Source organism: Neorhizobium sp. 05N33 (assembly GCF_056397445.1).
The window spans coordinates 165,221-250,683 of sequence record NZ_JBFTNK010000007.1; the positions used below are offsets into that span (position 1 = coordinate 165,221).

79 protein-coding genes, 6 tRNA genes and 1 pseudogene (1 of these 86 cut by a window edge) are annotated in these 85,463 nt (G+C 61.8%); 54 read left to right on the forward strand and 32 right to left on the reverse strand.

From position 1 onward, the window contains the following. Both AC1DLT_RS19260 and AC1DLT_RS19265 read right to left on the reverse strand, forming a co-directional pair. Positions 1-490 carry the beginning of a hypothetical protein gene (locus AC1DLT_RS19260; protein ID WP_477487803.1) on the reverse strand. The gene continues 1,232 nt to the left of window position 1, outside the view, so only the first 490 of its 1,722 coding nucleotides appear in the window; the start codon lies at positions 488-490; its stop codon lies beyond the left edge, outside the window. Between the two features lie 4 nt (positions 491-494). After that, positions 495-680, reverse strand: coding sequence for a hypothetical protein (locus AC1DLT_RS19265; protein WP_477487804.1), 186 nt, complete (start codon positions 678-680; stop codon positions 495-497). 475 nt (positions 681-1,155) lie between these two features. On the opposite strand from AC1DLT_RS19265, the gene AC1DLT_RS19270 reads away from it, so the two are divergent. Then, the gene (locus AC1DLT_RS19270; protein ID WP_477487805.1) at positions 1,156-1,887 is read left to right on the forward strand and encodes a GIY-YIG nuclease family protein; all 732 of its coding nucleotides are present in this window, start codon (positions 1,156-1,158) and stop codon (positions 1,885-1,887) included. Positions 1,888-2,147: 260 nt separating this feature from the next. On the opposite strand, the gene AC1DLT_RS19275 is transcribed toward AC1DLT_RS19270, so the two are convergent. After that, a tRNA-Val gene (locus AC1DLT_RS19275) sits at positions 2,148-2,223 on the reverse strand. Positions 2,224-2,499: 276 nt separating this feature from the next. On the opposite strand from AC1DLT_RS19275, the gene AC1DLT_RS19280 reads away from it, so the two are divergent. The 26 genes from AC1DLT_RS19280 (at position 2,500) to dnaE (ending at position 30,950) form a co-directional block, all read left to right on the forward strand. Then, positions 2,500-2,576 (forward strand) — tRNA-Asp (locus tag AC1DLT_RS19280). A 71-nt stretch (positions 2,577-2,647) separates the two neighbouring features. Further along, positions 2,648-2,724, forward strand: a tRNA-Asp gene (locus tag AC1DLT_RS19285). A 263-nt stretch (positions 2,725-2,987) separates the two neighbouring features. Continuing rightward, positions 2,988-3,353: an NADH-quinone oxidoreductase subunit A gene (locus AC1DLT_RS19290; RefSeq protein ID WP_007754643.1), complete on the forward strand. Its 366-nt coding sequence runs from the start codon at positions 2,988-2,990 to the stop codon at positions 3,351-3,353. After that, complete coding sequence (locus AC1DLT_RS19295; RefSeq protein WP_007754646.1) at positions 3,344-3,925, forward strand: NuoB/complex I 20 kDa subunit family protein; 582 nt, start codon at positions 3,344-3,346, stop codon at positions 3,923-3,925. Before AC1DLT_RS19290 ends, AC1DLT_RS19295 begins: the two co-directional genes overlap by 10 nt. 32 nt (positions 3,926-3,957) lie before the next feature. After that, complete coding sequence (locus AC1DLT_RS19300) at positions 3,958-4,560, forward strand: NADH-quinone oxidoreductase subunit C (protein ID WP_038549024.1); 603 nt, start codon at positions 3,958-3,960, stop codon at positions 4,558-4,560. 78 nt (positions 4,561-4,638) lie between these two features. Beyond that, on the forward strand, positions 4,639-5,829 hold the full coding sequence (locus tag AC1DLT_RS19305; RefSeq protein WP_046667760.1) for an NADH-quinone oxidoreductase subunit D: 1,191 nt from the start codon (positions 4,639-4,641) through the stop codon (positions 5,827-5,829). Further along, on the forward strand, positions 5,829-6,086 hold the full coding sequence (locus AC1DLT_RS19310; protein ID WP_038541984.1) for a hypothetical protein: 258 nt from the start codon (positions 5,829-5,831) through the stop codon (positions 6,084-6,086). The genes AC1DLT_RS19305 and AC1DLT_RS19310 overlap by 1 nt, the downstream gene beginning before the upstream one ends. A 16-nt stretch (positions 6,087-6,102) precedes the next feature. After that, the gene (gene nuoE, locus AC1DLT_RS19315; RefSeq protein WP_477487806.1) at positions 6,103-7,044 is read left to right on the forward strand and encodes an NADH-quinone oxidoreductase subunit NuoE; all 942 of its coding nucleotides are present in this window, start codon (positions 6,103-6,105) and stop codon (positions 7,042-7,044) included. A gap of 89 nt (positions 7,045-7,133) precedes the next feature. Further along, positions 7,134-8,438, forward strand: coding sequence for an NADH-quinone oxidoreductase subunit NuoF (gene nuoF / locus AC1DLT_RS19320; RefSeq protein ID WP_038541986.1), 1,305 nt, complete (start codon positions 7,134-7,136; stop codon positions 8,436-8,438). A 4-nt stretch (positions 8,439-8,442) separates the two neighbouring features. After that, positions 8,443-9,156 (forward strand): 5' DNA nuclease, encoded by a 714-nt coding sequence (locus AC1DLT_RS19325; RefSeq protein WP_477487807.1) that lies wholly within the window; start codon positions 8,443-8,445, stop codon positions 9,154-9,156. A 70-nt stretch (positions 9,157-9,226) separates the two neighbouring features. Then, positions 9,227-11,308 carry an NADH-quinone oxidoreductase subunit NuoG gene (nuoG, locus tag AC1DLT_RS19330; protein WP_477487808.1) on the forward strand — a complete coding sequence of 694 codons (2,082 nt, stop codon included), beginning with the start codon at positions 9,227-9,229 and terminating at the stop codon, positions 11,306-11,308. 8 nt (positions 11,309-11,316) lie between these two features. Then, positions 11,317-12,360 carry an NADH-quinone oxidoreductase subunit NuoH gene (nuoH, locus tag AC1DLT_RS19335; RefSeq protein WP_038593139.1) on the forward strand — a complete coding sequence of 348 codons (1,044 nt, stop codon included), beginning with the start codon at positions 11,317-11,319 and terminating at the stop codon, positions 12,358-12,360. A 52-nt stretch (positions 12,361-12,412) separates the two neighbouring features. Further along, the gene (gene nuoI / locus AC1DLT_RS19340; RefSeq protein WP_037080524.1) at positions 12,413-12,904 is read left to right on the forward strand and encodes an NADH-quinone oxidoreductase subunit NuoI; all 492 of its coding nucleotides are present in this window, start codon (positions 12,413-12,415) and stop codon (positions 12,902-12,904) included. A gap of 143 nt (positions 12,905-13,047) precedes the next feature. Further along, positions 13,048-13,662 (forward strand): NADH-quinone oxidoreductase subunit J, encoded by a 615-nt coding sequence (locus tag AC1DLT_RS19345; protein WP_038541992.1) that lies wholly within the window; start codon positions 13,048-13,050, stop codon positions 13,660-13,662. 23 nt (positions 13,663-13,685) lie between these two features. Further along, positions 13,686-13,994, forward strand: a complete 309-nt coding sequence (gene nuoK / locus AC1DLT_RS19350) for an NADH-quinone oxidoreductase subunit NuoK (RefSeq protein WP_007772674.1) — start codon at positions 13,686-13,688, stop codon at positions 13,992-13,994. A 7-nt stretch (positions 13,995-14,001) separates the two neighbouring features. After that, entirely contained in the window at positions 14,002-16,002 is a 2,001-nt protein-coding gene (gene nuoL / locus AC1DLT_RS19355; protein WP_477487809.1) for an NADH-quinone oxidoreductase subunit L, read from the forward strand. Next, positions 16,002-17,513: an NADH-quinone oxidoreductase subunit M gene (locus tag AC1DLT_RS19360; RefSeq protein WP_477487810.1), complete on the forward strand. Its 1,512-nt coding sequence runs from the start codon at positions 16,002-16,004 to the stop codon at positions 17,511-17,513. Before nuoL ends, AC1DLT_RS19360 begins: the two co-directional genes overlap by 1 nt. Positions 17,514-17,531: 18 nt before the next feature. After that, on the forward strand, positions 17,532-18,974 hold the full coding sequence (gene nuoN / locus AC1DLT_RS19365) for an NADH-quinone oxidoreductase subunit NuoN (protein WP_477487811.1): 1,443 nt from the start codon (positions 17,532-17,534) through the stop codon (positions 18,972-18,974). A 2-nt stretch (positions 18,975-18,976) separates the two neighbouring features. After that, a complete protein-coding gene (locus tag AC1DLT_RS19370) occupies positions 18,977-19,747 on the forward strand; it encodes a biotin--[acetyl-CoA-carboxylase] ligase (RefSeq protein ID WP_477487812.1) in 771 nt (256 codons plus the stop codon). Positions 19,748-19,756: 9 nt separating this feature from the next. Beyond that, complete coding sequence (locus tag AC1DLT_RS19375; protein WP_038542004.1) at positions 19,757-21,424, forward strand: ribonuclease J; 1,668 nt, start codon at positions 19,757-19,759, stop codon at positions 21,422-21,424. Between the two features lie 135 nt (positions 21,425-21,559). Then, on the forward strand, positions 21,560-21,964 hold the full coding sequence (gene mce / locus AC1DLT_RS19380; protein ID WP_477487813.1) for a methylmalonyl-CoA epimerase: 405 nt from the start codon (positions 21,560-21,562) through the stop codon (positions 21,962-21,964). A 102-nt stretch (positions 21,965-22,066) separates the two neighbouring features. Further along, complete coding sequence (locus tag AC1DLT_RS19385) at positions 22,067-22,336, forward strand: DUF1467 family protein (protein ID WP_477487814.1); 270 nt, start codon at positions 22,067-22,069, stop codon at positions 22,334-22,336. A 557-nt stretch (positions 22,337-22,893) separates the two neighbouring features. After that, complete coding sequence (gene proS, locus AC1DLT_RS19390) at positions 22,894-24,219, forward strand: proline--tRNA ligase (protein WP_477487815.1); 1,326 nt, start codon at positions 22,894-22,896, stop codon at positions 24,217-24,219. Between the two features lie 84 nt (positions 24,220-24,303). After that, positions 24,304-25,611 (forward strand): lipoprotein-releasing ABC transporter permease subunit, encoded by a 1,308-nt coding sequence (locus tag AC1DLT_RS19395; protein WP_477487816.1) that lies wholly within the window; start codon positions 24,304-24,306, stop codon positions 25,609-25,611. Between the two features lie 14 nt (positions 25,612-25,625). After that, positions 25,626-26,309 (forward strand): ABC transporter ATP-binding protein, encoded by a 684-nt coding sequence (locus AC1DLT_RS19400; protein WP_477487817.1) that lies wholly within the window; start codon positions 25,626-25,628, stop codon positions 26,307-26,309. A 1,143-nt stretch (positions 26,310-27,452) separates the two neighbouring features. After that, the gene (gene dnaE / locus AC1DLT_RS19405) at positions 27,453-30,950 is read left to right on the forward strand and encodes a DNA polymerase III subunit alpha (RefSeq protein ID WP_477487818.1); all 3,498 of its coding nucleotides are present in this window, start codon (positions 27,453-27,455) and stop codon (positions 30,948-30,950) included. A 6-nt stretch (positions 30,951-30,956) separates the two neighbouring features. Here dnaE and AC1DLT_RS19410 read toward each other — a convergent pair whose 3' ends face one another. Both AC1DLT_RS19410 and AC1DLT_RS19415 read right to left on the reverse strand, forming a co-directional pair. Further along, positions 30,957-32,333, reverse strand: a complete 1,377-nt coding sequence (locus AC1DLT_RS19410) for a L,D-transpeptidase (protein ID WP_477487819.1) — start codon at positions 32,331-32,333, stop codon at positions 30,957-30,959. Positions 32,334-32,441: 108 nt separating this feature from the next. Continuing rightward, complete coding sequence (locus AC1DLT_RS19415; protein WP_477487820.1) at positions 32,442-33,734, reverse strand: DNA polymerase IV; 1,293 nt, start codon at positions 33,732-33,734, stop codon at positions 32,442-32,444. Between the two features lie 77 nt (positions 33,735-33,811). On the opposite strand from AC1DLT_RS19415, the gene AC1DLT_RS19420 reads away from it, so the two are divergent. Then, positions 33,812-34,393, forward strand: coding sequence for a GNAT family N-acetyltransferase (locus AC1DLT_RS19420; RefSeq protein WP_477487821.1), 582 nt, complete (start codon positions 33,812-33,814; stop codon positions 34,391-34,393). Here the strand turns inward: AC1DLT_RS19420 and AC1DLT_RS19425 are convergent. Together AC1DLT_RS19425 and AC1DLT_RS19430 are read right to left on the reverse strand one after the other, a co-directional pair. Beyond that, positions 34,377-35,047, reverse strand: a pseudogene (locus AC1DLT_RS19425) (HAD family hydrolase); the annotation flags it as partial. The gene AC1DLT_RS19420 and the pseudogene AC1DLT_RS19425 overlap by 17 nt on opposite strands. Before the next feature lies 1 nt (position 35,048). Next, complete coding sequence (locus tag AC1DLT_RS19430; RefSeq protein WP_038542022.1) at positions 35,049-35,357, reverse strand: DUF3572 domain-containing protein; 309 nt, start codon at positions 35,355-35,357, stop codon at positions 35,049-35,051. 132 nt (positions 35,358-35,489) lie between these two features. Between AC1DLT_RS19430 and AC1DLT_RS19435 the strand changes: the two genes are divergently transcribed. Then, positions 35,490-35,861 (forward strand): response regulator, encoded by a 372-nt coding sequence (locus tag AC1DLT_RS19435; protein WP_038542024.1) that lies wholly within the window; start codon positions 35,490-35,492, stop codon positions 35,859-35,861. Between the two features lie 16 nt (positions 35,862-35,877). After that, positions 35,878-37,248: a PleD family two-component system response regulator gene (locus AC1DLT_RS19440; RefSeq protein ID WP_477485158.1), complete on the forward strand. Its 1,371-nt coding sequence runs from the start codon at positions 35,878-35,880 to the stop codon at positions 37,246-37,248. Positions 37,249-38,123: 875 nt separating this feature from the next. Here the strand turns inward: AC1DLT_RS19440 and rpmG are convergent. The 6 genes from rpmG to topA form a co-directional block, all read right to left on the reverse strand. Then, entirely contained in the window at positions 38,124-38,291 is a 168-nt protein-coding gene (gene rpmG / locus AC1DLT_RS19445) for a 50S ribosomal protein L33 (protein ID WP_003547442.1), read from the reverse strand. Between the two features lie 91 nt (positions 38,292-38,382). Then, positions 38,383-39,567 (reverse strand): MFS transporter, encoded by a 1,185-nt coding sequence (locus AC1DLT_RS19450; RefSeq protein WP_477487822.1) that lies wholly within the window; start codon positions 39,565-39,567, stop codon positions 38,383-38,385. Positions 39,568-39,577: 10 nt separating this feature from the next. Further along, on the reverse strand, positions 39,578-40,264 hold the full coding sequence (locus AC1DLT_RS19455; RefSeq protein WP_477487823.1) for an NUDIX hydrolase: 687 nt from the start codon (positions 40,262-40,264) through the stop codon (positions 39,578-39,580). Then, on the reverse strand, positions 40,261-40,713 hold the full coding sequence (locus AC1DLT_RS19460) for a DUF983 domain-containing protein (RefSeq protein WP_477487824.1): 453 nt from the start codon (positions 40,711-40,713) through the stop codon (positions 40,261-40,263). The genes AC1DLT_RS19455 and AC1DLT_RS19460 overlap by 4 nt, the downstream gene beginning before the upstream one ends. Before the next feature lie 2 nt (positions 40,714-40,715). After that, positions 40,716-42,980, reverse strand: coding sequence for a ribonuclease R (rnr, locus tag AC1DLT_RS19465; RefSeq protein ID WP_477487825.1), 2,265 nt, complete (start codon positions 42,978-42,980; stop codon positions 40,716-40,718). Positions 42,981-43,066: 86 nt separating this feature from the next. After that, a complete protein-coding gene (topA, locus tag AC1DLT_RS19470; RefSeq protein WP_477487826.1) occupies positions 43,067-45,748 on the reverse strand; it encodes a type I DNA topoisomerase in 2,682 nt (893 codons plus the stop codon). A 247-nt stretch (positions 45,749-45,995) separates the two neighbouring features. Here topA and AC1DLT_RS19475 point away from each other — a divergent pair, with 247 nt between their 5' ends. Further along, the gene (locus AC1DLT_RS19475; RefSeq protein ID WP_038593145.1) at positions 45,996-46,202 is read left to right on the forward strand and encodes a hypothetical protein; all 207 of its coding nucleotides are present in this window, start codon (positions 45,996-45,998) and stop codon (positions 46,200-46,202) included. Here AC1DLT_RS19475 and dprA read toward each other — a convergent pair. The 4 genes from dprA to AC1DLT_RS19495 are packed head-to-tail and all read right to left on the reverse strand — an operon-like array spanning position 46,182 to position 50,193. Further along, a complete protein-coding gene (gene dprA, locus AC1DLT_RS19480) occupies positions 46,182-47,324 on the reverse strand; it encodes a DNA-processing protein DprA (protein ID WP_477487827.1) in 1,143 nt (380 codons plus the stop codon). The two genes, AC1DLT_RS19475 and dprA, sit on opposite strands and share 21 nt — an antisense overlap. Positions 47,325-47,337: 13 nt before the next feature. Continuing rightward, positions 47,338-47,955: a glycerol-3-phosphate 1-O-acyltransferase PlsY gene (gene plsY / locus AC1DLT_RS19485; RefSeq protein ID WP_477487828.1), complete on the reverse strand. Its 618-nt coding sequence runs from the start codon at positions 47,953-47,955 to the stop codon at positions 47,338-47,340. A gap of 13 nt (positions 47,956-47,968) precedes the next feature. After that, positions 47,969-49,255, reverse strand: a complete 1,287-nt coding sequence (locus tag AC1DLT_RS19490) for a dihydroorotase (protein ID WP_477487829.1) — start codon at positions 49,253-49,255, stop codon at positions 47,969-47,971. Next, entirely contained in the window at positions 49,252-50,193 is a 942-nt protein-coding gene (locus AC1DLT_RS19495) for an aspartate carbamoyltransferase catalytic subunit (RefSeq protein ID WP_105437415.1), read from the reverse strand. Before AC1DLT_RS19495 ends, AC1DLT_RS19490 begins: the two co-directional genes overlap by 4 nt. A 202-nt stretch (positions 50,194-50,395) precedes the next feature. Here AC1DLT_RS19495 and AC1DLT_RS19500 point away from each other — a divergent pair, with 202 nt between their 5' ends. Beyond that, a complete protein-coding gene (locus AC1DLT_RS19500; protein WP_477487830.1) occupies positions 50,396-52,048 on the forward strand; it encodes an acyl-CoA dehydrogenase family protein in 1,653 nt (550 codons plus the stop codon). Here the strand turns inward: AC1DLT_RS19500 and AC1DLT_RS19505 are convergent. Continuing rightward, a complete protein-coding gene (locus AC1DLT_RS19505) occupies positions 52,030-52,965 on the reverse strand; it encodes an AEC family transporter (protein ID WP_477487831.1) in 936 nt (311 codons plus the stop codon). The genes AC1DLT_RS19500 and AC1DLT_RS19505 overlap by 19 nt on opposite strands. A gap of 185 nt (positions 52,966-53,150) precedes the next feature. Between AC1DLT_RS19505 and AC1DLT_RS19510 the strand changes: the two genes are divergently transcribed. From AC1DLT_RS19510 to AC1DLT_RS19520, 3 genes are all read left to right on the forward strand, one after another. Then, positions 53,151-53,795, forward strand: a complete 645-nt coding sequence (locus AC1DLT_RS19510) for a TetR/AcrR family transcriptional regulator (RefSeq protein WP_038542049.1) — start codon at positions 53,151-53,153, stop codon at positions 53,793-53,795. Between the two features lie 65 nt (positions 53,796-53,860). After that, on the forward strand, positions 53,861-54,346 hold the full coding sequence (locus AC1DLT_RS19515) for a group II truncated hemoglobin (protein ID WP_477487832.1): 486 nt from the start codon (positions 53,861-53,863) through the stop codon (positions 54,344-54,346). A 294-nt stretch (positions 54,347-54,640) separates the two neighbouring features. Beyond that, a complete protein-coding gene (locus AC1DLT_RS19520) occupies positions 54,641-54,967 on the forward strand; it encodes a DUF6105 family protein (RefSeq protein WP_477487833.1) in 327 nt (108 codons plus the stop codon). Here AC1DLT_RS19520 and ruvX read toward each other — a convergent pair. Further along, on the reverse strand, positions 54,910-55,398 hold the full coding sequence (ruvX, locus tag AC1DLT_RS19525; RefSeq protein ID WP_038549038.1) for a Holliday junction resolvase RuvX: 489 nt from the start codon (positions 55,396-55,398) through the stop codon (positions 54,910-54,912). The two genes, AC1DLT_RS19520 and ruvX, sit on opposite strands and share 58 nt — an antisense overlap. A 131-nt stretch (positions 55,399-55,529) precedes the next feature. On the opposite strand from ruvX, the gene AC1DLT_RS19530 reads away from it, so the two are divergent. The 4 genes from AC1DLT_RS19530 (at position 55,530) to AC1DLT_RS19545 (ending at position 58,504) form a co-directional block, all read left to right on the forward strand. Next, on the forward strand, positions 55,530-56,231 hold the full coding sequence (locus AC1DLT_RS19530; RefSeq protein WP_247035225.1) for a metal-dependent hydrolase: 702 nt from the start codon (positions 55,530-55,532) through the stop codon (positions 56,229-56,231). A gap of 110 nt (positions 56,232-56,341) precedes the next feature. Continuing rightward, positions 56,342-56,629, forward strand: coding sequence for an Asp-tRNA(Asn)/Glu-tRNA(Gln) amidotransferase subunit GatC (gene gatC / locus AC1DLT_RS19535; protein ID WP_477487834.1), 288 nt, complete (start codon positions 56,342-56,344; stop codon positions 56,627-56,629). A gap of 57 nt (positions 56,630-56,686) precedes the next feature. Beyond that, positions 56,687-58,168 carry an Asp-tRNA(Asn)/Glu-tRNA(Gln) amidotransferase subunit GatA gene (gene gatA / locus AC1DLT_RS19540; RefSeq protein ID WP_477487835.1) on the forward strand — a complete coding sequence of 494 codons (1,482 nt, stop codon included), beginning with the start codon at positions 56,687-56,689 and terminating at the stop codon, positions 58,166-58,168. 63 nt (positions 58,169-58,231) lie between these two features. Then, positions 58,232-58,504, forward strand: a complete 273-nt coding sequence (locus AC1DLT_RS19545; protein ID WP_477487836.1) for a hypothetical protein — start codon at positions 58,232-58,234, stop codon at positions 58,502-58,504. Positions 58,505-58,555: 51 nt separating this feature from the next. On the opposite strand, the gene AC1DLT_RS19550 is transcribed toward AC1DLT_RS19545, so the two are convergent. After that, positions 58,556-58,813, reverse strand: a complete 258-nt coding sequence (locus AC1DLT_RS19550; RefSeq protein WP_113130390.1) for a YjhX family toxin — start codon at positions 58,811-58,813, stop codon at positions 58,556-58,558. 281 nt (positions 58,814-59,094) lie between these two features. Between AC1DLT_RS19550 and AC1DLT_RS19555 the strand changes: the two genes are divergently transcribed. The 6 genes from AC1DLT_RS19555 to AC1DLT_RS19580 all read left to right on the forward strand — a co-directional run bounded on the left by AC1DLT_RS19555 (position 59,095) and on the right by AC1DLT_RS19580 (position 63,203). Continuing rightward, on the forward strand, positions 59,095-59,604 hold the full coding sequence (locus tag AC1DLT_RS19555) for a GNAT family N-acetyltransferase (RefSeq protein WP_038542067.1): 510 nt from the start codon (positions 59,095-59,097) through the stop codon (positions 59,602-59,604). Between the two features lie 98 nt (positions 59,605-59,702). Beyond that, entirely contained in the window at positions 59,703-61,208 is a 1,506-nt protein-coding gene (gene gatB, locus AC1DLT_RS19560; protein ID WP_477487837.1) for an Asp-tRNA(Asn)/Glu-tRNA(Gln) amidotransferase subunit GatB, read from the forward strand. A gap of 5 nt (positions 61,209-61,213) precedes the next feature. Continuing rightward, positions 61,214-61,720 carry a GNAT family N-acetyltransferase gene (locus AC1DLT_RS19565; protein ID WP_038542070.1) on the forward strand — a complete coding sequence of 169 codons (507 nt, stop codon included), beginning with the start codon at positions 61,214-61,216 and terminating at the stop codon, positions 61,718-61,720. A gap of 23 nt (positions 61,721-61,743) precedes the next feature. Further along, the gene (locus AC1DLT_RS19570; RefSeq protein WP_247137785.1) at positions 61,744-62,205 is read left to right on the forward strand and encodes a GNAT family N-acetyltransferase; all 462 of its coding nucleotides are present in this window, start codon (positions 61,744-61,746) and stop codon (positions 62,203-62,205) included. A 103-nt stretch (positions 62,206-62,308) separates the two neighbouring features. After that, entirely contained in the window at positions 62,309-62,707 is a 399-nt protein-coding gene (locus AC1DLT_RS19575) for an NADH:ubiquinone oxidoreductase subunit NDUFA12 (protein WP_038542075.1), read from the forward strand. A 76-nt stretch (positions 62,708-62,783) separates the two neighbouring features. Further along, positions 62,784-63,203 (forward strand): DUF2155 domain-containing protein, encoded by a 420-nt coding sequence (locus AC1DLT_RS19580; RefSeq protein ID WP_037081092.1) that lies wholly within the window; start codon positions 62,784-62,786, stop codon positions 63,201-63,203. 7 nt (positions 63,204-63,210) lie between these two features. Here AC1DLT_RS19580 and aat read toward each other — a convergent pair whose 3' ends face one another. The 6 genes from aat to AC1DLT_RS19610 all read right to left on the reverse strand — a co-directional run bounded on the left by aat (position 63,211) and on the right by AC1DLT_RS19610 (position 70,303). Then, complete coding sequence (aat, locus tag AC1DLT_RS19585) at positions 63,211-63,828, reverse strand: leucyl/phenylalanyl-tRNA--protein transferase (RefSeq protein ID WP_477487838.1); 618 nt, start codon at positions 63,826-63,828, stop codon at positions 63,211-63,213. Between the two features lie 8 nt (positions 63,829-63,836). Next, positions 63,837-65,183 (reverse strand): acetyl-CoA carboxylase biotin carboxylase subunit, encoded by a 1,347-nt coding sequence (accC, locus tag AC1DLT_RS19590; RefSeq protein ID WP_038542079.1) that lies wholly within the window; start codon positions 65,181-65,183, stop codon positions 63,837-63,839. 8 nt (positions 65,184-65,191) lie between these two features. Then, positions 65,192-65,650 carry an acetyl-CoA carboxylase biotin carboxyl carrier protein gene (gene accB, locus AC1DLT_RS19595; RefSeq protein ID WP_038542081.1) on the reverse strand — a complete coding sequence of 153 codons (459 nt, stop codon included), beginning with the start codon at positions 65,648-65,650 and terminating at the stop codon, positions 65,192-65,194. 28 nt (positions 65,651-65,678) lie between these two features. Beyond that, positions 65,679-66,116 carry a type II 3-dehydroquinate dehydratase gene (aroQ, locus tag AC1DLT_RS19600; protein ID WP_247137784.1) on the reverse strand — a complete coding sequence of 146 codons (438 nt, stop codon included), beginning with the start codon at positions 66,114-66,116 and terminating at the stop codon, positions 65,679-65,681. 134 nt (positions 66,117-66,250) lie between these two features. Then, positions 66,251-67,027 (reverse strand): DsbA family protein, encoded by a 777-nt coding sequence (locus AC1DLT_RS19605; protein ID WP_408962406.1) that lies wholly within the window; start codon positions 67,025-67,027, stop codon positions 66,251-66,253. Between the two features lie 294 nt (positions 67,028-67,321). Further along, positions 67,322-70,303: an Rne/Rng family ribonuclease gene (locus AC1DLT_RS19610; protein WP_477487839.1), complete on the reverse strand. Its 2,982-nt coding sequence runs from the start codon at positions 70,301-70,303 to the stop codon at positions 67,322-67,324. 628 nt (positions 70,304-70,931) lie between these two features. Between AC1DLT_RS19610 and AC1DLT_RS19615 the strand changes: the two genes are divergently transcribed. The 3 genes from AC1DLT_RS19615 to prfB all read left to right on the forward strand — a co-directional run bounded on the left by AC1DLT_RS19615 (position 70,932) and on the right by prfB (position 76,145). After that, the gene (locus tag AC1DLT_RS19615) at positions 70,932-72,176 is read left to right on the forward strand and encodes an N-acetylmuramoyl-L-alanine amidase (protein WP_477487840.1); all 1,245 of its coding nucleotides are present in this window, start codon (positions 70,932-70,934) and stop codon (positions 72,174-72,176) included. A 256-nt stretch (positions 72,177-72,432) separates the two neighbouring features. Further along, positions 72,433-74,901 (forward strand): penicillin-binding protein 1A, encoded by a 2,469-nt coding sequence (locus AC1DLT_RS19620; protein WP_477487841.1) that lies wholly within the window; start codon positions 72,433-72,435, stop codon positions 74,899-74,901. Between the two features lie 112 nt (positions 74,902-75,013). Then, positions 75,014-76,145, forward strand: a protein-coding gene (prfB, locus tag AC1DLT_RS19625; RefSeq protein ID WP_157885108.1) for a peptide chain release factor 2 whose coding sequence is annotated in 2 segments (ribosomal slippage) — positions 75,014-75,082 and positions 75,084-76,145 — 1,131 coding nt in all. Because the reading frame shifts where the segments join, the coding sequence is not laid out codon by codon here. A gap of 80 nt (positions 76,146-76,225) precedes the next feature. Here the strand turns inward: prfB and AC1DLT_RS19630 are convergent. Continuing rightward, positions 76,226-77,431, reverse strand: coding sequence for a multidrug effflux MFS transporter (locus AC1DLT_RS19630; RefSeq protein ID WP_247034015.1), 1,206 nt, complete (start codon positions 77,429-77,431; stop codon positions 76,226-76,228). A gap of 169 nt (positions 77,432-77,600) precedes the next feature. Here AC1DLT_RS19630 and AC1DLT_RS19635 point away from each other — a divergent pair, with 169 nt between their 5' ends. Further along, positions 77,601-78,257: a TetR/AcrR family transcriptional regulator gene (locus AC1DLT_RS19635; RefSeq protein WP_038542099.1), complete on the forward strand. Its 657-nt coding sequence runs from the start codon at positions 77,601-77,603 to the stop codon at positions 78,255-78,257. Between the two features lie 47 nt (positions 78,258-78,304). Here the strand turns inward: AC1DLT_RS19635 and AC1DLT_RS19640 are convergent, their stop codons facing one another. Next, the gene (locus AC1DLT_RS19640; RefSeq protein WP_038549040.1) at positions 78,305-79,078 is read right to left on the reverse strand and encodes an NAD kinase; all 774 of its coding nucleotides are present in this window, start codon (positions 79,076-79,078) and stop codon (positions 78,305-78,307) included. 251 nt (positions 79,079-79,329) lie between these two features. On the opposite strand from AC1DLT_RS19640, the gene AC1DLT_RS19645 reads away from it, so the two are divergent. Both AC1DLT_RS19645 and AC1DLT_RS19650 read left to right on the forward strand, forming a co-directional pair. After that, positions 79,330-79,405 (forward strand) — tRNA-Thr (locus AC1DLT_RS19645). Positions 79,406-79,640: 235 nt separating this feature from the next. Then, positions 79,641-80,033 (forward strand): hypothetical protein, encoded by a 393-nt coding sequence (locus AC1DLT_RS19650; RefSeq protein WP_477487842.1) that lies wholly within the window; start codon positions 79,641-79,643, stop codon positions 80,031-80,033. Positions 80,034-80,080: 47 nt separating this feature from the next. Here AC1DLT_RS19650 and AC1DLT_RS19655 read toward each other — a convergent pair whose 3' ends face one another. The 4 genes from AC1DLT_RS19655 to rlmB all read right to left on the reverse strand — a co-directional run bounded on the left by AC1DLT_RS19655 (position 80,081) and on the right by rlmB (position 84,408). Next, positions 80,081-80,986, reverse strand: a complete 906-nt coding sequence (locus AC1DLT_RS19655; RefSeq protein ID WP_477487843.1) for a transglycosylase SLT domain-containing protein — start codon at positions 80,984-80,986, stop codon at positions 80,081-80,083. Between the two features lie 200 nt (positions 80,987-81,186). Continuing rightward, positions 81,187-82,491 carry a UDP-glucose dehydrogenase family protein gene (locus AC1DLT_RS19660; RefSeq protein ID WP_247137862.1) on the reverse strand — a complete coding sequence of 435 codons (1,305 nt, stop codon included), beginning with the start codon at positions 82,489-82,491 and terminating at the stop codon, positions 81,187-81,189. 164 nt (positions 82,492-82,655) lie between these two features. Further along, the gene (gene cysQ, locus AC1DLT_RS19665; protein ID WP_477487844.1) at positions 82,656-83,444 is read right to left on the reverse strand and encodes a 3'(2'),5'-bisphosphate nucleotidase CysQ; all 789 of its coding nucleotides are present in this window, start codon (positions 83,442-83,444) and stop codon (positions 82,656-82,658) included. Between the two features lie 85 nt (positions 83,445-83,529). After that, positions 83,530-84,408 (reverse strand): 23S rRNA (guanosine(2251)-2'-O)-methyltransferase RlmB, encoded by an 879-nt coding sequence (rlmB, locus tag AC1DLT_RS19670; RefSeq protein ID WP_038542105.1) that lies wholly within the window; start codon positions 84,406-84,408, stop codon positions 83,530-83,532. A 202-nt stretch (positions 84,409-84,610) separates the two neighbouring features. Between rlmB and AC1DLT_RS19675 the strand changes: the two genes are divergently transcribed. From AC1DLT_RS19675 to AC1DLT_RS19685, 3 genes are all read left to right on the forward strand, one after another. Next, a tRNA-Tyr gene (locus AC1DLT_RS19675) sits at positions 84,611-84,695 on the forward strand. A gap of 25 nt (positions 84,696-84,720) precedes the next feature. Beyond that, positions 84,721-84,794 (forward strand) — tRNA-Gly (locus AC1DLT_RS19680). A 524-nt stretch (positions 84,795-85,318) separates the two neighbouring features. Further along, positions 85,319-85,463 (forward strand): GTP-binding protein (locus AC1DLT_RS19685; RefSeq protein WP_421362637.1); only part of this gene is annotated, 145 nt, incomplete at its 3' end.

The window sequence follows — 85,463 nt, forward strand, 5'->3', positions numbered from 1 at the left end:
GCATGAAATTGGCAAGGAATATGCCCCAGTCGCTGCAGTCGCGGATAAAGAGATCGTGGATGGTGGAAAACTGCAGGCCAATATTGTTCACCGCGCCGATGCTGATGGCGCGGGTGAAGCCGGTAAAGCCGATATGCTCGCATCGCCAGCCGGTAATGCAGTCGGCGGTGATCGTCGCGGACGGTGAGCCAAGGTCTGCGTCATTGGCGGCAAAAGCGGGAAACGACCCGTCGCCGGCAAGCACGGTGCCACCCGCGAAATCCCATCCGCTGTCCGGGAGTGTGTCGTTCAGATAGTTCAGCACCGGCTGTACCCCCTGGTAACCGACGCCGGAAGCGACCGGGAGCGGCGCCGTGAGCGTAATCACCGCATCCGGCAGCAGAATAGTGCCTCCGCCGCCCGCCGCGACTGCTGTCGCATGTACGGCTCGGATTGCCGCTTCGGTGGCATCGGAGGGAATGTAGAGTTTCGGAATTTGGCGAGATGGCATCGTGTCAGTCCTCCAGGCCGATGAATCGGCTGATCGTGAGTTGGCTGATGGTGAGCTGATTGTTTTCTGCGTCGGCAAGCGCATTGCCTTCGGCATCCATCAGGGTGAACCCGTCGCCTTCGGGCGGCTCACCGCCGCCGATGGAAAAAGTGCCGGGACCGGTCAGGGAAAGTCCAAGATCCAGCATCATCTCCTCCCGCCGCGAACGCTCGCCGTCCGGCCCCCGCCGATTCGAACGCATCCGGCACCTGTGGCGTTAGTTCCGTGTCTGAGGTGGCGCTTTCCCATTCCTGTCTCCTCGGTTTCAAGCCCGGCCGATCGGTTAACTGCCGGCCGGCATTTCAGGACCTGATTTTAGGAACGGGTTGAGGAGCGGGGACGAAGTGTTGGAAAAGATTCCCAAAATGATCGATGGCACGCCGATGCGCTCGCCGGCCAAACGCCTGATATGTCTCACGGGTCGGAGGCTGTAGGGCGTTCGGAATGGAGCGAATTGTCGCGCTCGGAGCTGATATTCTTCCCCGGTGACCAAGAGAAGTCGATTACGATGGGGTGCGTTCCGCGAGAAGCTGTGAACGCGATGTCCACCCTGATGCGAGCCGCCGGTAAAGGTCGCAGCTTTTCTTTTCGTCTCAAATGCGCATCATACCTCAGCATGAGGGGCGATGATGAATCTCGACGCAATAAAGCAGGACGTTCTTTCCAAAATAAAGAACATTGCAGAGCGGGACGGAAAAGCCCCGGGCAGCGAACGATTTCAGGCGGAGACGGGAATAAAGCCACATGAATGGCGCGGGAGATTTTGGCGACAGTGGAGTGACGCATTAACGGAAGCCGGTTTTGCCCCCAATTCCCTACAGACCGCATTCTCCGATGATGACCTGCTGCAACCCGTTTTAAGCATCGCCAAGGCCCTTGGACGCTTTCCGTCCACCGGTGATATCCAATTTGAAATGCGCAATCGCACGGAAGCGCCGGGACCGAAGACCATACTTGCGCGATGGCGAATGGCTGAACTGGCGTCGGCACTTGCGGACTACGCTGAACGGCACGGAGAGCAGAAAGTTGCGGGCTTTGCGCGCTCGTATGTTCCGCCACGCCAGAGTAGGAATGAAGATGTCGACATGCCCAAAAGTGCCGTCGGCCACGTCTATATGCAGCGCCATGGCTCGGATTACAAAATTGGCTACACTAAATCATTGAACAAGCGGGGGCGGCAAATCCAGATCGAGCTTCCGCGGGAGATAGAGCTTGTCCATTCGATCCTCACTGACGACCCGGTAGGCGTCGAAGCATATTGGCACAGGCGATTCGCAGCAAAGCGGATACGGGGGGAATGGTTCAAGCTGACTAGGGCCGACGTTGCCGCGTTTAAACGATGGTCGAAGATTTGGTGAGGGGGACTTGATGGACTGGATATTGCCGCTAATCGGTGGTCTTGGTCTTGGTCTTGGTCTTGGTCTTGGTCTTGGATCGCTGTTGAAGTCCGTCATTGACCATTTCAACGCCCGCCGGGCGTTGACGCAGGATAGGCTCTATCAGGAGAAGCGCGAAGCCTACCTTGGACTTCTCCGCACTAACGTGAGGTAGCGTTTAGCGGACCAGTGGAATCAATGCGCACCGATCTAAGGCGCTAGCGTCATCATTTGAAGAAAAATGGTGGGCGATGACGGACTCGAACCGCCGACATCCTCGGTGTAAACGAGGCGCTCTACCAACTGAGCTAATCGCCCGTTCGCGATTGCGGAGCAACAAGGCCCGCCGCGTCGGTGGCCGTGATCTATGCGGATCGCGGAAAAACCGCAAGGGCTTTCATGATGTTTTTTTTAAAATTTTGGGGAAGAGCCGACTGGACAGGCGCGCATGTGGGGCAGGAGAGGGCAAAGCGACGAGACGTCATCCTTTTGTCTTGAAACGCGCTTGACACCCGATCGCGAACCTCTTAGTTAGCCGCTCAACCGAGCGATTGAGGTCGCCCGGCTCCGAGGTTTCGGCCTCAAGAGAAATGCGCGGGTGTAGCTCAGTTGGTTAGAGTGCCGGCCTGTCACGCCGGAGGTCGCGGGTTCGAGCCCCGTCACTCGCGCCATTCTCTTATTCGAACTCTCCGCCGATTGCGCGTCTTGCGCATAAGGCGGCTGCCGTCAGTCGGCATTATGCGCGGGTGTAGCTCAGTCGGTTAGAGTGCCGGCCTGTCACGCCGGAGGTCGCGGGTTCGAGCCCCGTCACTCGCGCCATTCGCCACCCAGAGGAACATGCTCCCGATACGATCCGGCCGCCACCGGTCCCTCATGGTCACGGTCTGAGGTTGTCGCTATGATACAGCCGCTGATAATCGTTTGAACTGCTCCATTTTGGCGCAGGATGCGACATTCAAAAAGCTTGCGCCGGGGCTTCGGCTGCGCTAACCACGGCTTGTTGCAATGCACGTTCGCTTTGCCTGTGCATTGATATTCAGGCGTCGTCTCCCGACGCTTCAGGCAAGCTGGGATCGAATACAATGAGTGAACTCCTCACTTCCTATATCCCGATCGCGATTTTCATCGGCATTTCCCTGGTGATCGGCATCGCGCTTCTGGTTGCGCCGTTCGCCGTCGCCTACAAGGCGCCCGATTCGGAAAAGCTTTCGGCTTACGAATGCGGCTTCAATGCCTTCGACGACGCGCGCATGAAGTTCGACATTCGCTTCTACCTGGTCTCGATCCTCTTCATCATCTTCGACCTCGAAGTGGCCTTCCTGTTTCCCTGGGCCGTGTCTTTCGGCGCGGTCGGCTGGTTCGGCTTCTGGTCGATGATGGTATTCCTCGCCGTTCTGACGATCGGCTTCATATATGAATGGAAGAAAGGAGCGCTGGAATGGGAGTAGTCGACAACGGCAGCACTCTCGTCGCGCCGCAACCCAAGGGCATTATCGATCCGAATACCGGCAAGCCCATCGGCAGTGACGACGCGTTCTTCGGCGAGATCAACAATGAACTCGCCGACAAGGGTTTTCTCGTCACCTCCACGGACGAGCTGATCACCTGGGCCCGCACGGGCTCGCTGATGTGGATGACCTTCGGCCTCGCCTGCTGCGCGGTCGAGATGATGCAGCTTTCGATGCCGCGTTATGACGTCGAGCGCTTCGGTTTTGCGCCGCGCGCCTCGCCGCGCCAGTCGGACGTGATGATCGTCGCCGGCACGCTGACCAACAAGATGGCGCCCGCGCTCCGCAAGGTCTACGACCAGATGCCGGAGCCGCGTTACGTCATTTCGATGGGCTCCTGCGCCAATGGCGGCGGTTATTACCACTATTCCTACTCGGTGGTGCGTGGCTGCGATCGCGTCGTGCCGATCGACATCTATGTTCCGGGCTGTCCGCCCACGGCGGAGGCGCTGCTCTATGGCGTGCTTCTGCTGCAGAAGAAGATCCGGCGGACCGGCACGATCGAGCGCTGAGGGCCAGAGGCTAAGGGTAATTGGACAAGATCATGAGTGAAGCCCTGAACGAGCTTTCGACCTATATTCGCGAAGCGCGTGCGTCCCTCGTGGCGGACGCGCAGATCGCCTATGGCGAACTGACGCTGACGGCGACCGCGGAAAACCTGCTGCCGCTGCTGACCTTCCTGCGCGACGACGTGCAATGCGGGTTCATCAGCTTCATCGACATCTGCGGAGTGGACTATCCGGCACGCGAAAAGCGTTTCGACGTCGTCTACCACCTTCTGTCGCCGCGCCAGAACCAGCGTATCCGCGTCAAGGTCGCGACCGCCGAGGACGAGCCGGTTCCGTCTGCCTGCCCGGTCTACCCGGGCGCCGACTGGTTCGAGCGCGAAGCCTGGGACATGTATGGCATCCTGTTCACCGGCCATCCGGACCTGCGCCGCATCCTGACCGACTACGGTTTCGAAGGCCATCCGCTGCGCAAGGATTTCCCAACCACCGGTTTCGTCGAGGTCCGTTACGACGACAACGCCAAGCGCGTCGTCTACGAACCCGTCGAACTGCGCCAGGAGTTCCGCAATTTCGATTTCCTCTCTCCTTGGGAAGGCACGGACTACGTGCTCCCCGGGGATGAAAAGGCGAAAGCTTAGGGATCGGCGCAGCCGCGCCGCCCGTCCGCACTTCTTTCCCGCTCGGTGCGATTGTCCGCCCGGCATGGAGCAAGCAGAATGACCGAACACAACGTCCGCAATTTCAATATCAATTTCGGACCGCAGCATCCGGCGGCGCATGGCGTGTTGCGGCTCGTGCTGGAGTTGGACGGCGAAATCGTCGAGCGCGTCGATCCGCATATCGGCCTGCTTCACCGCGGCACCGAAAAGCTGATCGAGACCAAGACCTATCTGCAGGCGATCCCTTATTTCGATCGCCTCGACTACGTCGCGCCGATGAACCAGGAGCATGCCTTCGCGCTCGCCGTCGAAAAGCTCCTGGATATCCAGATCCCGATCCGCGGCCAGCTGATCCGCGTTCTCTATTCGGAAATCGGCCGCATCCTCTCGCATCTTCTCAACGTCACCACGCAGGCGATGGACGTCGGCGCGCTGACGCCGCCGCTCTGGGGTTTCGAAGAGCGCGAGAAGCTGATGGTGTTCTACGAGCGCGCCTCGGGCTCGCGCATGCATGCGGCCTATTTCCGTCCGGGCGGCGTCCATCAGGACCTGCCGCCGGAACTGGTCGAGGATATCGGCAAGTGGTGCGATGAATTCCCGGCAAAGCTCGACGACATCGACGAATTGCTCACCGGCAACCGCATCTTCAAGCAGCGCAATGTCGATATCGGCGTCGTCAAGCTCGAAGACGCCTGGGCCTGGGGCTTTTCCGGCGTCATGGTGCGCGGTTCGGGAGCTGCCTGGGACTTGCGCCGCTCGCAGCCTTACGAGTGCTATTCCGACCTCGAATTCGACATCCCGATCGGCAAGAACGGCGACTGCTACGACCGTTACCTGATCCGCATGATCGAGATGCGCGAGTCGGTGAAGATCATGAAGCAGTGCGTCAACCGTCTGCTCGGCGACGCCAGGACCGGCCCGTTCTCGTCTACGGACGGCAAGGTTGTGCCGCCGAAGCGCGGCGAGATGAAGCGGTCGATGGAAGCGCTGATCCACCACTTCAAGCTCTATACAGAAGGGTATCACGTGCCGGCCGGCGAGGTTTACGCGGCCGTCGAGGCCCCGAAGGGCGAGTTCGGCGTCTTCCTGGTCGCCGACGGCACCAACAAGCCCTATCGCTGCAAGATCCGCGCGCCGGGTTATGCCCATCTCCAGGCGATGGATTTCATCTGTCGGGGTCACCAGCTGGCCGACGTCTCGGCGGTGCTCGGCTCGATCGACATCGTCTTCGGCGAGGTGGACCGCTGATGCTGCGCGCCGTCGTTTTCGCTGCCGTTATCTCTGCCGCCCCGGTTGCGTTCGCGCAGCAGGCGCAGACGGATGGCGCGATTTCGACGCAAGCCGGCGGATCGAAATCGATGCGCGATCTCCTGTCCGAAGGATATGAGATCAAGACCTCCGTTCCCAGTGGAACAAAGTTCATAGTGTTCATGCAGAAAGACAAGTCTGCCTATGCCTGCGAGTTCGTGTCGCTCACGAAATCGCGGTGTGGATCCATAAACTGATAAGGCGTGGAAAAGAATGTCCGTTCGTCGATTAGCCGAAGACCAGGTGCAGCCGGCAATATTCGCCTTCAATGACGAAAATGCCGTCTGGGCCGAGGCAACGATCAGGAAATATCCGGCAGGCCGGCAGCAATCGGCTGTCATCCCGCTCCTGATGCGTGCGCAGGAACAGGATGGCTGGGTGACCCGCGCGGCGATCGAGTTCGTCGCCAACAAGCTCGATATGCCCTATATCCGGGTCCTCGAAGTCGCGACTTTCTACACCCAGTTCCAGCTGAAGCCGGTCGGCACCCGCGCCCATATCCAGGTCTGCGGCACCACGCCCTGCATGCTGCGCGGCGCGGAAGACCTGATGAAAGTCTGTCAGCACAAGATCCATCACGATCCGTTCGCGCTGAATGCAGAGGGCACGTTGTCGTGGGAAGAGGTCGAGTGCCAAGGCGCCTGCGTCAACGCGCCGATGGTCATCATCTTCAAGGATGCCTATGAGGACCTGACGCCGCAGCGTCTCGAGGAGATCATCGACGCTTTCGAAGCCGGCAAGGGCCATGAGATCAAGCCCGGCCCGCAGATCGACCGCATCTTCTCGGCCCCCGAGGGCGGCCCGCAGACGTTGAACGACGAGATCAAGCCGGTCCGCACCAATCTCGACCCGCATCCGAGCGCCGAAGAGGCCGCGGCAGCTGCAAGCGTTCCTCCGGCCGACGCCGGTCGTCCCAAGGACACGGCGCCGGAGACGGACCCGAAGTTGAAGACCCCTGCCACCGCCCCGGCGGCTGCCGCAGCGAATGCCAAGGCCGCGGAGAAGCAGCCGCCCTCGGCGACTGCGAAGAGCAAACCGGCTCCGAAGACGCCCGGCAGTGCCGCGGAAGGCGCGCCGCCGGAACCGGGTGCAGTCTCCGGCGACTTGAAGCCGAAGCGCACACGGCGCAAGACCACGACTGAAGGTGAGTCGTGACATTTGAGAATTTGTGTGCGGCCTTTGCAAAAGGCTGCAATATATCGACTGACAACCGGCTTAATCGCGACGGACTTGTGGAATAGATCATGTTGAAAGATCAGGATCGCATCTTTACCAATATCTACGGCCTCAAGGACAAGTCCCTGAAGGGCGCGATGAGCCGCGGCCATTGGGATGGCACCAAGGAGATCATCGAGAAGGGCCGGGACTGGATCATCAACGAGATGAAGGCTTCGGGTCTTCGCGGCCGCGGCGGCGCCGGCTTCCCGACCGGTCTCAAATGGTCGTTCATGCCGAAGGAATCGGATGGCCGTCCGCATTACCTCGTGGTCAATGCCGACGAATCCGAGCCCGGTACCTGCAAGGACCGCGAAATCATGCGCCACGATCCGCATACGCTGATCGAAGGCTGCGTCATCGCTGGTTTCGCCATGGGCGCCAACACGGCCTATATCTATGTGCGCGGCGAATACATGCGCGAGCGCGAAGCGCTGCAGGCGGCGATCGACGAGTGTTATGATTTCGGCCTGCTCGGCGGAAACAACAAGCTCGGCTGGGATTTCGACATCTACGTCCACCACGGCGCCGGCGCCTATATCTGCGGCGAAGAGACCGCGCTGCTCGAAAGCCTCGAAGGCAAGAAGGGCCAGCCGCGCCTTAAACCTCCGTTCCCGGCCAACATGGGCCTCTACGGCTGCCCGACCACCGTCAACAACGTCGAATCGATCGCGGTTGCCCCGACCATCCTACGCCGCGGCGCCGGCTGGTTCTCGTCCATGGGCCGTCCGAACAATGTCGGCACCAAGCTGTTCATGCTCTCCGGCCACGTCAACAAGCCGTGCACCGTCGAAGAAGTAATGGGCATCACCTTCCGCGAGTTGGTCGACAAGCATGCCGGCGGCATCCGCGGCGGCTGGGACAATCTTCTGGCGGTCATTCCGGGCGGCGCGTCCTGCCCGATCGTGCCGGCCAAGGACATCATGGATTGCCAGATGGATTTCGACGGCCTGCGTGCCGTCGGCTCCTCCTTCGGCACCGCTGGCGCCATCGTCATGGACAAGTCCACCGACGTCATCAAGGCGATCGCCCGCATCTCGGCCTTCTTCAAGCACGAGAGCTGCGGCCAGTGCACGCCGTGCCGCGAAGGCACCGGCTGGATGTGGCGGGTGCTGGAGCGCATGGTCAAGGGCAATGCCCAGAAGCGCGAAATCGACATGCTGTTCCAGGTGACCAAGCAGATCGAGGGCCACACCATCTGCGCGCTCGGCGATGCGGCGGCCTGGCCTGTCCAGGGCCTGATCCGGCATTTCCGTCCGGAGATCGAAGCACGTATCGACCAGTATACCCGAAACGCGACGGCGCATGGCGCCGTCCTGGAAGCTGCGGAGTAGCCACGTGACGAAGTCGGGCAAAGAGCATGAACGGGAGGCGACGGATCGTCCGGCGTTCGATCCAGCGCGCATGCCCGATTTTTCCGAGGCGATGAAGCTCAATCCGCTGATGGCGAACATGGCTGCCGCAACCGCGATCGGTTTCGGCATTGCCACCCAGATGGCTGGCGTCTTCTTCGGCGCGCTGCAGGGCGCGATGGAAGCGGGCAACCGCCAAAAGGCCGCCGATCCAAATCCGGCCGAGGCCTCTCCGATTGCGGAAACGACAGCCCCTGCGGAAACGCCGGCGGCTGCGGAACCGGTCGTCGCAGCAGCGCCGGCGAAACCGGTCGCCGAAAAGCCGAAGGCGCCCCGCAAGGCAGCTGCTCCGGTTCTCAAGGCGGCACCTGTTGCCGAACCGGTCAGGAAGCCGGCCGCCAAGGCTGTGCCGGCGAAAGCTGCGCCCAAGGCCGCTCCGAAGGTTTCGGTCAAGCAGCCGGTCTCGGTAAAGCCGGCGAAGGCGAAGACGGCCAAGGCACCTGCGGGCGGCGACTTGAAGCAGATTTCGGGCATCGGCCCGAAGCTGGTGGAAGTGCTGAACGGCTTGGGTGTAACGAACCTCGCTGAGGTCGCGGCCTGGAACGAGGCCGATATCGCCCGCTTCGACAAGCAATTGGGTTTCGAGGGACGCATCAGCCGCGACGATTGGGTCGGCCAGGCGAAAGCTCTGTTGAAATAAAAGAACATGTCCCCGAGTCGCCTGACCCCCAGGAGACCCAAAGGATGGAACTAAGGACGTAAGTGAGACGATGGTTAAGCTGAAGGTTGACGGCAAAGAGGTCGAAGTTCCGGATCATTTCACGCTGCTTCAGGCATGCGAGGAAGCCGGCGCCGAGGTCCCGCGCTTTTGTTTCCACGAACGTCTTTCGGTCGCCGGCAACTGCCGCATGTGTTTGATCGAAGTGAAGGGCGGACCGCCGAAGCCGGCGGCCTCATGCGCCATGGGCGTGCGCGATGTCCGCGGCGGCCCGAACGGCGAGCTGCCGGAAATCTTCACCAACACGCCGATGGTCAAGAAGGCCCGCGAAGGCGTGATGGAATTCCTGCTGATCAACCATCCGCTGGATTGCCCGATCTGCGACCAGGGCGGCGAGTGCGACCTGCAGGACCAGGCGATGGCCTTCGGCATCGACAGTTCCCGCTACACGGAAAACAAGCGCGCCGTCGAAGACAAGTATATCGGCCCGCTGGTCAAGACCGTGATGAACCGCTGCATCCACTGCACGCGCTGCGTCCGCTTCACCACCGAAGTCGGCGGCATTTCCGAGCTCGGCCTGATCGGCCGCGGCGAGGATGCCGAGATCACCACCTATCTCGAAAGCGCCATGACGTCGGAGCTGCAGGGCAATGTCATCGACCTTTGCCCGGTCGGCGCGCTGACCTCGCGTCCCTTCGCCTTCACCGCCCGCCCGTGGGAACTCAACAAGACCGAATCGATCGACGTCATGGATGCCGTCGGCTCGGCGATCCGCGTCGATACCCGTGGCCGCGAAGTGATGCGCATCATGCCGCGCGTCAATGAGCAGGTGAACGAGGAGTGGATCTCCGACAAGACCCGTTTCATCTGGGACGGCCTGAAGACCCAGCGCCTTGACCGGCCTTACGTCCGCAGGGACGGCCGCCTTCAGGCTGCCTCCTGGGGCGAAGCCTTCGGCGCCATCAAGGCTGCCGTTTCCGCAACGTCTGCTGCAAAGATCGGCGCGATCGCCGGCGATCTGGCGTCGGTCGAAGAAATGTACGCCCTGAAGGAGCTGATCCGGTCGCTCGGATCGGAAAACCTCGACTGTCGCCAGGACGGGACGGCGCTTGATCCGTCGCTCGGCCGCGCAAGCTACATCTTCAACCCGACCATTGAAGGCATCGAACAGGCCGGCGCTCTGCTCCTGGTCGGCGCCAATCCGCGCCTCGAGGCAGCGGTCCTCAACGCCCGCATCCGCAAGCGCTTCCGCCGCGGCAACTTCCCGATCGGCGTGATCGGCGAAGTCAGCGAACTGCGTTACGTCTACGACTATCTCGGTGCAGGCGCAGAAACGCTCACCGACCTCGCGTCCGGCGCAAACAGCTTCGCCGACAAGCTGCGGGCTGCAAAGAACCCGATGATCATCGTAGGGCAGGGGGCTCTTTCCCGTGCCGACGGCGCGGCGATCCTTAGCTCGGCCGCCCAGCTTGCCGGCTCGGTCGGCGCGCTGACCGACGAGTGGAACGGCTTTGCCGTCCTGCACACGGCCGCTGCCCGCGTCGGTGGCCTCGACCTCGGCTTCGTGCCGGGTGCGAACGGCGCCAATGCCGGCGCCCAGCTGGCCGGCATGGACGTTCTCTTCCTGCTCGGTGCCGACGAACTCGACTTCTCGAAGAAGGGCGCCAAGTTCACCGTCTATATCGGCAGCCACGGCGATGCCGGCGCGCACAATGCCGACGTCATCCTGCCGGGGGCGGCCTATACGGAAAAGTCCGGCACCTGGGTCAATACCGAAGGCCGCGTCCAGATGGGCAACCGCGCCGGCTTCGCGCCGGGCGAGGCTCGCGAAGACTGGGCGATCATCCGCGCGCTCTCCGATGTGCTCGGAAACAAACTGCCATTTGATTCGCTGAGCGCCCTACGGGCAAAACTCTATGCCGACTACCCGCATTTCGCCGCCGTCGACGAGATTGCAGCGGGCTCGGTGAACGAAATTGCCGCACTTGGCCAAAAAGCTGCTGCTATGACCAAGTCCGGGTTTGCGTCGCCGATCAAAGACTTCTATTTGACGAACCCGATCGCCCGCGCTTCGGCCGTCATGGCTGAGTGCTCGGCATTGGCCCGCAACAATTTCCAGGCTGCGGCGGAGTAATTTTGAACATGGACTCGTTCTTTTCCATCTACGTCTGGCCGGGCATCGTCATGGTCGCGCAGTCGCTGCTGCTGCTGGTCTGCCTGCTCGTCTTCATCGCCTATGTTCTGCTTGCCGACCGCAAGATCTGGGCGGCCGTCCAGCTGCGCCGCGGCCCGAACGTCGTCGGCCCCTTCGGCCTGTTCCAGTCCTTCGCCGACCTTTTGAAGTTCGTCTTCAAGGAGCCGGTCATTCCGGCTGGCGCCAACAAGGCCGTCTTCCTGCTCGCACCGCTGGTCGCCGTGCTTCTGGCCCTGTCGACCTGGGCGGTGGTGCCGCTCGCGGACGGATGGGTGATTGCCAACATCAATGTCGGCATCCTCTATATCTTTGCGATCTCCTCGCTCGAAGTCTACGGCATCATCATGGGTGGCTGGGCTTCGAACTCGAAATATCCGTTCCTCGGCGCGCTCCGCTCGGCGGCGCAGATGGTCTCCTACGAAGTCTCGATCGGCTTCGTCATCGTCACCGTTCTGCTCTGCGTCGGCTCGCTGAACCTCACCGATATCGTCAATGCCCAGCATGACGGCCTCGGCACGAGGATGGGCCTGCCTGCCTCCTTCCTGGATTGGCACTGGCTGGCGCTGTTCCCGATGTTCGTGGTGTTCTTCATCTCGGCGCTCGCCGAAACGAACCGCCCGCCCTTCGATCTTCCCGAAGCGGAATCGGAGCTGGTCGCCGGCTTTATGGTCGAGTATGGCTCGTCGCCATACATGATGTTCATGCTCGGCGAATACGCAGCCGTCTGCCTGATGTGCGCGCTGACGACCATCCTGTTCCTCGGGGGCTGGCTGCCGCCGGTCGATATCTGGCTCCTCAACTGGGTGCCGGGCATCGTCTGGTTCATGCTGAAGTCGATGCTCGTCTTCTTCATGTTCGCCATGGTGAAGGCCTTCGTTCCGCGCTACCGCTACGACCAGCTCATGCGCCTCGGCTGGAAGATCTTCCTGCCGCTGTCGCTCGCCATGGTCGTCATTACCGCATTCGTGCTGAAGCTGGCGGGATGGGCATGATCATGACCGTGAACATGTCCGCCCAAGCTTTTAGCATCATTGGAGAATAAAGATGGCAAGTCTCGGCCAAGCCGTGAATTCGCTGTTCCTGAAGGAGTTCGTCGGCGCGTTCTTCCTGTCGATGCGCTACTTCTTCAAGCAGAAGGCGACGATCAACTACCCCTTCGAAAAGGGCCCAGTCTCCCCGCGCTTCCGCGGCGAACATGCGCTGCGCCGTTATCCGAACGGCGAGGAACGCTGCATCGCCTGTAAGCTCTGCGAGGCGATCTGTCCTGCCCAGGCGATCACCATCGAGGCCGGCCCGCGCCGCAACGACGGCACCCGCCGCACGGTGCGTTACGATATCGACATGGTGAAGTGCATCTATTGCGGCTTTTGCCAGGAAGCCTGCCCGGTTGATGCGATCGTCGAGGGTCCAAACTTCGAATTCTCGACCGAGACGCGCGAAGAACTCTATTTCGACAAGGCGCGTCTCCTGGAAAACGGCGACCGCTGGGAGCGCGAAATCGCTCGCAACATGGCAATCGATGCGCCCTACCGTTAAGGCGGGGTGATTTGTCCGGCGCCCCCAATTAGCGGGCGGTGCCGGTGACATCTGGATGAAATACCCGGCGCATATCACAAGGCCGGGTTTCGACGGGTAGGGGCATTCGTCCCGATCCCGGTGAGGGACGAAAAGGCACCACGATGGGTCTGCAGGCAATCTTCTTCTATCTCTTCGCGTTCATCGCGGTGGCGTCGGCGTTCATGGTCATTTCGGCCAAGAACCCGGTGCACTCGGTGCTGTTCCTCATCCTGGTCTTCTTCAACGCCGCCGGTCTCTTCCTGCTGACGGGCGCCGAATTCCTGGCGATGATCCTGCTGGTCGTCTATATCGGCGCGGTCGCGGTTCTCTTCCTCTTCGTCGTCATGATGCTCGACATCGACTTCGCGGAGCTACGCTCGGGCGTGCTGCAATATGCGCCGATCGGCATATTGATCGGCCTTATCGTGGCTGCGGAACTGGTGGTCGTTGTCGGTGGCAGCGTGCTCACTCCGGAAGCGGCGAAATCGATCACCATGCCGATCCCGAACCCGGCGACCCGCACCAACACGGCGGCGCTCGGCGACGTGCTCTATACGAATTACGTCTACTTCTTCCAGATCGCCGGCCTGGTGCTTCTGGTGGCGATGATCGGCGCAATCGTGCTGACGCTGCGACACCGCACCAACATCAAGCGTCAGGACATATCACAGCAGGTGGCCCGCACGCCCGCGACTGCTGTCGAAGTGGTCAAGGTCAAGCCGGGCCAGGGCGTCTGAGGCGGGAACAAGGAACAAGAAAAATGGAAATCGGACTTTCCCATTACCTCACGGTCAGCGCCATCCTCTTCACGCTCGGCGTCTTCGGCATCTTCCTGAACCGCAAGAACGTCATCATCATCCTGATGTCGGTGGAGCTCATCCTGCTCTCGGTCAACCTGAACATGGTGGCCTTCTCCTCCTTCCTGAACGACATCGTCGGCCAGGTCTTCGCATTGTTCATTCTGACCGTGGCGGCCGCCGAAGCGGCCATCGGTCTTGCAATTCTCGTCGTCTTCTACCGCAATCGCGGTTCGATCGCCGTCGAAGACGTCAATATGATGAAGGGCTGATCGGGTCATGATCTACAAGGCAATCGTCTTTCTTCCCCTGATCGGCTTCCTGATCGCCGGCCTGTTTGGCCGCTCGATCGGCGCAAAGGCGTCCGAATACGTCACCAGCGGCCTGATGATCATAGCTGGCGTGCTCTCCTGGATCGTCTTCTTCAACGTCGCGCTCGCCCATGGCGAAGCAGGCGAAGTGATCAAGGTTCCGGTCATGCGCTGGATCCAGTCCGGCGGCATCGACGTCGAATGGGCCTTCCGCGTGGATACGCTGACGGCGGTGATGTTCGTCGTCGTCAACACCGTCTCGACGCTCGTGCATGTCTATTCGATCGGCTACATGCACCACGATCCGCATCGCCCGCGCTTCTTCGCCTATCTGTCGCTGTTCACCTTCGCGATGCTGATGCTGGTTACGGCCGACAACCTCGCCCAGATGTTCTTCGGCTGGGAAGGCGTCGGTCTGGCGTCCTACCTGCTCATCGGTTTCTGGTTCAAGAAGCCGTCGGCATCCGCCGCCGCGATGAAGGCCTTCATCGTCAACCGCGTCGGCGACTTCGGTTTCGTGCTCGGCATTGCCGGCGTCTTCGTGCTGTTCGGCTCGATCAGCTTCGAGACGATCTTTGCCGCTGCCGCCACCTATCTGCCGGCCGCAGGCGCTCCGGAGGCGTCTCAGGTCATCGCCAACATCTTCGGCATGGAAGTGACCAAGAGCGGTGCGATCACCATCGTCTGCCTGCTGTTGTTCATGGGCGCGATGGGCAAGTCGGCGCAGTTCCTGCTGCACACCTGGCTGCCGGACGCCATGGAAGGCCCGACCCCGGTGTCTGCGCTCATCCATGCCGCGACCATGGTGACGGCCGGCGTCTTCCTCGTCGCCCGCATGTCGCCGATCTTCGAATTGTCGCCCAATGCTCTGCTGGTCGTCACCGTCATCGGCGCGATCACCGCTTTCTTCGCGGCGACCGTCGGCCTCGTCCAGAACGACATCAAGCGCGTCATCGCCTATTCGACCTGCTCGCAGCTCGGCTACATGTTCGTGGCGCTCGGCCTCGGCGCTTATGGCGCGGCGATCTTCCACCTGTTCACGCATGCCTTCTTCAAGGCGCTGCTGTTCCTTGGCGCCGGCTCGGTCATTCATGCCGTCGATGGCGAACAGGACATGCGCTACATGGGCGGCCTTCGTAAGCACATTCCGGTCACCTTCTGGATGATGACGATCGGCACGCTGGCGCTGACCGGCGTCGGTATCCCCGGAACGATGTTCGGTTTCGCCGGCTTCTTCTCCAAGGACGTGATCATCGAAAGCGCCTATTCGTCGCATTCGCCGGTGGCAGGCTTCGCCTTCACGCTTCTGGTCATCGCCGCGCTGTTCACCAGCTTCTATTCCTGGCGCCTCGCGTTCATGACCTTCTTCGGCAAGCCGCGCGCATCCGCCGACGTCATGCATCATGTGCATGAATCGCCGATGGTCATGCTGGCGCCGCTCTATATCCTCGCTGCCGGTGCGGTTGTCGCCGGCGTGCTGTTCGAAGGTTATTTCTTCGGCCACGAATATCTGGAATTCTGGAAGGGCGCGCTGTTCACGCTTCCGGAAAACAAGATCCTCGAAGAGTTCCATCACGTGCCGGTCCTGGTCGCCTGGAGCCCGTTCATCGCCATGGCGGTCGGCTTCGTCACCGCCTGGTATTTCTACATCAAGTCGCCGTCGACCCCCCGTCGTCTCGCCGCTTCACAGAAGGTCCTCTACGAGTTCCTGCTCAACAAGTGGTATTTCGACGAACTCTACGACTTCCTCTTCGTCCGCTCCGCCAAGGCGCTCGGCCGGTTCCTGTGGAAGAAGGGTGACATCGGCGTCATCGATACCTACGGCCCGAACGGCGTTGCCGCCCGCGTGGTCGACGTCACCAACCGGGTGGTCAAGCTGCAGTCCGGTTACCTCTATCACTACGCGTTCGCGATGCTGATCGGCATCGCCGCCCTCGTCACCTGGATGATGCTCGGGAGCTCGATCTAATGACCGACTGGCCAATTCTCTCGACGGTCACCTTCCTGCCGCTGGTCGGCGTACTGTTGCTGCTTCTGACACGGGAAGACGGCCCCTTCGGGCGCCGTAATATCCTCAACGTCTCGCTGTTCACGACGGTCTTCACCTTCATCGTCTCGCTGTTCGTCTGGATCGGTTTCGACAATTCGAATTCCGGCTTCCAGATGGTCGAGAAGCACAACTGGCTCGGCACCGGCATCTCCTATCATCTCGGCGTCGACGGCATCTCCATGCTGTTCGTCATCCTGACGACCTTCCTGATGCCGTTCTGCGTGCTCGCCAGCTGGAATACGATCGAAAAGCGCCTCAAGGAGTACATGATCGCCTTCTTGCTTCTGGAAGTGGTCATGACCGGCGTCTTCGTTTCGCTCGACGTCGTGCTCTTCTACGTCTTCTTCGAAGCGACCCTCATTCCGATGTTCGTCATCATCGGCGTCTGGGGCGGCAAGGACCGCGTCTACGCGTCCTACAAATTCTTCCTCTATACGCTGCTCGGCTCGGTGCTGATGATGCTCGCCATCATGGCGATGTACTGGCAGGCCGGTACCACCGACATTACCGAACTCTTGAAATACGGCTTCCCGGCCGGCATGCAGACCTGGCTCTGGCTCGCCTGTTTTGCGGCCTTCTCGGTCAAGATGCCGATGTGGCCGGTGCATACCTGGCTTCCGGATGCGCACGTCCAGGCCCCGACCGCGGGCTCGGTGATCCTTGCCGGCGTCATGCTGAAGCTCGGCGGCTACGGAATGATCCGTTTTTCGCTCGCCATGTTGCCGATCGCGTCGGAACATTTCGCGCCGCTGGTCTTCTCGCTGTCGGTGATCGCCATCATCTACACCTCGCTGGTGGCGATGATGCAGGACGACATCAAGAAGCTGATCGCCTATTCCTCGGTCGCCCACATGGGTTACGTAACCATGGGCATCTTTGCGGCGAACGTTCAGGGCGTGCAAGGCGCGCTCTTCCAGATGCTGTCGCACGGCGTCGTCTCGGGCGCGCTCTTCCTCTGCGTCGGCGTTGTCTATGACCGGCTCCACACCCGCGAGATCTCCGCCTATGGCGGCCTCGTCAACAACATGCCGAAATATGCCGTCGCCTTCATGATCTTCACGATGGCAAACGTCGGCCTGCCGGGCACGTCCGGCTTCATCGGCGAATTCCTGACGATCATTGGCGTCTTCCGGGTCAACACCTGGGTGGCGCTGTTCGCGGCGACCGGCGTCATTCTCTCGGCCTCCTACGCGCTCTGGCTCTATCGCCGGGTCATCTTCGGGGTGCTCGAGAAGGAAAGCCTCAAGGCATTGCTCGACCTTTCCGGCCGCGAGAAGCTGATCCTCTATCCGCTGATCGCTGTCACCATCTTCTACGGCTTCTATCCGGCGCCGATCTTCGATGCGACGGCGGCATCGGTGGACATGCTGGTGAACAATTATTCCGCAGCCCTGGCAGCGGCGAAAGACCTTGCACTCAACGTGCACTGAGACGGGACAAGACTGGATATGACCGCTGAAATTCTCTCCCTAAGCTTGCAGCTCTCGATGCCGGAGATCATCCTGGCCGTGGGCGCGCTCGCTCTTCTGATGATCGGCGTCTTCTCCGGCGACAAGTCCGCGCCGACGGTGACGGGGCTGGCGGTGGCGCTGCTGGCGGTCGCTGGCCTGTGGCTGATCTTCATGCCGGGCGAGGGCGTTGCCTATGGCGGCGCCTTCAAGCTGGATGCCTTCGGCCGTTTCATGAAGGTCCTGGCGCTCGTCGGTTCGATCACCGCCATGGTCATGTCCGTCGGCCATGCGAAGTCGGATCAGCTCAACCGCTTCGAGTTCCCGGTGCTTCTGGTTCTGTCGACGCTCGGCATGCTGCTGCTGATCTCGGCGAACGACCTGATCGCCTTCTATCTCGCCCTCGAACTGATGTCGCTGGCGCTCTATGTCATCGCCGCCTTCAACCGGGACAGCCTGCGCTCGACCGAAGCTGGCCTGAAATACTTCGTCCTCGGCGCGCTCTCCTCCGGCATGATGCTTTACGGCATGTCGCTGGTCTACGGCTTCACCGGCAATACCGGCTTCGAAGGCATCGCCAAGGTTCTCTCCGCCGAGACCCGCGGCCTGGGCTTGATCTTCGGCATGGTCTTCGTGCTCGCCGGCGCCTGCTTCAAGATCTCCGCCGTGCCGTTCCACATGTGGACGCCGGACGTCTATGAAGGCGCACCGACCCCGGTCACCGCCTTCTTCGCTGCTGGTCCGAAGGTCGCCGCCATGGCAATCCTCGTCCGCATCGCTTCGGATGCCTTCCTGCCGATCATCGCCGACTGGCGCCAGATCATCGTTTTCGTATCGATCGCCTCCATGCTGCTCGGCTCGTTCGCAGCGATCGGCCAGCGTAACATCAAGCGACTGATGGCCTATTCCTCGATCGGCCACATGGGTTACGCGCTTGTCGGGCTTGCCGCCGGCTCCGAGACGGGCGTCTCGGGCGTCGTCCTCTACATGACCATCTACATGGTCATGACGCTCGGCACCTTCGCCTGTATCATGGCGATGCGCCGCAAGGACGGCGTCAATGTCGAGAATGTCGACGATCTTGCCGGCCTGTCGTCCACCAAGCCGTTCATGGCGGTGGTGCTGACCGCGCTGATGTTCTCGATGGCCGGCATTCCGCCGCTCGCCGGCTTCTTCGCCAAGTATTTCGTGTTCGTCGCGGCGATCGAAGCCAAGCTTTATGCCCTGGCCGTCATCGGCGTGCTCTCCTCGGTCGTGGGCGCCTATTATTACCTGCGCATCGTCAAGCTGATGTGGTTCGATGAAGCCAAGGGCGAATTCGCCCGCATCTCCGGCGAGCTGCGCCTGGTCTTCGGTCTCTCCGGCCTCTTCGTCGTGGCTTATGTGCTGATCGGCGGACCGATCGGCACGGCGGCGAGTGCCGCCGCGAAGTCCTTCTTCTGAGAATGCCGGGAGCAAGGGACCGTTTCTCGCTCGATGCGTTCCGCCACGAGGCGCTCGACGAAGTCGGATCCACCAATAGCGAATGTCTCGCCCGCGCTCGCGCGGGCGATTCCGGTTTGTTGTGGCTGACCGCGACGCGCCAGCTTGCCGGCCGTGGTCGCCGTGGCCGGGCCTGGACGTCGGAACCCGGCAATCTCTATGCCTCGCTGCTACTGATCGATCCCGCGCCGCCGGAGAGGATCGGCTCTTTGCCGCTCGCGGTTGCAGTCGCGGTCCATGCCGCGGTCAGATCGGTTCTGCCGCCGGGCGGCGAGCCGCTCGATGTCAAATGGCCGAACGATATCCTGATCGGCCGCAAGAAGACCTGTGGTATTCTGCTGGAAGGCGAGGGGTTGCCGGATGGCCGCCGCGCGCTCGTCATCGGCATCGGTATCAACATCCGCCATATGCCCGACAGTGCGGCCTACGCGGTGACACGGCTTGCCGATCACGGCGCCAACATTTCGCCTGAAGAGCTTTTCGCCCATCTCTTCAGGGAGATGGCGCAGGTTCTGGGTGTTTGGGATGAGGGCCGGGGCACGCCCGAAATCAGCCGGCGCTGGCGCGAGGTCGCCTGCGGCATCGGCGAAAAAATCACCGTGAACCTGCCGGATCGCTCGCTTGTTGGCACATTCGCAGGTATCGATGACAAAGGATTTTTGCTGCTCGACACCGGATTGGGCGCGCTGACGTCGATCGCCGCCGGTGATGTATTTTTTCAAGGAATGGAATAGACAAAGAAAATGGCAAACCAAGAAGAACTGGTGTTTCTGCCGCTTGGCGGCGTCGGCGAGATCGGCATGAACCTCGCCCTCTACGGCTATGGAACGCCGGAGAAGCGCCAGTGGATCATGGTCGATTGCGGCGTGACCTTTCCGGGGCCGGATCTGCCGGGCGTCGATCTCGTGCTGCCGGATATCCGCTTCCTCGCCAGCCAGCGCAGCCATCTCAAGGCGATGATCATCACCCATGCGCACGAGGACCACTACGGCGCGATGAACGATCTGTGGCCGGGCCTCAACGTGCCCGTCTATGCCTCGCCGTTCACCGCCGGCATGCTGGAGGCGAAACGCAACTACGAAGGTTCGCGCGCTGAAATCCCGGTGACGATCTTCAAAGCCGGCGACCGCATCAATATCGGCCCGTTCGAGATCGAGGCGGTCGGCGTCAACCATTCGATCCCGGAGCCGATGTCGCTGGTCATCCGCACCCCGCTCGGCAATGTCGTTCATACCGGCGACTGGAAGATCGATCATGCGCCGTCGCTCGGGCCGTTCACCGACGAGGCTCGCTTCCGCAAGATCGGTGACGAAGGCGTGCTGGCGCTGATGTGCGACAGCACCAATTCCATGCGCGAAGGCGTTTCGCCGTCCGAGGAGGAAGTCTCCGAAGGCCTGCGCCAGATCATCGAGGCGGCCGAGGGCAGAGTAGCGATCACCACTTTCTCGTCGAATGTCGGCCGCATCCGCTCGATCGCCCAGGCCGCAGACGCCGCTGGCCGCGAAGTCCTTTTGCTCGGCTCCTCGCTGAAGCGCGTCGTCGGCGTCGCCCGCGACATCGGCATCATGGAAGGCCTGAAGCCCTTCATCGCCGAGGACGAATACGGTTATATCCCGCGCGACAAGATCGTGGTGATCCTGACCGGCAGCCAGGGCGAACCGCGCGCGGCCCTTGCCAAGATCGCCCGCGACGAGATGCGCCATGTGGCGCTGACGTCAGGCGATACGGTGGTCTTTTCCTCGCGCACAATTCCCGGCAACGAAAAGGCGATCATCGAGATCAAGAACGGCCTGATCGAGCAGGGGATCAAGATCGTCACCGACAGCGACGCGCTCGTCCACGTCTCCGGCCACCCGCGCCGCAGCGAACTGGTGCAGATGTACCAATGGACACGCCCGCAGATCCTCGTGCCCGTCCACGGCGAGGCCGCGCACCTGACGGCCCAGGCCGAGCTCGGCGCATCCGCCGGCATTAAGACCATTCCGCGGGTTCGTAACGGCAACATCCTGCGCCTTGCGCCTGGCCCGGCCGAGGTCATCGGCGATGCGCCGCATGGCCGCATCTTCAAGGACGGCAAACTGATCGGCGATTTCGAGGAAATGGGCATCGGCGACCGCCGAAAGCTCTCCTTCGTCGGCCATGTCTCCGTCAACGTCCTGCTCGACACCCGTTATGACTTCGTGACCGATCCCGATCTCATCGCCTTCGGCCTGCCGGAATTCGACGACGAGGGCGAGGACATGGAGGATACGCTTTATGACGCCGTGCTCGGCGCCGTCGAAAGCATCCCGCGCGCGCGCCGCAAGGATCTCGACATGGTCCGTGAGGCGATCCGCCGCGCCGTCCGCTCCACCGCCAACGAGGCCTGGGGCAAGAAACCGATCGTGACGGTGTTCGTTACCCGTCTCTGAAGGGCGGAGAGGTCGCCGCATATCCCTTCTCCCCGTCAGAACGGGGAGAAGGTGGCGGCAGCCGGATGAGGGGCATTCTTACCAGCGATCGCCCAGCCAATGCGGACATATCGCCCACACTCGGGAGGACAAGACATGCTCGGACGCGTCAATCACATCGCCATCGCCGTGCCGGATCTTGGCATCGCGACCATGATATATCGCGATACGCTCGGCGCCCGCGTCTCCCAGGCCCAGGCCTTGCCGGAGCATGGCGTCACTGTGGTCTTCGTCGAGCTCCCCAACACCAAGGTGGAACTGCTCGAACCGCTCGGCCCCGAGTCGCCGATTGCGGCTTTCCTGGAGAAAAATCCCTCCGGCGGCATGCACCATATCTGTTACGAGGTGGACGATATCGTCGCTGCGCGTGACACGTTGAAGGCGGCCGGCGCGCGGGTGCTCGGAGACGGCAATCCGAAGACCGGAGCCCATGGAAAACCTGTGCTTTTCCTGCATCCGAAGGACTTCAATGGCACCTTGATCGAGCTCGAACAGGTATGATTCCCACAGCTGTGACATCACGCCGGGGTCTCTTGGTTTGAGCTTGCCCGCCTTTCAGCCTATAAGGGCGCCAATTCTTCGAACCGGAACCGAGTCGAAATCATGCCTCTTTTGACGGTCGCGGCCATCTATTTCATCATCTGGTGGACCGTGCTCTTCATCGTCCTTCCGCTTGGTTATCGCACCCAGCAGGAAGACGGTGAGGTGACCATAGGGACTGTGGAAAGCGCTCCGGCCCGGTTTCGCGGCGGTCGCGTCGTGCTGCTGACGACGGTGATCTCGACACTGCTCTATGTGGGCTACTACGTCGCATCCACCTATTTCGGCGTCGGCATCGGCGACATTCCGGTGATCGTGCCGACCTTCGAATAGATGGACGAGTAGGCAGTAGAATAAGGCGGGATCGTCGGAAGCCTGTCATTTCCCTGTCATGATTTGCAGGCATAGGAAGCGGCGACGAACGCGCTCGCGCTTTATCGTTCCGGGTGACGAGAAAGCAAAAAAAAACAAGGCGGTTAAGCCTTGTTTTCAAGTTTCGCGTGATCCTTAACCGTTACCGGGGCTGCGACAAGCGCGCCTAAGATCTGATCCTCCCAAGACTTGACCGCGAAATGGCAAGAATTTGAACTCCTTGCCTCTTTTGTGAGCTGAACCTAGCTCAAAGGATGTGCTTTGTCATCCGCTTTTTTGTATTTTTGCTACACTTCGATAAAATTTTTTAGTTGACAAAAATGTCGCGCGCTTGCCACGAAATTTCCGCTTTTGCCGGGTCTGGAAGTGTCGGCGCAGATTCGTGAACAACGTGCGATTCATGCTGGGGCGGGTTCCCTTGGAGCCTCGGAACGGCTATGTACCCTCCCAATATTGTTGAAGAAAACGGCCGAGTCCTCGCATGTAAGGGATAGGCCCTGACAACCTCGGAAATCGCGATGCGCCTGTCCCGCTATTTTATGCCCATCCTGAAGGAAAACCCCAAGGAAGCGGAAATCGCGTCCCATCGGCTGATGCTGCGTGCCGGAATGATCCGCCAGCAGAGCCAGGGCATCTATTCCTGGCTGCCGCTCGGCAAGCGCGTGCTCGACAAGGTCAACGCCATCATTCGCGAAGAGCAGAACCGAGCCGGTGCGATCGAGGTGCTGATGCCGACGCTGCAGTCCGCCGAACTCTGGCAGGAAAGCGGCCGCTACGACGCCTATGGCAAGGAAATGCTGCGCATCAAGGACCGCCAGGAGCGGCCGATGCTCTACGGCCCCACCAACGAGGAAATGATCACGGACATCTTCCGGTCCTACGTCAAGTCCTACAAGAACCTGCCGCTCAACCTTTATCACATCCAGCTGAAGTTCCGTGACGAGATCCGTCCGCGCTTCGGCACCATGCGCTCGCGCGAATTCCTGATGAAGGACGCCTATTCCTTCGACCTGACCAAGGAAGATGCCGAGCATTCCTATCGCAAGATGTTCACTGCCTATCTGCGCACTTTTGCGCGGCTTGGCCTGCGGGCGATCCCGATGCGCGCCGATACCGGCCCGATCGGCGGCAACCTGTCCCACGAATTCATCATCCTGGCCGAGACCGGCGAGTCGGAAGTGTTTTCCCACAAGGATTTCGTCAACTTCGACATCCCCCGCATCGACACCAATTTCGATGACGTCGAGGCCATGCAGGCGGTCTTCGACAAGTGGACCTCGGTCTACGCGGCAACCTCGGAAATGCACGACGAGGAGGCCTTCAACGCCATCCCCGAGACCGACCGTCTGTCCGCCCGCGGCATCGAGGTCGGCCATATCTTCTATTTCGGCACCAAATATTCCGAGCCGATGGGCGCCAAGGTGCAGGGACCGGACGGCAAGGAACACCCTGTCCACATGGGTTCCTACGGCATTGGCCCGACACGCCTTGTTCCCGCCATCATCGAAGCATCGCATGACGACAACGGAATCATCTGGCCGGCATCGGTCGCGCCGTTCGACGTCGTGGTGATCAACATGAAGCCCGGCGACGAGGCATGCGACCGGATCTGCGAAACGCTTTACGGCGGTCTCGCGACGGTTGGCAAGGACGTGCTCTACGACGATACGGACGAGCGCGCCGGCACCAAGTTCGCGACGGCCGATCTGATCGGCGTGCCGGTCCAGGTGATTGTCGGACCCCGCTCCGCCGCGTCAGGCGAAGTGGAGGTCAAGGACCGCAAGACCGGTGAGCGCGAAACGCTGACCGTCGAAGCGGCCATGAACAGGCTCGCCGGCCGATAAGCCGGCAGGCGGCCGGAGCAATTCCAGGAAAAGTGTGAAGCGGTTTTCCGTCAGGAATTGCGACCACCAGATTGAGGAAATGGCATGGCGAGTGTCGCGGCGAATGGTGAAGCGGTAAAGGCGGGTGGTTCGCCTGCGGCCGGTCCTTTCTCGGCCTTCGAGCGGATGGTCGCCTGGCGTTACCTGCGCTCGCGCCGCCGCGAGGCCTTCATTTCCGTCATCGCCGGTTTTTCCTTCATCGGCATCATGCTCGGCGTCGCGACGCTGATCATCGTCATGGCTGTGATGAACGGTTTCCGCACTGAGCTCATCTCCCGCATTCTCGGCATCAACGGCCACATGATCGTCCAGCCGATCGACGGGCCGCTCACCGATTATGCCGAACTCACCCAGAAATTCGCGGCGGTCCCCGGCGTCCGCATGGCGCTGCCCCTGGTCGAGGGCCAGACGCTGGCATCGGGCCGCGGCGGTGCGGGTTCCGGGGCGCTGGTGCGCGGCGTCCGTCCGGAAGATCTCGAAAAGCTGTCCGAGGTCGCCGGCAACGTCAAGTCGGGCGACATGGTCGGCTTTGCCTCGGGGCAGGGCGTGCTGGTGGGCTCCAGGCTCGCTGCCCAGCTCGGTCTCTCCGCCGGCGACCAGATCACGCTGATCTCTCCGGAAGGCGACGTGACGCCGATGGGCGTCAATCCACGCGTCAAATCCTATCCGGTCTCCGGCATTTTCGAGATCGGCATGTCGGAATACGATGCGACGATCATCTACATGCCGCTCGAGGAATCGCAGCTTTATTTCAATGCCGAAGGCCTCGTTCAGTCGATCGAGCTGTTCATCGACAATCCCGATAACGTCGACGACCTGCGCCCGAAGATCGAGGCGGCGGCGGGCCGCCAGATCTTCATCACCGACTGGCGCCAGCGTAACCAGACCTTCTTCTCGGCGCTTCAGGTGGAGCGCAACGTCATGTTCATGATCCTGACCCTGATCGTGCTGGTGGCGGCGCTCAACATCATCTCCGGCCTGATCATGCTGGTGAAGGACAAGGGCAGCGATATCGCCATCCTGCGCACCATGGGCGCGGGTGCGGGGGCGATCATGCGCATCTTCTTCATGACCGGGGCGGCGATCGGCATCGTCGGAACGTTCGCCGGCGTCCTGCTGGGCGTGGTCGTCTGTCTCAACGTCGAATCGATCCGCCAGTTCTTCTCCTGGGTCTCGGGCACCATCCTCTTCGATCCGCAACTCTATTTCCTCAGCCAGCTGCCGGCGGAGATGAGCTTTGGCGAGACCTTCTCGGTGGTCATGATGGCGCTCGTCCTTTCCTTCATCGCCACCATCCTTCCGGCCTGGCGAGCCTCCCGGCTCGATCCTGTCCAGGCCCTCCGATACGAATAGGACCCACATCCTTCATGGCACCCAAAACCGTCTTGCAGCTCTCGGGCGTCGAACGTCACTATGGCCAGGGCGAGACCACGCTTTCGATCCTGAAGGGGGCTGATTTCGACCTGAAGACCGGCGAGATCGTCGCGCTGGTCGCCCCGTCTGGCACCGGCAAGTCGACGCTTCTGCATCTCGCCGGCCTGCTCGAACATCCCGACGCCGGCGAGGTGTTTCTCGGCGGACATGCCTGCAACGGACTTCCCGATGCGGAGCGCACTGCGATGCGCCGCAACCAGATCGGTTTCGTCTACCAGTTCCACCATCTCCTGCCGGAGTTTTCCGCGGTTGAGAACATCATGATGCCGCAGCTGATCGCCGGCCTTTCCAAGGCCGAGGCGAAGGAGCGGGCAAGCCAGCTTCTGGACTATATGCGTATCGGCCACCGCGCCGAGCACCGCCCCTCCGAACTGTCCGGCGGCGAGCAGCAGCGCGTGGCGATCGCCCGTGCCGTCGCCAACGCCCCGCGCGTGCTCCTCGCCGACGAACCGACCGGCAATCTCGACCCGAAGACCGCATCCTATGTCTTCGACGCGCTGGAGGCGCTGGTGCGCCAGTCGGGCCTCGCGGCCCTGATCGCCACCCACAACCACGACCTCGCCAGCCGCATGGACCGTCGCGTGACGATCGAGGGCGGCAAAGTCGTCGAGATGTGAAGAGGCGGACATCCGTGCGTCTGGATCCTTGGGGCAAGCCCAAGGATGACGGAGAGGGCGGCGGATGAGGGAGGATAGGCGCCTGTCATCCAAGGTCGCCACCCTCGGCATCCAAGGTCGTCATCCTCGGGCTGACCCGAGGATCCACCCTTTGAACGCCAACCCATCCGGGCATATTCGCACCTCCCAGCCAACCCTATCAAGCACTTAACCTCCCTCTCATCCCCGCCCTTCCGGCCCGCGCCTACAATCCCCCCGTTCCGTCGCGGATACACCGGCAGGCGTGCCGGCGAGGCGGGACCGGCGCGGACGTCAAGGGCAAGACGCAAAACCTTGGCGTTCGGGTCCGCGGAAAATGGTCTCCCTCCGGCGACGCGGGACGGATGAGAAGCTGTCGGACCGACTTCTCGTTTCGTTTTCCGTCATGGTGCGCCGGGCGTGCCTGTGAGGCACACAGGGTGATGGGGCCGCGCCGCGCGGCGTCCGAGGGTTTTTCAAAAACCCGGATTGCGCGGCGCAGGTGGAAGACGATGCCGGGCGGCGGTCATGGCCTGCGGCATCCTGGTCTGCGAGCGTGCATGACGCCCTCTCCGGAGGGGCGCGCAACCGTTCCCACAACCCCCGTCATCGCAGAGGGACCGAAGTCGCGGATAATAACCGCCGAACGGGGCGCTGAGAGGTGTCACTTATTACTTATCTTACGAGGCAGCTTTCAGCGCCCCGTCCGAAATGCTCATGCCCGGATGGTCATCCAGTCCGGACGTATCCGCATGCGCCGATCCCGCCGATCCTAACCGTTAACGCCTTGTTTACCAGGCGAGGGAGGATATCGCGATATGTTTGTTTCCGGTATGTTCTTTTATTGACTCTCAAACAAAATGAGAACAAAATAAAAACATAAGAGAACACGGGAGACGACGATGACTGACCTGCTTCGTGACATTGCCGCATTCGCTTCCATCGCCACCTTCGTGGCAAGCCTCTCGATGATCATGATGGCGATGTGATCCGAGCTGCAGCCGGTCCCTCTGCCGAAAGGCGTTGAGGAGGGAAATCCGAACTGGACTCTCAAAGCCCTGCGCCAGACAATAGCCTGATTCATGAGATTGTTCCCGCTTCATCAAACGGGTAAGGCGCAGATATATGGCAGACAATGTGGACGTAAAATCGGGATCGGCAGAGCTGGGGGCCAGTCCTCAATTCGTTCACCTGCGCGTCCATTCCGCCTACTCGCTTCTTGAAGGCGCTTTACCGCTCAAGAAGATCCTCTCGAAGGCGATCGCGGACAATCAGCCTGCGATCGCGATCACCGACACCAACAATCTTTTCGTCGCGCTGGAATTCGCCCAGAAGGCGATCGGCGACGGTCTGCAGCCGATCATCGGCTGCCAGCTGTCGATCGATATGGAAGACCAGTCGGACGAGCGGCGCAACAGCCACCAGCAGCTCGCCAAGCTGCCGGCGATCGTCGTGCTGGCGGCCAATGCCGTCGGTTACGAACGGCTTGTGGACCTGATCAGCCGCGCCTATCTCGGCGACGAGGGGCATCAGTCCATCCATATCAGCCGCTCCTGGCTGGAGGACGGCGGCACCGAAGGCCTGATCGCGCTGACCGGGGCAGGAAGCGGTCCGGTCGACGTGGCTCTGAAGGAAGGCAATGCTACGCTTGCCGAAGCGAGGTTGCTGAAGCTCAAGGAGATCTTCGGCGATCGGCTCTATGTCGAACTGCAGCGCCACGGCGCCTACGATCGGCGCCACGAGCACAAGATCGTCACGCTCGCCTACGACCACGACCTGCCGTTGGTGGCGACCAACGAGGCCTTCTTTCCTACCAAGGCCGATTACGATGCCCATGACGCGCTGATGGCGGTCGCCCACAACGCGATCGTCTCGGACGATACGCGATTCCGCCTGACGCCGGACCATTATCTGAAGAGCCGTGCGGAGATGGCAAAGCTGTTTGCCGACCTGCCGGAGGCGCTTGAAAACACCGTCGAGATCGCCCGGCGCTGCTCTTTCGTCCTGAAAACCCGCAATCCGATCCTGCCGCGCTTCACCGGCGCCACCGACGATCCGGCGGAAGCCGAGCGCGCCGAGGCGGAGGAGCTGCGCCGCCAGTCCGTCGAAGGTCTCGAAGAGCGCATCGCGACGCTCGGCATGACCCGCGGTTATACCGAACAGGAGTATCGGGACCGGCTGGATTTCGAGCTCAGCGTCATCGAGAAGATGAAGTTCCCGGGCTACTTCCTGATCGTTGCCGACTTCATCAAATGGGCGAAGCAGCAGGGCATCCCGGTCGGTCCGGGCCGTGGTTCGGGTGCGGGCTCGCTGGTCGCCTATGCGCTCACCATTACCGACGTCGATCCGCTGCGTTTCTCGCTTCTGTTCGAGCGCTTCCTCAATCCCGACCGCGTCTCGATGCCGGACTTCGACATCGACTTCTGCCAGGATCGCCGCGAAGAGGTGATCCGCTACGTGCAGCAGAAATACGGCCGCGAGCAGGTGGCGCAGATCATCACCTTCGGTTCGCTGCAGGCGCGCGCCGCGCTTCGCGACGTCGGCCGCGTGCTCGAAATGCCCTATGGCCAGGTCGACAAGATCTGCAAGCTGGTGCCGAACAACCCGGCCAACCCGACGCCCCTGTCGAAGGCGATCGAGGAGGACCCGAAATTCCAGGAGGAGGCCGACAAGGAGCCGGTCGTCGCCCGCCTTCTCGATATCGCCCAGAAGATCGAAGGCCTCTACCGCCACGCCTCGACCCACGCCGCCGGCATCGTCATCGGCGACCGTCCGCTGTCGAAGCTGGTGCCGATGTATCGCGACCCGCGCTCGGACATGCCGGTCACCCAGTTCAACATGAAATGGGTGGAGCAGGCGGGCCTCGTGAAGTTCGACTTCCTCGGCCTGAAGACACTGACCGTGCTGAAGACCGCCGTCGATTTCTGCCGCAAGCGCGGCATCGAGATCGATCTCGCCAAGATCCCGCTCGACGACACCAAGACCTACGAGATGCTCTCGCGCGGCGAGACGGTCGGCGTGTTCCAGGTGGAAAGTGCCGGCATGCGCAAGGCGCTGATCGGCATGCGGCCGGACTGTATCGAGGACATTATCGCGCTCGTGGCGCTTTATCGTCCGGGCCCGATGGAGAACATTCCGACCTACAACGCCCGCAAGCACGGTGAGGAGGAGATCGAGTCGATCCATCCGATGATCGACCATCTCCTGAAAGAGACGCAAGGGGTCATCGTCTACCAGGAGCAGGTGATGCAGATCGCTCAGGTACTCTCGGGCTATTCGCTCGGCGAGGCCGACCTGCTGCGCCGCGCCATGGGCAAGAAGATCAAGGCGGAGATGGACCAGCAGAGCGAACGCTTTGTCGACGGCGCCATCAAGAACGGCGTCTCCAAGCCGCAGGCCAACAACATCTTCGAACTGCTGGCAAAGTTCGCCAACTACGGCTTCAACAAGTCACACGCCGCGGCCTACGCGATCGTTTCCTACCAGACCGCCTTCATGAAGGCCCATTATCCGGTCGAATTCCTCGCCGCCTCGATGACCTACGATATGTCGAACAGCGAGAAGCTGAACGATTTCAGGCAGGATGCCGGCCGCCTCGGGATCGCGGTCATTCCGCCGTCGGTGCAGACCTCGTTCCGGCATTTCGAGACCGGCGACAACAGGATCTATTACGCGCTGGCCGCCATCAAGGGCGTCGGTGAGTCGGCGGTCGACCACATCACCGAAGTGCGCGGCGATGTGCCGTTTGCCAGCATCGAGGACTTCTGCCTGCGGATCGATCCGAAACAGGTCAACCGCCGCGTCATGGAAAGCCTGATCTCGGCGGGCGCCTTCGACTGTTTCGGCCGCGACCGTGCGGAACTGATCGGTGGCCTCGACCGCATCATCGGTTATGCCCAGCGCGCGCAAGGGGAGAAGGTCAGCGGCCAGCACGACATGTTCGGCTCGTCCTCCGCCTCCGGGCCGGAAACGCTGATTTTTCCCTCGTTCACGCCGTGGATGCCGTCGGAAAAGCTGATGCGCGAATACCAGGTGCTTGGCTTCTATCTCTCGGCCCATCCGCTCGATGCCTATGCCAACGTGCTTGCCAAGATGCGCGTCCAGAATTTCGCGGACTTTTCCGCCGCCGTGAAACAGGGCGCCACCGCCGGCCGGCTGGCCGGTACGGTCACCAGCAAGCAGGAGCGCAAGACCCGTACCGGCAACAAGATGGGCATCGTCACCTTCTCGGATGCGACCGGCCAGTTCGAGGCGGTGCTGTTTTCGGAAGGGCTGGCGCAATACCGCGACCTGCTCGAGCCCGGCAAGTCGCTGGTCATCACCGTGCAGGCGGAAGAGCGGCCGGAAGGCATCGGCCTGCGCATTCAGACTGCGCAGTCGCTCGAGGAAAAGTCGGTGCAGATGCAGAAGGCGCTACGCGTCTTCGTGCGCGACTCAGGCCCGATGCGCGCTGTTGCCCGGCACCTCAATGCCCGGGGCGACGGGCTGGTGTCCTTCGTGGTCATCAAGGATGACGGCAAGCGGGAAATCGAGGTGGAACTGACGGAAAAATACCGCATCTCGCCGGAAATCGCCGCGGCGCTGAGGACAGCGCCGGGCGTTCTTGATGTCGAGCTGGTCTAGGAGACTTTAATAGAGGCCGTAGGCGCGGGGCTTGGCGTCCGTCCGCCGCTGACTGACCGGCTGCGGCTTGGTGATCGACGACTGCATCTGCGCTTCGGCGACCCGCTGCGCCGGCTGGGTGATGGTGATGAAATCGGTGCCGTTGCCGGTGTCCGGGCCGATGCCCTGGTCGTTGATCGTCAGGGACGAACCGTCGCTGATCATCGTTTCGATCCGGTCTCGAATGTCGGCCGGGATTTCGATGCGGCTGAGGGCTTGTGCGGCAGCACCGGGCGCATAAGGGTTGTCGGCCACAGTGATCCCGAGCCGCTGCTTCACCGCGGCGCTGAGGCCATTCGGCACGGTGATGCTGTGCCATTCAGCCGTCTCTTCCTGGCGCTCGACCTTGTCGACGCTGAAGAAGTGTGTGCCGAGCGCGATTTCGGGATCCTTGATGCCGACCGGAGCCTCGAACACGGGCTGGAAATTCCGGCGCACCATGATCTGACCCATCGGCGGCCGCGGCTTACCGGCGGTTTCATAGAGCGCGGCCAGGAATTCCGGGGTCACCAGCGGGCCCTTGGGCGACAGGTTCTTCCAACGCTTGAAGCCGGCGATCGCGCTGCGGGTCATCGGACCGGCGGAGCCGTCGCCGCCGCCGGTGTCGAACCCGAGCTGTTGCAGCAGGATCTGGGCATCCATCAGCGTTTCGCGGTCACCGCGGCGGGTGATCAGGATGCGAAGCGGTGCAGCGTCTTCCGCAGAACTTGCCGCCGGTTTCGTCGCAGGCGGCGACGCGTCGGTCGCTGGATGGATGATCGAGGGATTGTTCGGAGCCACGTTCATCGCCACTTCGACCGGTTTGGCGCTGCTGCTGATCGACGAGGTCCGGAGCTCGACGTCGGAAAGCAGCGGCCCGGTCGGCAGCGGCTTGCGCGGCAGGAACAGGTTGGCGTTCTCGATCAGCTGCGGCACGACCGGCGCGTCGGTGATGATCACATGCGCACCGCGCTCGGTGATCTGGTAGAGCGATTTCGCGAAGGCGCCCGGCATGCGCACGCAGCCATGCGAGGCGGGATAGTTCGGGACGCTGTTGGATTCGTGAAGCGCGATGCCCGACCAGGTCAGGCGCTGCATCCACGGCATGGGCGCGTTCGAATAGAGGTTGGATTCGTGATATTTCTGCTTTTCGAGGATCGAAAAGATCCCGCTCGGCGTCGAGTGGCCTTCCTTGCCGGTCGACACTTTCGAGGTGGTGACCACCGTTTCGCCGTCATAGACGACCAGCGACTGCTTATCCTTGGAAACGATGATCTGCAGCGTGCGGGCATTTTCCGCAAAAGCCGCATGCGACAGCATGGTCGCAGACAAAAGACCTAACCCGAACACCAGGCGACGCAACATGACCGACCCCATACGCAATACAAGACCGGCACGTTAGCGCATGAGGTTTAAGGAAGGTTATCCGCGCCGCGAGTAGTTTTAACGTTATGGTTAATAACGGATCACATTTCATTGATCCCGGCGGCGGCTTCCGAAAGTATATCCGGTCTCGACCGCGGCCTTGCCGAACTTGTCGCGCAGCTTGTCCATCGCCGCTTCCGCGGCCGCACGGCGGCCGGCCTGGCGGTCGACGAGATCGGGCGGGTCGGCAAGCGTCGGGTCGCCGAGATCGGTGACGCCGATGCCGAGCAGGCGGAATTTGGTGCCGTCGGTCTCCTTTTCCATCAGCGACAGGCCGGTCCTGAAAATACGGTCGGCGAGCTGGGTCGGGTCCTCAAGCCGCTTGTTGCGGGTGCGGCTCTTGAAATCGGCGGTCTTCATCTTGAGGACGACGGTCTGCCCGGCAATGCCGTGTTTCTTCAGCCGCGTCGAAACCTTTTCGGAAAGCCGGCGCAGGATCGGCACGAGGTCGTCATACCCGGCGATATCGTCGAAGAAGGTGGTCTCGGCCGAAACGCTCTTCGCCGCGTCGTTGACATGCACTTCGCGGTCGTCGATGCCGCGCGAGAGGCGATAAAGCCGCTGGCCCATCGTGCCGTAGCGGCGCATCAGGTCGGCTTCCTGCATGGTCTGGAGCTGGCCGATCGTGCGGATTCCGTCTGCCTCCAGTGTCGCGTTGAAAGCCTTGCCGACACCCCAGATGGTGGTGACCGGCCGGGCCGCCAGGAATTCCAGCGCCTCTTGCCGCCCGATCACCGAAAAGCCGCGCGGCTTCTGAAGATCCGAGGCGACCTTGGCGAGGAACTTGCAATAGGAGAGGCCGACCGAAATGCTGATGCCGATCTCGTCCTGCACCCGCTTGGCGAATTTCGCAAGGATGCGGGCCGGCGGGGCGTGATGCAGCCGCTCGGTGCCGGCGAGTTCGAGAAAGGCCTCGTCGATCGACAGCGGCTGAACCAGCGGCGTCAGATCGTGCATCATGGCGCGCACCTGCCGTCCGACGGTGACGTATTTTTCCATGTTGGGCGGGATCACGACGGCGTCCGGGCAGAGTTCCAGCGCCTTGAACATCGGCATCGCCGAGCGCACGCCATTGATGCGGGCAATATAACAGGCGGTCGAGACGACGCCGCGCTTGCCGCCGCCGATGATGACAGGCCTGTCGGCGAGTTCCGGGTTGTCGCGCTTTTCGATCGTCGCATAGAAGGCGTCGCAATCGATATGCGCCAGCGTCAGGCCGTAGAGTTCGTTGTGATAGACGAGACGCGGGCTGCCGCAGGCGCGGCAACGGCGCACTTCCGCCTTCTGCTCCGCAAGGCAGTCGCGACAGAAGCCGGGTGTCTTGTCAGGCGTGGGCGTCATGGCGGAGAACAAAGATTGAACACCGCGACGTTAAGGCCTAAACTCGTGAGTCACAAGGGACGGTGTGGAGGTTTGGCGTGGATATCGATCTTCGTTCCGAGCCCGTGACGGCAGAGCGCTGGGGGGATTTCGAAATGCTCTTCGGCCCGCAGGGTGCCTTCTACCACTGTTGGTGCGTCGCTCTGCGCCTGCCGCATGCGGTGCGCACCAGGATGCAGCCGCAGGAGCGGAAGGATCATATCCACGACCGTATAAATGCTGGTCCGCCGCCCGGCATTCTGGCCTACGCGGATGGCGGGCCGGTCGCCTGGGTGCAGGTCGGACCGCGGCACGACGTGCCGCAGTTCAATTCGCCGCGCACCGTTTCGCGCCCGCTGGAGGAGACGGATGCGACCGACCCATCCGTCTGGGCGGTCAGCTGTTTTTTCCTGACGCCGAAGCTCAGGGGCAAAGGGTTGAGCCACCGCCTGCTGTCTGGCGCCGTCGACTATGCGCGGCATATGGGAGCGCGGTTCGTCGATGCCTGTCCGATCGATCATGTTAAGCAGTCGAAATCGGTGACGCTGTGCATCGGCTCGACGGCGATCTTCGACGCCGCCGGCTTCGAAGTGGTGGAGCGCCGCAAGGACGGACGACCGCTGATGCGGCTGGAACTTTAGATGTCAGGCGGCTTTGGACTGGATATGGGTATAGATCAGTTCGGCAGCATGACCCCAGTCCGTCGCCCGGACGACGCCGTCGTCCGGTTTCGGCGCCAGAAGGTGGAGCGGCGAGTCGGGCATCATATGGATGACGAGGCATTCTGCGACGTGATCCCGCACCGAGTGCAGGTTATGCGCCATGTCATCGATGAAGACGCAGGGCAGGGGGCGTCCGTCGTGCAGGCGCTGCATGATCGGTCCCTTGGGTTCTTCGCTGGCGATCAGCGGGAAGGTGAGGCCGATCCGGTCGAGAAGCCGGCGGCGGTGCTCCTGGTAGCGCGGCGGCATCGCGGTGAGGAACACGACGTCGGCATCCTTCGACAGCGCGTCGAGCGTCTGGACGACGAAGTCGAACGGGATCTGCCAGTTCTCCTGGGCTTCGAAAAAGGCCTCGATCAACCGACGCACGTCCGGATGTTCGAGCGCGAGCTGCGTCTCTATGGAAACGATATTGCCGGTGAGCCGGAACGAGCGCGGCAGCAGTTCATGGCCTTCGCCGCGCAGAAAGTCCTGGAAGGGAGCCACGAAGTGCAGCACCACGTCGTCGATGTCGCAGACGACGAGCGGCCGGTCGCCGAGGCGCACATGGGAAAGGTCGAGGATCTCGCTCATCTCAATAGTCGCCGGAATCGAGCCCGGGCCCGGAATAGTGCTGCGAGGCGGCTGCCACGGTTTCAGGCTTCGTATCCGTCGCTTCGCAGAAGGCCAGCAGCGTCGGCTCATGCCCCATCAGGAAATCGATCATGCCGGCGAGAAAGCCTGGATCGTTCACCGCATTTCGCAGCTGGTTGGGCTGGACGCCGGAAAGGGCGAGGAAACGGCCGAGCATATCGGGCTCGTTGGCGAGCCATCCGAGAATGGCGGCCGCGGTCTCTTCCGCCTGGGGTCTGCTGTTTCGAGTATTACCGGGGTCGCGCCGCATTGTCTGCCGAGTTACCTCTTTTTCAACTATATGGCTTTACCGTGCCTGATAGGCGCTCTGTGGAATCGGCCGTTCCGGGAGCTTATATACTGAAGGCACTCATGCAAGCCGGGATTTAAGGAACGGATCGCTATGCCCAAACGGGTCATGATCGTCGAGGACAACGAGCTGAACATGAAGCTCTTCCGCGACCTGATCGAAGCATCGGGATACGATACCATCCAGACCCGCAACGGTATGGAAGCGCTTGATCTGGCACGAAAATATCGCCCAGACCTGATTTTGATGGACATCCAGCTGCCCGAGGTTTCTGGCCTCGAAGTCACCAAATGGCTGAAGGAAGACGACGAGCTGCATGTCATTCCGGTGATCGCGGTGACCGCCTTTGCGATGAAGGGCGACGAGGAGCGCATCCGCCAGGGTGGATGCGAGGCCTATGTATCGAAACCCATTTCGGTGCCGAAATTTATCGAGACAATAAAGACATATCTCGGCGACGCATGAAAACGGGACGGACCTCATGACGGCGCGGATACTGGTAGTCGACGATATTCCGGCGAATGTGAAGCTGCTCGAAGCCAGGCTTCTGGCCGAATATTTCGATGTCCTGACCGCCGACGACGGTTACAAGGCGCTGGCGATCTGCGACAGCACCCATGTGGACCTGATCCTGCTCGACATCATGATGCCTGGTATCGACGGTTTCGAGGTCTGCGAACGGCTGAAGGCCAATCCGCGCACCGCCCATATTCCCGTCGTCATGGTCACGGCGCTTGACCAACCATCCGACCGCGTGCGTGGCCTCAAAGCCGGTGCCGACGATTTCCTGACCAAACCGGTCAACGACCTGCAGCTCATTTCACGGGTAAAGAGCCTGGTGCGGTTGAAGACGCTCAGCGACGAGCTGCGCATCCGCGCCGACACCGCCAGCAATATCGGGCTGGAAGACATGCTGAAGGGCGCTGACGGTCGCGACGAGATGGCCCAGGTCCTTCTCGTCGATGGCCGCGCAAGCTCGCAGGAGCGCATCATCAAGGCGCTGAAGCCGGTCGCCGGCGTCATTGCCATGTCCGATCCGCAGGCTGCCCTTTTCGAAGCGGCGGAGAACCCGGTCGATCTGGTGGTCGTCAACGCCAATTTCGACGAATACGATCCGCTGAGACTGTGCTCGCAGCTTCGCTCGCTGGAGCGAACCCGGTTCCTGCCGCTGCTCCTGGTGACAGAAATGGGTGCTGACGACCTGATCGTCCGGGCGCTCGACCTCGGCGTCAACGACTATATCGTCCGGCCGATCGACCCGAATGAGCTCGTGGCCCGCGTGCTCACCCAGATCAAGCGCAAGCGCTACAACGACCGCCTGCGCATGAGTATGCGCCAGACCATCGAGCTTGCCGTCACCGACGGGCTGACTGGCCTCAACAACCGGCGTTATCTCGATAATCACCTCAAGGTACTGTTCAATCGCGCTGCCGCGCGCTCACGGCCGCTGTCCGTCTGCATTACCGATATCGATCGCTTCAAGTCGGTCAACGATGCCTACGGCCACGATGCCGGCGATGAGGTGCTGAAGGAATTCGCAGCCCGCGTCCGCTCGACCGTAAGGGGAGCCGATCTTGCCTGCCGTTACGGCGGCGAGGAATTCGTGGTCGTCATGCCCGATACCGATTCTATGTCGGCCGCCGTGATTGCCGAACGGCTTCGCAGCATCATCGAAAGTCAGCCGTTTCATTTGAAGACAGCGGGCATCATGCTCAATATCACGGCATCGCTCGGGATTGCATGCAATGCGCATGGGGCCGAGACGCCGGAGCAGCTCATGAAACAGGCCGACCGCGCGCTCTACGAAGCGAAGAATGGCGGGCGCAATCGCGTGGTTGCCGCTGCCGCTTAGAGAATCAGAAAACCCTAAATTGCATGTTGGCCGCCTACAAGGCGGGAGTGCTGTGGAAAAGCCGAAGGTGTCCCCAGTTATTTCAAGCGAGAACCTGATTTTTTACAGGTACGAATTGATGGACCAATTTCATGAACAGTGATCGGTTAATTCTGCTGCTGCAGTGCATTCAAGAAATTCCGAATGTATCCATGGGGCGCTCCAGGCTCGCCAATCGAGAATAGCTGTGCGAATTGGCTTCTCCAAAATTGCATGGCTGAGGAGATAACCAGTGTTCCTCAAGGATGTTCTTGAATTCAGGTCAAGGTTCCAAGAGTTTGATTGCCTTAAGCATATAAAGCCTCGGGGATGATCTTTAATTTTTTACAAGAAAAACAGGCGAAATATGAATAGCGGACGCGAATTTTAACCAACAACAGTGGCAGAACCGGTATCAGATTAAGAATCTGTTGATTTTCTTTTGGTTTTGCGCAATTTTGACGCTTAACGAAGATAACGTTCCCGAAAGGGACGCCGATACCCCATGATGCTCAGGTCCGCCGCATCTCCTGGGTCGTGGGGTCGGTCGACCGGCAGGCATACCAAAGCGGTTCCTCGTGCCGTGATTGCAGGCTGGTCGACCCCCATTTGAAAGCGCCGCTTCCAGCCTCTGGAGCGGCGCTTTTCCATTTCTACGCAGCCTGTCCCGCTCTGGATCATACCGCTCCCGCATCGGCCCGAAAACCGGTGCCGATTGTCGGAGAGCATGATGCGGCAATTTAAGGATCTGGAGCGCCTTGGTGGGGCCGAATGAACGGACGGCGCTAGAGTGATGCCCAAAAGAAAAGGCGCCAAGCCTCTCGGCTGGCGCCCTTCGAGAACCCTCGGATCAAGGTTTACTTGATCTTGGTTTCCTTGAACTCGACGTGCTTCTTGGCGACCGGATCATACTTGGTCTTGGTCATCTTGTCGGTCATCGTGCGGCTGTTCTTCGTGGTGACGTAGAAGAAACCGGTGTCAGCCGTCGACAGCAGCTTGATCTTGATGGTCGTAGCTTTCGCCATGGTGTTCTGCCTCTAAGAAAAAATGAAGCCGCGGACGCGGGTTGGGTCCACGGCGAAATCTGGCGCGAAATTACAAATCGCGCTCGAAAAGTCAACTCCGTTTTGACCGGAAAAGCATTCGGCAGATGGAAACCAGCACATAGAAGCCGAAGAATCCCGCCAAGGCCCAGGCAAAACCGTCATTGCCAGCGATATCGATGGCAGCGCCGATACCCTGCGGACCGACAACCGTACCGACCGCATAACAGAAGATGAAGGCCGCATTTGCGGCAGCAAGGTCGGCGCCGCTGAGCCGCGACCCGAGATGCGCCAGGCCCACCGTATAGAGGCCGGAGACGCAACCGCCCCAGAAGAACAGGACCACGGCCATCATGATCCAGTTCTGGATCAGGAAGGGCAGGGCAAGCGATCCCGCGACGCCGAGCACCGCCATGGCGGTGAGGAGTGGCCGGCGGTCCCTCAGCTTATCGGAATAGAGGCCGAGCGGGATCTGGAAGGCCATGTTGCCGATGCCCATCACCGTCAGCAGCAGCGCGGCCTGCGCTTCGGTCAGCGCCGAACGGATCGCATAGATCGGAAACAGCGACAGCCCGCCCGCCGACACCGCACCGAAGGCGAATACCGCCGCCGTCGCTGTCGGGACGAGGAAGATGTAGTGGAAGAAGTGCCGGTCCGGCTTGGTATCCAGCACGGGACTTTCATGGCGGGCGATGAAGATCGGGATGATCGCCAGCATGATGATCGCCGCACCGACCAGGAAAGGCAGGACGCCGTCGCTGCCGAGCGCGGAGAAGAGCAGGGGACCGATCGCGAAGCCGATGGCGAGCACGGTGGCGTAAATGCCGAGAACGAGCCCACGGCGCCTTGGCGGGGCCGCCTCGTTGATCCAGAATTCCGACAGGATGAAAAGCGTCGTCGTCGCGCCGTGGAAGGTGAAGCGCAGCGGGAACCACATCCAGAAGGCATCCGCGTAGTAGAAGCCGATGGCGCTGATGGCAGCAATGAGCACCGCGAACATCATGGTGCGCGCCACGCCGCAGTCATGGGCGATTTTAGTGGTGATCGGCGCGGCGACCATCGAGGCGACGCCGGCCATGGCGGCGTTGAGGCCGATCAGGGTGGAGGAGATTCCGCGCTTTTCAAGAATGATGCTGAGGAGCGGCAGGCCGAGGCCGATGGCAATGCCCACGGCACTGATGGCGGATATGGCGGCGATCAGCGACGGCCAGTGAATCTTCTCGACATGGCCGTTGGCGTCTGTCGTCGGCTGAGCCATTCAATGTTCCTTACAGTCGGCTGCGGACGAATCGTCCATGACGCATGAAGTAGAAGGACACCGGGCCTCCAAACGGTAAAGACGGATCGAATGCCATCAGGTTTTTCACGTCCTCCATAACCGCCTGCGTGATGCGCGGGAGTTTCAGACCCGAAAGCTCGGCAATGTCAAGCCAGCGCACGTCCTGAAGTTCGTTTGAGTCGCCAAGAAGCGCCATGTCGAAGCGAGTTTCGTCGGCAAAGGCGAGAAAGAAGCGCGTATCGTAGCGCCGGACATTGCCGGGCGGCGTGATGGCGCGGGCGACATAACGCAGGCGGGAGAGGTCGGCAGCGCTGCCGCCCGCAAGCCCGGTCTCCTCCTGAAGTTCTCTGAGGGCCGCGAGCGCCAGGGCCCGGGCGCGGGCCGAGGTCATGCGGGCGGTGGTGCCGGCAACCAGCTTTTCGACAACCAGCGGATCGAGATCGGCGCTGAAGGGAAGGGCATGGTCGCGGGCATCGCGCCTGCCGCCGGGAAACACGTAGACGTCAGGCATGAACACATGGCCGCTGCCGCGCCGGCCCATGAGAACCCGCGGGGTGCCGGCGGAACGATCGATCAGGATCAGCGACGCGGCGTCCTTGGGTGTCACGCCGGCCACGCGTGCATGCTTCGGCGCGTCCATTGCGAACGGAGCCTGTTCCTCGGTAGACGATATCATGCAATCGGTCCGCCCCGGCCGGGATCGACCGCCTCGTCGTCCGTTCCCCCGAAGCCGTGCATCTTCAAGGCCCATTGAAAGCCGATGACGCCGCCCTTGATCGGCTGGATCGTCAGAAGGGCCGCGAGGATCGCCAGCGGCACCCAAATGGCGAGATGCACCCAGGGGGAGACCCGCAGCGTCATGTCGGTCAGCAGGTAGCCCGTCATCAGCACGTGGCCGACGACGACGATGACGAGATAGGCCGGCAGGTCGTCGGCGCGGTGGTGATGGATTTCCTCGCCGCAGACGGCGCAGGTATCGACCGGTTTCAGGAACGCCTGGAACAGGCGGCCGGTGCCGCAGGCAGGACAGGTTGAGAGCAAGCCCCGCTTGATGGAGCGGCCGAGCGGCCTTTCGGCCTCCTGAGCTCCACCGTATCGGACCGTCTGTTCGCCCTGTTCCTGCATTCCTATCTCCTTCGGCCGCTCCGCGGGGGCCGCGTGCCGGGTTGGGTCCGGCCGCGCCGCCCCGATTTGTGGAAGGAGCGCATTGCGGTCGGTAATTTCTTGCCCTCGCTCAGCATCTCGAACTGCAGCGCGCCGGCAAGCGGGATCGCCTGCTTCAGCCGCACGTCGACCGTATCGCCGATCTGGTAACCGAGACCGGTCTTCTCTCCGGACAGCGCCTGATGCGCCTCGTCGTAGATGAAGTAGTCATTGCCGAGCGTGGATATAGGTATGAATCCGTCCGCGCCATAGGTCGGAAGCGAGACAAATAGTCCCGCCTTGGTGACGCCGGAGACGCGGCCGACGAATTCTTCGCCAATGCGCTCGCTCAGATGGTGGGCGATCAGCCGGTTGATCGTGTCGCGTTCGGCGGCCATGGCGCGGCGCTCGAAGGTCGAGATTTCGGCAGCGATGTCGTCCAACTGCGCCTCTTCCTCCGGCTTGATGCCGCCTTCGCCCAAGCCCAGCGACCCGACCAGCGCGCGATGCACGATGAGGTCGGCGTAACGGCGAATCGGCGAGGTGAAATGCGCGTATTTCATCAGGTTGAGGCCGAAATGGCCGATATTCTCGGGGCTGTAGATCGCCTGGCTCTGGGAGCGCAGCACCATCTCGTTGACCATTACCTGGTGGGCGGTGCCCTCGGCCTTTGCGAGAATGCCGTTGAACGAGTTGGCCCGCATCTGGCCACCCTTGGCCATCGGAATGCCCAATGTCGCGAGAAACTCGCGCAGCGTCTCCTGCTTGGCAAGCGACGGCGTGTCGTGGATGCGGTAGATCAGCGCCTGGCGCTTCTTTTCCAGCGTCTCGGCGGCGGCGACGTTCGCCTGGATCATCATCTCTTCGATGAGCTTGTGGGCATCGAGCCGGTCCGGCACGAAGACCCGGTCGACCGTGCCGTCGGGCTTCAGCAGGATTTTGCGCTCCGGCATGTCGAGTTCGAGCGGCTGGCGGCGGTCACGACCGCGCTTCATCACCCCATAGGCATGCCACAGCGGCTTCAGGATCGGTTCGAGTAGCGGTCCGCTCTTGTCGTCCGGCTTTCCGTGGATCGCCGCCTGGGCCTGTTGATAGGAAAGCTTGGCGGCGCTCTTCATCATGATCCGGTGGAAGGTATGGCCGGCCTTGCGGCCTTCCTTGGAGAAGACCATACGCACGGCAAGTGCCGGCCGATCCTCGCCTTCGCGCAGCGAGCAGAGATCGTTCGAGATGCGCTCCGGCAGCATCGGTACGACGCGGTCCGGGAAGTAGACCGAATTGCCGCGCTTCAAAGCCTCGCGGTCGAGCGGAGAGCCGGTGCGGATATACCAGGAGACATCGGCGATCGCGACGGTGACGATGACGCCGTCCGGATTGTCGGGCGAGGGGTCGAGCTCGGCATAGACCGCGTCGTCATGGTCCTTGGCGTCGGCCGGGTCGATGGTGATCAGCGGCAGCGAACGCCAGTCTTCGCGCTGGGCCATGGTGGCGGGCTTCGCCGCTTCGGCCTCGTCCATCACCTGTTTCGGGAAGATATGCGGGATGCCGTGCGAATAGACGGCGATCATCGAGATCGCCTTTTCCGAACCGATCGTACCGACGATCGACAGAACCCGGGCGCGGGGGAGGCCGAAGCGGCTCGAACGGACCACTTCCGTCTCGACCAGGTCGCCGTCCTTGGCCTCGCCGATATCGACGGGCTCGATCACCATTTCCTCGCCGCGCCGGTCGATCGGCAGCAGGCGCAATTCGCCATCGGCAAGCTTGTGGACGATGCCGAGCGAGGCCCCGCGGCGCTTGTCGATGATCTTGATGACGCGGGCGGTATAGGCGGGCCCGGTCCGGTCCTTGTTCGGGAAGATTTTTGCGAGCACCCGGTCGTTGAGCCCGGCAGCAGCCACTCTGCCCTTGCCGCGGCTGTCGGACGACTGACGGATGAGCACCGCAGGCGCCGCACCCAGGTCCTCCGGCCATTCGGCCGGGCGGCCGATCAGCTCGCCGTCCTTGTCGCGGGTGGTGATGTCGAGAACGGTGACCGGCGGCAGCGCGTCGGGACGGGTGAGCGACTTGCGGCTCTTCTTGAGAAGGCCTTCTTCCTCCAGCGTCCGAAGCAGGTCCTTCAGCTCGACGCGGGTGTCGCCCTTCAGCCCGAAGGCCTTGGCGATCTCCCGCTTCGACCCCTTGTCCGGATTTTCGGCGATGAACTCGAGCAGGACATCGCGCGGCGGCACCGCGCCGTGGATGATCATCGGCTTTTCCGTTGTGGAAGCGGTGTGGCCTCGGATGGCTTTGTCGGGGCGTTTTCCCTGGTGTCTCGATCTGTCGCGCGGTTCTCTCACGTGCCCGTCTTCTTCGCCTTCGGTGCAGCTGCAGTCTTTTTCGCCGGAGCTTTAGCCTTCGCGGCCGTCTTGGCTTTCGGCGCCGCCTTCTTGGTCGCGGTGGTTGCCTTGGCGGCGGCTTTCTTCGGCTTTGCCTTGGTCGAGGGTGCCTTGCCGCCCTTTTCGATGATGAAGGCCATCGCCTGTTCCATCGTTACCGATTGCGGGTCCAGCCCCTTCGGCAGCGTCGCGTTGACTTTGCCCCAGTTGACGTAAGGCCCGTATTTGCCGTCGCGCACGGTGATCGTGCCGCCATCCGGATGGTCGCCGAGTTCCTTCAGTGCCGCGGGCGTGCCACGGCCGCGGCCACCGCCGGCCGCCACCTTGCTCTGCTTTTCGGCAAGCACGGTCACGGCGCGGTTGAGGCCGATCGAGAACACGTCCTCGATGCTCTCCAGGTTGGCATAGCTGCCGTCATGCAGCAGGAACGGCCCGTAGCGGCCAAGCCCTGCCGAAATCATCTTGGCTGATTCCGGATGTTTGCCGACGTCGCGCGGCAGGTTGATCAGGGCGAGCGCCTTTTCGTGGTCGATATCCTCGGGCTTCCAGCCCTTCGGCAGCGACGAACGCTTGGCTTCCTTGCCTTCGCCGCGCTGGATATAGGGTCCGAACCGGCCCGAGCGCAGCGTCAGTTCCTCGCCCGTATGCGGATCGGCACCGAGTGCCTTCGGTTCGTTGAGAGCGTTCGCTTCCGCATCCGCGCCGCCTTCGGAGGAAAGCTGGCGGGTGAAATTGCAGTCCGGATAGTTCGAGCAGCCGACGAAGGCGCCGTATTTACCGAGCTTCAGCGACAGGTTGCCGGTGCCGCAGACCTGGCAGATGCGCGGATCGCTGCCGTCCTCCCGTTTCGGGAAGACCAGCGGCGCCAGCGTCTCGTTCAGCGCATCGAGCACGTTGGTGACGCGCAGTTCCTTGGTGTCTTCGATCTGGGCGAAGAAATCCTGCCAGAATTCGCGCAGAACCTGCTTCCAGTCCAGTTCGCCGGCAGAGATCTTGTCGAGCTTTTCCTCAAGATCGGCGGTGAAGTCGTATTCCACGTATTTCGTGAAGAAGCTTTCGAGGAAGGCCGTCACCAGCCGGCCCTTCGAATGCGGGATCAGCTTGCGCTTGTCCATGGTCACATATTCGCGGTCGCTCAGCGTCTTCAGCGTCGCAGCATAGGTGGACGGACGGCCGATGCCGAGCTCTTCCATCTTCTTGATCAGCGAGGCTTCCGAATAACGCGGCGGCGGCTCGGTGAAGTGCTGGCTGGCGTTCACCTTGTTCTTGTCGAGCTTTTCGCGGGCATTGATCTCGGGCAGGCGGCCATCTTCATCGTCGTCCTCGCCCTTTTCGGCGTCCTCGCGGCTGTCCACATAGGCGCCGAGGAAGCCGTCGAACCGGATGACCGAGCCGACGGCGCGCAGGCCCGCCTTCTCGCCCTTGTTGTCGGCGAGGATCTCGACCGTGGTGCGCTCGATTTCGGCGGATGCCATCTGGCTGGCGATGCCGCGCTTCCAGACCAGCTCATAAAGACGGGCCTGATCGGCATCGAGGTAGCGGCGCACCTGGTCCGGCGTGCGGGTGAAATCGGTCGGGCGGATCGCTTCGTGGGCTTCCTGGGCGTTTTTCGCCTTGGTGGAATAGAAGCGCGGCTTTTCCGGCAGGTAACGCTGTCCGAACTGGTCGACGATGGCGCTGCGGGCCGCGTCGATCGCTTCCGGCGCCATCTGCACGCCGTCGGTACGCATATAGGTAATGAGGCCGACCGTCTCGCCGCCGATATCGACGCCTTCATAAAGCTTCTGCGCCACCTGCATGGTACGCGAGGCGTTGAAGCCGATATTGGAGGAGGCGGCCTGCTGCAGCGTCGAGGTGGTGAAGGGTGGGCCGGGATTGCGCTTGACGGGCTTTGCCTCGACCGTATCGACCACATAGGTGGCGCCGTCGAGCAGCGCCTTCAGGCGGTTGGCGTCCTCGCCGTTCTTGATCGAGCGGCCCTGCAGCCGCTTGCCGTCGGCAGACACGAGGCGGGCCTCGAACTCGTCGCCGCGCGGCGTGCGCAGCAGGGCCGACAGGTTCCAGTATTCTTCGGAGATGAAACGCTCGATCTCCGACTCGCGGTCGCAGACGAGCCGCAGCGCAACCGACTGCACGCGGCCGGCCGAGCGTGCCCCCGGCAGCTTGCGCCACAGCACCGGCGACAGATTGAAGCCGACCAGATAATCGAGCGCGCGGCGGGCGAGATAGGCGTCGACCAGCGGCACGTCGATATCGCGCGGATTGGCCATCGCATCGAGCACGGCCTTCTTGGTGATAGCGTTGAAGACGACGCGCTTGACCGGCTTGTCGCCGATCACCTTCTTCTTCCTGAGAAGATCGAGCACATGCCAGGAAATGGCTTCACCCTCGCGATCCGGGTCGGTCGCGAGGAACAGGGCGTCCGAGCCTTTTACGGCATCGGAAATGTCCTTCATCCGCTTCTGGGACGCGGGATCGACCTCCCACAGCATTTCGAAGTCCTGATCGGGGAGCACGGAACCGTCCTTGGCCGGAAGATCGCGCACGTGGCCGAAAGAGGCGAGAACCTTGTAGCCGGAGCCGAGATACTTGTTGATTGTCTTGGCTTTGGCAGGAGATTCTACGACGACAACATTCATTTTGCTTCTCTGCAATAGAGGCTTGGCCCGGCACCGTTGCGGTCCAGGCGGAAATCTGACCTCCCGACATGGAGGGCGTTTGCCTCGCGGTCAAGGGGCGTGTGCCAAATTATAGGGTACAACGAGATGCAACCTGGAGAAGATGTACAATTAGTTGCAATCTTAAATAAATGCGATATGGTCCGCAGCATACCTCAAGGTGAATTTATTTGGACCGCGATCGGCTTTTTTTTTGACAGGACGGAATATGGTTTCTCGGGGTGAGGCGAATGGCCGGCGTGACGACGATACCAGAGAAAATATCGCCTATATAAGGCAGATGCTGGGGGAACTCCGGCAGGTCGCCTTGGGAGAGGGCGCGGACATGCTCTGCTACCTCATCGAAATGGCCTATGTGGAGGCGGGAGACGTCCAGGCGGGGCGGCGGCCCCGCTCAGTCTTCCATCGCGAGTGACACCATTCCACCGGCATGGCGATGCAGCCGGGCAGCGAGATCGAGTTCCAGCAGCACGAGATAGACGGACGAGGCGGGCAGGCCTGTGTGGCGGATGATGTCGTCGACATCGACCGGTGTCGGTCCGAGCGCCGAGACGATGACCGCCCGGTCGTCGTCATTGGGCGGCAGCATCTCGCCGCCCTCCTTCGGTTCTTCGACCATCGGTTGGTTGAAGAGATCGAGTTGTGACAGCGGCGCCAGCGCCTCGATCACATCGGCCGATCCTGTGGTGACGATCGCACCCTGTTTCAGGAGCCCGTTGGTGCCGTGGCAGCGCGGATCGAGCGGCGAACCGGGAACCGCAAAGACAAGCCGTCCGAAATCGGTCGCCAGCCTGGCTGTGATCAGCGAGCCCGAGCGCTCCGCCGCCTCGATCACCACGACCCCCAGCGAAATGCCGGATATCAGCCGGTTTCGGCGAGGGAAATCCCGCGCACGGGGCTCCCAGCCGAACGGCATTTCGCTGACTGCAAGGCCGGCGCCCTCGGTGATCTCGTCGAGCAGTGAAATGTTTTCCGGCGGGTAGGGCCGGTCGAGCCCGCCGGCGAGCACCGCGATCGTTCCGGTTTCCAGGCTGGCGCGATGGGCTGCGGTATCGATGCCGCGGGCAAGACCTGACGTCACCGTATAACCGGCGCGGCCGCAATCCCTTGCGATCATCGCCGCGAACTTGGCGCCCGATATCGAAGCGTTGCGCGATCCGACGACGCCGACCGACGGACGGGTCGCGGCGGAAAGGTCACCTTTCATGGCAAGAAGCGGTGGCGCGCCTTCGATCTGGCGCAGCGCCGGCGGATAGTCCGGTTCGCCGATGCCGACGAAGCGAGCGCCAAAGCGATGGGCTGCTTCGAGTTCGCGTTCGGCCTCCTGCACACCGGCAATCCGGATCGCCCTGGTCGCTCCGCCGCGGGCGGAAAGTTCCGGCAGCATGGCAAGCGCGTTTTCCGCCGAGCCGCAATGATTGATGAGGTCTCTGAATGTCGCGGGGCCGACGTTGTCCGAGCGGATCAGCCTCAGCCAGGCGATCCTCTGCCTCTCCGTCAGCGCAATTCCTGTTCGTTTCGCGCTGCCGTCCGGCATTGTTTCCCCCGGTCTATCCCTTTTGGCCAATCCTGCTTTCTGTGCCGGCGATCAGCCGCTTGATGTTGGCTTCGTGCTTCCACCAGGAAATCACCGTCATGACGGCCATGACCAGCGCGATCTTCGGCTCGTTTAAGAACCACAGCACAACCGGAATGACAAGGGTTGCAACCAGAGCGGCCAGCGACGAATATTTGCTGATCCTGGCGACGCCGAGCCAGATCACCGCAAACACCAGCACCATCCACGGTGCAACGCCAAGCAGCGTGCCGATATAGGTGGCGACGCCCTTGCCGCCCTTGAAACCGAGCCAGACCGGGAAGAGATGGCCCATGAAGGCCGCAAAGCCGGCAAGCAGGCCGGCTTCTTTCCCGAACAGATACCAGGCGACCAGCGCCGCGACGGTCGCCTTCAGCGCGTCGAGCAGCAAGGTGGCGGCCGCGAGCTTCTTGTTGCCGGTGCGCAGCACGTTGGTGGCGCCGATATTGCCCGATCCGATCGAGCGGATATCGCCGAGACCTGCCGCACGGGTGAGGATCAGGCCGAAGGGAATGGAGCCGAGCAGATAGCCGAACACCAGTGCGGCCAGCGCGATCGGCAGGGTGATCTGCCAGTTGAAGAGTTCACTCACGCCCGTGCTCCCCTTAAAGCGTGTAGACGCACTTGCCGGCCACATAGGTGGCGACGGCGCGGCCCGAGAAACGCGCGTCCTCGAACGGCGTATTCTTCGACCGCGACAAGATCATATCTTTCGAAACGATCCAAGGCTCGTCGAGGTCGATCAGCGTGATATCTGCCTTGGCGCCGGGCTTCAGCGTGCCGGCATCAAGCCCAAAAATCTGCGCCGGCCGGGTCGACATCGCATCGATCAGCCGCATCAGCGGCACGCGGCCGTCATGGTGCAGACGAAGAGCGGCGGCGAGCAGCGTCTCCAGCCCGATCGCGCCATCCTCGGCATCGGCAAACGGCAGGCGCTTGGTATCGACGTCCTGCGGATCGTGCGAGGAGACGATGATGTCGATCGTGCCGTCGGCAAGCGCATCGGCCATCGCGACGCGGTCGTCCTCGGAGCGCAGCGGCGGCGACAGCTTGAAGAAGGTGCGGTATTCGCCGATGTCGTTCTCGTTGAGCGCCAGATGGTTGATCGAGACGCCGCAGGTGGCGTTGGCGCCGCGGGCCCGGGCGACCCGCATCGCTTCGGCCGATTCCGCCACGGAGATTTTGGCGGCGTGGTATTTCGCTCGCGTCAGGCCGGCGATCCTCAAGTCCCGTTCGAGCGGGATGATCTCCGCTTCCTTCGGCACGCCGGACAGGCCGAGCCAGCTCGCGAACAAGCCTTCGTTCATCACGCCGTTGCCGAGATATTTTTCGCGCAATTCCAGCGAGACGACCGCATCGAATTCGCGCGCATAGGTCATCACCCGGCGCAGCAGAAGCGTGTCGGAAAGCCCATGCCGGCCGTTGGTGAAAGCGACGGCGCCCGACTGCTGCAGCAGGCCGATCTCGGTCATCTCCTTGCCGGCCAGCCCCTTGGTGAGGGCGGCGGCGGGATGGACGTTGACCACGGCCTTGTCGCGGGCCGTCTTCTGCACGAATTCGACCAGCGCGATATCGTCGATCACAGGGTCGGTGTCGGGCATCATGATGAAGGAGGTAATGCCGCCGGCTGCCGCCGCCCGGCTTGCCGATTCGATCGTCTCGGTGTGCTCGGCGCCCGGTTCGCCGACATAGACGCGGGCATCGACCAGGCCCGGCGTTGCCACGAGGCCCTTGCAGTCCCGGATCGTTGCACCTTCCGGCGCGCCCTGGTTCTGGGCTTGCTTGCCCGATACAAGGATGCGGCCGTCGGCGCCGATGATGATCGTGCCGGTCTCGTCGAGATTGCGCGACGGATCGATGATGCGGAGGTTCTTGAGGACGGTCGGGGTCATGCGCGCTCTCCCTGGTTCTGGGAGACGAGCAGGGCCTCCATCACGGCCATGCGGACCGCGACCCCCATTTCCACCTGTTGCTCGATGACGCTCTGCGGGCCATCAGCCACTTCGGAGGCGATCTCGACGCCGCGGTTCATCGGCCCGGGATGCATGACGAGCGCATCCGGCTTGGCGGCCTTTAGCTTTTCGGCGTCGAGCCCGTAGAAGCGGAAATATTCGCGCACCGACGGCACGAAGGCGCCGGCCATGCGCTCGCGCTGCAGGCGCAGCATCATCACCACATCGGCATCCTTGAGACCTTCCTCCATGGAGTGGAAGACCTCGACGCCCATGTCCCTGATGCCGGAGGGAAGCAGCGTCGAAGGCGCCACCACGCGAACCCGCGCGCCCATGGCGTTGAGCAGGAGGATATTGGAGCGAGCGACGCGCGAATGCAGCACGTCGCCGCAGATGGCGACGATGATGCGCGACAGCTTGCCCCTGGCGCGGCGGATGGTCAGCGCGTCGAGCAGCGCCTGGGTGGGATGTTCGTGCTGGCCGTCGCCGGCATTGATCACCGAGCAGGCGACCTTTTGCGCCAGAAGCGCGGCGGCACCGGCCGAGGAATGGCGCAGCACGAGCACGTCCGGGCGCATGGCATTGAGCGTCATCGCCGTATCGATCAGCGTCTCGCCCTTTTTGACCGAGGAATTGCCGACCGACATGTTCATCACGTCGGCGCCCAGGCGTTTGCCGGCGAGCTCGAAGGACGATTGCGTACGGGTGGATGCTTCGAAGAACAGATTGATCTGGGTCAGCCCGCGCAGCGTGGAGGTCTTTTTCTCCCGCTGCCTGGAAATCTTCACGGCCTCGTCGGCCTTGTCGAGAAGAAAGGTGATGTCTTGTTCGGTAAGGCCCTTGATGCCAATCAGATGGCGATGAGGGAAGAAGACCATGGACACGTCTCCGCTTGCGTTCGGCGGTCTATAATGACTGCCGACAACCGCTGCAAGCGGGCGCGGGACTTATCTCACTGCTTGTTTGTCCATTGTCGCTCACAGCGGTTTCTCGACGCGGGTGCGGCCTTTTGTTGAGAACGCCAGAAATCCTGAACGGGCGCCGTTCCCAGGCCCGGTAACTTCCGCTAGAACCCGTTTCATGAACCAGATGTCGCGCGCCGAAGAAAAATTTGCCGAACTGAACCAGCCAAAACCCTGGTCCGGCATCAATGCCTACCGATCCGATCCGCTGGTCGTCGACCTGACGAGCACGCTGAACCGCACCATCCGCGAGGAATACGACCAGCTCGGCCGTTACGTCACCTCGCCGGAGGCGCAGGAACTGGCGCGCATGGCGAACGAGAACCCGCCGAAGCTGAAGACCCACGGCCCGCGCGGCGAGCGGCTTGACGTCGTCGAGTTCCACCCGGCCTGGCATGCGCTGATGCGCCGTTCGATGCAGACCGGCCTGCATTCCTCCGTCTGGGAAAACATCCCGGAAGCCAAGGGCCACGAGCACAAGGCGCGGGCGACGCGATTCTATCTGTCGGCGCAGCTCGAATGCGGCCATTTGTGCCCGCTGACCATGACCAGCGCCTCGATCGCCGCGCTGATGGCCTCGCCGCGCGTCCAGAAGGAATGGGCGCCAAAAATCCTGTCGCGCAAATACGATTCGACGAATCGCCCTGCCTTGCAGAAGAGCGCGGTGACGCTCGGCATGGGCATGACCGAGAAGCAGGGCGGAACCGACGTGCGCGCCAACCGCTCGACCGCCGAACGCGTGGGCGAGGGCATCTACCGGCTCTCCGGCCACAAGTGGTTCATGTCGGCGCCGATGAGCGACGGTTTCGTCATGCTGGCAAAGACCGGCGACGGCATCGGGTGTTTCCTGGTGCCGCGGCTGCTCGAGGACGGGTCGGCGAACGGCCTGCAGTTCCAGCGCCTGAAGGACAAGATCGGCAACCGCTCGAACGCGTCCTCCGAAGTCGAATTCACCGATGCCTTCGGTTATCTGCTTGGCGAACCGGGCGGCGGCATCCGTACCATTCTCGACATGGTGACCCTGACGCGGCTCGATTGCGCGCTGGCATCCGCCGGCATCATGCGTGCGTCGCTTGCCGAAGCCGTCCACCACACCCGTGGCCGCAGCGTCTTCGGTAAGAAGCTGGTAGACCAGCCGCTGATGACGCGGGTGCTCGCCGACATGGCGCTTGATGTGGCTGCCGCGACAGCGCTCGCTTTCAGGCTCGCCGATTCCTTCGATCGCGCCGCCAGCAACCCGGCCGACGCGGCTTTTGCCCGGGTCATGACGCCGGTCATCAAATACTGGAACTGCAAGATTGCGCCGTCGCTGATCTACGAAGCGATGGAATGCATCGGCGGCAACGGCTATATCGAGGAACGGCCGATCGCCCGGCACTATCGCGAGGCTCCGGTCAACGCGATCTGGGAAGGTTCCGGCAACGTGATGGCGCTCGACGTGCTCCGGGTCCTGTCGCGGGGGCGGGACCTGTTCAACACGGTGCTTGCCGGTTTCGAACGGGATCTTGGTCCTGCGGGCAAAAAGACGGTCGAAGTGCTGCGCGCCGCCATGGCGCTCTGCGAAACCGACGAGGGTGCTGCCCGGCTTCTGGTGGAACAGCTGGCACTGGCGGCTGCGGCAGCCGAACTGGTGCGGCTCGGCGCCGGCAAGATCGCCGATGCCTTCCTGGAAACCCGGCTCGCCGGCGGCTGGCGCTCGACCTACGGCATGCTCGATGCCCGGTTCGACGCCCGTTATATCGTCGACCTGCTTTATCCAGCCGCGACGTAGGCGACGACTGTCATCACGACCGGAATGGTGAGGAACGAGGCGACGACCTGCAGGGTTGCCGCCGCGGCGTACATGTCCGCGTCGCCGTTCAACTGCTTTGCAAGCAGATAACCGTTCATCGCGGTCGGCACCGCGGCACTCAGCGCCAGGAGGACGAGGCCGTTGCCCTGGACTCCGCACAGCGCACCGACACCGACGGCGACGACTGGGAAGCCGATCAGCTTCAGGAAGACGGCAAGCAACGTGATCGGCCGCGGTTTGAGCGCATCCATGACCCTCAAGCCCGCGCCGACAGTGATCAGGCCGAGGCTCAGCGACGCCTGCGACAGGAGATCGACCGTCACCATCACCGGCTCATAGATCGGGATACCGATGAGATTGACGATGATGCCGAGCGCCGTCGAGAGGATCAGCGGATTGGTACAGATCCTGTAGAGAATTGCCCTGTAGTTCCGGTCGTGGCCGGAGAACCACAGCAGCACCGTCACGTTGATGAAATTGAGCGGGATGATGATCGCCGCCATCACCAGGCCAACCATGGTCAGGCCCTGCTGGCCGTAGGTCTTTGCGGCGATCGCCAGCGCCATGAAGGCGTTCCAGCGCGTCGCGGTCTGGAACAGCGAGGTATAGGCCGGTCCGCCGACGCGCAGGTTCCGCAGCAGCGGCCATGCCAACAGCAAGCCGCCCGACATCACCAGAACAGAAACGATCGCCGCGAAACTGACCGTCAGGTTTTCGGTATTCGAAAAATCCGCCTTGGCCATGGTCGAGAACAACAGGGCCGGAAACAGCACCCAGTAACTGCACTGTTCGAGCCCGTCCCAAAAATCGGGATTGATGATCGGCGCGCGTTTTAATCCCATGCCGAGGAGAACCAGCAGGAAAATCGGCAGAACGCTTTGGAAGACGATGAGCATGGAGGAGAGCACGTCGGTGGGAGACTACGATCTCGTTAGTCCTCCCACGCCGATAGTGCAATGTAAGAGCCCCGCGAATTCAAGTGCGGCGCGCGCAATCCTGTGCATGGCGACGGAGACAGCTTGCGGCAGCGGAAGCCACCGACTATCGCGGTGGGTCAAGACGAAACCGAAACAGGCGGAAAATGCTCCAGATCCCTGAAGTCACAGCGCAAGAAGGTTCGGTCGCGAAAGTGCGCAGCCGCGCCGGCACCGAGCGGGCGATCTTCCTGGCCGCCCGCGCGCTGCTCGCCGAACAGGGGTTCCAGGGTTTCGGCATCAACGCCGTGGCGCGCCGCGCCGGCTGCGACAAACAACTCATCTATCGATATTATGGCGGTCTCGACGGGCTGATCGAGGCGATCGGCGCCGATCTCGGCACCTGGGTCAAGGATCGCATCCCGGAAGATACCGGCGGCATGTTCCTGCTGACCTATGGCGACCTGATGGAGAAGCTCTCCATCTATTTCATGGAAGCGCTGCGCGACGATCCGCTGGTCTGCAAGATCGTCGCCTGGGAGGTCTCGCAGGACACGCCGCAGGTCCGCCGGCTGTCGGAGGCGCGCACCAAGGCGCTCGGCAAATGGCTCGAGAAGATGCGGGGCTCGCTGACGCCGCCGAAGGGCGTCGATGCCGCGACCACCAATGCGCTGCTGTTTGCGGCGATCCAGCACCTGGTGATATCGGCCGCCGTCAGCGGCCAGTTCGCCGGTCTGGCGCTGAAAACCGAGAAGGACTGGGACAAGGTCGGCAACGCGCTCCGCCGCCTGGTTCGCGCGATCTACGGCTGATCGGCGCCCAAGTCTTGAAGCCATGACGTCCGCCTCATATCTCTTCGGAAGACGAGGGAACGACCATGACCGTACCGACGCTATATGAATGGATCGGCGGCTTCGATGCGCTGCTGCGGCTAACGACGGAGTTCTATCGTCGCGTCCCGGCGGATGACCTGCTCGGGCCCGTCTTTGCCGGCATGGACAAGAACCATCCCGAGCATGTTGCAATGTTCATTGCCGAGGTCATTGGCGGACCGAAACTCTATTCGGAACAACGCGGCGGTCATCCGGCGATGGTACGCCATCATCTTGAAAGACATCTGACCGAGCCGATGCGCCGGCGATGGATCAATATTCTGCTCGACACCTATACGGATCTCGAGCTTCCGGCAGATCCGGAGTTCACGTCCGCTCTGGTCGGCTATCTCGAATGGGGAACGCGGCTTGCCGTTGCCAATTCGCAGCCTGGAGCCAAGGTTTACGAGCATGCGCCGATGCCCGAATGGGGGTGGGGCGAAACCGGTGGTCCGTATATCCCGAAGAAGCCGAAATCGCCGGCAGCCTGACCTGCTCTATCCACAGGCACGCTTGCGAAATTAACCATCTCCCCCGGTTTCCGTTGCGGCAAATCCCTGCGGGCTTAAGTTCCACGTTAACGCACTGTTAACTACAACGTTTGCCGAGTATCCGCGTATGGGAACCACAATCAGGGGCAGGGCATTGCTGCTTGTCATGACGACGATCTTCGCGGCGCTGGCACTTGATATTGCCGTTCCCGCACTGGTCCTGAGCCTTATGGCTCTATCGAGATGGCTCGTGTCCCTGGATGTTTATCCCGTCGAGCTAAGGGGGAGAACCGCATGAAGTGGTTCCTGATTTTGTGGGCCGGCCCAGTCCTGCTGCTGTCCAGCTGGTACGGGCTTTCCTACTACGACATGAGCTTTGGCTTCTTCATGCTAACCCGCCAGACCCATGACCTGGTCTTCCAGATCTACGGCAATATCCTCGGCATTCCGCCGGAAACCATTCCGCCTTTGGTGGCACGTGCCATGGTTTTCGACAGCCTGGTCGTGTTCGCCATCGTCGCCTTCCGCAAGCGCCGCGAGATCGCCGCCTGGTGGCAGAAGCGTCAGCTTGCGAAATCGGTCTCCCTGCCCAGCGAAGAGAGCCTGTCGAGAGCGCCCTGAAGAATGAAGCTTGCCGCGGCGGAATCGATCCGCTCGGCACGTTTGGCCCGCGACACGTCCATTTCCAGAAGCGCCCGCTCGGCGGCCACCGTCGAGAGACGCTCGTCCCAGAACACGAAGGGCAGGGCGGTCTTTTCCGACATCGAGCGCACGAAGGCGCGTGTCGCCTGAACCCTCGGACCGGCCGAGCCGTCCATGTTGGTCGGCAAGCCGATGACGAAGCCCGCCACCTTCTCCTTTTCGGCAAAGGCGAGCAGCACTTCGGCATCCTTGGTGAACTTCACCCGTTTGATGACGGGACGTGGCGTGGCAAAGCGCCGGCCGAGATCCGACATGGCAAGCCCGATCGTCTTGGTGCCGAGGTCGAGCCCGGCAATCGCCTGTGCAGGCTGCAAGGCTTCGGCCAGTTCCTCGATCGTCATCACTGTCATGCGTTCTTCATCCCCGGGGATCCAAATAGGGTGTCCAGAGCGGGTTTGTCCCACCCTCTGTCCCACTTCCCTTTAGCCTCATATCGGCTATGTGTCGTTATTATCCACACTATATTGAAGGAGAGTTTTCCATGAAGATCACCTGGCTCGGCCATGCCGCCTTCCGCATCGAGACCGCCAAGGCCAAGATCCTGGTCGACCCGTTCCTGACCTATAACCCCGCCTTTGCCGGCCAGGATATCAAGGCTGCCGCCGAAGGGCTGACACATATCCTGCTGACCCACGGCCATGGCGACCATGTCGGCGATACGGTCCAGATCGCCAAGGAAACCGGTGCCGTCGTTCTCGCCAACTATGACCTCGGCGTCTGGCTGGCAAAAAAGGGCGTCGAGAAGCTCGAAATGGGCAATACCGGCGGCACGGTCGGTTTCGAAGGGTTTACCGCCACCTTCACCAATGCGCTGCACTCGTCTGCCTCGCTGACCGAAGACGGCGTTTCGCACTGCCTCGGCAATGCCAACGGCCTGATGCTGCATTTCGACGACGAGCCCTCCGTCCTCCACATGGGCGATACCGACATCTTCTCAGACATGGCCCTGATCAATGAACTGCACCAGCCGGATATCGGCATCGTGCCGATCGGCGACCGCTTCACCATGGGCGGCGCGGTGGCGGCGCTTTCCTGCCAGCGTTTCTTCGATTTCAAGCATGCGCTGCCCTGCCATTATGGCCTGCCGGGCGTCGATCAGACGCCGGAAAAGTTCGTCAAGGGCATGGAAGGTTCGCGCACCCGGGTCGAGACGCCGGCTCCGGGCGGCAGCCTGACCTTCTGAACAGCATCCTTTCAGGCTGCCCGCCCTTCGCAAATTGAGGTGCGCTCCCTGTTGCGAAGGGCGGACATGGCCATTATAGCGAAGGGGAAATTTCCCATCGGAGTTATGCCATGTCCGTCGATCTCGCCACCGTCAAGCGCGTCGCGCGCCTTGCCCGCATTGCGGTCACCGAGGAAGATGCCAATCGGATGGTCGGCGAACTGAACGGCATCATCAATTTCGTTGAGCAGCTTTCCGAAGTCGATGTCACGGGCGTCGAGCCGATGACATCGGTGACCCCGATGAACATGCGCAAGCGCGCCGACGCCGTCACCGACGGCGACAAGGCAGACGATATCGTCGCCAATGCGCCGTCTACCGACCACAATTTTTTCCTGGTGCCGAAGGTCGTCGAGTGAGCGCTGGATAGCGCGCCGCCGAACCTCCGCCTCGCATTCGAACCGTTTGAAGAGCCCATGACCGAACTCACCAGCCTCACCATTGCCGAAGCCCGCGAAAAGCTCAAAGCCAGGGAATTCACCTCGGTCGAGCTGACCGAGGCCTATCTTTCCGCGATCGATGCCGCCAACTCGGTGTTCAACGCTTATGTGGCGGTGACGCCAGAAAAGGCGCTCGGGATGGCGAAGGCTTCCGACGAGCGCCGTGCGAGCGGCCAGGTCGGCGCGCTCGAAGGCATTCCGCTCGGCATCAAGGACCTGTTCGCCACCCGCGACGTCCACACCCAGGCCTGCAGCCATATCCTCGATGGCTTCCTGCCGAAATACGAATCGACCGTCACCCAGAACCTCTGGGACGACGGCGCGGTCATGCTCGGCAAGCTCAACATGGACGAGTTCGCGATGGGCTCCTCCAACGAGACCTCTCACTATGGCGCCGTAGTCAACCCGTGGAGGGCCAACGGTTCCAACCAGCAGCTCGTGCCGGGCGGTTCTTCCGGCGGTTCTGCCGCTGCGGTGTCCGCATTCCTCTGCGCCGGTGCGACCGCCACCGATACCGGCGGCTCGATCCGCCAGCCGGCCGCCTTCACCGGCACCGTCGGCATCAAGCCGACCTATGGACGCTGCTCGCGCTGGGGCACCGTCGCCTTCGCATCCTCGCTCGACCAGGCCGGTCCGATCGCCCGCGACGTGCGCGATGCGGCGATCATGCTGAGATCGATGGCGTCGGTCGATGCCAAGGACACCACCTCGGTCGACCTGCCGGTGCCGGATTACGAAGCCTCGCTCGGCCAGTCGCTCAAAGGCATGAAGATCGGCATTCCGAAGGAATACCGCGTCGAGGGCATGCCGGAGGAGATCGAGAAACTTTGGGCTCAGGGCATCGCCTGGCTCAAGGATGCCGGTGCCGAGATCGTCGACATCACCCTGCCGCACACCAAATACGCGCTGCCGGCCTATTACATCGTCGCACCCGCCGAGGCCTCGTCGAACCTTGCCCGTTACGACGGCGTGCGTTACGGCCTGCGCGTCGACGGCAAGGACATCGTCGACATGTACGAAAAGACCCGCGCGGCCGGCTTCGGCACCGAGGTCAAGCGCCGCATCATGATCGGCACCTACGTTCTGTCGGCCGGTTATTACGACGCCTATTATCTGCAGGCGCAAAAAGTTCGCACGCTGATCAAGCGCGACTTCGAGATCGTCTTCAACGCCGGCGTCGACGCAATCTTGACGCCCGCCACGCCGTCGTCCGCCTTCGGCATCGCCGACGAGGACCTCGCGTCCGATCCGGTCAAGATGTACCTCAACGACATTTTTACGGTAACGGTCAACATGGCCGGCCTGCCGGGCATCGCCGTTCCCGCCGGCATCGACGCCAAGGGCCTGCCGCTCGGCCTGCAACTGATCGGCAAGCCATTCGAGGAAGAAACCCTGTTCCGCACCGCTCATGTCATCGAACAGGCCGCCGGCCGGTTCACGCCGACGAAGTGGTGGTAAGCGGACTGATCATCCTAAAGATGACGGCCGCCGATCATCGGGCGGGCGCCGGGGAGGTGGTTCATGGCTAAGACAGATCTGGCAGGATTAATCGAGGCTTTTGATCGCCTCGCGGCCAATGGTTTCACCATGGGTGCGGACTGGCAGGCGGTGCACGAAATCTGCCAGGCCCATGAGGGCGAACAGCCGTTCGACTGGGGCCACGCGCTCTGCCACCGCATCGAAGGCGACGACTCGAACGCCAACTACTGGTACCGCCGCGCCGGCAAGCGACGCACGGGCTCGGTCGGCGACGAATGGGCGGCGATGCGCGCCGAGCTTTCGGCATTATCCTGATTGCGGGGTCAAGGCCGCGCGCCGGGGACGACGCGCGGCCTTTCATCCGTGTCACCGATTATCCTGCTCGGCCCTCACCAGCACCAGTCCCCTTTCGGTGATGCGGTAAGGCCTGCCGCCCTGGGATTTGATCGCCTTCTTCTGCTTGAGCTTTCGAAACGTGACGAGGTCGAGGCCTGAAAAGGCCCAGCCCTCGCGGGTCACGAGTTGCAGCTTTTCGATCTTCCTGTTGTCGTCGCGGGTGATCTCGATCCTGCCGCCCTGGGCGAGCAGGTGGAGGATGCGCTGTTCGGCGCGGGAAATATCCATTGTCTTGATGTCCGGAGAAGCGCTCGTGAACGAGCGCACAAAAACGTTGCCGGCGTCGCGTGACGTCGGGGTTCTCGTTTTTGTCTGGGCCGGCGCGGCTATAAGAGCGGGGCCGGCCCCTTACCGGGTCTCTACGGAAGAGAACATCAAAACTCCATCGATACGAAATCCGCACTAGGCGGGTTTTCCGTGGTCGTCAAGCACCTGACGGAAACGCCCTATATGTTGCACTGGTCAAAGCGCAGACTCAGTGGTCTACTGAGGCTGCAACAGGGGAAGCTATGGCCCATATTCGCAATGCGCGTGAGGACGAGGTGGATATCCTGGCGGAAATCGGCTTCCGCTCCTGGGAAAAGGCCATGATGTCGATCGGCGAGATGACCGACATGCGCTCCGGCGCCCGCACCGCCTTCCAGAATTTCACGCGCTCCTCCTGGCTGACCATCACCGTCATCGAGCAGGGCGGCAATGTCGCCGGCTGGGCGGCGCGTGAAAAACTCGACGAACTGATCTCCGATTTCTGGATCGATCCGTCCTTCAAGGGACAGGGGCTGGGCCGCGCGCTACTCGTCGAGATCGAGGCCGAGATCGTCCACCAGGGTTTTGAAGTCGCTCGCGTCGAGACCCATGCCCGCAATACCGAAGCCATCGGCTTTTTCGAAAAGCAGGGCTATTCCATCAATTGGCTCTCCACAAGCTATTCCCCGAAGATCGACCGCGACGTGCAATCGGTCGGCCTGTCGAAGCGCCTCGTTCTCGAAGCGCCGGATACTTACGGGCCGAGCTTCTAGATCGCCCTGCCAGCTTCAAGACGTCGGTTAAGCTTGCACGTCCGCGCCATTTGCTCTACCTCCAGAAAACGCAATCGAGACCATTTCACGAGCATCAGATGACCCTTGTCGACGTCCGCACGCCCGATCCGAAACGCTTCATTCCCGGTGCCACCGGCGATTGGGAAGTCATCATCGGTTTGGAGGTGCACGCTCAGGTCCTTTCCAATTCCAAGCTTTTCTCCGGCGCCTCGACCGAGTTCGGCAAGCCGGCCAATTCCAACGTCTCGCTCGTCGATGCGGCCATGCCCGGCATGCTTCCCGTGATCAACGAGGAATGCATCAAGCAGGCGGTGCGCACCGGGCTTGGCCTGAAGGCTGCGATCAACAAACGTTCGTTGTTCGACCGCAAGAACTATTTCTACCCGGACCTGCCGCAGGGCTATCAGATCTCCCAGTTCAAGGATCCGATCGTCGGCGAAGGCAAGATCGTCATCTCGCTCGGCCCGGACCGCCAGGGTCAGTTCGAGGATATCGAGATCGGCATCGAGCGCCTGCATCTCGAACAGGATGCCGGCAAGTCGATGCACGACCAGCATCCGACCATGTCCTATGTGGACCTGAACCGCTCCGGCGTGGCTCTGATGGAGATCGTCTCCAAGCCCGATATGCGCTCTTCCGACGAAGCGAAGGCCTACATGACCAAGCTTCGCTCGATCGTGCGCTACCTCGGCACCTGCGACGGCAACATGGACGAAGGCTCGATGCGCGCCGACGTCAACGTCTCGGTGCGCAAGCCCGGCGGTGAATTCGGCACCCGTTGCGAGATCAAGAACGTCAACTCGATCCGCTTCATCGGCCAGGCGATCGAATACGAAGCACGCCGCCAGATCGGCATTCTCGAAGACGGCGGTTCGATCGACCAGGAGACCCGCCTCTTCGACCCGAACAAGGGCGAAACCCGTTCGATGCGCTCGAAGGAAGACGCGCACGACTATCGTTATTTCCCGGATCCGGACCTGCTGCCGCTCGAATTCGACGATGCCTTCATTGCCGAGCTGGAGAAGCACCTGCCGGAACTGCCGGACGACAAGAAGGCCCGTTTCGTGCGCGAACTCGGCCTGTCGATCTACGATGCCTCGGTGCTGGTCTCCGAAAAGGCGATCGCCGATTATTTCGAGGCAGTTGCCGAAGGTCGTGACGGCAAGACGGCCGCAAACTGGGTGATCAACGACCTGCTCGGCGCCTTGAACAGAACCGGCAAAGACATTGAAGAGACTCCGGTTTCGCCTGCCCAGCTCGGCAGCATCATCGACCTCATCAAGGCTGAGACGATTTCCGGCAAGATCGCCAAGGACCTGTTCGAGATCGTGCTCAACGAAGGCGGTGACCCGGCCGAACTGGTCGAGAGCCGCGGCATGAAGCAGGTCACCGATACCGGAGCGATCGAGGCGGCTGTCGACGAGATCATCGCCGCCAATCCGGACCAGGTCGCCAAGGTCAAGGCCAAGCCCACGCTCGCCGGCTGGTTCGTCGGCCAGGTCATGAAGTCGACCGGCGGCAAGGCCAATCCGCAGGCCGTCCAGGCACTCGTCAAGGCGAAGCTCGGGATCGAAGAGGAGTAGGCCCGATGGTCTACTTCGTCCGCACCGCCGGTGAAGCTGACGTCGAGCAGATCCGCGCCCTGTTGGCGGCGACTTTTCACGATACCTATGATCCGTTCTACGGGGCCGACAAGGTCAGGAGGATGGTCGACGGCTGGCATTCTCCGGGCGCCGTCAAGGCGCGCATCCAGAAGCGCGGCGGCGAGTTCCTGGTCGCCGACAACGGCAAGGATATCGGCGGCATCGGTTATGCCGCCATGTATCCGAAGATGGTGAAGACGGCGATGCTGCACCAGCTCTACGTCAAGCCGTCCTGCCAGAACGAGGGCATCGGCCGCGACATCTTCGCCGAACTCGAAACCTGTTTTCCGGATGCCGAGATCATGCGGGTCGAGGTGGCGCTGCCGAACGTGCGCGCGATGTCCTTCTACGAGAGGCTCGGGTTTTCCGAGGTCGACAGGATGGAGGAGTGGGGTGCCCCCAATTCCGGCCTGCCGGCGATCATCATGGAGAAGCGGCTGGAGTTGCGCTGACCCACCCGAGGAGGACTTTTTGCATGGCCGACATCGTCATCCGCAGAGCGCGGCAAGCAGATCTTCCCGAGCTCATCGACCTGTTTGCCGCAGATGACGTCGGAGGCCATGGCGACACGACGGACGAGGCCGCCTTCGACGACTACCTGCGCGCCTTCAACGTCATCGATGCCTCGCAGAACGAACAGCTTTTCGTTGCCGAACTGGAAGGCGAAGTGGTCGGCACGTTCCAGATCCTCTTCAATCGCACGCTGACGGGTCGGGGATCGCTGTCGATGATCATCGAGGCGGTGCAGACGCGCGGCGACATGCGCGGCAAGGGCATCGGCGGTCAGATGATCCATCATGCGATCGAGGAAGCCAGGCGCCGCGGCTGCCGCCAGGTCGCGCTCACCTCCAACATGGCCCGCACGGACGCGCATCGCTTCTATGAACGGCTCGGCTTCGCCAAAAGCCATTTCGGCTTCAAGATGAAGCTCAAATGACCGTGCGCGACATTTGGAATCACTGGACATCGAAGGCGCCAAGCGGCATAAGCGGATCAACCACTTCGATCGTCATCCTGTTTGCCAAGCCGACGGAACATCCATGAAAAACCTCCTGCTGCAGATCTTCACCTGGTGGAACGGACAGACCATGGGCACCCGGTTCTTCACCTGGCGCTTCGGCAAGAAGGTCGGCGAAGACGAGCTTGGCAACATCTATTACGAAGGCCCGATGACCTCCTGGGGCAAGCCGAAGCGTTGGGTGATCTACAAGAATTACGCAGAAGCTTCCGCAATCGGGCCGGGCTGGCATGGCTGGATGCATTATCGCACCGACGTTGCTCCGTCGCAGGAAGATTACAAGGCTCGGGAATGGGAAAAGGCGCACAAGCTGAATGCCACCGGCACGCCGCTTGCCTATCACCCGCAGGGCTCGCTTGCCGCCACCGGCGAACGCCCCCGCGTCACAGGCGATTACGATGCCTGGACGCCCGGCAACTGACACCTGTTTTGGCCACAATCGCACTCTAGGTCTCGACGCCGACGGGATCGCCGGGACGGGAAGCATAATGGGATTGATGACGGTTTTTCCACGCAAGCCAATGGTCGGCGCATTGATCGCGCTTGCATCCGTGCTTGCGGCGGATGGTGTGTCTGCAGCGCGGCTGAATAATCCGGTCGCGGTCTTTGCCGGCATCGACAAGATCACCGGCCGCATCACTACATTCGACGTTTATGTCAACGAGACCGTTCAATACGGCGCGCTGCAGGTGACGCCAAAAGTTTGTTATTCCCGCGACGAGACGGAAGCCCAGAAAATCGATGGTTTTGTGGAAGTCGACGAGATCACCCTTGACCGCAAGATCCGCCGGATCTTCACCGGCTGGATGTTCGCCGACAGCCCCGGCCTCAATGCCGTCGAGCATCCGATCTACGACGTCTGGCTGACCGGCTGCAAACAGAAGTCCGACGTGCCGCCGCCGAAGGCGACCAACTGATTCCCCGTCAGAATTTCAGATGCGGGGAATCGACCGCTTTTCTCAAAAGCTTGAGATAGTCGTCCTTGGGGATGTCGATCGCGCCGAACGTTTTCAGATGTTCGGTGGTGAACTGGGTGTCGAGCAGCGTGAAGCCATTTTTCCGAAGCCGCTCGACAAGATGTACGAGGCAGATCTTGGAAGCGTTCGTGCGCCTCGAAAACATGCTCTCCCCGAAGAAGGCCGAGCCGAGCGAAACGCCATAGAGACCGCCGACCAGTTCATCGCCCTCGAAGGCCTCGACGCTGTGCGCGTGGCCCATGCGGTGCAATTCGTTGTAGAGCTTGCGGATTGTGGAGTTGATCCAGGTGCTCGGCCGGTCGCCGGCCGGCTCGGCGCAGAAGGCGATCACCCGCTCGAATGCCGTGTCGAAGCGGATGTCGAGCGGCGTCTTGCGGGCCGCCTTGGCCAGGCTTTTCGAAACGTGGAAGCCGTCGAGCGGCAGGATGCCGCGCATTTCCGGTTCGACCCAGAAGATTTCCGGGTCGTCGGCGGATTCGGCCATCGGAAAGAGGCCGATGGAATAGGCGCGCAGCAGGATTTCCGGGGTTATCGCCGGGTAATATCTGCCACGCCGCCCTGCCATCGATCTCCCTAATGCGTCTTGTCGCCGGCGAGGTAGTTTTCCAGCCAGTGAATGTCATAATCGCCATTGGCGATATCCGGATTGTCGACGAGGTCCTGAAACAGCGGCAGGGTCGTCTTGATGCCGTCCACGACGAACTCGTCCAGTACGCGGCGCAGGCGCATCATGCATTCGACGCGGGTGCGTCCATGCACGATCAGCTTGCCGATCAGGCTGTCGTAGTAGGGCGGGATCTTGTAGCCCGCATAGGCGCCGGAATCGACACGCACGCCAAGCCCGCCGGGCGCATGGAAATGCGTGATCGTGCCGGGCGACGGCACGAAGGTGCGCGGATCCTCGGCATTGATGCGGCATTCGATGGCATGGCCGAAGAATACGATATCTTCCTGGCGGACGGACAGGCCGCCGCCAGAGGCGACACGGATCTGTTCGTGCACGAGGTCGATGCCGGTGATCGCTTCGGTGACCGGATGCTCGACCTGAAGACGGGTGTTCATTTCGATGAAATAGAACTCGCCATTTTCGTAGAGGAACTCGATCGTGCCGGCGCCGCGGTATTTCAGCTTGCGCATCGCGTCGGCGCAGACTTCGCCGATCTTCATGCGCTGCTCGACGTTGAGGGCAGGGGAATTAGCTTCTTCCCAGACCTTCTGGTGGCGGCGCTGCAGCGAGCAGTCGCGTTCACCGAGATGGATGGCGTTGCCTTCGCCGTCACCGACAACCTGGATTTCGATGTGGCGCGGCTTCTCGAGATATTTTTCCATGTAGACGGCATCGTTGCCGAAAGCGGCGAGCGCTTCGGAACGGGCAGTCGACACGGCTTCGTCGAGATCGGCCTCGGTCTTGGCGACCTTCATGCCGCGTCCGCCGCCGCCGGCGGTTGCCTTGATCAGCACAGGGAAGCCGATCTGGCGGGCGATTTCCATCGCATTCTCGGGCTTCACTTCGCCGTCGGAACCGGGAACGACGGGGATGCCGAGTTCCTGCGCGGTCTGCTTGGCGGTGATCTTGTCGCCCATGATACGGATATGGTCGGCGGTCGGGCCGATGAAGGTGATGCCGTGCGCGTCGAGGATATCCGCGAACTTGGCGTTTTCCGACAGGAAGCCGTAGCCCGGATGCACCGCGTCGGCGCCGGTGATTTCGCAGGCGGCGACGATCTGGTGAATGTTCAGATAGCTGTCGCGCGACGGCGGCGGGCCGATGCACACACTTTCGTCGGCAAGCCGCACATGCATGGCGTCGGCGTCGGCGGTGGAATGGACCGCGACGGTCGCGATGCCGAGTTCCTTGCAGGCGCGAAGCACGCGAAGCGCGATTTCACCGCGGTTGGCTATGAGGATCTTGGAAATCATGGATGCGCCTACTCGATGACGACGAGCGGCTGGCCATACTCGACGGGCTGAGCGTCGTTGACCAGGATTTCCGTGACCTTGCCGGAGCGCGGCGCCGGGATCTGGTTCATCGTCTTCATGGCTTCGATGATCAGCAGCGTCTGGCCTTCCTTGACGGTGGCGCCGACTTCAACGAAGGCGCGCGAACCCGGGGCCGGGGAGAGGTAGATGGTGCCGACCATCGGCGCGGTCACGGCGTTCTTGTTGTCCTGCACGGCGGGCGCTGCAGCAACGGGAGCGGCTGCAGCAGCCGGAGCATAGCCGGGCGCTGCGATCGGGGCCTGGACATACTGCATCGTGCCGGCGCGGGATACGCGGATACGCAGATCGTCCTGTTCGACTTCGATCTCGGTGAGGTCGGTCTCGTTGAGGATGTTCGCGAGGTCGCGGATCAGTCCCTTGTCGATACCGTTCTTCTTGTCAGACATGGCAAACCCTATTGTTCTGTTTATCTTGTCAAGCGGTAATGGATTTTAAGGCGTGCAGCGCCAGAATGTAGCTTGCGGTGCCAAAACCGCAGATCACGCCCTTTACCGCCGGTGCGATCATCGAATGATGGCGGAATTCCTCCCGCGCGTGGACATTCGAGATATGAAGCTCGATCACCGGCACGGAGATCGCCTTGATGGCGTCGTGCAATGCAATCGAGGTATGGGTATAGGCGCCCGCATTGATGGCGACGCCGACGGTCTTTTCGTTGGCCTCGTGCATCCAGTCGATCAGCACGCCCTCGTGATTGCTCTGGCGGAAATCGACGTCGAAACCAAGTTCCCTGCCGGCTGTAATACAGTCGTTCTCGACGTCCTTCAGCGTGGCAGCGCCGTAAATGCCCGGCTCGCGCTTGCCCAGCATGTTGAGATTGGGGCCGTTGAGGACGAAGACCGTCTTGCTCATCACTGATCTATTGGTTCCCTGCAGAAATTCAGGGGCCACCTATAGACCGGCGAGGCGGCAAGGGAAAGCCCCCGCCGCGCCGAAAGCCCGTGAGTCCACTGCGATGGAACATCTATTGGTTGGCACCTGCCCCGTCAGCAGGTCGCCTTGCCGCAGGCGCGCACGTTAGCGACCTTCTGCTCGATCGTATCGAGGCCGACGGCGCCGAAGACGGCTTCGTCGGCGACCACATAGGTCGGCGTGCCGGTGATGCCGATCGCGTTGGCGATCCGATAGGCGTCGCGCACCAGATCGTCGTTCGGCTCATCGGCCATGGACTTGCGGATCGCCGCTTCCTTGACGCCAAGCGCACCCGCGACCGCAATGGCCGTCGCTTCCGAGGCGTGCGGCTTGCCGCCAAGCAGTTCGCGATGGAATTTTGCATATTTCTCAGGCGCCAGCAGACGCACGGCGTTGGCCACCCGATGGGCTGCAAGCGAGTCCGGCCCGAGGATCGGGAATTCCTTCAGGATGAAACGGACGTTCTTGTCCTTGGAAAGGATGTCGTCCATGTCGGAGAGCGCCCGCTTGCAGTAGCCGCAATTGTAATCGAAAAACTCGACGATGGTCACGTCGCCCTTCGGATTGCCGAGCGTGATGTCGGTCGGCGAGGAGAAGATCTCCTGCTTGTTGTCCGCGATCGCCTTGGTCGATTGTTCGACGCGCTGGGTCTGCTGCTTGGCTTCCAATGCGTTTTGAACCTCGACCAGCACTTCCGGGTTCTCGATCAGATATTGGCGGATGAACTCGCCCATCTCCTTCTTCTGCTGGTCGTCCAGGGCGGCAGCCGGAGCGGCCGCGGAAAGTGCCAAGGCCAGCATCGAGCTGGCGGCCAATGTCTTGAAAACGGGCGTCTTGAACAGGCGAGTCATCCATATCCTCTTGGATCGGGCACACGAATCCCGCGCACCATTGTTGTGGTTTGTGCCCAAAGTAAGCCAGTCGGGCTTTCCAAAAAACCTCAAAATCATGTCCAGGCCGTTTTCACCGGTTCACAACTGCGTATGACGCCTGGCGGGATGACGAAATGGAGTCGGATTCCAACACGTTGGCTGCCTTTCCGGAATCGTTTCGGCAGGCCGTTGATCCGGTTTCTAAGGTTCAAGGCAGAGCAAAAACAAAMACGGCCGCGTTTTGCGCGGCCGTTTCATCTGTTCTCGTCAGGCTCAGAAGAAGCCGCGGCGCTGCCACCAGCCGGCCTTCTTGGGCTTCGACGGATCGGCGTCGGTCTCGGGCGTTGCCGCCGGATCGGAACTCTTCACCACCGCCTCAGCGGAGGAGGAGATGTTCGAGGCGCGATTGGCACGAGCCGGTTTCGCGTCGCCGGCATCGACCTGCTCAGCCGCCGGCGCTTCTTCGATGGGAGCTTCGGCAGCCGGAGCAATTTCGGCAGCCCGCGGCTCTTCGCCGAGTGCAGCTTCGACCTGCTCGACGACGGTTTCCACCGGAGCCGGAGCTGCGGCAGCCACAGGGACCTCTTCGGCAGCCGGGGCATCGGCGACGGTCGTTGCCTTGCCACGACGCGAACGGCGGGGCTTGGCTTCTGCCTTGCCGACAGGTGCAGCTTCCGCCTCGGCGGGTGCCGCGACTGCCTCGACGGCGGCCTCTTCAGCGGTCTCGGCTGCGGCTGCTGCCGGCACTACCTCGACGTCTTCGCTGGATGCATCTTCGTCGACCGCTTCGCCGTCATCCGAAGCGTTCAGTTCCTGTCCGTCCTCGCCGTTGCGATTGCGGCGACCACCGCGCTTGCCGCGGCGGCGGCGCTTTCGGCGATTTTCTTCCGAGTCCGAATCGGCGGCTACCGTTGCGTCGGATGCTTCGCCGGCTTCGGAAACATCGTCCTCGCCTTCGTCGCCGTCCTCGTCGCCATCAGCCATGTCGTCGCTGCCGCCCTGCGCGGTCTGGGCATCTGCGCCCTTTTCGCCGCCACGGTTGCGCCGACGCCGGCGGCGCTTGCGCTTGCGGCCGTTGGGATCGTCGCCCTGCGTCTGGGCGCGCTCGGCAACAGCAGCAGCTGCCGGCTGCGACGAAGCAACGACCTCTTCCTCTTCCTCCTCGTCGGTCTCGACGATGATATCGTCATCGTCTTCTTCGACGGGGATGGCCGCGAACTGCATCAGGCTTTCGATCTTGACCGGGTTTTCGACCGGCTCGCCGCGATCGATCGCGAAGTGGCTGGAGCCGATGCTGACATCCGATTCGATGAAGATCGAGACGCCGAAGCGGTTCTCGTAATCGACGATGCTGGCGCGCTTGTGGTTGAGGAGATAGAGCGCGATTTCCGGCGTGGTGCGCACGGTGATGTCATGCGTGGTGTTCTTGAGCAGGTATTCCTCGACGCCGCGCAGCACATGCAGGGCGACCGACGACTGCGAGCGCACATGACCGGTACCGCCGCAATGGGTGCAGATCTGAGTCGTCGATTCGAGAACCGAAGCGCGAATGCGCTGGCGCGACATTTCGAGCAGGCCGAAATGCGAGATACGGCCGACCTGGATGCGGGCGCGGTCGTTCTTCAGGCAATCCTTCAGCCGCTTCTCGACGGCGCGGTTGTTGCGCTTTTCTTCCATGTCGATGAAGTCGATGACGATCAGGCCGGCAAGGTCGCGCAGGCGAAGCTGGCGGGCGACTTCTTCCGCCGCTTCCAGATTGGTCTGGAGCGCCGTTTCCTCGATCGAATGTTCGCGGGTCGAACGGCCGGAGTTGACGTCGATGGCGACGAGCGCTTCCGTCTGGTTCATGATCAGGTAGCCGCCGGACTTCAGCGTCACCTGCGGCTGCAGCATGCGGTCGAGCTGCGCCTCGATGCCGGAACGGGCAAAGATCGGATGCAGGTCGCGATAGGGCTGGACCACCTTGGCATGGCTCGGCATCAGCATCTTCATGAAGTCTTTCGCTTCACGATAGCCTTCTTCGCCGGACACGATGATCTCGGAAATGTCCTTGTTGTAGAGGTCGCGGATCGAGCGCTTGATCAACGAGCCTTCTTCATAGACGAGGGTAGGGGCGGTTGAGCTCAGTGTCAGCGTGCGGACGTTCTCCCACAGGCGCATCAGGTATTCGAAGTCGCGCTTGACTTCGACGCGGGTGCGGTTGGCGCCGGCGGTGCGCAGGATCACGCCCATGCCCTGCGGCACGTCGAGCTCGCGGGCGATTTCCTTGAGACGCTTGCGGTCCTGCGGCTGGGTGATCTTGCGGGAGATGCCGCCACCGCGCGCCGTGTTCGGCATCAGGACCGAATAACGGCCGGCGAGCGAAAGGTACGTGGTAAGAGCAGCGCCCTTGTTGCCGCGCTCTTCCTTGGCGACCTGCACGAGCAGGATCTGGCGGCGCTTGATGACTTCCTGGATGCGATACTGCTTGCGCGGCTTGCGCACGACGCGGTCCGGAACTTCTTCCATCGCGTCTTCGGCGCCGACTGATTCGATCACTTCCTTCTCGCCGTGGTCGTCATCGTCGTCGTCATCGAAATCGTCGTTGCGGCCGCCGCCCCGGCGGGCGTCGACGTCTTCCGAAATCGAATCGGTCTCGACCATCGCGGCCATTTCGGCGGGCGTCGAACCGTCGTCGTCATTGTTGTCGGAGGAGGGGGCGCTTTCGCCCTCGGATGCTGCGGCTTCTGCGGTGGGCGCTTCGTCTGCCGGCTTCTTGCGGGCGCGGCTGCGGCGCGGCTTGGCCTTCGGCTTTTCGGCCTCTTCAGCAGCGACGACCTCGGCCGGGCTTGCTTCCGTTGCTTGGCCACCGGCTTCGCTTTCGGGCTCGGCGGCGGGTGCCGGGATGGAGATGCCGATATCCGGCTGTTCCTGGTGGGCTGGATCGACCACCGGATCAGCGGCTTCCGCCTCGGCGATCTTGCGCTGATCCTCGGCTTCCTGCTGCATCAGCGCCTGGCGGTCGGCAAGCGGGATCTGATAATAGTCGGGATGGATTTCGGCGAAGGCGAGGAAGCCGTGACGGTTCCCGCCGTAGTCGACGAAAGCGGCCTGTAGTGAGGGTTCGACCCTCGTCACCTTCGCCAGATAGATATTGCCGCGTATCTGTTTCTTATGCTGCGATTCGAAATCGAATTCCTCGATCCGGTTACCGCGAACGACAACTACGCGCGTCTCCTCTTCGTGAGACGCGTCGATAAGCATTTTGTCTGCCATTGAAATTCTGCTCCTCGGCGCCGCCGGGGGAATGCAGAAAAGGCTGCCACAAGGACAGGCCCGTCATGCAATGCGGTCGTTGCGCCGGATAAAGATGTTCCCGTCGGGCGCGGTTGTGACGGCAACCGGAAAGATGACGGGGAGCGTTGCTCCCTCGGTCCCTCCAGGTTCTGAAAATTGTGCCGCGACATCAAAAACCAAACGAGAATGACGATACCATAGGCCCGCAGGGGCCCGATGAATGTGCTCCGTATGAGCGGTGGGTGGCATGCCACCCGGTATTATTCCGGCCACCGCCGGTTGGATCGTGTATCAGGAAAAAGTGTAGCGACGGCGGATGACTGTCGGTCTTCGGCGCCAGGTCCTGAAGAGGCTGGCCAGCCTATCGGCAGACTATCCCGTCAACACTTTAACCCTCGTGGGCGTTGTATGGTTTATCTGTCACAATAGCAAGGGAAAAGCCAAGTTTGCCATATTCTCGATGGAATTAGACCTCTTATGAATGGCAAGGAACGGGCGGATGATTCGCATCTTTTAACGGGCAAATGCCTTCTAAAATGGGCACTTTGATGCGGGTTGCCTGATAGGCGGCGGGGCTTTGAATGCGAGTGGCGTTTTGAGGGCGGATGTGAAGGCAGGCGCGGCGACGGCCGGCGGCGGGGGCCGCGGACGGTTTTTTGCGCGAATCGGTTGCGCTCTTCTCCTTTTGGTAGGCTTCGGCGCGACCCTCCCCTTGAGCTCCGCCGGTGCCGCGCCGCCGCCGCTTCTCGCCTTCAGCGCGCGGGTCGCCGGTGACGAGGCGCGCACCCGGATCGTCATCGATTTCGAGAAGAAACCGGAATTCTCCGTCCATTACGTCGCCGCGCCTGAACGGGTGATCGTCGATCTGCCGGCAACGGCCTTCGGCTTCCCTGCCGAGGATTTATCCGCGCGCGGCCTCTTCAAGGATATCCGCTACGGCACGATGGGTGAGTCGAGCGCTCGTATCGTGCTGACTGCCAAGCGGCCGGTAAAACTGTCGATCGCCGAGGTGCAGTCTAACGACAACGGCAGCTACCGTTTGGTCCTGGATGCGGAAATGGCCTCAAAGGAGGTTTTTGCCGATCTGGTGAAAACCCAGAACTGGGCGACGTCGGCGGCAGCCACTCCGGACCCGTTGGCGATGGCCGAGAAGGATAATGTCTTCACCGTTGCCGTCGATGCCGGGCATGGCGGGATCGATGCCGGCGCCACCGGGGCGGGCACCAAGACCCCGGAAAAGACCATCACGCTGGCATTCGCCAAGACGCTTACCGAACGATTGAGCAAGGTCGAGGGTATCAAGGTTTTCCTCACCCGCGACGACGACACGTTCCTGTCGCTCTCCGAGCGCGTGACGCTCGCCCGCCAGGGCCATGCCGATCTCTTCGTATCCTTGCACGCCGACACGCTCGGCCAGAAGGATATCCGCGGCGCGACCGTCTATACGCTCTCTGACAAGGCCTCCGACCGCATGGCCGAAAACCTCGCCACGCGCGAAAACCTGTCCGACGAGCTTGCGGGCTATACCCTCCAGAGCGGGCCGCCCGAAGTCGCCGATATCCTGCTCGACCTCACCCGCCGCGAGACCCAGGCGTTTTCGATCGCGCTCGCCAGCAATGTCGTCGAATCCTTCGAGGGACAGATCGGGCTCATCAACAATCCCCACCGTTACGCGGGTTTCCAGGTGCTGCGCGCACCGGACATTCCGTCCGTGCTCCTCGAACTCGGCTTTCTGTCCAATGCCGAAGATGAAAAGCTGCTTCTGGATGAGTCGTGGCGCTCGAAGGTGATCGACCGCATGATCGACGCGATCAGGCGCTATCGTGACCGGGCGATGGCAAATGGTGGCTGATTTTCCCAGATGCGCGTGGCGCGGGTGCCACAGGCGCCGGCGAATATGATGCAAGGGGAGGCCAGTCACCGGAAATTGCAGCTAAGAGCCCTATTTTACTCACATTCGGGCGATTACTCGGTGGTTCCCCGACGCAATGGATGACGGACGATTGATCCTCTTCCGGCTTGCGCTGGTTCGATCACCGTGCAAAACGCCTCTAACCATGCGATGGTGTGTTTCACGCGCCGAATGAAAGCTGAACGGTAGCTCCAATATGGTAAGATTGATTGGTTATCTCTTTGGATTGGCCTGCGTCCTGTTTCTGGTCGTGGCTGCCGGCGTGGGTATTTATCTCACCGGGATGACCAAGGACCTGCCGAACTACGAGGTTCTTGCCTCCTACGAGCCGCCGGTCGCCACCCGCGTTCACGCCGGCAACGGCGCGCTGATGGCAGAATATGCCCGCGAACGGCGCCTCTTCCTGCCGATCCAGGCGGTGCCCGATCGCGTCAAGGCCGCTTTCCTGTCGGCTGAAGACAAGAACTTCTACAGCCATCCCGGCATCGACATCACGGGGCTTGGGCGCGCGGTCCTCTCGAACCTTCAGAACCTCGGTTCCGGCCGTCGCCCCGAAGGTGCCTCGACCATCACACAGCAGGTGGCGAAGAACTTCCTTCTCACCGGCGACCAGACGATCGACCGCAAGGTCAAGGAAGCGATCCTTTCCTTCCGTATCGAGCAGACTTATTCCAAGGACAAGATCCTCGAACTCTACCTGAACGAGATCTTCTTCGGCCTCAACTCCTACGGCATCGCAGGCGCAGCTCTCACCTATTTCGACAAGTCGGTGACCGAGCTGACGACGGCCGAGGCTGCCTATCTTGCGGCGCTTCCCAAGGGGCCGGCCAATTACCATCCCTTCCGCCGCGAAAAGGCGGCACTCGAGCGCCGCAACTGGGTCATCGACCGCATGGCCGAGAACGGCTACATCACGCAAGGCGATGCCGACGACGCCAAGAAGCAGCCGCTCGGCGTCAAGCAGCGCCGCACCGGCGCCCATGTCTTCGCATCGGATTATTTCTCCGAGGAAGTCCGCCGTCAGATCATCGACCGCTACGGTGACAAGGCGCTTTACGAAGGCGGGCTTTCGGTCCGCACGTCGCTCGACCCCGATCTTCAGGTGATTGCCCGCCGCGCCCTTCAGAATGGCCTTGTGGAATATGACGAGCGCCGTGGCTTTCATGGTCCGGTAGCGCAGATCCCCACCGGCACGCCTGGAACCTGGGATTGGGGCCCGGAACTTGCCAAGCAGAAGTCGCTTGCGGACGTGCCGGAATGGAAGTTGGCGGTCGTGACCGAAGTATCGGCAAAATCCGCCACGATCGGCCTGCAGCCTTCGGCCGACGCGGCCGGCAAGGTCGATGCGGCTCGCGAGACGGGCACGATCAACGGCGACGACATGAAATGGGCCTATCGGGACTCGACCAATACCCGCAAGCCGGCGAAATCGCCGGACGGCGTGCTGAAGCCCGGCGATGTCGTCTACGTGGAGCCGATCAATCCGCAGGCCAAGACCTATCGGCTGCGCCAGCCACCGAAAGTCCAGGGCGGCTTCGTCGCCATGGACCCGAATACGGGACGCGTTCTCGCGATGGCAGGCGGCTTCTCCTATTCGCAGTCCGAATTCAACCGCGCCACCCAGGCGATGCGTCAGCCAGGTTCGTCGTTCAAGCCGTTCGTCTATTCGGCAGCGCTCGATAACGGCTATACGCCCGCGTCGGTCATCCTCGACGCCCCGATCGAGATCGTCTCCGGCGGCCAGGTCTGGAAGCCGGAGAACTACGGCGGCGAGGCCGGCGGCCCGTCGACGTTGCGCACCGGCATCGAAAAATCCCGCAACCAGATGACGGTGCGTCTGGCACAGGACATGGGCATGGAACTGGTTGCCGAATATGCCGAGCGTTTCGGAATCTACGACAAGATGCTGCCGGTGCTTGCCATGTCGCTCGGTTCCGGCGAGACGACGGTCATGCGCATGGTCTCGGCCTATGCCGTCATCGCCAACGGCGGCAAGCAGATCAAGCCGACCGTCATCGACCGCATCCAGGACCGCTACGGTAAGACGATCTTCCGCCATGAGGAGCGCGCCTGCGACGGCTGCAACTCCAACGACTGGGCCCATCAGGAAGAACCGAGTATCGTCGATAACCGCGAGCAGGTTCTCGACCCGATGACCGCGTACCAGATCACCTCGATGATGCAGGGCGTGGTGCTGCGCGGCACGGCCGCCGGCAAGATTCCGGTCAAGGACCGCGACGTCGCCGGCAAGACCGGCACCACCAATGATGAAAAGGATGCCTGGTTTGTCGGTTTCACCCCGAACCTCGTCGCCGGCCTTTATATCGGCTTCGATACGCCGACGCCGCTCGGCCGTGCCGGCACCGGCGGTGGTCTTGCAGCGCCTATTTTTGGCGAGTTCCTTGCCCAGGCCGCCAAGCTGACGCCTGCCGAAAAATTCCACGTGCCGGACGGCATGCAGCTCGTCGCGGTCAATCGCAAGACCGGCATGGCGGCCATGGAAGGCCAGCCGGACACGATCGTCGAAGCCTTCAAGCCAGGCACCGGCCCGGCCGACGTCTTCCAGGTCATCGGCGACGGCGAATACATGACCCAGGATCAGATCTTCACCAATTCGCCCCAGGCGCAGCAGGCTGTCACCTCGGGTATGCCGGGTCTGTTCTGATCGCTATCCGAAGCGGCAGCCTTGTCGGCGGGCCGGGGCTTTACATCCGGGCTCGCTGCAACTATGTCCACGGCACTTAAAACCCCAACACAAAGAGCGAAGAACAAGCGCCATGCGTGCGGAAATCATCAATGTAGTCGACGAAATCAAGCAGGCCATAAGCCTGCTGAGGAGGCATCTTTGACTGGGATCAGGCGGTAAGACGACTGGACTGGTTGAACAACAAGTCAGAGGACCCGAACCTCTGGAACGATGCTGCGGAAGCGCAGAAGCTGATGCGCGAGCGCCAGCAGCTCGACGACGGCATCAATGGCGTCAAGGCCATGGAGCAACAGCTCAACGACAATATCGAGCTTATCGAACTCGGCGAGGAAGAAGGCGACGAAGCGATCGTCAAGGAAGCCGAGGAGGCGCTGAAGGCGCTGAAGGCGGAATCCGGCCGGCGCCAGGTCGAGGCCATGCTGTCGGGCGAAGCCGATGGCAACGACACTTATGTCGAAGTCCATTCCGGCGCCGGCGGCACGGAAAGCCAGGATTGGGCAAACATGCTTCTGCGCATGTACACCCGCTGGGCGGAACGCCAGCGTTTCAAGGTCGAGTTGCTGGAAGTGCATGACGGCGAAGAAGCGGGCATCAAGTCCGCGACCATCCTCGTCAAGGGCCACAATGCCTATGGTTGGCTGAAGACCGAATCGGGCGTCCACCGCCTGGTCCGCATTTCGCCTTATGACAGCAACGCCCGCCGCCACACCTCGTTCTCGTCCATCTGGGTCTATCCGGTCATCGACGACTCGATCAACATCGAGATCAATGAAAGCGACTGCCGCATCGACACCTATCGTTCGTCGGGCGCCGGCGGCCAGCACGTCAACACCACCGACTCGGCGGTGCGCATCACCCATATCCCGTCGGGCATCGTGGTGCAGTGCCAGCAGGAACGCTCGCAGCACAAGAACAAGGCCAAAGCCTGGGATATGCTGCGTGCGCGGCTCTACGAAGCGGAGTTGAAGAAGCGCGAGGACGCGGCGAATGCCGAGGCGGCTTCGAAGTCCGATATCGGCTGGGGTCACCAGATCCGCTCCTACGTCCTGCAGCCCTACCAGATGGTCAAGGACCTTCGGACGGGCGTGACCAGCACCGCGCCGGACGACGTGCTGGACGGAGATATCAATCCGTTCATGGAAGCGGCCCTGGCGCACCGCATCAGCGGTAAGCCGGATGTGGATGTCGCCGACGTCGACTGACGATCCATGCAACAATCACAAACGAAAGCGGCCGGACCTTGCAAGGTCCGGCCGCTTTTCTTGTTGGGCGAAAGCGAGGTTTATTCCGCCGCAGCCGTCATGGCCCCCTGGCGGCTGCGCAGCACGACAAGCGACAGCAGGAGGACCACCACCGAGCATGTCGCGATGACCGTGACCATCGGCCGCGAGGTGCCGTCGACAAACATGCCGCCGAGGCCAACCACGACCGCTGACGTCACGAACTGGATCGTGCCCATCATCGCCGACGCCGTGCCGGCAATCCGGCCGTGATGTTCGAGCGCCAGCACCGCCGCCGTCGGGATGATCAGGCCGAGGAAGCCGTAGCCGCCGAACAGGAAGGCCGCCATCACATCGAGACGGTCGATGCCGAGCGAGGTGACGAGTGCAAGAAGGACCATCATCGTCGAATAACCGAACACCGCGCTGCGGATCACTTTGCGGAGCCCGATCTTGCGTGAGAGCCAGCCGTTCAGCTGCGACATGCCGATGAAGGCGACCGCATTGCACGAGAAGACGATGCTGTAGAAGGTCGGTGAGAGGCCGTAATGCTCGATCAGCACGAAGGACGAGTTTGCCACATAGATCATGTAGCTCGACATGCCGAAGGAGGCGATCAGCACAAGCCCGAGATAATAGGGGTCCCGGAGCAGCGTGCCATAGGAGTTGAGCGCGCCGGCGAGGCTGCTTTCGCTGCGCGCAGCCGGCAGGCGGGTTTCCTCAAGGAAAAACACGGCAACGACGGCGCCGACCGCGCCGGCACCGACCATCACCCAGAAGATCAGCCGCCAGTCGCCGAACACGGTGACGATGCTGCCGGCAAGCGGGGCGAGGATCGGCGAGACGCTGAACACCAGCATCAGCCGCGACATCAGCTCGGCTGCGGCCGGACCGGTATGGAGGTCGCGGACGATGGCGCGGGAGATGACGACGCCGGCGCAGGCGCCCATGCCCTGCAGGAACCGGAAGGCGATCAGCCATTCGATCGACGGCGACAGCGCGCAGCCGATCGCGCCGATGGCATAAAGCGCGAGGCCGACATAGAGCGGCCGCTTGCGGCCGAACATGTCGGAGAGCGGGCCGTAGGCGATCTGCGACACCGCCATGGCGGCGAAGAAGGAGATCAGGCTCGCCTGTACCTCATGGCTGTTGGCATTGAGGCTGGCGCGGATGGTCGGCAGCGCCGGGAGATACATGTCGAGGGCGAAAAGCCCGATAGCCGAGAGCAGCCCGAGCGACAGGGCATGCGAAGGAGCTCTGCTTTGCATTTGGAAAAAACCTTTCCCGTCACCACATCTGCCGTGGTAACGGCAGGCGAGGACGATTATGGGAGATGAATATGAGAGCCGGCCAGATACGGGAGAGTGGGCCTAAACAATCATGTAAATTATTTTGGACACAATTGTCCAATCCGTCAAGCCCCGCTATAGTGATGTCATGAAAAATTCGTCTGCCGAACTTCCGCGCGATTACGACACCTGGCCGCCGGCGCAGAACAAGCGCCAGGCGATCCTCAATGCTGCAGCCGATGTTTTCGCCCAGGAAGGCTTTGGCGGCGCCAGCATTGATGCGATCGCGGCGAGGGCAGGGGTGTCGCGCCAGACGATCTATAATCAGCTGGGCGACAAGGATAATCTTTTCAAGGTGGTGGTCGCTGAAATCACCGACCGCTCCAGCGCCGGTTTCTTTCGCGTGCTCGATACCTTCCCCGTGGCACCGCAGGACATCGAGACGGAGCTGACGCAGTTTTCGGCCCAGCTCCTGCGCAAGGCGATCTGCGACCCGAACGGCCGCTGGCTTCGCAAGGTGGTCGAGACCGAAGGCGCTCGCTTCCCTGAGCTTTTCGAGACCTGGAAGGAATACGGGCCGGGCAAGAAATACCCGGCGATCGCAGCCCGCCTGGCGCAGCTCGCCCATGGCGGTTATCTCGAGGTCGACGATCCGGCGCTCGCCGCCCGCCAGTACATGGCGCTTCTGGCGACCGACCTTCGTTATGATCAGCAGCTCGGTCGCCAGACGCCCGAATCGGAGATCGACCAGATGGCGGCAAACGCTACCCGCACTTTTTTGCGTGCCTTTTCCCCGAAGCGCTGAGCTTCACGCGAGGGCAACAGGTTCCATCCGCGTGAGCTGACGCTGAGTCAGTTGTTGAACTGTTCGGCGAGAATCCGGTCGGACCAGGAATGGTTCGGATCGGAGAGGATACGCGCGGTGATTTCCGTCGACTGCGCCACCCGCACCTTCAGCACCGACTTCACCTCGGTATTGTCGGCAACCGCGTTGACCGGCCGCTTGTCCGGTTCGAGGATATGGATGTCGACGCAGACGTGGTTCGGCAGCAGCGCCCCGCGCCAGCGCCGCGGACGGAAGGCCGAGACCGGCGTCATGGCGAGCAACGGCGCTTCCAGCGGCAGGATCGGGCCGTGGGCCGAGAGATTGTAGGCGGTCGAACCGGCGGGCGTCGCGATCATCAGGCCGTCGCAGATCAGTTCCTCCAGCCGCACATGGCCGTCGATCTCTACCCTGAGCTTGGCCGCCTGATAGGATTGCCGGAAAAGATAGACCTCGTTGATGGCGAGTGCCACCGACGTCGAGCCGTCCTCGTTTTCCGTCGTCATCTTCAGCGGGTGAAACTCGTTTTCAACCGATTCGGCCACCCGCTCGTGGAGTTTCTGGGCGCGATAATCGTTCATCAGGAAGCCGACCGAGCCGCAGTTCATTCCATAGACGCTTTTACCCGTATTGATCGTATCGTGGAGCGTCTGCAGCATGAAACCGTCGCCGCCGAGCGCGATGATCACGTCGGCTTCCTCGGTCGGCACATTGCCATAGAGCCGTACGAGTTCTTCCAGCGCGGATTGTGCTTCCGGGGCTGTCGAGGCGATGATGGAGAACTTGTTCGTCTCAGACGACATGAACGGGCCTTTGAGGGTGCCGCCGCCCGACGGGGCGCGCAAGGGACGCTGTAAACAGGTGAGCTAACACGATCCTGTGACAGGACCATGCCGGCGGGACGGCACTAAGTACAGTAAAAACAGGGTTTTGAACAAGCGCCTTGCGCCATCGCCCGTGCATGAAACAACGCAACTCGAATGCGCGGTATGTGATGTTACGGCGATTTTCTCTTTACAGGAGGGGAAAATCTGGTAACTCCCCACTCGAAAGTGCCCTTGTAGCTCAGTTGGTAGAGCACCTGATTTGTAATCAGGGGGTCCCGGGTTCGAACCCTGGCGGGGGCACCATTAAAATCAAATACTTAATCAGGTAGGCGTTCCAACGCATTCCGACAGCGTTCCTACTCGCCTGTTCCCGCTCCATTTTTGCTGGAACGGCTGGCGCCTTGGAGATTCACGACATGGCCGCCTGACCCCGCCGCCGTTATTCGGTGGAAGCGATTGGAACGTCGGAAACCTTATGCGATCGGCAGGGTTAGGCGGCCGTAGGGCATGTCTGGAAAATCCCACGAGAGGAAATCCAATGTTTGCAAAGATACTCACCGTTGGCGCATTGTCGCTTGGTCTCGCCACTGCCGCGGTCGCCCAGTCGAGTTCGGGATCCGGATCAGTATCCGGCGGCGTTTCGGGCTCAGGTTCTGCGGGAACCAGCGGATCCGTACCGGGATCGGGAACCACTGGCTCCGGCACGCTCAATGGCAATACGACCACCCCGCTGAATGGAGCAGGACGCGGCGCGCTTGATTCCAATTCGACAGGCAGCACGATCGGCAATTCCGGCGGCTCCAAATGCGCGCCCAACAACCTGCCGCAGGGTTCTGGCTCCGCCACGACCAATAACCTGCCACAGGGTTCCGGCTCCGCGACGCCCAATGCGGACGGAACTCTCGCGCCTGGGCAGGCACAAAACTGCTGATCGAGACCTATGTGCGGCAAGCGGAAGGCCTTCTTCTGCTTACCGCTTCAGTTTCTGAAAACCGTGCAGGGCACGGCGTGTGCCCTGATCCTGGCACACAAGTCGATAGCTTCAGCTCTGGTGGCGCGGCCGATCCGCGCTGCATAGCGCGGGCGATAGCCGAAATTGCCGCGTTTCTGCCGCACGACGAGCGCCCGTTCCGAGTTGAGCGGCGCCGGCAGACGGCTGATCGTGGTGGCAAACAGCTGGCTGGCGATATTCGGATTGTAGTGCGCGGAAAGCTGCACGCCCCAAGGCGCCCAATCCGCCGACGCGATCAAGACGGCCTCGTTGAGCCGCCTCGTATTGGCGAGCCGTAGGCAGCCGTCGAGGAAGGGTTTTCCGGGATCGAGAGCCTGGGCCGCCGTCTTCGGCGGATCGCCCTTCCACGTTTCTGCGGAATGGCCGGTAATCGCAAACACGTAGTCGCGCGTCTCGATCGGCAGCCGCCCGGTCGTCAGGAATGTTTCGAGACCTGCTTCGCCCGCATTATAGGCTGCGGCGGCAAGGCCGAAATTGCCAAAACGGTCGCGCAGATCCCTGAGATAGAGAGCGGATGCCGCAAGCGCTTCGATGACATCGAAGCTATTCCTCAGGCCGCGGATTCTTGCGGTTTCCGGCATGAACTGGGCGATGCCCTCGGCCCCTTTCGGGCTCACCGCATTGGCCCGGAACAGGCTTTCCCGCCAGATCAGCCGCGCGAAAAATTCCGGCGGCAGCCCGTTCGTCACGGCCAGCCGCTGCATCACCCGGCAGAGATCCTGATTATAGGTCTCGGCGCGGATGCACAATCGACCAATCTTGTCCGATGCCGCACGCTCGTATCGGCATTCGGGAGCGGCGGAGTCTTCGGCAGCACCGACGCTCCCACCGGAGGGCGGGACAGCCAAGGACAGGCCCAAGCCTATTTGCATGAGGCGGCGAAACATCATCGATAGGCAATATGCCCAACCAGGATGCAGCTTTAAAGCCTTCCGCGGCAGGATTGCTCCAAAAGCGACTGGCACGGATGTCCGGCACCAGGTCACGGCCCGGGTGATTTTCGCTTGCCCTATCTGCGGGGCAACTCGTGCGGAGAGCCCAAAACTCCAGGCCCGCCGCCTTTAGGACTGCCCTAGTGCATTTTTCCGACGCCGGTATAGGTAAAGCCATGGGCTTCCACCTCCCGCGCGCGATAGACATTGCGCAGGTCGACGAGAACCGGGCTCTTCATGACGGATTTCAGGCGCTCGAGATCGAGTGCGCGAAATTCGTTCCATTCGGTGACGAGAACCGCGACATCGGCGCCTTCGGCGGCCTGATAGGGGCCGTCGGCGAATTCGATAGCCATCAGCTGCCGGGCGTTTTCCATGCCTTCTGGATCGTAGCCGGAAACGATCGCGCCGGCATCCTGCAGCGTCTGGACGACGGCGATCGCCGGGCTGTCGCGCATGTCGTCGGTGTTCGGCTTGAAGGTCAGCCCGAAGACGGCAACTTTCTTGCCGCGCACGTCGCCGCCGGCAGCCGCGATCACCTTGCGGCCCATCGCCCGCTTGCGGGTGTCGTTGACGGCGATGGTGGTTTCGATCAGGCGCACCGGGCTTTCATAATCCTGGGCGGTTTTGGCGAGCGCCAGCGTGTCCTTCGGGAAGCAGGAGCCGCCGTAGCCGGGGCCGGCATGCAGGAATTTCGAGCCGATGCGGCCGTCGAGACCGATGCCGCGTGAAACGTCCTGGACGTCGGCGCCGACGCGCTCGCAGAGATCGGCCATTTCGTTGATGAAGGTGATCTTCATCGCCAGGAAGGCATTGGCGGCATATTTGATCAACTCGGAGGTCCGGCGGCTGGTGAAGAGGAGCGGCGACTGGTTGAGATAGAGCGGGCGATAGACTTCCGTCATCACTCCGCGGGCGCGTTCGTCGGAAAGGCCGACGACGATGCGGTCAGGGCGCTTGAAGTCCTCGATCGCAGCGCCTTCGCGCAGGAATTCGGGGTTGGAGACGACGGCGAAATCCGCGTCCGGATTGGTTTCGCGGATGATCCGCTCCACCTCGTCGCCGGTGCCGACCGGAACCGTCGACTTGGTGACGATGACGGTGAAGCCGGTCAACGCCTCAGCGATTTCGCGTGCTGCGGCATGGACATAGCCGAGATCGGCATGGCCGTCGCCGCGGCGCGACGGCGTGCCGACCGCGATGAACACGACATCCGCGTCGGCGACTGCGGGGCCGAGTTCCGTGGTGAAGGAAAGGCGACGGGATTTGACGTTCGATTCGACCAGCGCCTCGAGGCCCGGCTCGAAGATCGGGATGACGCCTTGTTTCAGCGCTTCGATCTTTTCGGCAGCCTTGTCGACGCAGATCACGTCATGTCCGAAATCCGCAAAGCAGGCTCCCGACACGAGGCCGACATAACCCGATCCAACCATCACAATACGCATCAATGATCCTCATCTTTATCCGGTAATCTCACGCGCAGCGGTTTCCTAAGCGCATCCGAAAGGGAATGCAACGCGTCGGTTTGGTTGCCTGTGGCAGCTTTGGTCAGGCGTTACCGGAGCGGCCTGACTGGCCAACATTACGGGGAATGACGATAGGATTGCTGCTACGGCTTTCCAGGGCGCGATCCCCAGGCGATGAAATCGGGATTGGCGAAATCCAGCATGTCTGCCCGGCCGGTCTTGCCATAGGTAAGCGGTGCCCCGTCGAGCGTGACCGTGCTGCCGCCGGCGGCACGGAGCACGGCGTCTCCGGCGGCCGTGTCCCATTCCATGGTTCGGCCGAAGCGGGGGTAGAGGTCGGCGACACCCTCCGCCAGCAGGCAGAATTTCAGCGAGGAACCAATGCTGCGGATATCGGCGGCGCCTGATTTCTCGAGGAAGGCCTCGGTCTCGGCGGAATTATGCGAGCGGCTCGCAACGCAGATCGGGCGGGCCTCGACGGGCCTTGCGACGACCGGCACCCGGTTCGTCACCGCGAATTCGTCGTCGATCACAAGTTTTTCCGCCCGTCCGCCGCCGCCGAGATAGGCGACCTTGAGGGCGGGCGCATAAACGACACCGAGGATCGGCATGCCATTCTCGATCAGGGCGATGTTGACCGTGAAATCCTCGCGATCGTTGATGAACTCCTTGGTACCGTCGAGCGGATCGACCAGAATGAAGGAGCGTCCCTCGATCGACGGGATGCGTCCCATCGCAACCGATTCTTCCGCGATGACGGGGATGTCGGGAAAGGCTTGGGCAAGCTCGGCGAGAATGATCTCTTCGGCCCGTTCGTCCGCCTCCGTGACCGGGGATTTATCAGCCTTGTAGCTGGTGCTGGGTCCGGCCCTGTAGATATCCAGGATGGCTTTGCCCGCAAGCAGCGCGGCTTTTTCGAATGTGGCGAGCATGAATTCCATGGCGGCTGGTCACGTCGGTTGGGTAGACTTCCAATGACACGTTTGCCCCGTGCATGGGAGTCTAAAACGGCTCGGCTCAACCGGCCTTGGCGAGATGCTGCTGTGTCGCGTAGAGCGCGATCGCGGCGGCGTTCGAGACATTGAGCGATTTGATAGCGCCCGGCATGTCGAGACGGGCAAGCGCGTTGACCGTCTCGCGGGTCTTCTGACGCAGGCCCTTGCCCTCGGAACCCAGCACCAAAGCGATCCGGCCGCCGGCAAACGTGCCTTCGAGCGGGGCGGGGCCTTCCGAATCGAGCCCAATCGTCTGGAAGCCGAGCCGGTGCAGTTCCTCGATCGCGTCGGCGAGATTGGTGATCTGTATATAAGGTATCAGTTCCAGCGCGCCGGAGGCCGATTTGGCAAGTACGCCGGATTCGGTCGGGCTATGTCTCTGGGTGGTGATGACCGCGCCGGCGCCGAAAGCGACCGCTGAGCGCATGATCGCGCCGACATTGTGCGGGTCGGTCACCTGGTCGAGAACCAGCAGAAGCGGACTCGCCTTCAGCGCTTCCAGCCGGCGCATGGGGAGGGGCCGCGTTTCCAGCATCACGCCCTGATGAATGGCCTCGGGGCCGAGCACCTTGTCGATATCCTGGGGCGAAACGAATTCGATCGGAAAGGACAATGTCTCCGGCTCGCCGATATCGAGCCGCGCGAAGGCGTTCTGGGTCACCGACAGCTTGATGAGCTTGCGCTCGGGATTGTCGAGGGCGGCGCGCACCGTGTGCAGGCCATAAAGGAAGACCTGTTCCGGCTGAAGCTGCGGCGGTTTCCAGTCCTTGTTGGATTTCGGCCGCTTCAAGGGCGGCGTCGGAATTTCTCCGCGCTCGCGCTTGGAGTCGCGCACGGCGCGCCGAAGCGTTGCGTAATGGGTGTCGCGGGTGGATTTGTCTTGTTTGTCGTCCTTGCTCATCAGGCCTTATAGCCATCCTCGCTCTCCGGGCAAAGCCCTCGACGGGGAGGCGGATCGAAAGAGCGGCTGATTTATTTTCGTCATTTTTGCTTCTTCCTCGTGTTGACAGACGAGAACGAGGCGGTCATATACGCGGCGCAGATCGAGGGGCGGCAAGCTTCAAGGTCTGACGAACTTGGTCTCACGATCCGGACGAAAAACTGGAGAGATGCCCGAGTGGTTAAAGGGGACGGACTGTAAATCCGTTGGCTCAGCCTACGTTGGTTCAAATCCAACTCTCTCCACCATTCGTCTCTGATCGGACACCACACCGCGGGTATAGCTCAATGGTAGAGCAGCAGCCTTCCAAGCTGAATACGCGGGTTCGATTCCCGCTACCCGCTCCATAATCTCAACCATTTACAATGACGGCGTGCCAGTTGGTGCAACGCTTTCCTGCGTCTCCGTCGAAGCGGGTCCGGCGATCGCGCGACTTGCGCCATGCTGTGGGACACTAGACACTGCCTCAGCCGGAACGAGGCATGTTTCCCCGCATCGTTTTGAGCCGCGCATCCGGTGCCGAGGGGCCGCCGGTAGGTACGGCAGCTGACAAACGATCCCGGAACAAACTTCTGTGCTATACTAACATGATAAAGGCGGACCTGGAGCCCTGCGGCCTTACCCGGCCGCGGGGCTTTTTTGCGCTTCTGGCGCACGTCAATTCGCCGAAGCCCGAAGTCAGAGCCGGTCCGGATCTTGAACTGAGGGCGTGCTGAACCGACCGTCCCCGGGCATTTTCAAGCCGATTTGCCCGGCTCCCCTTGTCCGGGCGCGCGTCGTAATTATGTCTTGCGCATTCTAGTGGAAAGCCTTAAACGGCGACACCAAACCCGGTCGCCGGGTCCACCCTTATGTTCACAGGAAGCATTCAATGGCAAAGAGCAAGTTTGAGCGCAACAAGCCGCACGTCAACATTGGCACGATCGGTCACGTTGACCATGGCAAGACGTCGCTGACGGCCGCGATCACGAAGTACTTCGGCGAGTACAAGGCCTATGACCAGATCGACGCGGCTC

Bases quoted from the DNA above. Each gene is read 5' to 3' on its own strand.
- AC1DLT_RS19265 (WP_477487804.1), bottom strand. From the start codon at position 680: ATGATGCTGGATCTTGGACTTTCCCTGACCGGTCCCGGCACTTTTTCC.
- AC1DLT_RS19270 (WP_477487805.1), top strand. From the start codon at position 1,156: ATGATGAATCTCGACGCAATAAAGCAGGACGTTCTTTCCAAAATAAAG.
- AC1DLT_RS19290 (WP_007754643.1), top strand. From the start codon at position 2,988: ATGAGTGAACTCCTCACTTCCTATATCCCGATCGCGATTTTCATCGGC.
- AC1DLT_RS19295 (WP_007754646.1), top strand. From the start codon at position 3,344: ATGGGAGTAGTCGACAACGGCAGCACTCTCGTCGCGCCGCAACCCAAG.
- AC1DLT_RS19300 (WP_038549024.1), top strand. From the start codon at position 3,958: ATGAGTGAAGCCCTGAACGAGCTTTCGACCTATATTCGCGAAGCGCGT.
- AC1DLT_RS19305 (WP_046667760.1), top strand. From the start codon at position 4,639: ATGACCGAACACAACGTCCGCAATTTCAATATCAATTTCGGACCGCAG.
- AC1DLT_RS19310 (WP_038541984.1), top strand. From the start codon at position 5,829: ATGCTGCGCGCCGTCGTTTTCGCTGCCGTTATCTCTGCCGCCCCGGTT.
- nuoE (WP_477487806.1), top strand. From the start codon at position 6,103: ATGTCCGTTCGTCGATTAGCCGAAGACCAGGTGCAGCCGGCAATATTC.
- nuoF (WP_038541986.1), top strand. From the start codon at position 7,134: ATGTTGAAAGATCAGGATCGCATCTTTACCAATATCTACGGCCTCAAG.
- nuoG (WP_477487808.1), top strand. From the start codon at position 9,227: ATGGTTAAGCTGAAGGTTGACGGCAAAGAGGTCGAAGTTCCGGATCAT.
- nuoH (WP_038593139.1), top strand. From the start codon at position 11,317: ATGGACTCGTTCTTTTCCATCTACGTCTGGCCGGGCATCGTCATGGTC.
- nuoI (WP_037080524.1), top strand. From the start codon at position 12,413: ATGGCAAGTCTCGGCCAAGCCGTGAATTCGCTGTTCCTGAAGGAGTTC.
- AC1DLT_RS19345 (WP_038541992.1), top strand. From the start codon at position 13,048: ATGGGTCTGCAGGCAATCTTCTTCTATCTCTTCGCGTTCATCGCGGTG.
- nuoK (WP_007772674.1), top strand. From the start codon at position 13,686: ATGGAAATCGGACTTTCCCATTACCTCACGGTCAGCGCCATCCTCTTC.
- nuoL (WP_477487809.1), top strand. From the start codon at position 14,002: ATGATCTACAAGGCAATCGTCTTTCTTCCCCTGATCGGCTTCCTGATC.
- AC1DLT_RS19360 (WP_477487810.1), top strand. From the start codon at position 16,002: ATGACCGACTGGCCAATTCTCTCGACGGTCACCTTCCTGCCGCTGGTC.
- nuoN (WP_477487811.1), top strand. From the start codon at position 17,532: ATGACCGCTGAAATTCTCTCCCTAAGCTTGCAGCTCTCGATGCCGGAG.
- AC1DLT_RS19370 (WP_477487812.1), top strand. From the start codon at position 18,977: ATGCCGGGAGCAAGGGACCGTTTCTCGCTCGATGCGTTCCGCCACGAG.
- AC1DLT_RS19375 (WP_038542004.1), top strand. From the start codon at position 19,757: ATGGCAAACCAAGAAGAACTGGTGTTTCTGCCGCTTGGCGGCGTCGGC.
- mce (WP_477487813.1), top strand. From the start codon at position 21,560: ATGCTCGGACGCGTCAATCACATCGCCATCGCCGTGCCGGATCTTGGC.
- AC1DLT_RS19385 (WP_477487814.1), top strand. From the start codon at position 22,067: ATGCCTCTTTTGACGGTCGCGGCCATCTATTTCATCATCTGGTGGACC.
- proS (WP_477487815.1), top strand. From the start codon at position 22,894: ATGCGCCTGTCCCGCTATTTTATGCCCATCCTGAAGGAAAACCCCAAG.
- AC1DLT_RS19395 (WP_477487816.1), top strand. From the start codon at position 24,304: ATGGCGAGTGTCGCGGCGAATGGTGAAGCGGTAAAGGCGGGTGGTTCG.
- AC1DLT_RS19400 (WP_477487817.1), top strand. From the start codon at position 25,626: ATGGCACCCAAAACCGTCTTGCAGCTCTCGGGCGTCGAACGTCACTAT.
- dnaE (WP_477487818.1), top strand. From the start codon at position 27,453: ATGGCAGACAATGTGGACGTAAAATCGGGATCGGCAGAGCTGGGGGCC.
- AC1DLT_RS19410 (WP_477487819.1), bottom strand. From the start codon at position 32,333: ATGTTGCGTCGCCTGGTGTTCGGGTTAGGTCTTTTGTCTGCGACCATG.
- AC1DLT_RS19415 (WP_477487820.1), bottom strand. From the start codon at position 33,734: ATGACGCCCACGCCTGACAAGACACCCGGCTTCTGTCGCGACTGCCTT.
- AC1DLT_RS19430 (WP_038542022.1), bottom strand. From the start codon at position 35,357: ATGCGGCGCGACCCCGGTAATACTCGAAACAGCAGACCCCAGGCGGAA.
- AC1DLT_RS19435 (WP_038542024.1), top strand. From the start codon at position 35,490: ATGCCCAAACGGGTCATGATCGTCGAGGACAACGAGCTGAACATGAAG.
- AC1DLT_RS19440 (WP_477485158.1), top strand. From the start codon at position 35,878: ATGACGGCGCGGATACTGGTAGTCGACGATATTCCGGCGAATGTGAAG.
- rpmG (WP_003547442.1), bottom strand. From the start codon at position 38,291: ATGGCGAAAGCTACGACCATCAAGATCAAGCTGCTGTCGACGGCTGAC.
- AC1DLT_RS19450 (WP_477487822.1), bottom strand. From the start codon at position 39,567: ATGGCTCAGCCGACGACAGACGCCAACGGCCATGTCGAGAAGATTCAC.
- AC1DLT_RS19455 (WP_477487823.1), bottom strand. From the start codon at position 40,264: ATGATATCGTCTACCGAGGAACAGGCTCCGTTCGCAATGGACGCGCCG.
- AC1DLT_RS19460 (WP_477487824.1), bottom strand. From the start codon at position 40,713: ATGCAGGAACAGGGCGAACAGACGGTCCGATACGGTGGAGCTCAGGAG.
- rnr (WP_477487825.1), bottom strand. From the start codon at position 42,980: ATGATCATCCACGGCGCGGTGCCGCCGCGCGATGTCCTGCTCGAGTTC.
- topA (WP_477487826.1), bottom strand. From the start codon at position 45,748: ATGAATGTTGTCGTCGTAGAATCTCCTGCCAAAGCCAAGACAATCAAC.
- AC1DLT_RS19475 (WP_038593145.1), top strand. From the start codon at position 45,996: ATGGTTTCTCGGGGTGAGGCGAATGGCCGGCGTGACGACGATACCAGA.
- dprA (WP_477487827.1), bottom strand. From the start codon at position 47,324: ATGCCGGACGGCAGCGCGAAACGAACAGGAATTGCGCTGACGGAGAGG.
- AC1DLT_RS19490 (WP_477487829.1), bottom strand. From the start codon at position 49,255: ATGACCCCGACCGTCCTCAAGAACCTCCGCATCATCGATCCGTCGCGC.
- AC1DLT_RS19495 (WP_105437415.1), bottom strand. From the start codon at position 50,193: ATGGTCTTCTTCCCTCATCGCCATCTGATTGGCATCAAGGGCCTTACC.
- AC1DLT_RS19500 (WP_477487830.1), top strand. From the start codon at position 50,396: ATGAACCAGATGTCGCGCGCCGAAGAAAAATTTGCCGAACTGAACCAG.
- AC1DLT_RS19505 (WP_477487831.1), bottom strand. From the start codon at position 52,965: ATGCTCATCGTCTTCCAAAGCGTTCTGCCGATTTTCCTGCTGGTTCTC.
- AC1DLT_RS19510 (WP_038542049.1), top strand. From the start codon at position 53,151: ATGCTCCAGATCCCTGAAGTCACAGCGCAAGAAGGTTCGGTCGCGAAA.
- AC1DLT_RS19515 (WP_477487832.1), top strand. From the start codon at position 53,861: ATGACCGTACCGACGCTATATGAATGGATCGGCGGCTTCGATGCGCTG.
- AC1DLT_RS19520 (WP_477487833.1), top strand. From the start codon at position 54,641: ATGAAGTGGTTCCTGATTTTGTGGGCCGGCCCAGTCCTGCTGCTGTCC.
- ruvX (WP_038549038.1), bottom strand. From the start codon at position 55,398: ATGACAGTGATGACGATCGAGGAACTGGCCGAAGCCTTGCAGCCTGCA.
- AC1DLT_RS19530 (WP_247035225.1), top strand. From the start codon at position 55,530: ATGAAGATCACCTGGCTCGGCCATGCCGCCTTCCGCATCGAGACCGCC.
- gatC (WP_477487834.1), top strand. From the start codon at position 56,342: ATGTCCGTCGATCTCGCCACCGTCAAGCGCGTCGCGCGCCTTGCCCGC.
- gatA (WP_477487835.1), top strand. From the start codon at position 56,687: ATGACCGAACTCACCAGCCTCACCATTGCCGAAGCCCGCGAAAAGCTC.
- AC1DLT_RS19545 (WP_477487836.1), top strand. From the start codon at position 58,232: ATGGCTAAGACAGATCTGGCAGGATTAATCGAGGCTTTTGATCGCCTC.
- AC1DLT_RS19550 (WP_113130390.1), bottom strand. From the start codon at position 58,813: ATGGATATTTCCCGCGCCGAACAGCGCATCCTCCACCTGCTCGCCCAG.
- AC1DLT_RS19555 (WP_038542067.1), top strand. From the start codon at position 59,095: ATGGCCCATATTCGCAATGCGCGTGAGGACGAGGTGGATATCCTGGCG.
- gatB (WP_477487837.1), top strand. From the start codon at position 59,703: ATGACCCTTGTCGACGTCCGCACGCCCGATCCGAAACGCTTCATTCCC.
- AC1DLT_RS19565 (WP_038542070.1), top strand. From the start codon at position 61,214: ATGGTCTACTTCGTCCGCACCGCCGGTGAAGCTGACGTCGAGCAGATC.
- AC1DLT_RS19570 (WP_247137785.1), top strand. From the start codon at position 61,744: ATGGCCGACATCGTCATCCGCAGAGCGCGGCAAGCAGATCTTCCCGAG.
- AC1DLT_RS19575 (WP_038542075.1), top strand. From the start codon at position 62,309: ATGAAAAACCTCCTGCTGCAGATCTTCACCTGGTGGAACGGACAGACC.
- AC1DLT_RS19580 (WP_037081092.1), top strand. From the start codon at position 62,784: ATGACGGTTTTTCCACGCAAGCCAATGGTCGGCGCATTGATCGCGCTT.
- aat (WP_477487838.1), bottom strand. From the start codon at position 63,828: ATGGCAGGGCGGCGTGGCAGATATTACCCGGCGATAACCCCGGAAATC.
- accC (WP_038542079.1), bottom strand. From the start codon at position 65,183: ATGATTTCCAAGATCCTCATAGCCAACCGCGGTGAAATCGCGCTTCGC.
- accB (WP_038542081.1), bottom strand. From the start codon at position 65,650: ATGTCTGACAAGAAGAACGGTATCGACAAGGGACTGATCCGCGACCTC.
- aroQ (WP_247137784.1), bottom strand. From the start codon at position 66,116: ATGAGCAAGACGGTCTTCGTCCTCAACGGCCCCAATCTCAACATGCTG.
- AC1DLT_RS19605 (WP_408962406.1), bottom strand. From the start codon at position 67,027: ATGACTCGCCTGTTCAAGACGCCCGTTTTCAAGACATTGGCCGCCAGC.
- AC1DLT_RS19610 (WP_477487839.1), bottom strand. From the start codon at position 70,303: ATGGCAGACAAAATGCTTATCGACGCGTCTCACGAAGAGGAGACGCGC.
- AC1DLT_RS19620 (WP_477487841.1), top strand. From the start codon at position 72,433: ATGGTAAGATTGATTGGTTATCTCTTTGGATTGGCCTGCGTCCTGTTT.
- AC1DLT_RS19630 (WP_247034015.1), bottom strand. From the start codon at position 77,431: ATGCAAAGCAGAGCTCCTTCGCATGCCCTGTCGCTCGGGCTGCTCTCG.
- AC1DLT_RS19635 (WP_038542099.1), top strand. From the start codon at position 77,601: ATGAAAAATTCGTCTGCCGAACTTCCGCGCGATTACGACACCTGGCCG.
- AC1DLT_RS19640 (WP_038549040.1), bottom strand. From the start codon at position 79,078: ATGTCGTCTGAGACGAACAAGTTCTCCATCATCGCCTCGACAGCCCCG.
- AC1DLT_RS19650 (WP_477487842.1), top strand. From the start codon at position 79,641: ATGTTTGCAAAGATACTCACCGTTGGCGCATTGTCGCTTGGTCTCGCC.
- AC1DLT_RS19655 (WP_477487843.1), bottom strand. From the start codon at position 80,986: ATGCAAATAGGCTTGGGCCTGTCCTTGGCTGTCCCGCCCTCCGGTGGG.
- AC1DLT_RS19660 (WP_247137862.1), bottom strand. From the start codon at position 82,491: ATGCGTATTGTGATGGTTGGATCGGGTTATGTCGGCCTCGTGTCGGGA.
- cysQ (WP_477487844.1), bottom strand. From the start codon at position 83,444: ATGCTCGCCACATTCGAAAAAGCCGCGCTGCTTGCGGGCAAAGCCATC.
- rlmB (WP_038542105.1), bottom strand. From the start codon at position 84,408: ATGAGCAAGGACGACAAACAAGACAAATCCACCCGCGACACCCATTAC.